This is a genomic window from Clostridium vitabionis, from assembly GCF_015351765.1.
Lineage (GTDB): Bacteria > Bacillota > Clostridia > Lachnospirales > Lachnospiraceae > Clostridium_R > Clostridium_R vitabionis.
Map to the genome: position 1 here is coordinate 51402 of NZ_JADKQA010000002.1, position 115343 is coordinate 166744.

The following is a 115343-nucleotide window of genomic DNA, read 5'->3' on the forward strand; positions in this document are numbered from 1 at the left end:
CAGAGAACAACGCAGGCTTTCTCGTAAACAAAAAGGCTCTAATAATCGCAATAGACAGCGTGTTAAGGTAGCTAAAGTCCATGAAAAGATAACGAATCAGCGTAACGATTTCCTTCAAAAACAGTCAACGATACTTGTTAGCGAAAACCAAACGATCTGTATCGAAGACCTGAATGTAAAAGGAATGATTCGCAATCATAAACTTGCACAACACATAGCAAGCTGTTCATGGTCTAAGTTCTTTGCAATGCTTGAATACAAGGCTACATGGTACGGAAATGACATAATCAAAGTACCTACTATGTATCCAAGCAGTCAGACATGCAGTTGTTGTGGGTATAAGAACCCGTTTGTAAAGAATCTCTCTATCAGAGAATGGGAATGTCCTAATTGTCACGCAAAACACGATAGAGACACCAACGCAAGCATAAACATCTTAAATAAAGGGCTGTCAATAGCCTGACATATATAAAATACCGTAGGGCATACGGGAATTTACGCTTGTGGACACTGTGTAAGACGAGCCAACAAGGTAACTTGTTAGGAACGCAGTAGTGGTTGAAGCAAGAATCCCACGACTTTAGTCGTGTGGAGTGTCAAGTAAATGCTCCGGAATTTGAAGAATATCCGATGACCTTCCATTGCGAGGTAATTTCGATCAAAGAGGAATTCGGTAATACCAGAATCGTGGGCAGAATCAGGGAAACTACCATTGATGATCACTATATCGGAAATGATGGAATTCCTCAGGTTCGTAAAATGAATATTGTGTGGTTTGAAGATACAAGCAAAGATTACATTATGATGGGAGAAACTGCCGGTAAGGCTTTTTCTGTTGGAAAAACTCTGATGAAATAAAGCATTCGTATCAGTTCCGGATTGCACCAAAGGGAAATATCAACCAGAAAATGTAAGGATAAGAGGTAATTGTTATGTCCGGTGAGATCAGACAGAGGAAGATGCTGCCAAAGTATATCGAGGTACGCGGCGCAAAGGTTCATAACCTTAAAAATATCAATGTAGATGTCCCGCTTAACGAGATTGTAGCGATTGCAGGTGTCTCCGGTTCGGGAAAATCGTCGCTTGCACTTGGTGCGCTGTATGCAGAGGGATCCCGCAGGTATTTGGAATCCCTCTCTACCTATACGCGCCGGAGAATGACGCAGGCGGAACGGGCGGATGTGGATGATGTCCGTTATGTACCGGCGGCGCTTGCTCTGCGCCAGCGGCCGGGAGTTCCCGGCATCCGCAGCACGTTCGGCACACTTTCGGAGCTGCTCAATAGTCTGCGTCTGATGTTTTCCAGGCTTGCGAGTCACCGCTGCCCCAATGGGCATTACTGCCCGCCGTCTCTTTCTGTCGCTGCCATGCAGGAAATCACGTGTCCTGTCTGTGGCGCGAAATTCTATGGTCCCGGGGCGGAGGAGCTTGCTTTCAACAGCACCGGTGCCTGCCCGACCTGCGGCGGAACGGGAGTTGTCCAGACAGTGAATGAGGCAGCACTTGTGCCGGATGATTCCAAGACGATAGACGAAGGTGCAGTCGTCGTCTGGGGGACACTCATGTGGTCTCTGATGAAGGACATTGTGCGGACGATGGGGGTGCGGACAGACGTGCCGTTTCGTGATCTCTCGACGGAGGAAAAGGAAATTGTTTATCACGGCGAGCTGAAAAAACATCACATCCACTATGTCAATCCGAACACGCTGGAACCTGCGGAAATGGATTTTAATTATTACAGCGCGGTTAATTCTGTGAAGAATTCCCTTGCCAAGGTCAAGGACGAGAAGGGAATGAAGCGGCTCGAAAAATATCTGGAAGAAGACGTCTGCCCGGACTGCCATGGAACAAGGCTCTCGGAAGCCGCCCGCGCGCCGCGGCTTCGGGGCATTGGTCTGGATGAGGCGGCAGCAATGACACTTACGGAACTGATTCCCTGGGTGCAGGGGGTTCCGGCTTCTCTTCCGGAAGAAATGCGTCCGATGGCGGAAAACATTTGCGAATCCTTTATGGACGTTTCTAAGCGGCTGATGGATTTGGGACTTGGATATCTGTCGCTTGACCGGGCAGCCTCGACACTTTCTACGGGGGAAAGGCAGCGCGTTCAGCTCGCAAGAGCGGTCCGCAACCGTACGACCGGCGTTCTCTATGTTCTTGATGAGCCGTCGATCGGTCTGCACCCCTATAATCTCAAAGGGCTGACCGGCGTAATGGACGATCTTCGGGCGGACGGGAACTCCGTTATCATTGTCGACCATGACACACAGGTTTTGAAGCATGCCGACTGGATGATTGAGATGGGAAAAGGAGCCGGAGCGGACGGCGGGACGGTAATTTCCGAGGGAACAATCGAAGACATTTCGAAGAATCCGAGGTCTGTTATCGGGCCGTTCCTATCCGATCAGTATGAAGCAAGAATCCGTCCGGTTTTGCAGACGGATTCGATGTTTGAGAAAGGTGTCATACATCTGGAAACAGGGGAGATTCATACGGTGCATCCTCTGGATGTCCGGATACCGATGGGACGGCTTACCGTGGTGACGGGCGTTTCCGGTTCGGGAAAGACGACGATGGTGCTCGAAAGCCTGATCCCGGCGCTGAAGGCAAAGATCGGCGGGCAGAAGCTGCCGGCACATGTGAAAGGCATTGAAGCGAAAGGTATCACACAGGTCAAACTGATCGATGCGACGCCGATCGGTATCAATGTTCGTTCGACTGTTGCTACTTACGCAAATGTCCACGACGAACTCAGAAAAGTTTACGCAAAAACAAAAGACGCAAAGGAACGCTCTTTCAAGGCCGGAGATTTCTCTTATAATACGGGAAAACTCCGCTGTCCGACCTGTGATGGAACAGGGGAGATCTCACTGGACGTTCAGTTCCTGCCTGATGTGAAGATCCCCTGCCCGGACTGCAAGGGCTCCCGGTACGGAAAGGAAGCTTTTGAAATCCGCCGCAAGGCAAAGGATGGACAGGAATACAGCCTGCCGGAGCTGATGAATATGAGTGTGGATCAGGTTCTGCATGCGCTTGGAGGTCTGAAGATGTTGCAACAGCATCTGCAGGTTCTGCATGAACTGGGACTTGGCTACCTGACACTTGGAGAGGAAACACCTGGACTTTCCGGAGGCGAGGCACAGCGCCTGAAACTTGCCAGTGAGATGGGGAAAGGACAGAGTGACTCGGTATTTGTCTTTGATGAACCGACAATCGGACTGCATCCGCAGGATGTGAGGACACTGCTGCATGTTTTTCAGACTTTGATTGATCATGGCGCTACCGTAGTGGTTATTGAACATGATCTCGATGTGATAAAAAATGCCGATTACATTATCGACATGGGACCGGGAGGCGGAAAGGAGGGAGGCAGGATCGTTGCGAGTGGCACTCCTGACGAAATCAAACAGTTTAATGAGAGCATTACCGGACAATATATATAATAAGGTAAATAGTGTCTGCTCAATAGCGTAGAATGCAATATTTACTGACAATAACGGCGGATTGCGGTATAATAAGTGCAAAGATTTTTGCAATTTCTCCTAATTTCTTTGCACTTATTGATATATCCGAGGCAGTCCGCCATGTACAAAAAACCGTCCGAGCACCAGATTTCGATTTTTGATTTCAACCAGAGCTGTGGAACACCGCTGGATGAAAACAATGAATGGGTCCGGCTTGCAAATGCCATCGACTGGACAAGCCTGGAAAAAGTGTACGCTTCTCTCTTTCCCTCACACGAAGGACGGCAGGCCTTTCCTCTGCGTGTTGCTCTCGGTGCTCTGATCATTCAGAAACGTGAGGGGCTTTCTGACCGCAGGCTGGTTAAGGAAGTCGCCCAAAACCCGTATTACCAGTACTTCATTGGTATGGACCGGTTTTCGGACACCTGCCCGTTCAAGCCGACAGTTCTCGTGTATTTTCGCCGCAGGCTGGATTCCCGTTTTCTGATGATGGCGAATGAAGAATACCTTGCTGCAGGCGCTGCCACGCCGGAACATGCCGGCGATAAACCGGAAAAATCCGCCGACGGGGAGAACGTGGGGACTTTCATTCTGGATGCCACCTGTTCTCCGTCCAACATCAAGTATCCTCAGGACTTTGTGCTTCTCAATGATGCCAGGGAGAAGCTCGAAGAGATGATTGACTATTTCCATCACCAGTATCATCCATGGACGAAGCCCAGAACATACCGGAGGCGCGCAAGAAAAGAATATCTTGCCATGGCGAAAGCCAAAAAACGCCCGACGAAGAAGCTCCGGAGCCTGATCCGTAAGCAGCTTGGCTGCCTGAATCGCGATCTGCGGTATCTGGAGGCATACATGACAGAAGGCTATGCCCTGCCACAGAAGTATATTGACTGCTATCTGACCGTCCAGAAGCTGTACGAACAGCAGAAGTACATGTTTGATAACAACACTCACAGAGTGGATGACCGGATTGTGAGCATCAGCCAGCCGTATATCCGTCCCATCGTGCGCGGCAAAGCCAAGTCTCCCGTGGAGTTTGGCGCCAAGTATGATGTCAGCATTGACGAAAAGGGCCACGCCCGCCTGGAGAAGCTCCAGTTTGATCCTTACAATGAGAGCTCTGTCCTGCAGGATGCGGTAGAACGTTATAAGGAACGCACCGGGCATTATCCGGTACGGGTTCTTGTTGACCAGATCTACAGGACAAGGGCGAACCGTGCTTACTGTAAAGAGCACGGCATCCGCATCTCCGGCCCGAGACTGGGGCGTCCCGCAGCCGATCATAAGGCTAACCGGGAGGAGTATAAAGACAACACTGACCGGATCGAGGTAGAGCGCTTCTTCAGCAGGGAGAAGCGTTGTAACGGCGCTGGTCTCATTATGACCAGACTGGCTGAAACAACACTGGCATCTATCGCATTATCAGTCTATGTCACCAACCTCTTCGCAATTCCTACAGGGAATCTTTTTGTGCTTTATTTTGCGGACTGCGGATACGGGCCGGAAACAGCGCAGTTCATCGAAATGGACGATGCAACGTGAGCAATTCGCCAGAATTCCGGGCTGCACTGTACGGTTGGCAGCCGTCCAGATACCTTTGCAGTTTGCTAAAATTGGACCCAATGTTGAGCAGACACTAAATAAATCCCGCACAATATATGACACGATGTTAGAACACTAAAACCTCAAATTTTACGTTAATAGAAATGCGGCTAAATTAGCCGTTTTACGCATTCACCCATGCTGCGGGTAGTATCGGTATACTGTACCCATAACAGTGGACACGGAAGATTTTAGGCACCCACAATAATGGACACATGATCAGCGACACAAATAAAGGGCTTGTATCCGCTGTAAAGCATTGTTTTCCCGGATCATCCTTGCGGCGCTACAAGGTACACTTTATGCGGAATATCCTGGCACATGTTCCTGAGAAGCATAAAAAATCATTTGCTTCCGAACTGAAATCCATCTGGTTTGCTCCTGACGATAAAGTCGCGAGAGAACGCGCCAATGCTCTGATAGAAAAATATGAATCCAGATTTCCTCAGGCAGTCAGATGCTTGGAAGAAGGACTTGAGGATTCGCTTATATTCTACAGCTATCAGGAACTGAATCAGAGAAAAATCTCATCCAGTAACATGATAGAACGGCTGAATCGCGAGATCCGGCGGCGCACTGGTGTTGTTGGAATCTTCCCGAATGAATCCTCCTATGTTCAGCTGCTGACAGCGTATCTGATGGAATACTCGTAGGACTGGCCAACATCCAGAGCATATATCAAAGAGGAATCTATTTCACGGCTGTTACCAGAGGAAGCCGCTTATCCATTCTGGCATAAACCTTGCGTAGCTTTTGCGAACATTTCGTGACACTATCATAAAGAGGGCAGCAGAATTCGATGGATTATCTATCGAGATTCTGTTGCCCGTTTTCTGTAGTTGAGGACATGCAGTGCGGGTAAGCCTATGACAGTTGAGCCGATAAGGCCTCACCAGTGTTAAGCCAACCCCGGCACTTCCGGATCCGCATTGCAGGACACCAGAGTGCGGTTGATTTCCGCGATGATATCGCGGAGTTTTCTGTCCGGGTCGGCGGTCAGTGCGCTGTAAATTTGGTCCTGGCCTTCCGGGGTTACGACCGGGGACAGGATCCGGTGAAATTTGTCCCTGATCCAATTGTGATCCACATGATCGGAAGCTTCGCCGTTGGCAGCATATACTTTGGTCTTGTATGTGGTCCCATCGTCCATGGTGAACTCCATCCAGGCGAGGCGCTTTTCCGGGAAGACTGCCTCCATCTCCGGATCGACGACAAATTCCAGCTTTTTCATCATTTTCAGCACGTCTGGATTGTTCAGGGCGCGGTTGTTGATCTGCTGGAAGCCGACGTCGCCGCAGACGATGGCGGAGGCAACGGGGAAGGCGATGTTGTACTGCGCCTCATCGGTTTCCCACGGGACAATTTTACTCAGCTGTGCCGCAGAATCAAATGTGTGGACAACGACATGGCGGATACGGCGGTAGTCGAGCTTCTTATCACGAATGAGTTCGATGGAAGCCTGGATCGGCTGATGAGCCCAGCGGCAGCAGGTATACGGCTTAAAGTACAGGTTCCGGATCTCGTAGTTCTTTTCGAGATCGTCTGTTAAGTGGTGATATTTGTCCATTTCCAGAATATAGAGCTTTGCGCTCTCTCCGGCCAGCGTATCCAGTGCCGCCAGTGTGCCAATCATCGCGCCGAACGGCACTCCGTCCTTGTTCATCGAAGGAATGTTCACAGAATGCATGACCGGAGTCAGCGGAGCGTGGAATTCCGCCATGGAGATGGCGGTGTTCAGCTGTTCCTTTGTGAATCCGAGGATTCTGCCCATGCCGGCCGCGGTGCTCACGGCGCCGTATGTCCCCGTACTGTGCAGAAAATGATAGTACTCCTGTGTGGAGAGGCCGATGCGGACGGCGACATCGTAGCAGACGACCAGCGCAGTTAGGTAATCTTTGTAGGAAATGTCTTTTTCCAGGCCGGCGGCCATCACACCGCCGACAAAGGATGTACCCGGATGCCCCTTGATCATGTTGTGTCCGTCATCGATATCGAAGGAGTTGGAGGAATGGCCGAGGGCAAAAGCGGCGCCCATGAGATTGAAGCGGCCCTTGCTGCCGGGAATCTCCAGCTCCCCGGCTTTCAGGTAAGAGGTCAAACGGAGGCCGCAGCGGAACTGCTCGCCCTTGCTGCCAAGAATCAGGGCAGTCATCAGGTCGATTCCGCAGTCAACAGCGCGATCCTTTACGTCTGCGGGAAGGTCCTCCCATGTTGTGTTCAGCACATAATTTTCAAGACGATAATCGGTTTTATAGGAAATCATGATCATCCCTCATTAAATGAAAAGTCCGCCGCCTGCCGTTTGAAGCAGACGGCGGACCATTTTACTTGAGAATTCCGTCATCGGTTGTAAACGCCGTTGTTCAGATACGCGAGGAGCTCCTCTTTCGGCATGTTGTCGATGCCGAGATAGGTGAGGTTATATCTGCTGGTCTCAAAGAAGTTCTTCTGGTGAAACGCACCGGCGATCGTGATCATGGAATCGATGATCGGGGTCGGAACACCGTACTGAACGCCGAGATCGTGGTAGATCTTGCAGCCGATCGGCACGTCCTCGGTCAGATAGCGGTGATTAATGGAGTTCGGGCCGGTGTTTCCCTCGTTGGACGGCTGATCCAGCGGGAAGACAACGTTGTCATTTCCATCTTTATCCAGGCCCATATATTCCTGGGTAAGGACAGATCTTCTGGAGAAGAACATCTGCTTCTTGTACTGCGGGATGCCGACGCCGATGGCCTTCGCCAGGGCAATCTCCTCATTGTAGAACTGATACTGCACTTCGCAGATGGATGGGCAGAGACCGTGAGAATACATGGAGTAAGTGGTCTTGTCATGTCCGCAGAAGATCACGCCCCAGTTTTCCATGGTTGAAACGCCGAGAATCGTAGCGGGCACGTGGATAACCGGATTGACATTCGCGAAGTCTATATCCAGAATGGTCTTGCCCTTGGCCGGTCCGTCTCCCTGGGTAACTGCGTCCATTGCCGGCAGATACTTGGAAGCTTCAATAAAGTCGTCCGTGTCTTTCATCGGCAAAGCAGCACCGCGCAGAGTGATCGCACGATATTTTACACCGACATGGGGGAACTGATATCCGTTGATGTTTTCAATTCTGGTCCCATAGGGAGCGGAAGACCATCCGCCGATAATAACTTTCTTTGTGCATCCCATCTCACGCATCAGCTTGCGGAGAAGCAGGCAGCCGAAGTTGTCGGCGAAGATCATGATTACCTGTCCATCTTCAAGATGCGGAATCAACTGACGGAAAATGGGTTCGTGGCCCCAGGAGCCACAGGCTACGCAGATGATGCCGGCACCCTCTACAGCTTTCGCTATGTCGGATGTCACCAGATCGAGGTGTGCTCTGCCGGAGCGCTCGAAGCAGTCACGGTTGTGCTGAACGCCGTCGAGAAGAATGCCTGTCTTGTCGAGTCCGGCCAGAGATTTCTCTGCAAAGGGCACCGTGTCGAACAGTCTTACGGTTGCCCCGCCAAGTTTGCTGTCCGCTGCGATGGTTTTGCCAACGGCACCGCCGCCTAAAACAGCAATAGGCTTATCTTTCAGATACTCCATGTTGCTCATTCCGTTTTCCTCCTCCATTTAAAATAAAGTCCTTTGTTTACTGGGAAATTTGATGTATCTTGTTTACAAGAACAACTTAGAACATCCTGGAAGATTTGTAAAATGGATAGAATACATCATATAGATCAATAAATTCGATTGATAATAAAAAATAATCCGCCAGGAAAGGCGGAGAGAATAAGCTATTTCGTTGGCAGCTTCTTCAGAACCGGCGTCAGCATGTCGATGAATTTCTGCATCTGCGGCGTGATCCATTTCTGGCTGTGATAAACCACTTGGATGAAAAACCTCGGCTGTGCAGGCACCTTTATATTCAGAAATTGCAGGGTGCCATTTTCAATTTCCCAGTGGACTGCGTACTCTGGCAGGAAGGAGATGCCCTTTCCTGCCTGCACCATGCGGATGATGGCAGCTGTGTTATTGACTTGAATGGCAGGTTTGAGGACACAGCCATAGTCTGCGGCAACTTCTTCGACGGCACGCCGGTAGATACTGCTTTTTTCCGGGAGAATAAGCCGCCCTTCAGCCAATTCTGTAAAACTTACCATATCTTTTCCGGCGAGTGGATCGCTGGAAGGCGCGATGAAAGAGACCCTGGCTTCCCGGATGAGAACCCGCTTGAAGTCCGGGTCCACAATACGTCGCCCCATGACCAGCCCGATGTCCAGGTCACTGCTTCGGATCAGATTGAGGATAGTCGGTGAGGTGTCAGCAGTGATGTCCAGAGAAACATGGGGATATTGTTCGTTGTATTTTGAGATCACGTCGACCATGAAAGAGGTCAGCATAGACTCGGTCACACCGATGCGGAGGCGTCCGTTCAGCTCATGGGAACTGGCTTTCAGCTGATCGATTTCCGACTGAATCTTCATGATTTCGTTGGCATAGCTGACCAGGGCCTGACCGGCGTCAGTCAGGGAGATTTTTTTTCCTATCCGGTCAAACAGGACGAGGCCAAGCTCATTTTCCAGAGATTGAATGTGAAAGGTCACCGTCGACTGCGCGTACCCAAGCTGCTCCGCCGCCTTGGTGAAGTTCCCCAGCTCGGCGACGCGGAGAAAGGTGACCAGATTTCGGTATTCCATGAAAACACCTCATTTTCGCACAAAGAGTATCTATATAAGAGAATAGTCGATTCATTTAGAAATATCAATCGAAGAAGGCAATGATAATAATCAGAACCATCCATTTCTCATTTAATTCCTGATATTGTAAATTATTCGTAGATTTGATGAAACGGTCAATTCATGAAAAGCATGCGTCATGAAATGGACCGGGGAAAATATCCGGTGGGCACAGATGTAGACCGGATAAGAAGCAATCATCCACCGGGGTATAAAGCAAGGCCGAACAGAGGCCGTAAGTGAGGAAGGGAGATCGTATGGTTATATCGCTGGACATGTACCAAACGCTGGGAATCGCATGCGCTATGCTTATTTTGGGGAAAATTCTTGTAGATCGGATTAGTTTCTTTCAGAAGTACTGTATTCCGGCGCCTATTGTCGGAGGGCTGATCTTTGCCATTTTCCACTGCATCGTAAAAGTGGCCGGACTTTTCGAGTTTGACATGGACACGACGCTGCAGTCGGTTTTCATGCTGGCTTTCTTCTGCAGTATCGGATATCAGACGGCTTTCGGCACACTAAAAAAGGGTGGTTTCAAAGTCATCAAATATCTGATTCTGGCGGTCATTATGGAACTGATACAGGATGTGGTTGGTGCCGGTGGTGCAGCTGCTTTTCATCTGGATCCGCGGCTTGGCCTCTGCATGGGTTCAATTCCGTTGGTTGGCGGACATGGAACAGCGGGATCCTTTGGACCATTCCTGGAGCAGACGTACGGAGTTGAAGGCGCGACGATTGTCGCGGTGGCAGCGGCAACTTTCGGACTGATTTCCGGCTGCATGATCGGCGGGCCGGTAGCTTCCGGCAGAATCCGCAAACATCATCTGAAACCGGCAGCTAGTGCGGTGACAGAGGCGGTTCACCAGGATGCTAAAGTGAAGGAAGAAGTAAAGGAAATAGAGAAAATCACGCAGCATGAGGAAATTGAATCTGACGCGCTGAATGGCGGAAAACTTCTGAATGGCACGCTTTTTATCGTGATTGGTGTTGCCATCGGCGTTACCATTGCATTTTTTATTGGAAAGTTCATCACGATCCCGGCGTATATCGGCGGTATGATTGCCGCGACGATTATCCGGAATGTGAGCGACTCGGCGAAGATTGAGGTTCCGATGAAGGAAATCGGCGCACTCGGCGATATCTGCCTCTCACTATTCCTGGGTCTCGCGATGATTTCTCTGAAGGTATGGCAGCTGGTGGATCTTGCACTTCCGATGATTGTCATTCTTCTGGTCCAGACCGTAATCATGTGGATTTATGCCAGCTATGTTGTATTCAACGTCATGGGGAGAGATTATGAGGCTGCAACACTTTCCTCTGGATTCTGTGGATTTGGCATGGGTGCCACACCGAACGCCATGGCGAATATGCAGGCTGTGGTGAGGCAGTATGGACCGGCGCCAATGGCATTTCTCGTGCTGCCGATCACAATGATGTTCGTCGATTTCTTTAATGCGCTGATAATCACAACATTGGCGAATATTCTGTGACGAGGACGGGATTCTGCGGCGGCATTCCGCATCCTTGTTCGGTAACAGACAGGAAAAGCCGGGTTCAGGGAGAAAGGTATTTCCCCGAGCCCGGCTTTTCCTGTCTGGACATCTATAGGCAGTAAAACTTTTTTGGCAAAATGAGTCGATTGCTATCTGACCATGCGGGAGTTGCCGGAGGTCTGGCTCACTTCTGAATCACCTTCCTGCCAGCTTTTGACTTTTCCCTGGTAACTTTTGCCTTTTACCAGCCGGCTGAATTCTCCGGGACGCATATTCATCATGGACTCGAAATCGTGAATAAAGTGCGACTGGTCGTAATAGCCGTGTTCCACTGCTTTCCTTGTCATGGTCCCGTCCGTGCGGCTGGCCATATCCTGAATGGCTGCCTGAAGGCGGATGATTTTCCGTAAGGTCCGGATATTGTATCCAAGTTCCTGCTTAACCATGCGGTCCAGATAGCTGCGGGAAAAGCCTGTAGACTCTGTCAGGTCTGCCATGGACAGCGTTCCGCCGCTCTCACTTTCCAACATCCGGATCTGCGAGACGAGATCCGAGCAGTGCTGCATGGAATCCCGCCGCCGGTCATAAAAGTTTTGGAGGACCCGCACCCGCTGCTGAAAACTTTTCGCTTCCATCATCTGTGGTTCAAGACTGGTACCGCGCACAGAAATCTCCTCCAGAGGATACTCCTGTCCAACAGAATCTGCCGCAGAGCAGGTCAGAAATCCCGGTATCGCACCCCGCATCATTCGAAGACCGAAGATGCTTTCATAGGGCCCAATATCGATCTCCTGTTTTTGCTCGATAGGACCGCACAGGAACCCCCTGCATCCGTTGCGGTCAAAGGCAAAGATCAGGTCAATGGTACCTGCGGGGACAGGAATCAGCTTATTTCCTCCCGTGGACGGGATACCTGGCTTTTGAAAGTCGAATTGGTAAAAGTGGGATATGCCATGGTGCTTTATCAGACACTGGTCAAAGGTATAAGCACCCATGACAAAAAAAGGCTGATCGGTTCTGGAAACATAATCATAAGCAGCACACATATGCGCTCCTCTTCATGCCGTCTCAGTTAGACAGGACCATCGTGGATTTTGGCTTTTATATACATAAGCTGTAAAGTACGAAACATGAGGAAATTGAGGCCGGTCTTTTGTATCTTTTACACAATTATAGTACAGATATTCGCGATTATCTACGCGCATTGCACATTTCTAGATAAGATTCAGATAAAAAAGCGCAGTTCCTGGTTTGGCAGGAACTGCGTTGATGCAAGGAATCGTAGTTACTTTGCTATTGAACTCTGAACGGACAGGTCGGGGACAGTTTCTCTTTCCGAGTCGTCCTGTCCGCTCATTTTGGGTTTTCTGCCACTCAGCGGATACTTTTTGGCAGGATACCATGCGTGAATTAAGAAGGATACGCCAATAGAAACCGCTCCGAAAATTGCTGTCCCTAGGGCAAGCTGCATGCCCTGCCCGTTCACCAGCATCGCTGGGCCGGCGGACCAGATGAACATTTCCACAAAACCCATGAATGGCGTCATGGCAGTATCATCTACCGTCAGCGACTTGTTTTCCGGATCCACAATACGGAGAAGGACGAAGCCGATGGCAAATACGCCAGTCAGGTACCCAAAGCAGAAGACGGCGTGTTCAAACCAATTTTCTCTGTTCATGAGATAGCCGAAGGGGAGCACCACCAGGGTGACTAGCACAAGCCCGATCAGGCACATGACAATCATTGGACCGGCGTATTCGACAAGGACGGTGGGGTTGATCGATGCCACGGCAAAGCAGACTAGGTAGTCGGTAAACATTCCGGAGATTCTGGTGTTAACCCGCGTATCCACATAGCTGTACAGCGGTGTCTTGTGAAACAGGATAAAAAACAGGAGACCGATGAGATAAGCCAGTGTAAAGTCCGGGATATTCTTCACAAAGTGGGAGAGTACCCGCTGGTTCAGGAGATATGCGCCGCCGGCAATGACCATGAGCAGAGACATGTGGAAGCACAGCGTATCCAGAGACACGGAGGAAATTGTCTCCATGCCCAGGGGCGTCCTTCTTTCCTTCGCGACAAGGCCTGTACGGAGATCGGAATTCAGCTGGCTGAAATCCTTTGCATAATTTGTCCACCCCTTTTTGGTAGCAAGCTTGATGAGAATCAGCCCGCCGAAGATGCCGACGAGAATCCCGACTGTGGCAAAGGTGATCGCCAGGTCAGTCGCCTGCTCCCAACCGTAGCCGGCAAATGTCTTGCCGACTGCAGCTGCAGTCCCATGGCCGCCGTCGAAACCGGAGGCGAGCAGAATGCCAAACCCAGGGTTCAGGTTCGGCCAGATTCTGCAGAGAACCAGAATCGTTATCAGAATGGGAACCGCAATCTGGAGGGCAAATCCCACCTGACGGAACATCTCATATCCGATCAGACGCTTTACCGTCTCCTTGCCGCCGCCGGATTTTTCAATATCAAATCCATTTACACCGACTGCGGTGAAGATGACGATGATAAAAGCTCCGGCATAACTGCCGATGTTGCCGGAAAAAGGCATGATGTTGAGAAACTTGGGCCCTAAAAACAGGCCAAGAAACCCAGCGATCAGACTTGCCGGAACAAAGAAATTCTGAAAGAATCTAATTTTCGACCGAAGAAACTGGCCGATCAGAATAAGAATCGATGCGCATCCGAAATCCAGCAATAAATCATATATGCTCATATCGTACCTCTCTGTGCGGTGACCGGGTATCTCTGGAATCTTTTTTACTGACGACAAGTTTCGGGGCCAGGGCAAAAGATAACAGCACGGCAATACTGCATCCGGCGAGCTTTGCTGCCGTGACCGCAGGGCAAAATTCCGGCATCACCTGCATCGTATAGGCCAGATGATCTCCAAAGACACAGGATCCCGAGACAAGAAATGATGCCGCGATCATTCTTCCTCTGGCATCCATGTCATTGAGAGTCAGTGTCGCCGGCAGACCATTTGCCAGTCCGGTGAGGATTCCCAGTACTGCCGCCTCATTCACGTTCATCTTTTCTGCTGCCGCCCGAATCCACTTCTGCAGACACCTTTTCACCACATATAGTAAGGGGAAGATTCCCGCCAGGAAAATGCATATTCCGCCGATGGTGGTAAAAGAATTTTCCAATGTATCCATCCTGGGAAATAGTCTGAACCCCGTCAGCCATTCCATCGCACCCGCAATCAACCCCGTATAGGAGATGGCCCGAAGAAGGCGTCCGAATACCACCATCGCTCGCATCAGCGCTTCGTGCCAGAAGGCCATCAAAATGCAGATAAGAACCGCAAATGCTGACAGGGGAATCAGATTCGGAATAAGAAATCCCAGTGTATATCCTCCGGTCAATCCTCCCACAAGACATCCTATCGGACAGGTGATAATTCCGATAGATATACCGATAAAAACTTCCCGCTGTTTTTCCGGGGCAATAGCTGTGACGACAAGCGGCATGGTCAGCATGACCGTCGTCCCCATCCCGGCACCGACGATCATGCCGTGAAAGAGACCAGCCTCCTGACTGTCTGCCAGCGCAAGGGCCAGAGAACCTCCCCCGGAATCATTTGCCAGAATGAGCCCGATTACGGCCGAGGGGTCTGCTCCTATAGCCTGCATGAGCGGAGATAAAAGCGGAGTCAGCCATAACGCCATCTGCGGTGCCAGGACCATGAAGCCGGTCATGCAGAGAAAAAGCGGTGCCCATGTCTGGAGCGCGTTTTCAAATTGCTCACCAATCTTCCAGCGACCGCCGGTGCACTTATCCAGAGCCCCAAGGGTAAAGAAGATAAAGACGATGTACTTCATACACCCGCTGGTTTATCCCACAGCTTCAGTGCCTTTCCAAGCTTCAGTGCCTTTGCGTTCTGCAGGCAGTGCCATGCCCATGCCACGTCATAGGTGGGAAGACCACCCATGCCGAAGAGAATGATCTGGTCGTCTGAGGTTCTGCCCGGCTTCTTTTTTGCTATCACATCGCCCAGATTGGTAATGTAATCCATGGTCACCTTGCCGTCATGGAGCATATCCAGCAGGGTGCAGCCAAGCAGTCCCACATTGGCGGAATAGGGATAGGTGAGCTCCTCTTTCCAGGCTTCGTAGGTTTTCCAATTATCCACGATGCAGGTGCAGTTCTTCGCGATGGCGTCCATGTCCATGCGGAAATCGGCAGGAAGGCTGAAGAAAGCTCCTTTTTTGATCCATGCCGGGTCGACAACGGGATCATTTTTCCCAGATGTCGCCATATGGACGATATCACTGTCACGGATCGTTTCCTCTAGAGAATTCGCTACGATGACATTCTTAATCTGCGGATAATTTTCCTCAATGTGCTTCTTCAGTCGCTCAGAAGCCGCCGGGAAAATATCGTAGATCTTCACTGTGTCCAGCGTCGGCACGGTCAGCGCCAGCGCATCAAAGGAAAGGCGGGTAATGACTCCTGCTCCGATGAGACCGCAGACTTTTGACCCCTTTCGGACAAGATACTGTGCACCCACGCCGGGAATGGCACCGGTTCTCATGTTGCTGAGCATATTGCCGCTCATCAGCGCAATCGGCGCGCCGGTATCCACATCGTTCAGCATGACCATGAGAATAGAGCGCGGAAGGCTTTTCTCGATGTTCGCGCGGTTGGAACCATACCACTTCTCACCGCAGATGTGATACTTCCCGCCGATATAGGCTTCCATTGTCATAAATCTTCTGTCCGGTCCCGCTGCCGGCATGCCGGGGTGAGTCGGGTGTGCTGGGAAGAAAATCGGCTGGCCGTGGCTGTTGCCATTGCCGCCGCCCATGATGTAGTCGCCTTCACCCATCAGGTGATAGACCTCGGTCATCTCCTTAACGCAGGCTGCCATATCCAGCACACCGGCCTTGATCATGTCCTGCTCGTCCAGATAAAGGAAATCAATTCTTGTGTCGCTCATTTTCTGCACCTCCAAAAAATATTTTCTGATTTGCTGCATTTATAGGATATATTGCAGCATCGTTCAACTTTCTGATCAGAAAATAGCAGAAAAACAGCACAAAAAATTGTAATTTTGTAGACTGCAATAAGACAAAATATCTTAATTTCCGCGGTGCTTTCTTGTACAAAAGAGATTTACGGATTGCGCCGGAGGAACCTTGATACCCTTTCTCTGTCTCCTGCACAGCTTCCGCGTAACCGGACTGTTCCAGCTTCTGCAGAATACAGTGGGTGCTTCGCGGTGTCAGGTGAAGGCAGGGCGCCAGCTCCTGATAGGTGATCATCCGGTCATCCCGCTGTCGAGGACATTGATTGGTAAATGGTCCAAGAAAATGTCCGCACCCCCATACCTTTGCGACCCGTTTCCCGTCCGCAATAGTAATGAAGAAAAAAGCCTAAATAGGCAAAAAACGTCATCGGAATCCGGAGAAGCGGTAAATCTTACCTCCTGGATCCGATCTTTCGAAATTACCTGTTGTCAGAGGGTATCCGGGAAGATCATATTATAAAGATCGAACTGGACAGAGAATCAAATCGCAGGTATTATCACGATCCCCATGCGTTTGATCAATATATTCGTTCTTTTGTCATAGATGAACAGATGTACTACATCATTCTGGATGAAATACAGCTGGTTGATGATTTTGAATATATCTTAAATGGTTTGCTTTATGAAAAAATTTTGATGTTTACGTAACAGGCAGCAACTCCAAATTTTTGTCATCTGATATCATTACAGAGTTCCGCGGGAGGGGGGATCAGATCCGGGTGCAGCCGCTCTCTTTTTCCGAATATCTCCCTGCATGTGGCATAGAAGACAAGTATGATGCGTGGAATGAGTATATGACATATGGCGGAATGCCTTTTGTTGTATCCATACAGGAGGAACAAGATAAGGCGGCATATCTGAAGAATCTGTTTGAACAGGTGTATTTCAGAGATATATTTGAGCGATACAATATAAGAAGAAAGGATATATTAGATTCCCTGGTAAATTTTCTTGCCTCTTCGGTAGGGTCCCTGACGAATCCACAAAAAATATATGACACATTCAAAAGTAATGGGGAGAAAGAGCTCTCATTAAATACGATAAGCTCCTATCTTTCCTATTTGGAAGACGCATTCATTGTGAACATGGCGGAACGTTATGATATCAAAGGACGGAAATATATCAGTACCCCTCAGAAGTATTACTTCACGGATCTGGGTTTAAGAAATGCCAGACTGAATTTCAGACAGCAGGAAGAAACACATTTAATGGAAAATGCACTGTATAATGAACTGCTGTTCCGAGGATATCATGTCGATGTGGGAGTTGTCGAGATTCGCGAACGATGATCGGGAGCTTCTTTGTTTGTTCCGGAATCAGGCTTTGATTTCCTGTTTGTTGTGGGGGTGAAGAGGATGTTATTGACTGTTCTTTCTTGCCGCAAAAACATTGACAGATAGAACGATGCATGTTAATGTATCAGTAACAGATACAAATACAATGTCAACAAGAATGAGGAAAGAAATGAACACAGAAATTATTAGAAATAGAAAGAGCGTACGGACATATAAAGAGCAGGCAATTCCGGAGAAGATACTGGATCAGGTGAGAGATTATCTGGAGCAGGACACGGGACTGTTTGAAGTATCCATTGCCTTTTCCATCTTGAATGCGCGGGAAACCGGGGTCAGCAGTCCGGTGATTCTTGGTGCGGATACCTATGTCGCCGGAAAATATAAAAAACAGAAGAATGCGGAACTTTCGTTTGGGTATGCTTTCGAAAAGTTCATCCTTTATGCTACTTCACTAGGGCTTGGAACGGTTTGGCTGGCAGCGACGATTGACCGCAAAGCATTCGAAAAGGCTGTTCACCTAAAGGATGATGAAGTGATGCCCGCAGTCACTCCCCTTGGATATGCTGCTGAAAAACGCTCCATACGTGAAAATATGATGCGAAAAGGAATGAAATCGGACAGCCGGCGTCCATTTGAAGAATTGTTTTTCTATGAAAATTTCCAGAACCCCTTGAGGGAGAGCGATGCAGGTATATGGCAATTGCCACTGGAAATGGTTCGTCTCGCTCCTTCCGCTACGAACAAGCAGCCATGGAGAGTTGTTGCAGAAAAGGATCAGGTTCATTTTTATGAAAGGAAGACAAAGGGGTATGCCAAAGAAGCTACCGGCGATATTCAGAAGGTAGATCTGGGAATTGCACTCTGCCATTTTGAAATCGCTGCCGAAGAAAGCGGCTTAAAGGGCAAATTTATACAGTCGGATTCCGGTATCACGGCAGCAGAAGACACAGAGTATATTGCGACATATAGACTGGAGAGATAATCGTGGACACTAAATTTTCGTCGGCTATCCATACGTTGATTCTGATTTCTGAATCAGAGACGCCAATGAATTCCGATCAGATTGCGGAAAGTGTCGGTACAAATGCCAGCTATATCCGAAAGCTTACTACGAGGCTGAGCAAAGCCGGGATTATCGAAGGGCGCCGGGGTGTCAGCGGTTTCCGGCTTGTCAGAAAGCCGGAAGATATTTCTCTACTTGATATCTACAAGGCCGTCATGGAGACAGACAATCTCCATCTGTTTGATCTCCATCAGAACCCGAATGATGCCTGCATTGTCGGGCATAATATCCGGCCGGTTCTCGGGGGGATGTTTCGGGATATGGAAGAATGTGTGGAAAAAAGATTACAGGGTATGACGCTCGCAGACTGTATTGGCAACATGCAGGAATATATCAGGAAGAATAACAAGGAGACCATGCATTGAAAGCAGCAGTTTTAACGCATTATGACAAAAAGGACACAGATCTGGAAATTCAGGACATTCCGGTACCTGTCCCGGAGGATGACGAAATCCTTGTGCGTATTATGGCAGCAGCCGTAAATCCGCTGGACAATATGATCATCCGCGGGGAAGTAAAATTGATCGTTCCCTATAAGGTGCCGCTCATTATGGGAAATGAATTTTCCGGGATTGTAGAAAAAGCCGGAAAGAAAGCAACACGTTTTAAAGCCGGTGACCGGGTTTATGGCAGGATGCCGCTTAAAAAAATCGGAGCATTTGCGGAATATGCCGCAGTGAAAGAATCTGCTCTGGCTCATATTCCGGACAATCTGTCCTTTGAGGAGGCGGCAACAGTTCCACTTACTGCTCTTACAGCGATGCAGGCCTTCGAGATCATGCAGGTTAAACCGGGAGAATCCGTGTTTATTTCCGGAGGAACAGGAAGTCTTGGTGCGATGGCGATCCCGATAGCCAGGAGTCTTGGACTGCATGTTTATACAAATGGCAGTGCGGAAAATGAAGAACGTGTACGAAAAATTGGTGCCGAGAAATTCATTGATTATAAAAAAGAAAACTACGCTGAGGTATTATCCGATGTCGACCATGTTCTTGATACGCTTGGCGACCGTGCGCTTCCTGACGAATTTAAGGTGTTGAAAAAGGGCGGCAGTCTGGTATCTCTAAGAGGACTGCCAAATGGCAGGTTCGCAAAAAGAAGCCGGATGCCGCTTGCTAAGAGAATACTTTTTCTGGCTGCCGGGAGGAAGTACGATAAAATAGCGGCGACAAAGAACCAGACCTATGATTTCCTCTTTGTACACGAGGATGGGAATCAGTTGGAAAAGATAGCAAGCTTGTATGACAAGGGTCATCCGCTGGAAACTTCGATTGATGCCGTATTCAGTTTGGATCAGGTCAATGATGCATTGGCTAAGGTAAAGCGCGGCGGTTCTAGAGGGAAAACAATCATTAAAGTTCATGAATCTCGGAGCACGAATGGATAAAAATGCGGAATCCGCAAAAATGTCATATGAAGTGTTGATGATCGGGATCAATACCAGGATATGTGGTGCCTGAAAGAGTGCTATGTCTCAGGCTGCCCGGAGTTTTTGCAGACATCCGAATTATGTTGATTGTGGAGATTTTCATTATACCTAAGAGATGAGCTCTTGGCTCTTTTATTTTTTCAATTTACACCATTATAAGGGCATTATCGGAATTATAACCCATGTGGGCGAGAAAACCCACAGTTTCAACCGTGAGGATGATAGCCCACCTCTTTACTTTTTGTAGATAATATATTGAACAATATCTACAAATGTGCTACTATATATTTATGAAGAATGAATATAAACATACAAAAACAACTGTATCATTGATTAACTACCATTTTGTATTTTGTCCTCGATACCGCAGAAAAATATTTAATATCCAGGGTGTTGAGGAAAGATTTAAAGAACTTACTACTGCTGAATGTGAAAAACAAGGTATTGAGATCCTTGCTCTGGAATGTCATATAGACCATGTACATATTTTCGTCAGTGTACTGCCAACTATGTCCATTCCAAACATAATGAAGCAGATTAAGGGCTGTACTTCACTTCAATTAAGGGAAGAATTTCCACAGCTTAAAGCAATGCCGAGTCTTTGGACTCGAAACTATTTTGTAAGTACAGCAGGCAATGTAAGTTCCGAAACTATTCAGTGGTATGTAGATACCCAAAAAACAAGACCGTAGGTGTAAGCATGAACAAAGGTGTTAAGTTTAGGGCGTATCCCAATAAGGAACAACAAAACTTAATAAACCGAACACTCGGATGTTGCAGGCTCATCTACAACAAAGGCCTTGCTATGCGTAACGATGCCTATTCCAATGACGAAAAGATTGGCTATAACCAAACGTCTGCTATGCTCACAGACCTTAAAAAGCAGGCTGACTTTGCTTTCCTGAAGGACGTTGATTCTATTGCACTCCAGCAGTCTTTGAGGGATTTAGACCGTGGATTTAAAAATTTCTTTGAGAAACGTGCAAGACATCCGCAGTTCAAAAGTAAGCATAATAACCACCAGTCATACAGAACCATCAATCAGGGCGATAACATCCGCATAATCGGGAAGTATATTAAGCTCCCGAAGCTCGGGTATGTCAAAATCAAACAGTCCATGGAAGTCGGGCATATCAATAATGTCACGGTAGAGCATACTTCTACGGGTAAATACTTTGTAGTTCTGAATGTTGACTTTGAGCCAGAGTTTCGACCAAATGCAGGCTGCATGATTGGCATTGATGTCGGCATAAAGGAGTTTTACTCCGACAGCAACGGCAATGTCGTCAATAACCCTAAGTATTTAGAGAAGTCAATGCGTAAACTCGCCAGAGAACAACGCAGGCTTTCTCGTAAGCAAAAAGGCTCTAATAATCGCAATAGACAGCGTGTTAAGGTAGCCAAAGTCCATGAAAAGATAACGAATCAGCGTAACGATTTCCTTCAAAAACAGTCAACGATACTTGTTAGCGAAAACCAAACGATCTGTATCGAAGACCTGAATGTAAAAGGAATGATTCGCAATCATAAACTTGCACAACACATAGCAAGCTGTTCATGGTCTAAGTTCTTTGCAATGCTTGAATACAAGGCTACATGGTACGGAAATGACATAATCAAAGTACCTACTATGTATCCAAGCAGTCAGACATGCAGTTGTTGTGGGTATAAGAACCCGTTTGTAAAGAATCTCTCTATCAGAGAATGGGAATGTCCTAATTGTCACGCAAAACACGATAGAGACACCAACGCAAGCATAAACATCTTAAATAAAGGGCTGTCAATAGCCTGACATATATAAAATACCGTAGGGCATACGGGAATTTACGCTTGTGGACACTGTGTAAGACGAGCCGACAAGGTAACTTGTTAGGAACGCAGTAGTGGCTGAAGCAAGAATCCCACGACTTTAGTCGTGTGGGGTGTCAACGGAACGCCGATTTATCTGGGCAGGCCAACCAGCCGGTATTTTGCACTTATGGAACGGCTTCATTTCTGCGCTCTTTCTTATGATGATTACAGCAATTATTTTAAGGGAAAAGTGAATGTCTGTATGTTTGTGACCATGAATGCCACCAGAGAGTTTTATGACACGCTATATAAAGAAAAATTTGAAGCCTATGCGGAGGAATTCAAACAGTTGAATGGAGAGGTGTATCTGTGCCCGTGTTTTAATACACTGCAGGTGGCGGATTATTCGAAATTCAATATGGCTGGCTTTGACGAGGGGGAGAAGAAGAAAGCCCATGAAGAGTTGTTCCCTGCAGATGTGCAGAAGGCTTTTGATATGGGAATGAAGCTTAGCCAGAGCGGACACCCGGCAGCAGTAAGATAGAAGCTGCCGCCGGCGGTTGGACGAATCAGTGGAGAGATCATCGGACATCCATCGGAAATAGAATCAAGATTGTCTGATGCAGGCAGGGGAAATTGTAAATCTGCATATCTATCGCACTTCACTGATGATTTTGCTCTTGGAATCCCTTTGCACATCCCGTCCTTGACAGGCTTGTCACAGGTTTGTCATCGGCGGGATTTTTCTGTTTAAGTCCAGCCGTAAGGCGTGACCGGGCACATGCTGGCCTGTATGGCAGGCGTGCTCAAGTGACGTCAGCAAGAATGAGCAAGAGGCTGAGACAGTGAATCAGAGGACATTGGAAGAGATGACGCGGAACTCCTGAAAGCCGACACGGCGTTGCAGATGATATTCTTCAGGAGCGCGGCCCCCGGAAGCGGTGCAGCGCCCTGAAGCTTTACAGGGAGTGGGCACAGCAATCCACAAAAGCCCGGACAGCCTTCGAGGTGTATTTTCGGTTGGGGAGCAGCATATAGAACATCCTGTCTGTCAGCCCGGAATCCAGCTTATAGTAATACAGGCTGTCGTCGCTGTGGACGACGAGCCGGTCGCTGATAAACGCAGCCCCCATCGCCGCGTTCGCGAGATGATAGGCGGTGACCAGCTGGGACAGCTCCAGGCGCACTTTTGGAGAAAAGCCGGCTTCCTCAAACAGGCGCTTTGCCCGGTCGCGGAGGTTATTGCCGGGATTCAGCAGGATAAATTCCAGGGAGCGGAAGGCATCCAGCGTCACACAGGGGCAATCCGGCTGCAGGTGGCGCTTGTTCGCAATATCATCCGCGCAAAGGCACCTGTCCATAAGCCCGGCGTTAATCTTGAAGGATTTGGGAACCGCCAGCAGGATGTGGTCCTCGAAGGCAGGGTACCGCTCGAAGCCCTCCATGAACTGAGGATTACAGTTGAAGGTGATATCGACTTCCCTCCGGCTCAGCATCTGGGACAGGACCGCGGAGCTGGACTCCACAAGGTCGATTTTGACCCGGGGATGCCTTCGGGCGAAGGCGGACAAAATCCCCGGCAGGATATACGCGTTAATGTAATGAGAGCCGCCGATCCGGACGGAACCGGTATTTACCTCCCGGATGTCCTGCATCTGCTGCTGCAGTTCCTGCTCCAGATCGCGGGTGTTCCGGACAAACTGGATGTAGGCTTCCCCGGCGGGCGTCAGGCGCATCGGCCGCACGCTCCGGTCAAAGATCGGCATCCCCAGGGAATCCTCGACCTTTCGGACAGCCATGCTCAGGGCGGGCTGCGTCAGAAAGAGATCCTCCGCCGCTTTGCTGAAACTCTTTTCCTGGTAGACACGGTAGACGTATTCCATCTCTGCCTGCATGATGAGCCTCCATTTTTTTGTGAAACTTAGACAAAAATCGCTGCCCTGATTGTACATTATCAGTATAAGCTTATCAATATATAAAATCCATAAAATAGACTTTATGAATTGTGCATGATAGACTAAAGCCGGAAAGAGACCGAAGGATTCCGAAAAAAGGAGGATTTTCCATGGAAATCAATGCTTTGCTGATGGGGCTTGGCGACAATGTGGTTACTTGTATCGCGGACATTCCCAAGGGCGGAACCGTTACCTACCGCAAGGGGGAGAGCGTGTGCTCCCTGACCGCTGAGGAGGACATTCCCTACTGCCACAAGATCGCGCTGGAGGACATTCCCGAGGGCGGCGAGGTGATCAAGTATAATGAATCCCTGGGCAAAACATCGGAGGCGGTCGCCAAAGGGCACTGGGTGTCGCATCACAATCTGTTCAGCGTTCCCCGGGATTATGACAGCGAGATGGCCGATGTGAAGACCGCGGAGCTGCCGGCGGCGGCCAAAACCGGCGATGGCATGCAGTTCTGGGGCTATCGGAGGGCTGAGGGGCGTCCCGGCATCCGCAACCATGTGCTGATCCTTCCCACCTGTGCCTGCGGCAGCGAAACCGCACGGATCATCGCCAGCCAGGTCAAGGGCGCGGTGAACATTATCTTTAACACCGGATGTTCTGACGTCCAGGCCAATACCGAGATGAGCCAGAAGGTTCTCACGGGCTTTGCGTGCAATCCCAACGTCTGGGGTGTCGTCATCATCGGCCTGGGCTGTGAGGCCGTTCCCCACGACAAGCTGCGCGCGAAAATCCAGTCGATGACCTCCAAGCCTGTGGTTTCCTTCGGCATTCAGGAGGAGGGCGGCACGCTCAAGACCATCGAAAAGGGCGTCCGCGCCGCCAGGGAAATGGCGATGCAGGCGGCCAGACAGCAGAAAGAGCTGTTTGACATCTCCGAGCTGTATCTTGGGATCGAGTGCGGCGGTAGCGACGCAACCTCCGGGATCGCCAGCAACCCCGCCACCGGCGAATTGAGCGACCTTCTGGTGGATATGGGCGCGACAACCCTCATGTCCGAGTCTATCGAGTGGATCGGCGGCGAGCATGTCCTGGCCAAGCGTGCCGCGACACCGGAGATCCACAGGCAGATCATCCAGGTCTGCAAGGACTATGAAGCCCACCTGATGGCAGCAGGGCAGGATTGCCGTGCCGGCCAGCCCACGCCCGGCAATAAGGCCGGCGGCCTGTCCACGCTGGATGAAAAGAGCCTTGGCTGTATCCGCAAGGGCGGTACCCGTCCCATCGTCGAGGTGCTGGAGCAGGCGGTGCGTCCGACCAGGCGCGGCGCCCTGGTTATGGACACCGCGGGCTATGATATTTCTTCCGTGACCTCTATGGTGGCTTCCGGCTGCCAGGCGGTCATCTTCACCACAGGGCGCGGCACCTGCACCGGCAATGCCATTGCCCCCGTTCTCAAGGTCACGGCTAATGGCCGCACTTATCAGAGGATGGAGGACAATATGGATATTGACCTCAGTCCCATTGTCCGCGGGGAAAAGACCTACCAGGAGATGGGCAGGGAAATGCTGCAGGACATCCAGGATATCTGCAATGGCAGGCTGACCAAGGCGGAGGCTTACGGCTTCTCCGATATCGCGGTGGATCATGTCTGCCGGTTCGTGTAATGACCGTCGGGAGCCGATAGAAAGGAATTACATGAAATCCCTGTATAAAAAATGGGCGGATATGAAGCTGTTCACCAAAATCATGAATATTGTCGGTGATGCTGCTGCCGCCCCGGTTGTCGCGAAGAGCGAAGGAGAACTCTATTCGGTTGAGCAGGAGGCAGACTGATGTTGGAGGTAAAATCATTCCCTATAGATCTTTCCCATATCGAAATTGACCGGAACAAGCTCAATGCGTGCCTGTTTACCGGGCTCTATGAGGAAACCACTGATGTTGGCGGGAAATCCCGCAGGTTCTACACCTATCTGAAACCCGGGCTGAGTTACGCGCGCCCCTGCGTGTTCGTGGTTCCGGATGATCGACAGGATACCCTTACATATCTGGAGAACAGTTTCTGGATGGATTTTGCGGAGAAAGCGGATGTATTTCTTTTCGTCCTGACCCCGGAAAATGGCAGGTGGAATCTGGACGGCTCGGACGCCGAGTATATCAACCGCGTCTATATGCAGGTGCAGTCCCGCCGCTACTATGTAACCATCCAGGATACCATGTACGCTGCCGGCATCGGCGCCGGCGCCGTGGTCGCCCAGCAGGCGGCTATGAAGATGACCAGCGAATGGGCAGGTCTTGCCACCTTTGGCGACCTGGGCGCCGAGGCGATGCGCAATGCGAATGCCGTCCACAATCGCGAGGATACCGGGCGCACGGAGATGGCGATTGTCGGCGCCAAGGCGCCGCTCCCCGTGTGGATGTTCTGGAGCGGGAATACGGGGGCAAATGCCGAGGCCTGCGCCTACTGGAAGCGGCAGAATCAGGTGGATCCGGAGCGCTATCAGAATGCCGACGCGGATGAAATCTATTTTCCAGCCACCGTTTGGAAAAAGAGCCTGCTGAACGAACAGCCGCTCAGCGAGGTCCGCATCACGAATGGCTTTCACGGGGAGGTGACGGCAGGAATCTGGGCGCCCGTCTGGAAATTTTTAAAGAGGGCGTTCCGGTACCGCAGCAGGGGAAAGATGCTCCGCCGCCGGAGGGAACCGGGGGACTACGGCCTCGAAGTTCATTCCCTCTGGCATGACGGGTTTCAGCGTTTCTGGTACGAATATGTGCCCGACAGCGTCAAGGAGAGCAAGGAGCCTGTCCCGCTGGTCACGGCGCAGCATGCCAGGGGGAGCAGCGCGGAATTCTTCATCTCCCTCTCCGACGTGACCGCCATCGCCGAAGAACGCGGGTTTATCGCGGTATTTCCGCAAGCCTCCTGCTATCAGCAGAAGCCGGGGGGAATCCCCAATATCCCGCTGTGGAACGGCAGCTGCCAGGGAAAGGATTTTGACGACACCGGCTTTATCCTGAAGATGATCGCGGATGTCAAGTCCAGGCGCAGCATTGACAGTTCACGGGTCTATGCCCTGGGCCAGTCCAGCGGCGCCATGATGACCTCCGCGCTCGGCCTTTCGGCTTCCGGGGAGTTCGCCGCGGTGGCATGCAGCTCCGCCCTGATCGACCCGGAGCGCGAGGTGCCGCAGCCGGAAGCTATTGATCCCGCGGTGCCCTACCTCTTTTTGTTCGGGGAGAACGACTGGCTGGTCGCCGGCAAGGATGGCGGAGAGCTGGAATTTGGCTGCAATCCGGACATCGCCAGATTCGTCCGGCGGCTGATGGCGCTGTATCATCTGGATCCCAGGCCGATGGAATACTCCAGCGGGGAGATTCACTTTTATGTGTACCGCAACAGCCGGAAGGTGCCTATGCTGACGGTCGGCAGGATCGCCGATATGTCCCACGCGATTTATCCCAGGGAAACGTGGCTCATGTATGATGAGTTTATGAGCAGGTTCTCCCGCCGGGAAGACGGTACGCTGCTGTACATGGGCGAACCCGCCTTATCTGAGAGAGGACATTGAGAGATATGCAGTGGAACTTCCGTTGAAGAAGGGATTCATTTTTTAAAGCCCTGACAAGATCACGCAAATTATGGTAAACTGTTCCCTGTACCGATTGAATTCCGGCACCTCCCGTGCCGGATTATTGCGTATGGAGGCAGAAAAATGGAAACTGAACACAAAGATTGTTCCTACTGTGCGGAGGGAGAGCTGCTCGCGGCATTTGGCGTAAAGATCTGCGAGCTCCCGATGTCCAAGGTGATCCTGTTTAAAGAGCAGAGCCATCCGGGGCGCGTGATCGTTGCCTGCAAGCGGCATGTCGATGACATCACAAGCTTAACCCGGGAGGAGCGCGCACAGTACATTGAGGATATCAATAAGGCCGCGGTCTGCATCCACAAGCTGTTCCATCCGGATAAAATCAATTTCGGCGCCTATGGGGACACCATGCATCACCTCCATGTGCACCTCGTTCCCAAGTATAAGGACCAGGCGGAGTGGGGGGATGTCTTTGCGATGAATCCCCATCACGTAGAGCCGTCGGCGGAGGAGCTGGAGGCACTGGTGGAAAAGTTCCGCAAGGAACTGGAAGCGTGACGGGCGGCCAGAGGAGATCATGAAAACACAGGAGGAACTGCTCCGCACACTCCGGAGCATTGACCATCGGGGGTATCCGGCCTACAAATCCCTCACCGGAAGCTATGATTTCGGCCGGTATGTCCTGCATATCGTCCATGTGCAGGGCGATCCCTTCGCCTCGCCGTCGGAGCTGGAAGTCTCCGTCAGGGCGGAGGATGCGCGCTGGCCGGAGGCGGCCTGCGGAAAATATGAGACCCGCGTCGCCCTGCAGGACATGATTTTAAGAAGGTTCAGCATAAGGCTTGGCGCCGTGTCCGGAAAGGCCGGCGGATCGGGGAAGAGCGGCACGATGAGCGCCAGCCGTCCGGGGCAGGAGATCCTGGATCGGAGCGCCTGCCAGCTGGGAAAAACGGGCGGTGTGACGCTGCGCTTTACGGCAGGCTTTCCGGCGGCCGGCAGGACGGTGCTCGCAGGGGAGCTCACGAAAATGCTCTTTCATCTCCTTCCGGATGTCGTCCTGGGCTCCGCCTATGCGGGCGCGTGGCAGAAAGAAACGGTCCGGGGCGTTCTTGACCTGGCGGAGGACCAGGCATTTCTCCGGGGAGAGCTGGAACGGCTGTCGCTGTGCGCGTTTGTTGCGGACGGCGCGGTGCTTCCCCGGGAGAGCGGCATATCCCAAAGGCCGCTTCAGGGCGCGCTGCCGTTCCGCTCCCCTAAGGAGGATCGGATCACGCTGGAACTTCCCCACCGCGGAAGAATCAGCGGCATGGCGGTCAGGCGGGGCGTCACGCTCATCATCGGCGGCGGCTATCATGGGAAATCCACGCTCCTGAAAGCGCTCGAGCGGGGCGTCTACAATCATATCGCGGGGGACGGGAGAGAGTATGTCGTCACCGATGAAACCGCGGTCAAGGTTCGGGCGGAGGACGGCCGCTGTGTCCACGGCGACGATATTTCCCTGTTCATCAACCGGCTGCCTGACGGCAAGGATACGACGGCGTTTTTTACGGAAAATGCAAGCGGCAGCACCTCCCAGGCGGCTTCCGTGGTGGAAGCCATGGAGTGCGGGGCGCGGACGTTGCTGATGGATGAGGACACCTGCGCGACGAACTTTATGGTGCGGGATGCGCTGATGCAGAAAATCGTCGCGGAAGACCAGGAGCCGATCACGCCATTTTCCGACAGGATGCGCGCGCTCTACGGGAAAGCCGGGATCAGCACGATCCTGGTGGCGGGCAGCTCCGGCGCGTTTTTTGCCAAGGCGGACACGGTCATCCAGATGGACCGGTACGAGCCGAAGGATGTGACCGGAAAGGTCCGGGAGCTTGTCCCATTTAAAGAGGAAAAAACCGGTGCTCCGGGATCCCTGATTCCGGACCAGCGGAGGCGGTTCCCGCGTCCCGGCAGTGATTTTGACGAGCACCGTGGCCGCGTCAAGCACAAAAACCTGGGCACCGACGGCTTTATGATCGGGCGCGGGGAGACAGACCTCAGGCTTGTGGAGCAGCTGGCGGACCGGGAGCAGAGCGAGTGCCTGGCGAGGACATTTTTGCTGATGGCGAAGGGCATGATGGACGGGAAAAAGAATGTCGCCGCGCTTGCCCATGGCTATGAGCAGAAGTTTCGGACCGAGGGGTTCGGGATGTATGCCGAAAATGGCCATGTCGCCGGGAATCTGGCGAAGCCGCGGAAGGAAGAGCTCGCGGCAGCGATCAGCCGGTGCCGGGGACTGATCTGGCGCGAGCTGCGGTGAATGCGTTACTGGAGGTATCTGAACAATGAATGACAAGCGGGAATTTGATCTTCTGACCTTCGGAGAGGTCATGCTGCGCCTTTCGCCGCAGGGATATGAGCGAATGTCCAACTGCCAGGTTTTCGACAAGCGGGCAGGCGGATCCGAGTTTAATGTTGCGGCGGGCAGCTGCCTTCTGGGGATCCGGACGGGGGTCATCACCAAGATTCCGGACAATGATCTCGGCAAATACATCAAGAACGAGATCCGTTTCGAGGGAGTTTCGGATGATTATCTGATTTATGATAAGACCTCGGACGCCAGGCTTGGCGTTTACTACTATGAGGCGGGCGCCGCGCCGAGAAGGCCGACGATCGTCTACGACCGGAGAAATTCCTCCTTTACCACCATTTCCCTGGAGGAAATCCCGGAAGATGTCTATGCCAGCACAAGGATGTTCCACACGAGCGGGATTACCCTGGCGCTCTGCAAGAACACCAGGCGGGTTGCGACGGAGATGATCCGCCGGTTCAAGGAAGCCGGCGCACAGATCTCCTTCGACTGCAATTATCGTGCCAATCTCTGGAGCGAGGAAGAGGCGAGGGAGGCAATTTACGCGATTCTTCCCTATGTGGATATCCTCTTTGTCTCGGAGGAGACAAGCCACCGCATGATGCAGCGGGGAGATGGGGATCTGCGGGAGATCATGAAGGGATACACGGAGGATTTCCCGAATATCCGGTATGTCTGCACGACAGAGCGGACAGTGATCAGCCCGAAGAAGCACGATTTCACCTCGATGATCTACAGCAAGGCGTCGGACAGCTTCTATACCGAGAAGCCGTACAAGGACATCGATGTCGTTGACCGGATCGGCTCCGGCGACGCGTACTGCGCAGGCGTCCTGTACGGCCTGCTCCGCTACGGCGACGCCCGGAAGGCGCTGGAATACGGCGATGCCACCTCGAGCACGAAGAATACGGTGCCCGGCGACCTCCCGTCCAGCGACCTGGAGGAGATTGACCGGATTATCCGTAATCATAAGGCGACCGGCCATGTCGAGGAACTGAACCGGTAATCCGGCTGATCCGCGGGGATGAAATGGCGTCCCTGCGCGCGGAAATGGATTTGTTGTTTTTTGCGTCGGGATATTTGGCGGCCGGTTCCGGATGGGACCGGGTCGCTTTGCAGAGAGGAAAGGAGAAAACTATGAGAATTGCCCTGATCAATGAGAATTCCCAGGCGGCCAAGAACGGAGTCATCTACAAGGCCCTGAAGAAGGTGGCCGATGAGAAAGGGTTTGAGGTTGTCAATTACGGGATGTATACCGCCGAGGACAAGGCGCAGCTGACCTATGTACAGAACGGGATTCTGGCGGCGACCCTGCTCAATTCCGGGGCAGCAGACTTCGTTGTGACCGGCTGCGGAACCGGAGAGGGCGCCATGCTGGCGCTCAACAGCTTCCCGGGCGTCATCTGCGGGCACATCGAGACACCGCTGGATGCATTTACCTTTGCCCAGATCAATGACGGCAATGCCGTCGCGCTTCCGTTCGCGCTCGGCTTCGGCTGGGGCGGAGACCTCAACCTGGAATACATCTTCGAGAAGCTCTGGAGCAAGCCGTTCGGCGGCGGATATCCGCCGGAAAGGCAGGAGCCGGAGCAGAGGAACAAGAAGATCCTGGACGGCGTCCGCGCCGCGGGATTTAAGCCGCTGCCGGAAATCCTGCGTTCTCTGGACAGGGATCTCGTGAAGGGCGCTTTTGCCGGCGAACATTTTGAGGAATATTTTAACCGCGACTGCAGGGACGAATCCTACAAGGCGCTGGTGAAGGAGCTCACGGCGTAAGAGAGGGCGGCCGGGGAATGTCCGGTTCCTGATCAGAAAAGAAAAAGGAGCTTCCGCACGGAATACCATGCGGAAGCTCCTTTTTCTTTTCAGCGGATAAGCTTAAGCCTGCTCAGCGTGGATCTTCTCCACGATCTCGTGAGCTTCCTTAACCTTAGCCTCGATCTCATCGAACTTGCCGGCGTCAATGAGGGCACCTTTAACCATCCAGGAACCGCCTGCGCAGAAGATCTTGGGATCCTTCAGGTACTCAACAACGTTCTCCGCGTTGATTCCGCCGGTCGGCATGAACTTCAGGTTAACCAGGGCAGCGCCGATGGCCTTGATCTTCTTGAGGCCGCCGTTGAGCTCAGCCGGGAAGAACTTGACATGGTCAAGACCCTGGCGGATGCAGCCCATCATCTCAGAAGCGGTAGCGGTGCCCGGGCATACGCAGATGTCCTTCTTCAGGCAGTAGTCGACGATCTCCGGATCATAGCCGCAGGAAACGATGAACTTCGCGCCGGCATTGACCGCGCGGTCAACCTGGTCCTTGGTCAGGACAGTGCCTGCGCCGACGAGCATATCCGGATACTTCTCCGCCATGATGCGGATGGACTCCTCAGCGGCATCGGTGCGGAACGTAACCTCAGCAGCCGGAAGGCCGCCCTTCATCAGCGCGTCAGCCAGCGGAGCCGCGTTCTTCGCGTCGTTGAGAACAACAACCGGGATAATGCCGATTTCGTGAAATTTGTCCAGAACAGCCTGAACCTTCGGTGAATTTGCCATTTTCTTCTCCTTTATCCGGCCTGCCGGGACAAACCGGCAGGCCATTGCCCATTCGGGAACTGAAATTTTATTGCCAGATCAGAACAGCTGCCGGCCGGCGATCAGCGCTTAACTCTTGCGCCAGCGCCGCCCATCAGGCCTTCTACCTCGTCCAGGGAAGCCATGGAGGTATCGCCCGGGGTGGTCATCGCCAGAGCGCCGTGTGCGGCACCATAGTTGACTGCCTTCTCCGGATCCTGATAGGTCATGAGGCCATAGACAAGGCCGGAAGCGAAGGAATCGCCGCCGCCGACACGATCCATGATCTCGAGGCCGTTGTACTCCTTGGACTGGTAAATCTGGCCGTCAGCCCAGCAGATGGCCTTCCAGTCATTGACGGTTGCCGTCTTCACGGTGCGCAGCGTGGTCGCGATCGCCTTGAAGTTCGGATAAACCTCAGCGGCATGGTCGATCATCTTCTTGTAGCCGTCGATGTTGAGCTTCTTCAGGCTGGCATCCTGGCCCTCGATCTTCAGGCCGAGGCAGGCGGTGAAGTCTTCCTCGTTGCCGATCATGACATCGACGTACTTCGCGATCTCCTTGTTGACTTCCTGGCACTTCTCCAGGCCGCCGATTGCGGACCACATGGACGGACGGTAGTTCAGGTCGTAGGAAACGATCGTGCCGTACTTCTTCGCGGTCTTGATCGCGTCGATGACGGTCTGGCAGGACTGCTCGGAGAGGGCAGCATAGATGCCGCCGGTGTGCAGCCAGCGAACGCCGAGCTCGCCGAAGATGTGCTCGAAGTTCAGCTCCTCGGGCGTTGCCTGGGAAATGGCCGTGTTAAATCTGTCGGAGCAGCCGACAGCGCCGCGGACACCGAAGCCTCTCTCGGTGAAGTTGATTCCGTTGCGGCAGATGCGGCCGATACCGTCGGTCTTCTTCCAGTAGATCAGGGCGGTATCCACACCGCCCTGCTCGATGAAGTCTTTCATCAGCTTGCCGACTTCGTTGTCCGCGAAGGCGGTGATGACAGCGGTGTTCAGGCCGAAGCACTTGTGCAGGCCGCGGATAACATTATACTCGCCGCCGCCTTCCCAGGCGCGGAAGCTTCTCGCGGTCTTGATGCGGCCTTCGCCCGGATCAAGACGCAGCATTACCTCGCCGAGAGATACGGCATCATACTTGCAGTCCTTGCGGTCTCTTAACTTTAAATCCATCTGTTTATCCTCCATGTGGGATGAGAAACTTGCTCCTTTTGCGGAGCGCCAACCGTTTGCTTGAAAGTTTCATAATGCGAAATAAGATTTCACATTGCGGTCTCTAAGTCCTATTATAGGTTTGACAGGGTCCTTGTCAAGCGCAAGATCGGAAAAACTTGGAAAATCCCTTGAAATTCCGCAATGATTTCCGTCATGCGGAGGACTTCCCTACTTGAAAGTTGTTCCGCGATACGATATGATATTTCATATAGTGAAACAATAATCAGGAAAATCCCGCTGTCTGGCGGCAGGATTTCCCTGGGGGATATCAAAGGGGAAAATGCCGCCGTGCGGCAGCACCGGGGAGCAATCATGGCAGAAGACAAGAATCCGATTCAGGTAGCAGGCAGACTGTTCAGCGCGCTGGAGTACCTTGCCGATCACGGGCAGACCGGGCTGACGGAACTTGCCGCGAATATTCAGCTGAACAAGAGTACGGCTCACCGGGTGGTGGCTTCTCTGGAATATATGGGATATGTACGGCAGAATCCGGAGAACGGCAAATATGAGCCGACCTTCAAGCTCGCTGATCTGGCGAACCGGATTATGGAGCGCGTGGATATTATCCAGACGATCCGCCCGCATCTGCAGAAGCTGATGGAGATGTGCGGGGAGACAGTGCACCTGGTCAAGCGCGAGGGCGCGGAAGTCGTCTACATTGACAAGGTCGAATCTTACGGGAACAATGTGCGCATGGTTTCCTACGTGGGCAAGCGCATGCCGTTCTACCGCTCGGCGGTCGGCAAGGCGCTGGCAGCCAACATGACTGAGGAGGAGGTGCGCGCCCTCTGGGACCGCTCCGCCATCGAGCGGACCACGCCCTACACCATCACCAATTATGAGGATTTTCTGGAGGCGCTGGACGATGTCCGCCACAAGGGATATGCCCTGGACAATGAGGAAAATGAGCAGGGCGTGCGCTGCATCGCTGTCGCGCTTGACATCTCCGGGGACAACAAGACCTATGCCTTCAGCATTTCCGTCCCCGTCTCCCGCATGGACAATGACCGGATCAAGAAATTTTCCGGGTATCTCAACGAGGTGAGGGAGGAGATCGATACCGAGCTGTCCAGGGGGTGAATAAGTGAATTTCTAAGACAGGAGTCACGGAAGGATTGGCCATGGGAATCATTGTTCTGGCGGGGTGTATGCTCATCCTGATCATTTTGTGTTTTGCCGGCCATTTTCGGCTGAAAAGCCCGGTGCTCCGGATGCTTCTCGGGCTCATCGGCGGCCTGCTGGCGGCAGTGCTCTGCATTTGCCTGGTTTTTGCCTATGCTTTGCTCTGGCAGGTGTCAACGATCGATGCCGCGACGTCACCGGATGGGAACTACCGGGTGGTGTTTCAGGAAATTGGGGAACCGCTGTTTTTTGGAGCTTCGGACTGCCGCCTCAAGCTAAAACAGGGAATGCGGACGATCGCGCAGTGTTCATTTCCTCTTGCCAATGACGGGAAGAGGATCGATCCGGATAACTGGGTCGTGACCTGGGAAGATGACCATGTCCAGGTTGTGATCAGCGGAGAAGAACAGGGAGACAGGCGCTATGACATGTATTTTGACGGGCGGACAGAGGGCAGCGGGCAGATCGGGGTGGAAGATATGCCGCGGTTCCGGTGCGGAGCTGGCCTGAAGAAGAGAGAGGGGAATCAAGATGATGAGCTTATTGATCGTTATCCTGTTTGCGGCAATTCTGTTTAAGGTCACGGGATTGGTATTCCGTGTCATTGGAACACTGCTCGGCTGGGTTTTCGGCATATTCGGGTGGCTGCTTCTCGCGGCGCTCGCGGTGACGGTGTTCGGATTTGCGCTGATCGCCGTTCCGGTAATTCTGGTGGTGGGCTGCGTTGCTCTCATCATTGCGGCGGCTTCTTAAGCCGGAGGCGGAGTGATGGATGGGAGGGGAAGCAGGAAAATTCAGCCGATTCATACCTGCGGATGGCAGGCTGAGAAAATGGTGCCGATGCCAAAAGCCGGATGACCCCGTGGGATCATCCGGCTTTCTCTCAGGAAGGATTTTGTGAATTTTCCTCCGGCATCTGCTGGACCTGACAGAGATTATTTATCCAGGCCGTACTTCTTGCCCATCTCACGGATCCGGTCGACACCGATGAACTTCAGGTAGTCGTCGAATTCCATGAACTTGCCGTCATAGCCTTCGTCGGTCTCATTTTCCTTCAGGTATCTGAAGTAGTGGAGAATCGCGTAGGTCTGGGCGAAGAGCGAGCTCACCGGGAAGGTGATGATCTTGTAGCCGAGCTCGCCGCAGTCCTTCGCGGTCATCCCGTCGTTGATCCCCTTGTTCCGGTAGAGGCCAAGGTGGATCGGGCCGTTAACCCGCTTCGGCAGCTCCAGCAGCTCCTGCTTTGTCTTCGGGAGGATCTTGACCATGTCGGCGCCCGCGTCAAGGTAGGCGTTCGCGCGCTCGATCGCCTCCTCGTAGGGCGCGTCGGTGCGGGCGATGATCAGCATGTCCTCATCGGTTCTGGCATCAAGCGCGGCGTGAATCTTGCCGATCATTTCGTCCTGGGAAATGACCTCCGCGGGCTTGATGAACGGGCAGTTCGGCGGCTGCTTCTGATCCTCGATAAACAGGCCGGCAACCCCGGCGTTCTCATAGTCCTTGACGGCGCGGGCCACGTTCAGCGCGTTGCCGTATCCGCCCTCGCAGTCCGCGAGGATCGGTGTGCTCACGGCGCGGCACATGTTCTTCAGCATCGTGACCGTCTCATAGAGGGTCAGCAGGCCGGTGTCCGGCTCGCCGAGGATCACCCCGTGCATGCCATATCCGGTCGTGCCCATGACGTCGAAGCCGGTCGCCTCGATGGCCTTGGCGCTCAGGGCGTCATAGGCGCACGGGGCAACCAGGTATTTCCGCTCCCAGAGCAGTTTGCGAAGTCTCTTTCTTGCCTGACTCATGCGGTAGTCTCCTTTCTTTATCCGCGCAGGAACCGGCCCGGCAGGGATTATCCCTGTTTTCCCTCTTTACAGGAACCGCCCGGTCGGAACCGACCCTGTTTTTTTCCCCTTGCAGGAACCCGCCCGGCGGGGCTGTTCCTGTTTCTTTCCTATCCCAGTTTAGGAGAAAATGGCGCGGCTGTCTAATACAAAGCTTGGATAAGAGGGATAATGAATCCTCTATCGCGCATTTCCCGGCAGGGAAATCAGTCTGCCTTCATCTTCTCGATCAGGTCGCTGGAGAGGCCGGCACGGAGAATGTAGCTCTCGCCGTCCTTGCCCAGGTACTGGAGCAGGCTTCTCGAGGCGGCCATCAGCTTCCGCACATCGATGCCGGTCTCGACACCGCTCTCCTCGCACATATTGACGACATCCTCGGAGCTCACGTTGCCCGCGGCATTCGGGACGAACGGGCAGCCGCCGAGGCCGCCGAAGGAGGAGTCGAACTGGGTCATGCCGGCCTGCATCGCGGAGAGGATGTTCGCGAGGGCATTTCCCCGGGTGTTGTGGAAGTGCAGCCACCACGCTGCCTCCGGATATTTTTCACGGACATGGGAGCAGATCTCGTACACCTGGGCGGGAACGGCCATGCCGGAGGTGTCGGAGAGGGAAATCTCCCTGATCCCCACGTTCAGGTAGGCCTCGATGATCGCGTCGATCTGCTCCTGCGGGATTTTGCCGTCCCACGGGGAGCCGAAGGGCATCGAGATGGAGCCGGATACGGCGATGCCTGCCGCGTCCGCCGCGCTCACGCACTCCGCGAAGCCGGCGACACTCTCTTCGGGGGTCATGTTCAGGTTCTTCAGGTTGTGCTCGCGGCTGGCGGAGACGTTGAGCTTCACCTTCTTGCAGCCGCAGTCGATGGCGCGCGTAACGCCGCGGAGATTCGGGATGAGGGCGCGCATCTCGACGCCGGGATATTTGCCCTGGATGGCCTTGTAGATTTCGTCCGTGTCTGCCATCTGCGGCATTTTCTTCGGGTGCATGAAGGAGCCGACCTCAATGACCTTGAAGCCAGCGCCCACCAGCTGGTCAAGGAGCTCCAGCTTCTTGTCTGTCGGGACGATCTGCTTTTCGTTCTGAAGGCCGTCACGAAGGCCGACTTCGCAGATGGTCACCTTTTTGGGCAGGTTAAACATAAAATTGCCTCCTTAGTCTGGAAAATTGTGCGGATTTCTGCATTCTGCCTTGATTTTAGAGCATGGGAAGCCGGCAATCAACCGGATTCTTCTCATCCATTCATCGATTCTATCGATAGATCGCACGCTTCGCGGTGCTGTGGCAAATGCCCCTGCTCTATGTTAAAATAGGGAGGAGAAAACGCTAATCTAAGGAAGAGGGAGAGACCAATGACATTATTACAGCTGCAGTATTTCAAGGCGCTCGCCCACATGCTGCATTATACAAAGACGGCAGAGGAGCTGCATATTTCCCAGCCGAGCCTGAGCTACGCGATCAGCGGGCTCGAGGATGAGCTTGGGGTGAAGCTCTTTGAGAAGAAAAACCGGAAAAACCAGCTGACGCTCTACGGAGAGCAGTTCCTGCCCTATGTCGAGCAGGCCATCCGCTCACTGGAGGAGGGGCGCGTGGTTCTTGAGCGGATGAAGGGCGACATGACGCAGGTCGTCCGGCTCGGGTATTTTCAGAGCCTGTCCGCGTCGCTGATCCCGTCGATCATCGAGGGCTTCTACGGGGAGGAAGAAAACCGGATGATCCGCTTTGACTTCACGGAGGAGCCGTCCTTCGATATTTTTGAAAAAATTCACAACGGCGTCCTGGACATGGGTTTCACGCTCCACCAGGGCGACTGGGCAGACCAGGCCTGCGTCCTGCGGCAGCCGCTCTACCTCGCGGTGCCGGCGGATCATCATCTCGCCCGGCGCAAGTCGGTGACCTTCGCGGATTTTGCCCGGGAGCCGCTGATCCTTCTCGAGCGGTCGAGCACGCTCAGGAAGCAGATGGACCTGCGCTACGCGGAACTCGGGGAAGTGCCGAACCTGGTTTTTGAGGTCCGGGAATGCAACACCGCTCTGCAGTATGTCAGCCTGAAATTCGGCCTCGCCGTCGTCCCGCAGACGAGCAGCGTGGACAGCAGCAAGGTTGCCCTGATTCCGATCTCCGAGAAGGATGAGGAGTATGTCCGCTCGGTCTATCTGACGAGAAACCGGGCGCATGTGCTCTCCCCGTCCGCCCAGAAAGTCTGGGAGTACATTGTGAAGAATTTCGGCATCGCCGGAAAATAACAGCTTCCTGCGGGCAGCAGACGGTCATATTATACAAAAACCTTCCGGACAAAACCGTGAAATAGAGAAAACTCTATAATTCTGATCGCAAACACTGATTTGCCTTTCGCCAATCTGTATATTACAATGGGTACAGTTGATGAGACGGGCAACGGCCCGCGGACAGTGAGAAAGGAAGGAAAACATTATGCCGCATGAAGTAACCGCAGAAGAAATTGCGATGCTTGATGAAAAAGTTAGACGTGCCAGAATTGCTGCCGCTGAGATTGCAACCTATGATCAGCAGCGCGTAGACAGGCTCTGCCAGGCTGTTACTGCCGCTGTAGCGAACGCGACAACATGGGCTGAGCTGTGCGACGAGGCTGTTGACGAGACCAGACTCGGCGACAAGGTAACCAAGAGAAATAAGAGGACGAAGCTGAAGCTGATTCTTCGCGAGTGCATGAGACAGAAGTCTGTCGGCATGATCGAGTATGATCCGGTCAAGGGAATTTCCAAGTATGCGAAGCCGGTCGGCGTGATCTGCTCCCTGGTTCCGACAACCAATCCGTGCCTTACTCCCGCAGGACAGGTTATTTACGCCATCAAGGCAAGGGACGTCATCATCTGCTCCCCGCATCCGAGGGCAAAGGTTGTCACCAACAAGTGCATCGACATCATCCGTGACGCCCTGGTTAAGGAAGGCGCTCCGGCGGATATCATCCAGGGTATCGAGAAGCCGAGCATCACGCTCACCCAGGAACTGATGAAGAAGTGCGACCTGGTGATCGCGACCGGCGGCAGACCGATGGTGAAGTCCGCATATTCCTCCGGTGTTCCGGCTTATGGTTCGGGTGCCGGCAACGCTACCGTAATCTATGATGATACCTGCAACACTCCTGAGTTCCAGAGACAGGCTGCGGAGAACACCAGAATCTCCAAGTGCGCGGACTTCGGCTCCGGCTGCTCCTGCGACGGCAACCTGGTGATCGCTTCCTCCGTATATGACGGCTGTGTAAAGGCTCTCCAGGATCAGGGCGGCTATCTGATCACCGACAAGGCCGATGAGAAGAAGATCATGGACGTTCTCTGGGATGAGACCGGCCACCGTCTTCCGGACACGGTAGCCATCGCTCCGCAGAGAATCGGCGAGCTGGCTGGTGTTGAGATCCCGGCTGATGCGAAGTTTATCATGATCACCGGCGGCGGCATGGAGGCGATCGGCGCAGACCACTTCTTCAGCAAGGAGAAGCTGACCACCCTGCTGACCCTGTTCAAGTATGATGACAGCGATTTCCAGAACGCTATCGACATGGTTCTGAAGATCTTTGACGAGGCTGGCGGCAAGGGCCACAGCTGCGGTATCTATTCCTGGAACGACCAGCACATCGATGCTCTCGCCTGCGTAGCGCCGGTTTCCCGTATGATGGTTCGCCAGCCGAACAACAAGGGCAACTCCGGTTCCCCGTTCAACGGCATGCCGCCGACATCTTCCATGAGCTGCGGCACCTGGGGCGGCAACATCATCACCGAGAACATCACACTGAAGCACTACATGAACATCACCTGGGTAGCAAGACCGATTATGGAAGACCTTCCGTCCTCCAAGGCTCTGCTCGGTGACTTCTATGATCCGAACTTTGATGTTGAGCTGAAGAAGTAATTCTTCTTTCCCCTGAGAATTGAACAATGTGACAGGCCGCAAGGCAATTCATCCTGCCTATTGACATCCTCCGCGGAGATGCCGCCCTCGCACTTGGTGCGGGGACGGCATCTCCCATTTGCGTAGATGCCGTTTTTCGGGCATTCTCCCGGCATGCGGAGCTGCGGACAGGGACTTTTTGCTTTGCCGCCCGGAAAAGGAGCAGAAAAATGAACAAACCGACTTTCCGCGGGAGTGCCGGGTATGTCGCTTCCCGCGCACTGATGGATTCCGTCAACATTGCCATTGCCCTGGAGAAGCCGCTTCTCCTCAAGGGAGAGCCGGGCACGGGCAAGACCATGCTGGCCGAGTCCGTGGCGAAAGCCCTTGACGCGCCGCTCTATATCTGGAGCATCAAATCCACGACAAAGGCCCAGGACGGCCTCTATGTCTACGACGTTGTGCAGCGGCTCTACGACAGTCAGTTTGGCGAGGCTGGCGTGGACAATATCGAGAAGTATATCCACCTCGGGCAGGTCGGCGAGGCGTTCGAGGACGACCGGAGGAGTGTCCTTCTGATCGACGAGATCGACAAGGCGGACCTGGAATTCCCGAACGACCTTCTGTGGGAGCTCGACCGGATGGAATTCACCATTCCCCAGACCGGGGAGACCGTGAAGGCAAAGCACAGGCCGATCATCATCATCACCTCAAACGCCGAGAAGGAACTGCCGGACGCCTTTCTGCGCCGCTGCATTTTCCACTATATTGAGTTCCCGGACGAGCCGCTCATGCGGAACATTATCAGGGTGCATTTCCCGGATCTGGAGGACAAGCTGCTCGACCAGGCCCTGGCGGCCTTCTACTGGATCCGCAGCCTGCCGGCGGTCCGGAAGAAGCCGGCGACCAGCGAACTGATCGACTGGATCCGGGCACTCGGCTACAGCGGGATCCCGGAGGAGGATATTCTGGCGAAAATCCCGTTTGCCGGTGTCCTGCTCAAGAAAAATGAAGATCTGGACACCCTCGCCAAGGCGAAGGAGAGAAGAGAGAATGTTCACTGAGTTTTTTTATTTCCTCCGGGAATCCGGCCTCAAGGTTTCGTTGGACGAGTGGCTGCTTCTCTGCGAAGCCCTGGAAAAAGGGCTCGCGGGGGCGAGCTTTACCGGGTTTTACCATATCTGCAGGGCAGTCCTCATCAAGAACGAGACGGACTATGACAAGTTCGACCGGGCATTTCTCGAATATTTCCATCAGATCGGGGACGTCTCCGATCGGATCCCGGATGCCCTGCAGAAATGGCTCGATGAGCCGAAGTGGACGCCGCATAATTATGACGAGCTGATCGAGCAGCTGAACGAGCAGAACTCCCCCGAGGAGGTGGAGCGGATGCTCGCGGAGCGGATCGAGGAGCAGGAAAGTGAGCACAATGGGGGAAGCTACTGGGTCGGCACGGGAGGCATGTCCGTGTTCGGCAATGACGGCGGCTCCCCCTACGGGATCCGCGTCGGCGGCGAGGGACATTACCGCCGTGCGCTCCGGGTCGCCGGGGAGAGGCGTTTCCGGAACTTTACACTCGACCGCTCCCTCGAGACCCGGGATTTCCAGGTGGCTTTCCGCTATCTCCGGCAGTATTCCAGCCGGACTGATGAGGCGAAGACGGTGCTGAACGCGGAGAAAACCGCCGACCGGACCGCGGCGAACGGTGGCGTGCTGGATCTCGCCTGGGAGAGGCCGCGCCGGAACACGGTAAAGGTGCTCCTGCTCATGGATTCCGGCGGAAGCATGGACTATTACAGTTCCCTCTGCTCCGCGCTCTTCCGCGCGGTCAGCCGTTCCAACCGGTTCAAGGATCTGAAAACGTACTATTTTCATAACTGCGTCTACCAGTATCTCTACACGGAACCGGAATGTCGGATGGCGTCCGCTGTCCGGACGGAGGATATCCTTCGGACACTGGACTCTGAGTACAAGCTGATTATCGTGGGAGATGCCGAGATGGCACCCTACGAGCTGATGAGCCGCCGCTATGTTCCTTCCCCGGGCAAATCCGGCCTTGAGTGGATGCGCGAGGTGAGAGATCATTTTGACCACAGCGTCTGGCTGAATCCCAGCGGGGGTTCCGGATATTGGGAGGTTCCGGAGAGCTACACGGTCCTGAAAAATGAGTTTGACATGGTTGACCTTACCGTGGAAAATCTGGTCACCGCGATGAAGAAGCTGATTTCCGGCAGGTGAGCGCGGAGGCGGCCTCCGGTATGCCGGAGAAAACTGCTGCGGGCGGATTGATGAACTGTGCGCGGAAGTGATTGACATTTCCCCGGGGCGGTGTTAAGATTTCAATATCGCTTTAAAGCATTAAAGGAGAGGGCGCTTATGAAGAATGTCAAAGTCAATACGCAGATACCCTATGACGTCAAGGTCGGCTCCGGGATCCTTGGGCAGGCCGGAAAGTGGATCGCCGAGTGCGTGAGCGGGAAAAAGATTGCTCTTGTCGCGGACGCCCAGGCAATGGCGGAGTGCGGCGGTGTGCTGAAGGAAAGCCTGGCCGGTGCCGGCTTCACGGTGATCCCTGTGGAGGTCACGGAGAGTGAGGGGAAGACCGCGGAGGAGATGATGGAGGTTCTCCGCCGGATGGCAGACCGGCACATGACCCGCAGCGACGCGGTGGTCGCCCTCGGCGGCAGTGTCACCGGGAATGTCGCCGGCATGGCGGCGGCGCTCTACCAGCGCGGAATCTCCTGCATCCAGATCCCGACCACGCTGCTCTCGATGGTGGACTCCTCTGTTGGCGGGAAACTTGCGGTGGATATGCCCCAGGGCAAGAACATGATCGGCGTTGTCCGCCAGCCGGCGCTGGTGATCTGCGATGTCAGCCTCCTGCAGGATCTCCGGTCGGCGACGAACAAGGTCGGCTGGTCGGAGATCATCAAGACCGGAATGATCGGCAACCGGGATCTTCTGGATTTCCTGGCGGAATACCCGGAGGGTGACCGCCTGGAGGATGTGGTGGCGATGTGCGTCTCCCTGAAGGGCGCCATTGTCGCGAAGGATGAGGAGGATACCGGGGAGAGGATGATTCTCAATTTCGGGCACACGGCCGGCCACGCCATCGAGCGCCTGAGTGCGGGGAAGACCGGCCACGGCGAAGCGGTCGCCATCGGCATGGCGGTGATGACCCGGGCATTTGTCCGGAAAGGCACCTGCACAAAGGAGACCCGGACAATCCTCGAGGCCCTGCTGGATCACTACGGCCTGCCGAAGACCACGGAGTACACGGCGGAGCAGCTATTTGAGGCGGCGAAGTCCGATAAGAAGCGCCGCGATGACCGGATCACGCTGATTGTTCCCGAATTCCCCGGAAAATGTGTCCTTCGGGAGATGAATTTTGACGAACTTAGAGGGGTGTTCGAGCTCGGGCTCCCGGAGATGGAGAGCGGGGTCAAGCCGGCGGATCCTGACGAGAAGATCCGGATGGGTTCCCTGGGCTGAGCACGGCTCAGCCGGAAGCCCGGACGCAAAAAAAGCCCGCCCACAGGGGGGCGGGCTTTGTGTTTCCTGTTGGCGGTCCGGTCAGTCGCCGAAACCGCAGACGGACCAGCCGAGCGGCCATTCACCGTCTTCCTCCAGCTCATCGCGCACCTGGGAAACCAGGTCCGGGTAATTGCCGATGATGGAGGTGACGCCTGCCTGGAACATTTTCCGGATGTCTACCAGGCTGTTGACGGTCCAGCAGTTGACCTCCACATGCTGGGCGGCGAGCGCCTTCACGTTCTCCGGCGTGCAGCAGTGAAATTCCGGATGCCAGCACTCGAAGCCGTTGGCCTTCACATAGCCGGCGGGGTCGAGGAGCCAGGCGTGAATCAGGCACCCGCAGCGGATCTCCGGGCAGATAGCCTTCACCCGTTTCAGGGTGAAATGGTTGAAGGAGGAGATGACCGTGCGGCTTACCATGTCGAATTCTTTCAGGAGGTCGATGACCTTCTGCTCGATGCCCTCATACTCATAGACGCCGGTCTTGAGCTCAAGATTGATGGCAAGATCGGAAGGCTTCACCAGCTCAAGAAACTCGCGGAGCGTCATCATCTGCTGTGGCTCGCATTTTCCGGCATAAGTATAAGAAAGGTCAGCTTTCCTGAGCTCCTCAAGGGTGTAGTCCTTCACTGCGCCCGTCATATTTACGGCAGTGCGGTCCAGGGTTTCATCGTGGATGATGACCGGGACGCCGTCGGCGGACAGCTGGACATCCGTCTCGATGCCGTCGCATCCCTCGGTTTCGATCGCCTTGGTAAAGGCAAGGCGGGTGTTTTCCGGGTATTTTCCGGAGAATCCTCTGTGTGCGAAATTTAACATATTTGGCCTCTTTTCTTTATGATCAGCGGCCGGGAAAGCCGGCCTTTTTTCTCCCTGACCATTCTAACACCGGCGGGGGCCGCGCGCAAATGCTGAAAATTGCTGGATCGTTCAAGATCCTGCATCCAATTCCTGTTCGGCACATGCGGGGACTGAACAGAAACTGCATGTCTGCAGGGAAAATAGTCTGTCAGAAGCTGCCCCGGGGATCGTATCGACAGAAATAATTCATGAATTATTTCGATTGAAACATGGTTTATTTGCGTTAGATTATGTGAGAAAATCATAGTAAAATGGCAAATAGGAAGGGAAAAATTGATAGTTTTCACAAAGGAAAATATCCCGTAAAGGTTGAAAGAAAGATTAGTGCCTAAAGAGGGGGGTAAAATGGCCAGAAAATTTTCACTTGCCTATCTCACGATCCCGGGAACAACACCGGTTGACCAGATCCGGATCGCCAAAGAAAGCGGGTATGACTTTGTCAGCCTGCGCACGATCCCGATGCATCTGCCCGGAGAACCGGAATTTCTGCTGGATAAGGATCCGGTGCTTTTTGAGGCGACAAAGCGGGCGCTCAAGGAATATGATATGAAGCTCATGGATATCGAACTTGCCCGCATCCGTCCGGACCTCGACATCAACGAGTACGAGCCGGCCTTCGAGAAGGCGGCGGAGCTCGGCGGAACGGATGTCCTCGGCAGCGTGTGGACCCGCGACCGCGCGTACTACACTGAGCAGGTCGGAAAGGTTGCGGAGATGGCGAAGAAGTACGGCCTCCGCTACAACGTGGAGTTCCTCCCCTGGGCCGGTGTCCGCAATCTTCAGGAGGATATCACGCTGGTGGACGACGTTGATACGGACAACCTGTTTGTCATGGTCGACACCCTGCACGCCGGGCGCGCGGGTGTCACCGCGGACGAGCTCCGCAGGACGGACAAGAAATATTTCAACTTTATTCATCTCTGCGACGGGCCTGCCGGGCCGGATGGGGATGTCGTGCTCGACAATATCAAGGATGACCTGATGCTCTACACCGCCCGCGAGGCGAGATATTACCCGGGCGACGGCGATATCGACATCGCCGGCATGGTGAAGGCTCTTCCGGGGCTTCCACTTTCCATCGAGCTTCCGAACCTGGAGCACATTAAGATGTACGGAAATCATGGGCATGCCCAGCGCTGCCTTGAAAAGGCGAAGGCCTATTTCGCGGCAAACGGCGTTGATTGACCTGCCGGAACGGCAGAAAGGAGTTCAGATAACATGAAAGTCGATATCGATACCAAGATGATTACCCTGCTCGGGGATCCGCTGAAGCAGTCTTTTGCCGCGCGGATGCAGAACGCGGGCTATGAGGCTGCCGGCCTCAACATGATCTATTTTTACACAGTTGTGGACAATGAACATCTCGGGGACGTCGTCAACGGCCTCCGGTATATGAATTTTGCCGGATTTGCGGTAACTAAGCCGAACAAGGTGAAAGTTCTGGAGTATCTCGACGAGCTTGACCCGCTCTGCCAGAAGATGGGCGCGAGCAACACGGTTGTTCGTTCGGAAGATGGCCGCCTCAAGGGATACAATACCGACGGTGTCGGCTTCTACACTTCCCTGACCGAGGAGGGCGGCGTGGATGTCCAGAACTCCACGTTCTTCTGCTTCGGCGCCGGCGGCGCCGGACGGGCGATGTGCTCCATCCTCGCCTACAAGGGGGCAAAGAAGATCTACATTACCGACTATTTTGACGCGGCGTCCGCGTCCCTCGTGAAGGACATCAACGACAACTTTGCACCGATCGCGGTACAGGTTCCGAAGGATGATTTCTCTAAGGTTGCCGAGGCGGATGTCGTTCTCAACGCCAGCGGAATCGGCATGGGCAAGCACATCGGCGAGACGCCGATGCCGGAGGAGTATATCCGGGACGGACAGTTCTACTTTGATGCCTGCTACAATCCGGCGAAGACCCAGTTCCTGATCAATGCGGAGAAGAAGGGGTGCCGTGTCCTGAACGGCCTCGGGATGTCGCTCTACCAGGGTGCCGCCCAGATTGAGCTCTGGACCGGAAAGAAAGCCCCGGTTGAGGCGATGCGGAAGGAACTTCTCGACATTATCGCCGGCAAGTAAGGAAAACGGTAGCCGCTGTTCCGGCAGCCGGATCTTTTCGAAAACGGATCTTACGGAACAGCCATATTTTATAAAGAAGGGAGCTTGATATGAAAGTGGTCAACTGGCTGGACAAGCACTTTGAGGAAGCCTTCCTCGTCGTTTGTCTGGTCCTTATTTCCTGCGTGATGATGCTCCAGGTTATCGTCCGTAAGATTCCCGGGGTTCAGCCGCTAAAATGGGCGGAGGAGTTCTGCCGATTCATGTGGATCATGAGCGTGTTTTTCTCACTCGCCTACACCATCCGGAACAGCTGCATGCTCCGCGTGAGCGTGGTGATCGACCTATTCCCGGAGACCATCCGCAAGATCGTTAATATCCTGGTGGATTTTGTGGTCGCTGCCATGATGGGGCTGATGGCCTACAATTCGGTCGGTGTATTCAACAAGATCCTCGCCAGCGGGGAGCTCTCCCCGGCCATGCAGTGGCCGATGAGTTTTGTTTACTTCTTCATGCTGTTCGGATTTATTCTCGCGACAGTACGCGGTATTCAGATGATGATTATTCACATCATGCATTTCGGCGACAAGGTTGCGACGCAGCTGGAGCAGACGATTGCCGATGCCGCAGATGAGGCAAATGCGGGCAAACGCGCAGAAGGAGGAAAATAAAGTATGGCTGCTTTAATGGTATTTCTGGTTTTTCTGGTCGCCATTTTCCTCTCCGTCCCGATCGGTGTCAGCATGATCCTGGGCTCCGTTGCCCCGATTATGCTTGTGGGGAAGGGCGGCACCATCGAGCAAGTGCTGAACAACTGCTTTTCCGGAGCTAACTCAACCCCGATCCTCGCTGTACCGCTGTTCATTCTCGGCGGCGTCATCATGGCGGAAGGCGGAATCTCGAAGAAACTGTTCAGCTTCTTTGCTTACTTTGTCGGCAAGCTTCCGGGCGGCGTTCCGTGCGCGGTTATCCTGACCTGCCTGTTCTACGGCGCGATCTCCGGTTCCGGCCCGGCAACAACGGCAGCCGTAGGCGCCATGTGCATCCCGTTCATGGTCAGCCTCGGCTATGACAAGGTGTGGTCGGCAGGCCTGATTGCCGTCGCCGGCGGCCTCGGCGTTATCATCCCGCCGTCGATCCCGTTCGTCCTCTATTCCCTGGCAACCGGCGTTTCCACCGGCGACCTGTTCCTGGGCGGCGTATTCCCCGGCATCCTGATTGGTGTCTCCATGATGGTTTACGCGGTTTTCTACTGCCTGCACCACAGGGAGAACCAGGCACAGATCAATGACCGGATGAATGAGCTCCACAGCGAAGGGCTCGGCCATATCTTTAAGGAGAGCTTCTGGGCGCTGCTCTGCCCGATCATCGTTCTCGGCGGCATCTACACTGGATTTGTAACCCCGACCGAGGCGGCGGTTGTCTCCGTATTCTACGCCCTGATCGTGTCGCTGTTCATTTACCGTTCGATCAAGGCAAGCCAGATGCTCACCTTCCTGTGCAGCTCGGTGAAAACCTACGGCGGCCTGGCTTTCGTCCTCGCTTTTGCGACGGCTTTCGGGCGCGTCCTGTCGCTGACCAAGGCAACCAAAGTGGTCCAGGACTTTATCATCGCGAACTTTCACAGCAGTTTCTCGATCCTCACGGTCTGCATGGTGCTGTTCCTGATCCTGGGCATGGTCATGGATACCGGCCCGGCGATCATTATCCTCGCCCCGGTTCTTCTCCCGGCTGTCCAGCAGCTCGGTGTTGATCCGGTACACTTCGGCGTTATCCTGGTCTGCTGCCTGTCCATCGGCCTGGCCACACCGCCGTTCGGCCTCGACCTCTTCGTCGCCGGAAACCTGGCGGAGGAGCAGCCGATGAACGTCGCGAAGAAGGCAATTCCGTTCATGATCGCTTTCCTGCTCGCGATGCTCCTGATCACCTACATCCCGGCCATCAGTACCGCACTTCCGAATATGTTCTGATTCTGCCATTGTGCCAGTAACTATTCAGACCCCCTGTGGGGATGAAAAATCCCTGCAGAGGGCTGAGAAAAATATAATTTAATAAGAGGAGGGTAACACATGAAACTCAGAAAAGTCACATCTCTTGTTCTTGCCGGAGCTATGGTGGCCGGACTTGCCGCATGCGGCGGTTCGTCCTCATCCGCAAAGACGACGACAGCGGCAGCGGGTGCGAAAGAAACCACCGCGGCAGCAGCAGCTGGCGAGACAAAGTCCGGCGGTTCCGCTTCGGCTTCCGCGGATTATTCTTCCCTGGATCCGGTTGAGCTGATCGGCGCGGATTCCACAGGAAAAGGCGCAGCCGGCCAGATCTTCGGCGAGCTGGTTGCCTCAAAGGTTGATGAGATCACCGGCGGTAAGCTGACGATCGACTATCATCCGAACGGCGACCTCGGCGGCGACGCGGATCTTCTCCGCCAGGAGCAGTCCGGCGATATCGATATCGTTGTCTGCCAGACCGCCCCGGTAGTTTCCTTCATCCCGGAGATGGCTGTTTTCGACCTGCCGATGGTATTTGCCAAGTATGACGGCGACAAGATCGACAAGGTTCTGAACAGCGAGGATTCCGAGTTCAACAAGTCGCTGTCCGGCGCTTACGATAAGGCGGGATTCAAGCTGCTTGGCTTCCTTCAGAACGCTACCTTCCGTCTGACCACCTCCAACAAGGAGCTGAAGACACTTGATGACTTCAAGGGACTGAAGATCCGTACCATGGAGAACAGCAACCACATGGCATTCTGGAGCGCGATCGGCGCGGCGCCGACACCGCTCGCCTGGGCAGAGGTTTATATTTCCCTGCAGAACGGAACCATCGACGCTGAGGAGAACGCTGCAGATACCTGCGTAGGCGCTAACTTCCAGGAGGTTCAGAAGTATCTGTCCCTCACCAACCACATCCTCTACGCAAACCAGATCTCCATCAACAAGGATAAGTTTGCGAGCCTTGACCCGCTGTATCAGCAGGCACTCCAGCAGGCAGTCAGCGAGGCAATCGATGAGATGCGTCCGCAGCTGGAAAAGATTGATACCGATTCTAAGAAGACCCTTCAGGATGGCGGCATGACGATCACCGAGTATGACGACAGCTTCTACGATCAGGTTCTTGCCCTGGACGGCGTGAAGGATCTGTATAAGCAGATCAACGAGAGCGTAAACGGCCTCGGCGATACGCTGCAGAAGGAGCTGGAGAAATAATCCGGCCGGGCTTATTCACTCACAATCTTAAATAAGGAAATACAAGATTCCCCGGGATTCCCCAGAATGGAGAGCCCGGGGGATTTTTTGCATTCCGGGCAAAGGTTTGGCCCGGCTGCCGTTCTTTACAATTTTCGGATTTGCCGTATAATAAAGCCAGAGTGCGGAATGATGACAAAGGCCGGATTTCTCTGCCGGCAGATGAAAGTTCTTCACCTTCTGATGATTCTGATTCGCGGCTTATTTCTGCCGCAATTCTTGTGAATACCCGTTGAGACAGTGATTCCGTTTGGAACAGGATGCCGGATGGCCGCACTGGGAGAGTGCTCCCGGGCAGCTGCAGTGATTCAGCATGGCCGGCGGATGGTGCTGAAGTGGAACAGATACCAGCATTTAAGGAGATAGAATGAGAGAAAAATATGAAGCGCTGCCCGTTGCCGAGCTGAGGAAGATCGCAAAGGAGCAGGGCATTCACGGAGTGTCCTCGCTGCGCAAGGCGGAGCTGATCGACCGCCTGATGGTGCATGGGGAGGCGCCGGCCAAGGCGCATCCGGCCCCGGAGGAGAAGCCGGCGGGGGAGAAGGCCCAGGAGGAGAAGCCGGCGGGGGAGAAGGCTCCGGAGGAGAAGCCGGCAGTAGAGAAGGCTATGGAAGCAAAGCCGGCGGCGGTGACCCCGGCAGCAGATAAGGACCCGGAAGCAAAGCCGGCGGCGAAGATCCCGGACAGAGGGGATAATGCGGCTGCCGAAGCTGATGAGGCAAAGCCTGCGGAGACAGGAAGATCGGATCGTCCTGCCCGCGGCACGCGCGAAATCTCCGGCCGCGCGGCGCGGGCGGGCCGGCCGGCTGCCCGGACGGGCAGAGAAGGGCGCCCACAGACAAGGCAGCAGGGGATTGCCAGGAATACCGGCTCCGGCACGAGAACTTCCCAGGGCATTGTGCGCGGCACGCGGAACGCTCAGGCCGGCGGTACCGCGGTACGGAACGGCCAGGGCGAAGGCAGCGCGGCGGTGCGGAATCCCCAGGGCACAGGCAGTTCTGCGGTAGGGAACAGCAAGAGCGCAGGCGGCATGGCATCCAGGAATGCGATGGGCGCAGGCGGCGCGGCCGGGAGAAATGCCCAGAACGGGCGGACCGGGATGAGAAACCGCACCATGCCGGCACGGGAGAGAATGGACAGCCGCAATGAGCGGCAGGACGGCAGAAGTGAGCGCCCGGTCAGGCAGGAGAACCGCTACGAGCGGAATGACCGTCAGGAGAACCGCTACGAGCGGAATGACCGCCAGGAGAGGCAGGAAAATCGTTTCGAGAGGCCGGAAAGCCGTCAGGAGCGCACCGATCGGGGTGAGCGGAATGACCGCCAGGAGGTGATCCCGGCGGCGAGTGAGTACCAGCAGGAGACGGAGCGCCAGAACCAGTATGCCAGAACCCACTCCATTCAGGACGAGGGGGGGAACCAGGGGCAGGACGCGGAGCACGAGCGGATGGATCTCGCCGAGCTGGACAGCGGGCTTGAGGCTTACGGCATCCTTGAAGTTATGCAGGACGGATTCGGCTTTATCCGCAGCCAGAACTTCCTTCCGGGAGATAATGATGTCTATGTGGCGCCGTCCCAGATCCGCCGGTTCAACCTGAAGACCGGCGATATGGTCCGCGGAAACCGCAAGATCAAGAGCCCGATGGAAAAATTCGCGGCGCTTCTTTATATTACGTCTGTGAACGGCTATCCGGCGAGCGCGATCCCGAAGCGGCCGGCCTTCGAGAACCTGACGCCCGTCTTCCCGAACAGCAGGATCAAGCTGGAGCAGCCGGCGCTTCTGGGCAATAATGCCCACCAGATGGCGAATATCACCGCCCTCCGCGTGATGGACCTGCTCTCGCCGATCGGCAAGGGACAGCGCGGCATGATTGTATCGCCGCCGAAGGCCGGGAAGACTACCCTTCTCAAGCAGGTCGCCGAGGCGGTGACGAAGGGCTACCCGGACATGCATCTCATCATCCTCCTCATCGATGAGCGGCCGGAGGAGGTTACCGATATCCGGGAGGCCATCACCGGTCCTGAGGTTGAGGTGATTTATTCCACATTTGACGAGCTTCCGGAGCGGCACAAGCGGGTCTCCGAGATGACGATCGAGCATGCGAAGCGCCTTGTGGAGCATGGCCGGGATGTCATGATCCTTCTGGATTCCATGACCCGGCTCGCGAGGGCCTACAACCTGGTGGAACCGCCGAGCGGGCGCACCCTCTCCGGCGGCCTTGACCCGGCGGCCTTGCACATGCCGAAGCGCTTCTTCGGCGCGGCGCGGAACATGCGCGAAGGCGGAAGTCTCACCATCCTGGCGACGGCGCTGATTGAGACCGGGAGCCGCATGGACGATGTCATCTACGAGGAATTCAAGGGAACCGGCAACATGGAGATCGTGCTTGACCGGAAGCTTTCGGAGAAGCGCATTTTCCCGGCGATCGATATCCTGAGGTCAGGGACGCGGCGGGATGACCTGCTGCTCAGCCGCGACGAGCAGGAGGTTGCTGAGATGATCCACAAGGCGACCAGCAACTCGCGGCCGGAGGAGTCTGTCGAGCGGATTCTCGACCTTTTCGCCCACACCAGGAGCAACGCGGATTTCATCCGGCTGGCCAAGCTCAAGCGGATGTTCTGATCAGGAAGATATTCCCTGCGGGAGCCCTGATGGGAATCAGCGGGGCGGCAGCAAAACGGTGCCTGCCGAAAAATCACCGCTTGCATTCAGAATCTGACTATGCTATACTTTTATAGCTGTCATCAGATGACAGCAGATTCTGATATTTTCGTGAGTCGTCCTTACGGTAAGGGATATGCAGGATCGGATCGCTGCTTTATAACCGTGCGGTCGGAAATCGCACAACAGATTCAGAGAGGTGAAACACATGAAGGAAGGAATCCATCCGGCCTATTATCAGGCTAAGGTCGTTTGCAACTGCGGCAACGAGTTCGTCGTTGGCTCCACCAAGAAGGAGATCCACGTCGAGGTCTGCTCCAAGTGCCATCCGTTCTACACTGGCCAGCAGAAGGCGGCTTCCGCTCGCGGGCGCATTGACGCGTTCAACCGTAAGTACGGACTGAACAAGTAATTACAGCTGAAACAAGCGGGGGTTGAGTGTCAAAGCTCAGCCCCTTTTCGTGTACACGGCGGGAGATATTCCCGCGTTCTTTGTCACGGAAAGGATGATAGGACATCGATGAAATATTCAGGTATCGGAGGCCAGGCGGTTCTCGAGGGCATCATGATGATGAACCGGGACACCTACGCGGTGGCTGTGCGCCGCCCGGACGGCGGCATCGAGGTGGAGAAGAAGGAATACCACAGCATCACGGAAAAAAGCCCGATTCTCCGGCTCCCGTTCATCCGCGGGGTGTTCCGGTTTGCGGATTCCATGATTGTCGGGATGCGCACCCTGAATTATTCCGCGGAGATCTATGCGTCCGATGACAGTGAGGAGGAAGAGCTGTCAAAGTTCGAGCTCTGGCTGAACCGCACCTTCGGGGAAAAGGTGGAGAAGGTTGTGGTTGGCGCCGTCATGGTGTTCTCCTTCCTCGCGGCGATCGGCATTTTCATGCTGCTTCCCCTCTTCCTGGCGGGATTTTTCCGCCGGCTGACCGCGTCGGATCACCTGGTTGCCTTTCTGGAGGGCATCATCCGCGTCGTCATCTTCATCCTGTACATCAAGCTGGTCTCCCGCATGGAGGACATCAACCGGACGTTTATGTACCACGGCTCGGAGCACAAGTGCATCAACTGTATTGAGCACGGCCTTCCCCTGACGGTGGAAAATGTCCGCGCGAGCTCCAAGGAACACAAGCGCTGCGGAACCAGCTTTATCCTGATCGTCATGGCGGTCAGCATCCTGGTCTTTATGGCCGTTCCGGCGCACACCGTGCTGACCCGCGTCCTCAGCCGGATCCTGCTGATCCCGGTCATCGCCGGCATTTCTTATGAAGTCCTGCAGAAGGCCGGGAGAAGCGGCAGCCGGATTTCCGACATCGTGGCCAGGCCTGGGCTCTGGATGCAGGCGCTGACGACGAAGGAGCCCACCGACGACATGATCGAGGTTGCCATCCGGGCGACCGAGGCGGTCTTTGATTGGCGGGCATTTCTCAGGGAGAATTTTCCGGGCGCGGGTACCCCGGAGGGAGAGACGGAGGCGTCGGCATGACGGCAATCATTCGCCACGCGCTGGATAACGGGCCGACATTCCGCGAGCTGCTTGCGCAGGGCACCGCGGAGCTGGAGCAGGCAGGAGTCGGGGACGCGAAAAATGACGCCTGGTACCTGCTGTCGGAAGCATTTTCCGTGGACAGGACACACTACTATCTTGAGCCGGACAAGCCGCTTCGGGCAAACCGGCTGACCGACAGCCTTCCCCGGTACGAGGAGATGCTCCGCCGCCGCTCGCGGCGGATCCCGCTCCAGCAGATCCTGGGGAGGACAGACTTCATGGGGCTGACCTTCAAGGTTAATGAGCATGTGCTGATCCCCCGCCAGGATACGGAGGTGCTGGTAGAGACGGTGCTCGAGGAGTGCCGCGAGAGCGATGCTTCCGTTCTCGACATGTGTACGGGGTCCGGCTGCATCGCGATCAGCCTTGCCGTCCGCGGGAAATATAAGAATGTCACCGGGAGCGATATCTCCCGGGAAGCGCTCAAGGTCGCCGCGCAGAACGGTTTTTCCCTGTTTCGGGCGGCAAAGGGGAGGAGCGGGAAGGCAGGAACATTTCTCATCTCCCCGGAGGGGAGAACCCTGTCCCTTTTGCAGAGCGACTTAACCCGCGACCTGCCCACAGGGGCGCTCTACGACATCATCACCTGCAATCCTCCCTACATCCCCACCTCGGTGATCGACACCCTGGCTCCGGAGGTCCGGGATCATGACCCGCGGATTGCCCTGGACGGGGCGGACGACGGCCTGAGCTTTTACCGGAGGCTTGCGGTAGAGATGCCGCTCAGGCTCCGGCGGGGCGGCCGGGTTTATCTGGAGATCGGCTTCGACGAGGCGGATGCGGTCCGCCGGCTGCTCACGGTGGCGGGTTTCCAGCAGATCCGCGTGATCCGTGACCTTGCCGGGCTTGACCGGGTTGTCTGCGCAGTGTATACATAAAGTAGCGCTCCCAGAGGGAGCGGGATGTTCGGACAGGAACGGAGTATCTGGCTATGTTTGACCAACTCGACGATCTTCTGGCTCACTACGAGGAGCTGATGAAAATGCTCTCCGAGCCGGATGCGGCATCGGATTCTGCCCGCTTCCAGGAGCTTCTCCGGAAGCAGGCGGAGCTCTCCCCGGTGGTGGAGGCCTATGAGGCGTATAAGAAGGCCAAGTCTTCCGAGGAAGAATGCCTGCAGATGCTGGAGAGTGAGACCGACGGGGAGCTGCGGGAGCTCGCGAAGGAGGAGCTGCGCGAATCCCGCGCGCGCAGGGAGGAGTTGGAGAAAGAGCTCCGGATCCTGCTGCTCCCGAAGGACCCGAACGATGAGAAGAACGTCATCGTGGAGATCCGCGCGGGCGCGGGCGGCGACGAGGCAGCCCTGTTTGCCGCTGATTTGTACCGGATGTATGTCCGGTACGCCGAGCGGAGGGGCTGGAAGACCGAGATGATGAACGTGAACGAGACCGGGATCGGCGGGTTCCGGGAGATCGACTTCATGATCAGGGGCGAGGGCGCTTACTCCCGGCTGAAATACGAGAGCGGGGTGCACCGCGTCCAGCGGGTGCCGGTCACCGAGTCCGGCGGGCGGATCCACACATCGACCGCGACGGTGGCGATCATGCCGGAGGCGGAGGAGATCGATGTCCAGATTGACGAGAAGGATGTCCGGATTGACGTGATGCGGGCTTCGGGAAATGGCGGCCAGTGTGTCAACACGACGGATTCCGCGGTCCGCCTGACGCATCTCCCGACGGGCATCGTGATCTACAGCCAGACGGAGAAATCCCAGCTGCAGAACAAGGAGAAGGCATTTGCCCTGCTGCGGTCCAAGCTCTACACGCTGGAGATGATGCGGCGCCAGGAGGAAGAGTCGGAGAACCGCCGGAGCCAGATCGGCACCGGTGACCGCTCCGAGAAGATCCGGACCTACAATTTCCCCCAGGGGCGGGTCACGGATCATCGCATCAAGCTCACACTCTATAATAAGATTGACGCGGTCATGAACGGGGATCTCGACGAGATCCTGGACAGCCTGATCGCGGCGGACCAGGCTGCGAAGCTGGCGGGCGGGGAGCGTTAGGCTGCCGGGAAGCGGCGCGGGAAACCTCAGCGCACAGCCCGTGAGGCGCTGAGGTTCCGGAGAGGAGGCAGGGATGCCAAGAAGGGATAAGACGAATTATTACCTGGATCTTGCGGAGATGGTCTGCCAGAGGAGCACCTGCCTCCGCAGGCACTACGGGGCGGTCATCGTGAATAACGATGAGGTCGTGTCCACCGGCTACAACGGCGCGCCGAGAGGCCGCGTCAACTGCACGGACCGCGGTGTCTGCATGCGGGATGAGCTGCATGTGCCGCGCGGGGAACGGTACGAGATCTGCCGGAGTGTCCACGCTGAGGCAAATGCGATCATCAGCGCCTCCCGGGAACGGATGATCGGAGGCTCCCTCTATCTCTGCGGCATCGATCCCGCGACAGGGGGCTATGTGGAGCACGCCAACAGCTGCTCCATGTGCAAGCGGCTGATCATCAACGCCGGCCTCGCCAAGGTCTACAGCCGGGATGACAAGGATCATTACCGCGTCATCGACGTCCAGCGCGACTGGGTGGAGAATGACGAGACACTGAATGGGGAGTTCAATTACTGAGAAAACAGGAGGAGATATCATGAAGGGAATCGTTCTTGCCGGCGGGTCCGGCACACGCCTGTATCCGCTGACGATGGTGACATCGAAGCAGCTTCTGCCGATCTATGACAAGCCGATGATCTACTATCCGCTGTCTGTGCTGATGAACGCGGGCATCCGGGATATTCTGATCATCTCCACGCCGGACGACACGCCGCGCTTCGAGCACCTGTTCGGTGACGGCCATCAGTTCGGCATCCGCTTAAGCTACAAGGTGCAGCCGAAGCCGGAGGGGCTGGCGCAGGCATTCCTCCTCGGCGAAGAGTTCATCGGGGACGACAACGTGGCGATGGTGCTCGGCGATAACATTTTCCAGGGGAATGGCCTCAGGGAGAAGCTGAGAGAGGCGGCGGCGAGAAAGACCGGCGCCACCGTGTTCGGCTACTATGTTGATGATCCGGAGCGCTTCGGCATCGTGGAATTCGATAAGGACGGCCAGGCGGTTTCCCTCGAGGAGAAGCCGGCACACCCGAAGTCCAATTACGCGCTGACCGGCCTCTATTTCTACGACAACCGGGTTGTCCGGTACGCGAAGGAACTCAAGCCGTCCGCCAGGGGCGAGCTGGAGATCACCGACCTCAATAAGATTTACCTGGAAAATGGCGACCTGAACGTCACGCTTCTCGGTCAGGGCTACACCTGGCTCGACACCGGCACCCATGAGTCCCTGGTCGAGGCCACGAACTTCGTGAAGACCGTGGAGACCCACCAGCACCGCAAAATCGCCTGCCTGGAGGAGATCGCCTACCTGAACGGCTGGATCGGCAGGGATGAGGTCCTGAAGGCTTATGAGCTCTATAAGAAGAACCAGTACGGGAAGTATCTGAAGGATATTCTCGACGGAAAATACGTGGACAAGCTTCACCAGAACTGAGCAGGGAAAGACAAGGAGAGCAGAAGAAAATGAAATTTATCGTTACCGGCGGCGCTGGCTTCATCGGCGGCAATTTCATGCACTATATGGTCAACAAGTATCCGGAGGATCAGTTCATCAATCTTGACCTTCTGACCTACGCGGGGAATCTCGAGACGGTGGCTCCGCTTGAGGGGAAGCCGAACTACCGGTTTGTCCGCGGCGACATCGCGGACCGGAAGTTCATCTTCGACCTCTTTGCCAGGGAGAAGCCGGACGTTGTCGTGAACTTTGCCGCCGAGAGCCATGTGGACCGCTCGATCACCGACCCGGAGGCCTTTGTCCGCACAAACGTGTGCGGAACCACAACGCTGCTGGACGCCTGCCGGACCTATGGCATCAAGCGCTATCACCAGGTTTCCACCGATGAGGTATACGGCGACCTTCCGCTCGACCGCCCGGATCTTTTCTTCACCGAGACCACGCCGCTGCACACCTCAAGCCCCTATTCCGCATCGAAGGCGAGCGCCGACCTCTTTGTCCTCGCCTACCACAGGACATACGGGCTTCCGGTCAGCATTTCCCGCTGCTCGAACAATTACGGGCCGTATCATTTCCCGGAGAAGCTGATCCCGCTCGTGATCAGCCGCGCGCTTGCCGACGAGAAGATTCCGGTGTACGGCACGGGGGCAAATGTCCGTGACTGGCTCTATGTCACCGACCACTGCTCTGCCATTGACCTTGTGGTCCGGAAGGGGCTCGAGGGCGAGGTATACAACATCGGCGGCCACAATGAGCGCACGAACCTCGACGTCGTGAAGACGATCCTCCGCTCGCTGAACAAGCCGGAGAGCCTGATCGAATTTGTGAAGGACCGCCCGGGCCATGACCGCCGCTATGCCATGGATCCGACGAAGATCGAGACAGAGCTCGGCTGGAAGCCGGAGTACACCTTTGACACCGGCATCCCGAAAACCATCGAGTGGTACCTGAGCAACCGCGAGTGGTGGGAGCACATCGTCAGCGGCGAGTATCAGAAATATTTTGACAAGATGTACAGCAAGCGCCTGGCGGAAGGAGAGAACGCATGAAGGTATTTGTGACCGGCGTCGGCGGCCAGCTCGGCCATGATGTCATGAACGATCTCGCTTCCCGGGGAATCGAGGGCATCGGCAGCGATATCCAGCCGGCCTACAGTGGGATCGATGACGGTTCGGCGGTCACCAGGATGCCCTATGTCCCGCTGGACATCACGGACCGGGCAGCGGTGGAGAAGGCCATTGCGGATTCCGGCGCCGACGCGGTTGTGCACTGCGCCGCCTGGACCGCGGTGGACGCCGCCGAGGATCCGGAGAACCGCCCGAAGGTGATGGCGATCAACGTGGACGGCACAAGGAACATCGCAGCCGCGGTGAAGAAGGCCGGGGCAAAGATGATCTACATCAGCACGGACTATGTCTTCGACGGCCAGGGCACTGCGCCGTGGAAGCCGGACTGTAAGGATTACGCCCCGCTCAATGTCTACGGCGAGAGCAAGCTCGGCGGCGAGATGGCCGTCAGCGAAACGCTGGACAAGTATTTTATCGTCCGCATTGCCTGGGTGTTCGGCCTGAACGGCAAAAACTTCATCCGGACCATGCTGAATGTGGGAAAGACCCACGATGAGGTCCGTGTGGTCAATGACCAGATCGGCACGCCGACCTACACGCTGGATCTCGCGAGGCTCCTGGTGGACATGGTGCAGACCGAGAAATACGGATATTATCACGCGACCAACGAGGGCGGGTACATCTCCTGGTATGATTTCACCTGTGAGATCTACCGCCAGGCCGGCATGAAGACAAAGGTCACGCCGGTGACCACCGCGGAGTACGGCCTTTCCAAGGCGGCGAGGCCATTCAACAGCCGTCTCGATAAATCCAAGCTCGCGGAGAATGGCTTTACGCCCCTTCCGGACTGGAAGGACGCGGTCAGCCGCTATCTCCGGGCGCTGGGAGAAATCTGACGGGAGGAACAGAGAAAAGATGGGAAAATATTTTGGCACGGACGGTTTCCGCGGTGAGGCGAATGTCGGCCTTACGGTGGAGAACGCCTTCAGGGTCGGCAGATTCCTGGGCTGGTACTGCGGACAGCAGAACCCGGGGCAGGCATGCCGGGTCGTCATCGGCAAGGATACCCGCCGGAGCAGCTATATGTTTGAGTACGCGCTGGTCGCGGGGCTCACAGCCTCCGGGGCGGACGCATATCTCCTGCATGTGACCACGACGCCGAGCGTGTCCTATGTCGTCCGTACCGAGCGATTTGACTGCGGAATCATGATTTCCGCCAGCCATAACCCTTATTATGACAATGGCATCAAGGTCATCAACGGAAAAGGGGAGAAGCTGGAGGAGTCCGTGATCGTGAAGATCGAGGACTACCTGGACGGGAAAACCGGGGAGATCCCCCTGGCCACCCGGGAGAAGATCGGCCGCACGGTGGACTATGCCGCGGGGCGGAACCGCTATATCGGCTACCTGATCTCCCTGGCCACCCGCTCCTTCAAGGGAAAACGGATCGGCCTCGACTGCGCCAACGGCAGCAGCTCCTCGGTGGCGAAGAACGTCTTCGACGCCCTCGGCGCCGAGACGCACGTCATCAACAGCAGCCCCGACGGCTTCAATATCAACACGGACTGCGGATCCACACACATTGATGGCCTCCGGAAATTCGTCCGGGAGAACGGCCTCGATGTCGGCTTCGCCTACGACGGCGACGCGGACCGCTGCCTCGCGGTCGATGAGGACGGGAACCTCGTGGACGGGGACAAGATCCTCTATGTCTGCGGGAAGTACATGAAGGAGAACGGGACGCTGGTCGGCAACACGGTCGTCACCACGGTCATGAGCAATTTCGGCCTCTATAAGGCATTTGACCGGGAGGGCATTCGGTACGAGAAGACCGCGGTTGGCGACAAATATGTGTATGAGAACATGTCGAAGAACGGCTATGTTCTCGGCGGAGAACAGTCCGGCCACATCATTTTCAGCAAATATGAGACCACCGGCGACGGCATCGTGACGAGCCTCAAGATCATGGAGGCGATGCTCGAGAAGAAGGAGACTCTCGGAAAGCTGGCTTCGGAGGTGACGATCTACCCGCAGGTGCTCAAAAATGTGCGCGTGGCGGACAAGGAAGCCGCGCAGAATGATCCGGCGGTGCTGGCTGAAGCCAGGCAGGTTGCCGATCTCCTCGGGGATACCGGCAGGATTCTCCTCCGGCCGAGCGGCACGGAGCCGGTGATCCGGGTGATGGTGGAGGCGGAGAGCGACGCTCTCTGCGAAAAATATGCGGACCGGGTAGTCCGGGTCCTTGAAGACAGGGCAGGCGAGAGATAATGGGACAGAGACTCACACAGGGTGATATCGACAAGATTAAGGCGGAAATCAACGAGCGGGAGATGGTTGTCCGCCCGAAGGCGCTGGCTGACCTGAAGGAAGCCAGGGCGCAGGGCGACCTCTCGGAGAATTTCGAGTATTACGCGGCAAAGCGCTTCAACAACCAGAACAACAGCCGCATCCGCTATCTCCAGAACCTGCTGAAGACGGCGGTCGTGGTGTCCACGGACTCGAAGGCCGACGAGGTTGGCATCGATGATACCGTGACCGTCTATTTTGAGGATGATGATGAGGAGGACACCTACCGCCTCGTGACCAGCATCCGCAGCAATTCCATGCAGAACCTGGTCAGCATTGAGTCCCCGATCGGGAGGGCCATCCGAGGCCGCAAGGTGGGCGACCGGGTCCAGGTAAGGCTGGACGGCGGCGGCTCCTACTACCTGGTTATCCGCAAGATTGACAAATCCTCCGACAGCGAGGAGAATGACCAGATCAGTTCCTATTGATGAGGAATCTATGGCGCCGGAAGGGACGGGAGACTGTTCCGCCGGCGCCTTTTAACGAGGACAAGCGAAAGCGCAGTCCGAGTTTAGTGGAGTGGCTATCCGCGGAGCGGGGCGCGAGCCCAGCAGTGCCGCTCATGGTATATGATTAGGGAGAAAAAAATGGAAGAATATACCCAGGCCGCCGGCGCCGGTGAGATTGTGGTCGCCGATGCCACAGAGAATAACCTGAAACACGTGTCCCTCCGGATTCCGAAGAAGAAAATCACGGTCTTCACCGGCGTCTCCGGCTCGGGCAAATCCTCGCTTTGTATCGACACGGTGGCGGCGGCCTCGAGGAGGGAGCTGAATGCCACATTTCCCAGCTTTGTCCAGCAATTCCTGCCGAAATACGGGCGCCCGCACGTGCTGCGGATCGAGAACCTGCCGGTGACCATCGTCATCGACCAGAAGAAGCCGGCGTCCAACTCCCGATCCACGGTCGGCACCTACACAGACATTTACGCGCTGCTGCGCCTTCTGTTCTCCCGCGTGGGCAAGCCGTTCATCGGCTACTCGGACAGCTTCTCCTTCAACCACCCTGCCGGCAAATGCACCCGCTGCGACGGCCTGGGGCAGGTGACGGAGCTGGATATCCACAAGCTGGTGGATTTTGACAAGTGCCTGAACGACGAGGGCGTCATCAAATTTCCCGCCTTCACGACAGGCGCCTGGCGCTGGAAGAGATACGCCTACAGCGGCCTTTTTGACCTGGATAAGAAAATCCGGGACTACACGCCGGAGGAGCTGAACCTGTTCCTCTACTCGCCGCAGGTCCGCCTGAAAAATCCGCCGGCGAACTGGCCGAAGAGCGCGAAGTTCGAGGGCATTTACCCGCGGATGTACCGGAGCATCATCGGGACAAAGGAGGGGCAGAAGTTCAAGAACTATCTGGACAAGATGGTCAGCACCTTCACCTGCCCGGACTGCGGGGGAACCCGGGTCAATGATCGGGTGCGCAGCTGTAAGATCAACGGGAAGAACATCGCGGAGGTCTGCGACATGCCGATCCCGGAGGTGCTGGACTTTGTCCGCGGCGTCACAGACCCGCTGGCGGCGGATATCCGCCGTGAGCTGGAGAAGAAGCTGGGCGCGCTCCTGGAGATCGGCCTGGGCTACCTCACGCTGAGCCGCGGCACGGACACCCTGTCCGGCGGCGAGGCGCAGCGCATCAAGATTTCCCGCTATATCACCTCCCCGCTGACCGACATGCTCTACGTCCTCGATGAACCCAGCGTCGGCCTTCACGCGAGAGATATCGCCAACCTGAAAAAGTCGCTGGTGCGGCTCAAAGACCACGGAAATACCGTGCTCATCGTCGAGCATCACCGCGAGATCATCCGGCTTGCGGATCATGTGGTGGATATGGGGCCGATGGCGGGGATGAACGGCGGCCAGGTGATGTACGAGGGCACATACGACGGGCTTGTGGCGTCGGATACCCTGACCGGGCGGATGCTGCGCAGCCGGGTGCCGATGAAAACCGCTTTCCGCGCGCCGACAGGATGGTTTTCCCTGGAACACGCGAACCTGCACAACCTGCGGGATGTATCGGTGAAGCTTCCCCTCGGCGTTCTCACGGTGATCGCCGGGGTTGCCGGCTCCGGGAAGAGCAGCCTCATGGAAGAGTTCATGCGGCAGTACCCCGGCGAGATCATTTCCATCCGGCAGAAGAATATCGGCATCAATCTCCGCTCCACGCCGGCGACCTACCTGGGGATCGCCGACACGATCCGGGAGCGCTTCGCGAAGGAGAACCATGTCTCCGCGAAGCTCTTCTCCTTCAATTCCGAGGGCGCCTGCCCGGTGTGCCACGGCAAGGGCGTCATCGTGTCCGAGATGGCCTACATGGACGCGATCGAGACGACATGCGAGGCCTGCGGCGGGAAGCGGTATTCGGAGAGGGCGCTCTCCTACCGCTGGCGGGGCAGGTCCATCTGGGACGTCATGGATATGACGGTCAACCAGGCCTGCGAATTTTTTGAAAATGAGGAATTTGCGGAAAAACTGAGAACATTGCAGAAAGTCGGCCTGGGCTACCTTCATCTGGACCAGTCGATGACCACCCTCTCGGGCGGCGAACTGCAGCGCATCAAGCTGGCTGACCAGCTGGATAAGGAGGGGCAGGTCTTTGTGATTGATGAGCCCACCGATGGCCTGCATCTCGACGACATCCGCCGGCTGATGGAGGTCTTCGACGGGATGGCTGACCGGGGCAATTCCCTTTTCGTTATCGAGCACAGCCTGGATGTGATGAAGCAGGCAGATTATCTTGTGGAGATGGGGCCGGGCGGCGGCTATGCCGGCGGCCGCCTTCTCTTTGCGGGCACGCCGGCAGAAATGCTGGAGAGCAGCGGAAGCGTTACCGCGCCCTATCTGGCGAGTTCTTTGCTTCCTTGAAAAAGGACGCGATGATCAGGATGATGATGATGGAGACCGGGAAGGCGGCGATGATGGACACCGTCTGGAGGTTTGCCATTGAGCTGTCGCTTCCGACCAGCGCGATCGGGAGCAGGATCAGCAGGACCGACCAGAAGACCTTGAGGCCGACCGGCGGCTCAGCGTCCCCATCCAGGCCGCGGAGCGAGTAGGATGCCGCCACCAGGGCGATGGCGTCAAAGCTTGTCGCGTAGAAGGCGACCATGGTCGCGGCGAGGAGGACGAGAACCGCGGGGGCTAAGGGCAGCATCCGGAGGATGGCGGAGATCGTCTGGTAGAGATCCTGGCTCATCCGGTAGATGCCGATGATATCCAGCCTTCCGGAGACCTGCAGCCCCAGGCTGTAATTGCCGAGGATGATGAAGCTCGTGAACGTCCCGCCGATGCCGGCGATGTAGCCGCCGAGGATCGTCTGCCGGACGGTCCGCCCGCGGGAAATGCTTCCGATGAAGAAGGGCGAAGCGATGCACCAGACCATCCAGTAGGCCCAGTAAAACATGGTCCAGTTCTGGGGAAATGACGTCGTCCGCGTCGGGTCTGTGTAGGTCGAGAGCCCGATGAAGTTCTGCACGAGATTGCCGATGGAGGCGAAACCGGTCTCGATGATGTACCGCGCCTCACCGCCGAAGACCAGGACATAGGCGAGGAGCGCCAAGAAGAGGTAGACACAGGAGGAGGCCAGCTTCATGATGCCGTGCATGCCCTTCGCCACGGAAATGGTGTAGACCAGGCAGGTGATGATGAGGATCGCGATCGTGATGGCCGGGGAGTTCGGGATGTGCAGGAGATCCGCGGTGATCTGGCTCATGAGCGGCGTGGCCAGGCTGAAGGTGGTGGCCGTCCCGGCGAGCAGTGCGAAGACCGCGATGAGGTCAATCAGCCTTCCGGCAGGGCCGTCGATGCGGCTGCCGAGGAGCGGGCGGATGGCTTCCGAATACTTCTGCTTGGAGCAGCCGCGGACGTGCAGCATATAGCCGAAGGCGACCGCGAGAACCAGGTAGAAGCTCCACGGGATCGGACCCCAGTGGAACAGCGGATAGGTGGATGCCCAGTCCTGGATGCTGCCGAGCTCGGCGATGTGCGGGTCCTCCGCGTAGAGGATCCACTCACAGAGCGAGTAGAAGAGGATATCCGCGGCGAGCCCGGAGGTGAACATCATCGCGCCCCAGGCAAAATTGGAATATTTCGGCTTTTCCCCCGGCTTCCCCAGGCGGATCCTGCCGTAGGAGGAGAACGAGAGGTAGAGGGAGATCAGGAAGACCCCGAGGCCGACGGCCAGATACCAGGTTCCGAAATTCTCGCTGAGAAAAGAGCGGATCAGGGCGAGGACATTCTTCGAAGCTTCCGGCGCGGTGAGAAAGGCGGCGCAGAGAAGGAGAATGGCCGCGAAAGGCACGGCGATGATGAGCGGATCCAGATTGTGCCGGGAAAACGGTTGATTGTTCATAAAGTTTCTTCCCTCCAACAATGTTCAATTTAATGAAAAAATATCAACTATTGAACAGTATAGCATGGGAACCCGGGGAAAGCAAGAAAAGATTCCGGATCTTCTCCGGAATCTTTTCAGAGCTGCATTTCTTCACGATCATCGAGGGAATCAAAAGGAATGGTCAGATGGCGTACCCTTAAGCCGTAGCGCTGGAGAATCTCGCGGAACCGGTTGAGCTTCTCCGGGGAAATGTTGGTGTCCGGCGCGCCGTACCGGCGCAGGCTGGCCATCCTGGACTGGGCAGCCGTCATGGCCGCGCTGTGGAGATTCCTCCGCGAGGGGACGGGATCAGCGCAGCCGTACTTATAGCGGTCGAGTTCATCAAAATTAGCGAGATAGACATGCCGCACCCCGTGTTTGGTGAGCAGTGCGCCAAATCCGTTCGCGTCGCAGTCCGCGTCATTGATGTGGGGAATCACGGAAATTTTTACCGCCACCTCCCGCCCGGCGGCGATGAGGCAGTCCAGGTTAGACAGGATCTGCCGGTTGCTGACGCCGGTCAGGCGGACATGCAGGCGGGGATCATAGTGCTTGATGTCCATGATCACCTGGTCCGCGTTCTGGGTGAGGCGGGCGAATTCAAAATCCGAGAGAAAGCCGTGGGTATTCACACAGGTATGAATGCCGTTTTCCCGGCAGAAACGGAGGATTTCGCGGGCGAAACTGACATCCCCGTGATGGTTCACGCCGACCAGCATGAGCCCGCCGCCTTCATGGTAGCAGGCAAGGTCATGCGTCAGGCGCTTCTTCACTTCCTCCAGGGTAACTATCGAGCCGGAAAAATCGATGCCCCGTGCCGGGCAGTGCTGCTGGCAGCGGAGGCAGCGGCCGCAGGTCCGGGGATTGTAGGTGAGGACACCGTCTTCAAAGTGCAGGCTGCCGGTCGGGCAGTCCCTCTCGCAGAGATGGCAGAAAAGACATTTGCCGCTGTCCCAGATCAGGGACGGTTCCGGCGTCTCCGGCATCGGGTGCATGCACCACTGGCACCGGAGAGCGCAGCCGCAGAAATAGAGAATCGTCCGAAGGCCTGCATTGTCCGGGAGATATTCCTTCCGCGTACCTAAGATATTTGCCTGCATTCTCACACCTCTCTGAAATTTCTGTCACAAATCGTAAGTCACAATTATTTAACGGCGTAAATTTTCAGCCTTTCACAGAAAAAACCGGAAAATTGCTGGCAACTTTCCGGTGATCATTCGACGTGTTAGATTCTAGGATGATTCCGGGACAAAGTCAACGCGGCGGCGGATTTTCGGCATATTGTCCGTGAAAGGCAAAGATCGGCGAAAATTTTTGTCAGGGTTTTGACGGAAAATTGACTCGGGAAAAGGTTGCGCCGATATAACAAAAAGACTATTATGGTAAAGCGGCGCTGGAAAAAGCCGTATTTTACAAGTGTTTGTCGAATATTACGATTCTATGAATAAAGAGGGGAACATGAGCACAAACGAGAGCAGATCAGACAGCAGAAGCCCGGAAAGAGGCGTGGGCAGAACCCGCACTGGGAATACGGGGAGCAGCCGGTACGGAAGCAGCAGCCGCGCCGGAAGCAGCCGTACCGGGAGCAGCAGATATGGGAGCGGCAGCCGTTCCGGGAGCGGAAACCGGACGGAGAGCGGAAGAACCGCAGGCAGCCGTGCCGGAGGCCGGTCACACGACGGTTATGAGCGTGCGGGGCGCCGGGGCGCCGGGAGCGCTGCCGGCGGTTACAGCGGGCATAATTATGGAAGATACAGCCGGAACAGGCGGCCGAAGAAGGACAGGAGCATCCTGTATCTCAGCCTTCTCCTGATTGTCCTGGTTGTCGTTGCCGCGGCACTTTTATGGAGCCGCCGCGGGGGCACCGCCGGCGGGGAGACTGTGGAGTCGCTTGCCGCCGGGGAATCCACGGTGAACACCGCGGTCATCGAGGGTGACCTTACCGTCGATTATTCCGCCCTCACAGGGGAATCCGGCGACCATGTCCTGAACCTCAAGGGGATGAATGAGGAGGAAGCGCTCAAGGCGCTGGAGGGCAAATATACCTGGTCACTCAAGGTGATGAATACCAACCCGTATCTCGACAGCTTCACCATGCCGTCGCTCACGGACAAGGTCGATTCCGCATCTGAGACCGGGGCGGACGCCGAGGGCTCAGTCCAGGAGGTCCAGGTGGACGACCCGCTGGCCAACGTCACCATCCGTCCCTCCAAGGAGGAGTTTGATGTCCCGGACCAGGTGAAGCCGGAGATCGAGAAGTTGGTTGCCGGAATCTATGAGGATTACGCGAAGGGGAACGGAAGGGGTTCGTCTGACCAGGCGTCTTCCGCAGCCGGGAGCAAGTCCGGCAAGGCATCTTCCGCAGCAGGCAGCACCTCCGATCAGGCGTCTTCCGCGGCGGGGAGCTCGTCCGGCAAGGCGGATTATACGCTGAAGCTTCCGGATTTCACCGATACGGCGAAGGATCTCGCCACACAGCTTGCCGCCGTGTGGGATGACAAGCCGAAGAACGGCGACATCACTTCCTATGATAAGTCTTCCGACAGTTTCAAATTCGGCGGCAGCGAGGACGGCTATGCCTTTGACAAGGACAAGATCGGAGCTGCCCTTGCGGACGCGATGAACAGCCGCAAGTACACGGAGACCATCCAGGCCGCGGGGAATACGGTGAGCGGGGAGGCCCAGTCCGCGAAGGATAAGTACAAGACCATATCGACATTTACCACCAAGACCACGTCGAACGAGGTTCGAAACAAGAACGTCCGCCTGGCCTGCGAGACGGTCAACGGCACGGTGCTCCGCCCGGGCGAGGAGTTCTCCTTCAACAACGTCGTCGGCGAGAGAACCGAGGCCAAGGGCTATGGGCCGGCAGGCGCCTACAACAACGGCGAGGTTGTCCAGGAGATCGGCGGCGGGGTCTGCCAGGTTTCTTCCACTCTGTTCAACGCGGTATACCGGGCCGGGCTGACCACCACCTACCGCCGTTCGCACACCTTTGAGCCCAGCTATGTTACCCCGGGCATGGACGCCACCGTCTCCTGGGGCGGGCCGGATTACCGGTTTGTCAACAGCTCCGACCACGCGATCGGCATCAGGGCATCGTACAGCAGCCAGACCTGCACCGTCAGCATCTACGGCGTGCCGGTTCTGGACGACGGCGTGACCTGGACGATGGAATCGACGAAGACTAAGGATCTTCCGCTGGAGGATCCGGAGATCATCACTTCCGGCAGCCCGTCTGCCGGAACCCAGGGCAGCGTCTGGGAAGTTTATAAGGTTGTGAAAAAGAACGGCGAGGAAGTGTCCAGGACGCTGGATCACACAACGAACTATAAGGGGCACCGCCCGAAGAAGCTGGCTTCGTCCGCAGCTACATCGACGGCAGCGGCGCAAGCTTCGACGGCGGCACCGCAACCGGAGACACCGTCGCCGGCGACTGAGCCCGCAACCGTGGCACCGGCAACGGAAGCGCCGCAGACCGCGGCGCCCACGACGACGGCAGCAGCGAAGGGGCCGAATGACGAGGGAACAAAATCCGAGACGACAGCGGCGGCGAAGCCGGCCGCGCCCGGCGGCGGTTCGTCCGAGACAGTCAGCGCGCCGACAGCGGCGGAGAAGGGCGGTGACGAGGCCGCGGCAGGCGGCCCTGGCAACTGACCCGGCTATGAACTGATCAGTCGGCCGGTCAGTTTGCCCGGCTGCAAACTGACCGTACGGAGAGGAGGAGTGCGATGCCGGAAAATAAGATCAGGGCGTGCGAGGAGGACTTCCAGCGCCTTGCGGATCTCTATAAGATGTTCGCGGATCCCACGAGGGTGAAAATTATGTACACCCTTTCCGGCGGAGAGCTCTGCGTCCAGGACATCGCCGAGGCGCTCGACATGACGCAGTCGGCGATTTCCCATCAGCTCAGCATCCTCCGCCAGGCCCGCCTGGTCAAGAGCCGGCGTGACGGCCGCTCCATCCGCTATTCCCTGGACGACGACCATGTGGAGTGGATCCTCGCCAAGGGGATGGAACACGTGCGGGAAGAGTGATCAGTGATCCGTAAGTCTGTCCGTATACCGTCTTTCTGCCATAGGTAAAACAGGGAAGATACGCGGAACAGGTAAAAAATAGAAGGAGCCGCCTCACGATGCGATTTCGTGTGGCGGCTCCTTTCGTCATGCAGGGCACTTCATGGGCGCGGACTCAGCGGGCGAAGTGCAGGTCTGGCGCATAAAACCCTTCCGGGCGGTGATGGATGCCCGGAAAGGGGGCAGGCTTATTTGTTGCTTCTTCTCCAGATGTGCTGGGCTTCCGCTGCCTTGATCAGCTCATCTCGGAAATCCGGATGGGCGATATTGATCAGCTGCTCGGCTCTCTGCCAGGTGCTGAGACCTTTCAGGTTCACCATGCCGTACTCGGTGACGATGTACACCGGGCAGGTTCTGGGGTCGGTCATGATCGTGCACGGAATGTGGGACGGCTTGATCCGGGAAGCCAGGCTTCCGTCCTTGTTGGTAAATGTGGACGGCATGCAGATGAAGCTCTTCCCGCCCTTGGACAGGTAGGCGCCCATGACGAAATCGAGCTGGCCGCCGGTTCCGGAGATCTGCTTTGTGCCGACGGATTCCGCGCTGATCTGCCCGTAGAGATCCATGTCGATCGCGGTATTGATTGATATAAAATTATCAATCGAGGCAATCACGTGGACATCGTTCACGTAGTCTACCGGAGCGCTCATGCACGCCGGGTTATTGTCAATGTAGTCATAGAGCTTCTTGGTGCCCGCGCCGAAGGCGTAAACCTGGCGCCCGCGGTCAATGTTCTTCCGCGCGCCCGTGATCTTGCCGGCCTTCGCGATGTCGACAAAGGCATCTACGTACATCTCCGTGTGGACGCCGAGATCCTTGAGGTCCGAATCGGCGATCAGCGCGCCGACAGCGTTCGGCATGCCGCCGATCCCGAGCTGCAGGCAGGCACCGTCCGGAATCTCCTTCACGATCATCTCCGCGACCTTGCGGTCCACGTCGCTCGGCTCACCGCCGCCGCCAAGCTCCGCGATCGGCGGGTTATCCCCCTCGATGATCATATTGACGCGGGAGATCGGGATCCCCTCGCCGAAGCCGCCAAGGCAGCGGGGCATATTCTTGTTGACCTCGACAATCACGCACTGCGAATTGGCGCAGACCGCGTCCAGGTGGGAAGCGGAGGGGCCGAAGTTAAAATAGCCGTTCTCGTCCATCGGCGCAACCTGGATGGCGGTAACTGCCGGCTTGTCCTCCGCCGGCATATCGCGGTAATATCTCGGCAGCTCGGAGTAGCGCATCGGGCTGAAGAAGGAATAGCCCTTCGCGATAGCTTTTCTCTCAATGCCGCCCATGTGCCAGGAGTTCCAGCAGAGGTGCTCCTCCGGATGATCGATCTTGAAGATCTCCGGCACCCAGCAGAGGATGCCGCCGCGGAATTTTACATCGTGAAGTTCCGGCATTCTTTTGGCCAGCGCCTTGTCGAAAGCAACCGGCGTCCCGACAGCCCAGCCGTAATCCACCCAGTCGCCGGACTTGACGACGGCGGCAGCCTGATCCGCGGAAACCAGCTTCTCCTGATAGAGTTTCTGATAATCCATAACCATTTACCTGCCTTTTTTTGAAAAATGTTCCCGCAGGACCCGCCTGCGTTCCGGACATTGGAAAAAAATTGATTTTTCCGATGACTTCCATGTCAAAACATGATATAAAAAAGTGTAGCATTTCAGCAAATTCGTGTCAATGCACCGAAGTGCCACGTAGACAGATATTTCATTTCGCTTGAAAAAATTCAAAAGCATACAAAAAAATACAGGATTTCGCACAAACTGATATTGATATTTATTTGACAGTCTATGGACAGCGTGTTAAAATTAGGATGTTCTGAGAGAGCCAAGGAAGTGGGGGTTCCGAGGCCAAGATCACTGACCAGACTGAAAAGAGCAAGGAGGAGTTTCAAATGGCAAAGAAAGTTGTTATTGCCGGCGCATGCCGTACAGCAATCGGTAAGATGGGCGGAGAGCTCAGTTCATTGAGCGCGGTCCAGATGGGTTCTATCGTAATTAAAGAGGCGCTGAACCGTGCCGGCGTGAAGCCCGAGCAGGTTGATGAAGTCCTGATGGGCTGCGTTCTTCAGGCAGCACAGGGACAGAACGTTGCCAGACAGGCATCCATCGGGGCAGGACTTCCGGTTGAGGTACCGGCGGTTACCCTGAACGTTGTCTGCGGTTCCGGCCTTAACGCGGTCAATATGGCAGCCGATATGATCCTCGCCGGTGAGGCGGACATCATCGTTGCCGGCGGCATGGAGAGCATGTCCAACGCGCCGTTCGCCCTGAAGAAGGCGCGCTTCGGCTATAGAATGAACAACGGTACCCTTGTGGATACCATGGTAAATGATGGCCTCTGGGACGCATTTAATGATTATCACATGATCCGTACAGCGGATAACGTAGCGAAGAAGTGGAATCTGACCCGTGAGGAGATCGATGAGTTCTCCTACAACAGCCAGATGAAGGCAGCAGCTGCCATGAAGGCCGGAAAGTTCAAAGAAGAGATTGTTCCGGTAACCGTAAAGCAGAAGAAGCAGACGGTTGTCGTGGATACCGATGAAGGCCCGCGTCCGACCACCACGATGGAAGGCCTGGCTAAGCTGAAGACCATCAACGCGGATGGCGTAACCACCGCAGGCAATGCTTCCGGAATTAACGACGGCGGCGCAGCTGTGGTTGTGATGAGCGAGGAGAAGGCGAAGGAGCTCGGCGTTAAGCCGATGGCTACCTGGGTTGCCGGCGCGCTTGCCGGTGTTGACCCGGCGATCATGGGCATCGGCCCGGTTTACGCGACCAGAAAGGTGATGGCGAAGACCGGCCTGACCATCGATGACTTCGACCTCTATGAGGCAAACGAGGCTTTTGCCGCTCAGTCTGTAGCGGTTGGCAAAGAGCTTCACTTCGATATGAACAAGCTGAACGTCAACGGCGGTGCCGTTGCCCTGGGTCACCCGATCGGTGCTTCCGGCTGCCGTATCCTGGTTACCCTGCTCTACGAGATGCAGAAGAGAAATGCCAAGAGAGGACTTGCTACCCTCTGCATCGGCGGCGGCATGGGATGCGCGACGATCGTTGAGCGTGACTGATTAAACAGAAAAAATGCCGAAAGGCCCCGCGATGAGCGGGGCCAATCGCGGTACTATCCGGATCCGGGAGATCCCCGGAGGAAAGGATAACAGAAGATGAGTCTAGTATTATATGAGGTTCAGGACGGCGTGGGCGTCGTCACCATCAACCGCCCGGAAGCCCTGAATGCTCTGAACACCCCGCTCCTCGAGGAGCTGGATAAGGTCATTGATGAGGTCGATACGGACAGCGTCCGCTGCCTGATCATCACCGGTGCCGGCCAGAAATCTTTCGTCGCCGGCGCGGATATCGGCGAGATGAAGGACATGAACAGCCGCGAGGCAATGATCTTCGGCGCGAGGGGCAATGACACCTTTGAGAAGATCGAGCGGCTCCCGATCCCGGTGATCGCTGCGGTTAACGGATACGCGCTGGGCGGCGGCTGTGAGCTGTCTCTGGCTTGCGATTTCCGCATCTGCTCGGACAACGCGGTCTTCGGCCAGCCGGAAACCGGGCTTGGCATCACGCCGGGCTTCGGCGGCACACAGCGCCTGATGCGGGTGGTTGGCTCCGGTATGGCGAAGCAGATGATCTACACCGCACGCAATATCAAGGCGGATGAGGCATACCGCATTGGCCTGGTCAATCAGGTCTGCACACAGGAGGAACTCCTGCCGACAGTGAAAAAGCTCGCCACCCAGATCGCAAAGAACGCCCCGATTGCCGTCCGCGGTTCCAAGCAGGCGATCAATGCCGCTGACCGCCTGGGTGTCGAGTATGGAAAAGTGGTTGAGGAGAAATGCTTCGGCAGTTGCTTTGAGACCCACGATCAGCAGGAAGGCATGGGCGCGTTCCTGGAGAAGAGAAAAGAGAAGACATTTACCAACAGCTGATTCAATGCCTGATGGTTTATGACAGGTACAGGAGGAAAATGATGAAGGTCGCAATTATCGGCGCCGGAACGATGGGTTCCGGTATCGGGCAGGCATTTGCCCAGAACAAGGAAGTTGACACCGTCTATCTCTGCGATATCAAGCAGGAATTCGCTGACGGAGGAAAGGCGAAGATCAAGAAGCAGCTTGACCGCCAGGTAGCTAAGGGTAAGCTTGACCAGGCAGCAGCGGATGAGATCCTGGGCAAGGTGAAAACCGGCCTCAAGGACATCTGCGGCGACGCGGATCTCGTGGTCGAGGCCGCGATCGAGAACCTGCAGATCAAACAGGATACTTTCAAGGAACTGGACAAGATCTGCAAGCCGGAAGCCCTGTTCGCCACGAACACGTCCTCCCTTTCCATCACCGCAATCAGCAAAGGGCTCAACCGCCCGCTGATCGGTATGCATTTCTTCAACCCGGCTCCGGTCATGAAGCTGATCGAGGTTATCGCCGGGCTCAACACGCCGAAGGAAATGGTAGAGAAGGTCAAGGAGATTGCTGTGGCCATCGGCAAGACGCCGGTTGAGGTCAATGAGGGTCCGGGATTTGTGGTCAACCGCATCCTGATCCCGATGATCAATGAGGCAGCGTTCATCTATTCTGAGGGCATTGCTTCCGCAGAGGATATCGATACGGCCATGAAGCTGGGTGCGAATCACCCAATGGGTCCGCTGGCTCTGGGAGACCTGATCGGCCTGGATGTCTGCCTGGCGATCATGGAGGTCCTGCAGAACGAGACCGGCGATCCGAAGTATCGTCCGGCGCCGATCCTCCGCAAGATGGTACGCGGAGGAAAGCTTGGCCGCAAGACCGGAGAGGGCTTCTTCAAGTATTGATGGGGTAACCCGGGGGCGGCTCCCCATGGGCCGTCCCCTTAGGGATATATTATTGATGGAGGAAATAAAACATGGATTTCACGATGGACAAACAGCATGAAATGGCGAGAAAGTTATTCCATGACTTCGCCGAGAACGAAGTAAAGCCGCTGGCTCAGGAAATTGATGAGACAGAGGAGTTCCCGAGGGAGAATGTCGCCAAGATGCAGAAACTCGGCTTCATGGGCATTCCGTTCCCGAAGGAGTACGGCGGCCAGGGCTGCGACCCGCTTACCTACGTAATGCTGGTTGAGGAGCTCTCCAAGGTCTGCGGCACGACAGGTGTTATCGTCTCCGCACATACCTCCCTCTGCGCTGATCCGATCATGACCTTCGGTACCGAGGAGCAGAAGCAGAAGTACCTGGTTCCGCTCTGCAAGGGCGAAAAGCTCGGCGCATTCGGACTTACCGAGCCTGGTGCCGGCACAGATGCCCAGGGTCAGCAGACCAAGGCAGTTCTCGACGGCGATGAGTGGGTGCTCAACGGCTCCAAGTGCTTCATCACCAACGGCAAGGAAGCTGATATCTACATCATCATCGCGGTTACCGGCACGGTTGAGAAGCACGGAAGAAAGCAGAAGGAAATCTCCTCCTTCATCGTCGAGAAGGGCACTCCGGGCTTCACCTTCGGAACCAAGGAGAAGAAGATGGGTATCCACGCTTCTTCCACCTATGAGCTCATTTTCCAGGACTGCAGAATCCCGAAGGAGAATATCCTCGGCCCGAAGGGTGACGGCTTCAAGATCGCCATGCACACGCTCGATGGCGGACGTATCGGTATCGCCGCACAGGCTCTCGGTATCGCAGAGGGTGCTCTCGACAAGACCGTCGCCTATGTGAAGGAGAGAAAGCAGTTCGGCCGTTCCATCGCGCAGTTCCAGAATACACAGTTCCAGCTGGCTGATATGGCAACAAAGATTAAGGCGGCACAGCTCCTTGTTTACCGCGCGGCAGAGGCAAAGAAGAATCAGAAGAGATATTCCGTTGAGGCAGCTATGGCGAAGCTCTACGCGGCTGAGACGGCAATGGAAGTCACCACAAAGTGCGTACAGCTCCACGGCGGCTACGGCTACATGAGGGAGTATGACGTTGAGCGCATGATGCGTGATGCCAAGATCACCGAGATCTACGAGGGCACATCCGAGGTTCAGAGAATGGTTATCTCCAGCTCTCTGCTGAGATAAGCATTTTTCGGAAGAAAGCACACAACTCAGGGATATCTTAAAAGAATAAGGAGTGAATATACCGTGAAAATCGTAGTTTGCATTAAACAGGTCCCCGATACCAAGGGCGGAGTTAAGTTTAATCCGGACGGCACGCTGAACAGAGCAGCCATGCTGGCTATCATGAACCCGGACGACAAGGCAGGACTTGAGGCAGCTCTCCGCCTCAAGGATCAGTACGGCGCTGAGGTTACCGTTGTAACCATGGGCCTTCCGAAGGCAGACGAGGTTCTGCGCGAGGCTATGGCCATGGGCGCAGACAAGGGTATCCTGGTTACCGACCGCGTTCTCGGCGGCGCAGATACCTGGGCTACCTCCCAGACCATCGCCGGCGCTGTCCGCAACCTCGACTATGACCTGATCATCACCGGCCGCCAGGCCATCGACGGCGATACCGCGCAGGTAGGACCGCAGCTGTCTGAGCATCTTCATATTCCGGTAATCAGCTATGCGCAGAAGATCCGCGAGATCAACCTCGAGGAGAGATACATCGTTGTTGAGCGCCAGTATGACGACAGATATCACGTTGTCAAGGCTAAGCTCCCCTGCCTGATTACCGCTCTTTCCGAGCTGAACACACCCCGGTACATGACCCCGGGCGGCATTTTCGATGCTTACGCCAAGGAAGTTACCGTATGGCACAGGGCAGATCTGAAAGATCTCGATGATTCCAACATCGGTCTTGCCGGATCTCCGACCAAGATTGCCAAGGCTTCCGATAAGGTGAGAAAGGGTGCCGGAACCAAGGTTGAGCTTGATCCGTCCGCATCCGCCGACTATATCGTTGAGAAGCTCGAAGAAAAGCACATTATCTGATCGCACAGAAGAAAAGAGTGGTGAATAAGAATGGATATCAAAGAATATAAGGGCGTATTTGTATTCGCGCAGCAGGTGGACAACAAACTGAGCAATATCGCGTTCGAGCTTGTCGGCAAGGGCAAGTCCCTGGCAAATGATCTCGGCGAGACGGTTACGGCTGTCCTTGTCGGCTATCAGGTAAAGGATCTTGCGGACCAGCTCGCTGAGTACGGCGCGGACAAGGTTATCGTTGTCGATGATCCGGAACTCAAGGAGTACAGGACTGAGCCGTACACGCACGCGCTTTCCGAAGTGATCAACAAGTATAAGCCGGAAATCTTCCTGATCGGCGCTACCGCGATCGGCCGTGACCTTGGCCCGAGAGTATGCGCGAGAATCCACACCGGACTTACCGCAGACTGCACGAAGCTCGATATCGGCGACTTCCCGCTGCAGGCCGTTCCGGGACAGGAGCAGCTGCACAATCAGCTGCTGATGACCCGTCCGGCATTCGGCGGCAACACCATCGCGACCATCGCCTGCCCGCAGTTCCGTCCGCAGATGGCTACGGTTCGTCCGGGCGTTATGCAGAAGAACCCGAAGCAGCCTGGTCGCAAGTGCGAGGTTGAGGAGTTCAATCCGGGATTCGTTCCGAACGACCTCTATGTTGAGATTCTTGACGTTGTCAAGAAGGTTGAGAACACCGTAGATATTCAGGATGCGAAGATCCTGGTTTCCGGCGGCCGTGGTGTCGGCAGCCCGGAGAACTTCAAGATCCTGGACGATCTTGCCGAGGCAATCGGCGGAACTGTTTCCTGCTCCCGTGCCGTTGTTGACGCGGGCTGGAAGCCGAAGGATCTGCAGGTAGGCCAGACCGGTAAGACGGTCCGCCCGAAGGTATATTTCGCCATCGGTATCTCCGGCGCCATCCAGCATCTTGCCGGCATGGAGGAGTCCGACCTGATCATCGCGATCAACAAGGATGATTCCGCGCCGATCTTCGACGTTGCGGATTACGGCCTTGTCGGCGACCTGAACAAGATCGTTCCGCTTCTGACCGAGAAGATCAAGGAAGCTAAGGCGAAGGCAAACCAGAACTAATTCTTCCGGCCTGTCCGGCACATGTCTTACCTGATGGAGCTTCGTCAGTTGGGGCGTTCCGGGCAGGAGCCTGCGTTCAGAAAAAATTAACGGCAGAGAGCCGGTACCTCTGGTCATGCAGTCAGTGGCTTCGCGGGTATCCTCTCCGCTGGGGGATAAAGAGCAGCAGCTTTGGGCGAGCGCCCAGGGCGGCTGCTCTTTTCACATTGCAGGAATATTGGAAGCGAGTGGCGGGTATTTGCTTCCGCCAGCTGCAAAAATTATGTTAAAATGTCGTAAAAATATGTATGACTCTTGCCTGCATGATGAATATAGTGATATATTTAATAGGTACAGGCAATAAATTGATTCTTTAGTCAGAAGTGGTTAGTTGACATAAAGTGATAACTCGAAGGGGAAGTTTATCTGCTTCTGGCCGAAAAATTTCAAATTGAGGGGAGGCATGCAATCCCGGCTCACCGCCGGAAAGAGGGCAAATGCATGCCTGTATGAAACAAAACATTCTGCCTGCTTTCTGACTCGCGGGGGCAGGGGCGCACTATGAAAAAAGAATATTGGGGAAAAGGTGTCCGAAGGACAGCGGCATGGACGCTGGCACTGGCGACGGCATTTTCTCTGCTGTCACCGGGTGGGGTAATCACCTCGCTGGCTGAGGGGACAGAGGTATCGTCTGCGGATGCATTGATGAAGGCGCTTGAGAGTGGTGGTGAGATCAGCCTGGACGCTGATATCAGCGTGGATGATATAGGCACGATCGAAAAAGATACGACGATCGATCTGAATCAGCACGAGCTGAGCCTCGGCGCGAAGACTTGTTTCATCAATGGTGGTGCCGATGTGACTTTCAAGAACGGGAAGGTCATAACGAGTAATGACAAGGCTTTAGTCGTGACAGCGGCGATCCGGGTTAACCCGAATAGTAAACTCAACCTCAATAACATCACCATGGATACCTGGGGTGCTGGTGTTTTTGCTGTGGGGAAGGCAAATGTCCAGATTGATCATTCGAAGATTGATTCCGGGACATACGCTGTGACGACAAACGCAGCAAGTCCAGATAACTATGGCGTCAATGTTACGATCAATGATTCTGAGCTGTCTACAAGATATAAGGACTCGAGTCCTGTTTTGATCAATGTTCCAGGCAGTCTGAAAATGGACGGCTGCACGATTGTCGGCCACCGGCAGAGCGTGATTGTCCGCTGTGGCGATGCCGAGATCACTGACTGCACCATCACAAATGACGGTCTGTTTGGACAAAAAGAAGCTTATCTCAACGGCGACTGGCAAACTGGTAATGAGGTACCTTCGGCAGCTCTCGTCGTTGGAAATCATAATCAGGGTACGGGTTATAACCACGAGGCCTCTGTTGTCCTGACGAATACAAAGATCACGTCGAATACGGATACGGTTCCTGCAATCTACATGGACAGTGTGCATAACCAGGAAACATTCCCGGTAAGCCTTTCGATTGACGGCGAGAAGACAGATGTTGAGGGCAACCTTGCCATCAAGGGTGAGGATACCACGCTTAAGATCGCCGCGGGCCATTTTAGTGACGAGGTAAGCGACACGTATCTCGCCACGGGCAAGAAAGTGATTCGGAAAGGATCAGAGAACGTGGTTGTTGATTCTTCCTATGCTACCGATGCGGATCTTCCGAAGGCGACGGAAAGCGATCTCTCGAAGGCTAGCGATGCGGATCTTCCGGATACTCAGCCGGATAAGCCGCTCATCAATGACCTTCCGGCATCGCATCATCACGACCGTGACCGCAGCTTCTCCTCTTCGAGGAATGTCAATTCGACGATTTCCGGCCGCTGGGAGAATTATGATCCGGCAAACCACACCTGGCATTTCATCAATTCGGCCGGACAGATGGTGAAGAACGTATGGGCCAAGATCAGCGCGACGGCGAATGGCGTCAGCAGATCGCTGTACTACCATTTTGACAGCGACGGCAATATGCAGACCGGATGGTTTATGGATCAGGGCACAGGAAAGTGGTATTACCTGTCCAAGGAGCATGACGGCTGGTTTGGCTCGATGCAGACCGGATGGCATTATGACAAAGAGGATGGCCGCTGGTATTATCTGGATGCCAACGGCGCGATGCAGACCGGATGGCAGAAGGTTGACGGAAAATGGTATTATCTGACCCCGTTCAACGCAGCACCGACCTGGTCCTATGACGGGACAGAGAAGGCCTGGAAATACACCAATACCAAGGGGCGTCCGTTAGGCTCCATGTATCAGGGTGAGCAGACGCCGGACGGTTATACGGTGGACGGCAGCGGTGCATGGCAGAACTGATCTCGGACAGGGACAATCCTATAGAAACATTTCACCCGCAAAAGGCGGCCGGCTGATTTCAGCCGGCTGCCTTTCATCTTATGGACTTTAGTTTGTTTCGCTCGGACTCGTATTTCCCAACGGAAATACAAGCCCGAGCGAAACAAAAAACCACCCGCTATGCGGGTGGAGTCATTTGCCTGAATGAAGTTCAGGTTTATAAATTTATCTTAAATATTGTAATGGGCCTGCCTCGCGGATTCAAACGTTGTTTGCCAACACAAGAGGCAAGGCCATGCTCAGACATACGATTTAATAAGCGGATTGCTGTGCGAGTTGATATGCCCAGAAGTTCACTGATTGTCTGGGATGTGTATTCTTCTATTCCTGTAGATTGGATGCTGCGACGTATTTTTTCAATGTATAGGGGCGTTATCCCGGGCGATACATCCTCAAACGAAGATCTTTCAGCTGCTTTCCGTGATGTGACATCATTATTATGCTGTCGGTTGACTGACACAAGAAGCTTCATAAATGCTTCTAACATGGTTTGCGGAGATGCGGATATAAATTCATGTCTTATTCCATTTTCTTGTAGAAAATCATGCATGCTGCTTAGGCGGGTGATCAGTAGATCAATCTCACCAGATTTCCAGAGTTTAAGATAATATTCTTTTAAAGGATAATACCAGTCTTGCGCAGTAAGCCCTCTGAAGTTAATAGGAGCATTGCCTGTTTGAGGCATTTTTTCGGGTGGAAATATTGCATCAAAGTCAATTTCAATTTCTGGACTTGACTCGAAATACACTCGTGAAAAATCTATTTCTGGGTGATTTACTGCAATACGGGCAATTAACTTATAGTAATCACGATCATAAACACTGATGTAACGATAGGGTATTGACGGCTCTCCGAAGTGCTGCTTGATTACATGATATGGAAATGAGCCTGAAAACAAAATTCCATCAAAGAGAGAGACGTTTTGTTCATAGAGGAACAATAAATGTTCTGGAGAAGAATATGGGAGATAGGTAATATTTGCATATTTTCTCATAGTTTTATCTACTTGCATCAGGAGATGAAAATTTTTTTCTGTGGTAAAAATACCAATGCTATTCATATATATCCTTTCAAAAGCGATCGCGCATCATTACTGTAAATATAGCACGATCAGAAATATGTGCCAATAATTCAAAGAATAAAAGACATTAAAAAGACAATATTCAAATTAAAGACACGGAATAAAAATTCGCGAAATCACTAAATACGTGCTGATAATTTCGTATAATAAGGCAATTGAATGAGGCGAATGTGAATACTATAATTAGGTCATGTCAAATGCCTCATGGCGAATCTGTATAGAGTCGCTATAAAGACATTAAAAGACAAAAAAAACGACATGAAATGAGGGGGTACATGATGGCAACAACAACCTTGTGTCTTGCTGTGTTTGCCGCAATGGTATTTTTGTTTTTTTTGAACAAATTTCCAATGTGGGCAACAGCAATGGGATGCGCATTGATTTTGGTGGTTACAGGCTGCATTGATGGAAAATCAGCATTGGCTTCATTTGGAAGCTCTACGGTCATCACAATGGCTTCAATGTTTGTGGTAGCAGCTGGATTGAGCCGGACACAGATGGTCAATCACATTTCAAGATTGCTTTTAAAAGTGACAGGCGGATCATTTACAAAAGTTTTGGCAGCATATGTCTTGATCACGGTTCTCCTAGGACAATTTGTCCCGTCTATTGTGGCATTGTTCGCCCTGGTATATCCATTGGCCAATTCAATGTGCAAGGAAATGCATATTAGTCCTTCTAAGATGATGTACCCCCTTGCCATTGCTTCAGTATCTTGTTCGTTTATTATTGAACCGATCGGACCGTATGCGGCATGGTATGTAACCTTAAACGGATATCTGGAAAACTATGGTTGGACAGCAAGCAAACTTACTATATGGTCTGAAACTGCAGTTCTTCTACCGGTTGGTATCATGACAATGCTCCTGGCAATTTTTGTAGTGCCAAAGTTCCTTCCGGAAAAACCGGATATGGATATCGTCTCCATTTCTGATAGGGAGATAAAGCAGAAAGAGCCACTGTCGCCAATCAGGGAATTTCTTGGATATGCAGTCTTTATCGCGGTCATTATTGGTCTGATGGCTGAACTTCCTTCATGGCAGGTGACTACAGCTGGAGCAGTGATTTTGGTTATTGCCGGGGTTTTGAGTGGAAGAGAGGCAATCGAAAACCTCAATATGGATACCATCATTCTTTATGTGGGTGTTGTTATCATGGGCAATGCCCTTGGCAATACCGGCGCAGCTGAATCTATTGGGAATGGTCTTGCCTCTGTGTTAGGACAGATAGGGAATGGTTATGTGATTGGATTTGCCATTTATGTGGTGGCATATTTAATGACATCGTTCTTGTATAACAGGGCTGTGACGACAGTGCTTCAGCCACTTGTTATTATGACATGCGCAAATATGGGATGTGATCCAAGAGGACCGATGATACTGTGCTCTCTTGCATCGATGTCCTCTCTGATTACGCCGATGTCCACTGCAGTAGTTCCAATGGCTATGAGCGTGGGCGGATATAATCAGAAATCTATTCTGAAGGCAGGATGGGTCACTGGCCTGCTCAGAGGCATAGTAGGTGCATTGATTGCAATGACGATCTTCCCGGCGTTTTAAATTTAGATGAAAATGCTATGTTGCTGAAAATTTTGGCAATGTAGCATTTTTCAGATAAAGAGAAGGGAGAACTGACATGATGGATAAACAGACGGCTATCGGGGTAATCGATAAGTATAAAAAGCAACTTGAACAGGTTAGCGATGCTTTGTGGGATCATCCGGAATTAGGCTATGAGGAACATTTTGCCAAAGATTTGTATTGTCATCTCTTAAGAAAAGAAGGATTTCGAGTAGAAGATAACTTGGCAGGGATTCCAACAGCATTTTCCGGCACCTATGGAAGCGGGCGGCCGATTATAGGGGTTCTTGCAGAGTATGATGCCCTTCCGAATCTGAGCCAAAAAGCGGGATATATATATCAAGAGCCAGAACAAGTTGGTGGCAATGGGCATGGTTGTGGCCACAATCTTCTTGGTGCAGGCTCCCTTGGTGCTGTCCTTGCGATAAAAGAATTCATAAAACAGAACAGCAAAGGAACCGTTGTTTTTTTGGGATGCCCTGCTGAAGAAAATGGATCAGGAAAGAGTTTTATGACGCGCGCCGGAGTCTTTGCTGACCTGGATATTGCACTTACCTGGCATCCAGGCGATGCATATAGTGTTAACAATGGCAGCACGAATGCGAACTATAAGGTAATTTATAAGTTTGAAGGAAAAAGCGCACATGCAGCAATTTCCCCGGAGCTCGGGAGAAGTGCGCTGGATGCCGTAGAACTTATGAATGTGGGCGTTCAGTTTTTAAGAGAGCATATTTCAACGAGTTGTCGTATTCATTATGCCATTACGGATGCCGGCGGTACTGCCCCTAATGTTGTGCAATCACATTCCGAAGTTGTTTATTTAATGAGAGCACCAAGATTAGAATTGCTGAATGACTTGAAATCAAGAGTCGATGATATTTCCATGGGCGCAGCGTTGATGACAGGAACAACTGTGAGCCAGGTTTTCGTTAAGGCCTGCGCAAATATTGTTGTCAATGCGGAGTTATCACAACTGCTTCAGAAAAATATGGAAGAGATCGGATCAGCTAATTATTCGTCAGAAGACAACGAATTGGCAGCTGAATTAAAGAAAACCATATCCAATCCGGATGGTTATTATGTAAAACTGGCAGATAAAGTTTGTGATAACGATAAAAGAAAGTCCCTATTGGAGCATGCCAACGATCCGATTCATAGTGAAATTTTTCCGCTTATGAAAGAGGAGGATTCCGTGGTATCTTCCGATGTCGGTGATGTCAGTTGGGTCTGCCCAGTTGGACAGGTATATACGGCTACTATGGCTGCGGGGACGCCAATCCATTCCTGGCAGGAAGTGTCAGTTGGAAAAAGTAGGATGGCACATAAGGGAATGATACAGGCAGCAAAAATTCTCGCAGGTGCTGCCATTGATGTTATTTTAAATCCTGACATTGCGAAAAGAGCACAGGAAGAACTTTCCATTCGAACAAAAGGAACTCCCTTTGTATCTCCTATTCCGGATAATATTCACCCTGCAATACCGACGAGAAAGTCCTGAATGAGGAAAAAGTGGCTCATTGGCCGGGTAAATGTGAACTTCATTTGAACAAGTTGTGATAAAACCAGCGGATTTGCCTCTTTTTCTAAGAGAAGAAGGGTAATTGTATATGTGGTCGTCGATCAGAGGCAGGATTATTTGAATAGTATTCTTGGCTATGAAGATATAACGGGACCAGTCAAATGGAAAGCCAGGCTTTCGCGGCAGGTTAAACAATGCCGCGGAGGCCTGGTTTTTTGTGCGCAAGGAAAACCGCATTGCCCGGGGCGCTTAGAACCATCCGCCGTCCAGGCCGATGATCTGCCCGGTCAGGTATTCGGTCTCGGTGCCCAGGTGATAGGCGAGCTCCGCTACTTCCTCGGCATGGCCGAGACGCCCCATCGGGATCTCGTCCGCAAGGGCGATCAGATCCTCATTTTTCAGGATATAATTCATCTCGGTGTCGATCGCGCCGCAGGCGATCGCATTGACCTGGATGTTGCTCGGGGCGAGCTCTTTGGCCAGCGCCTTGGTGAAGGCGTTGATGCCGCCCTTCGTCGCCGAGTAGGCGACCTCGCAGGAAGCGCCGCGGGAACCCCAGACGGAGGAAATGTTGATGATGCGCCCGCTCTTTTTCCGCACCATGTCGGGAATCGCGAGCCGGCAGCAGTTGAAGACGGAGGTCAGGTTCGTCCGGATGACCCGGTCCCAGGCGTCCGGGGTCATGTCCTGGAGGAGGCCGAGATAAGCGATGCCGGCATTGTTGATCACGACGTCCACGGAGCCGAAGGTGTCCCGAATGCGGCCGAATAATTTCTCACAGGTTTTGTAATCCCCCGCGTCGCCGACGAAGGTCATGCAGTCGACCTGCTGATCCTCGATCTCCAGCATGGTTTCCATCAGCTGCTGCTGGCGGTGAATACAGGTGATTGCGCAGTTCCAGCCCATTTTGGCATAGTAGAGGGCAATGGCGTGGCCGATCCCGCGGGAGGCGCCGGTGACAAGTACAGTTTTGCGTTCAGGCATAAATCGTCACTCCTTTTTGGCTGAGAATCTTAAACTGTCAGGACAATTATACCATAGATTTCGTGTAACAATTCGTTTACAAAATTGTAAGATTCTCCGGGCGGTTTTTGGCGTACAATGGGGAGGAACACATTGGAGAAACGTGCCGGTTGTGCTATAATAAGTCACAGTTTTGCACGAAATTTGAGCAGTTTATCATGGCAGAGAGAAAGCGTCCCGGAGCGGCGGAAGGCAGTCGCTGCGGCTTCGGCGGGGAAAATGGGCAGTCCCATTTCCCGATAGATCAAAAGGAAAAGGAGCTGACGGATGAAGAAAGTTCTGAAAGTAGTGATGGCGACCGCCCTGATTATGTCTGTGACACCGACGATGCTGGTGCCCTACGCGGCAGTTCAGCAGGTGCCGGTGAGAGCGGAGACAGAGGCGGACGGCTCGTCCATGACTTCGGCTCAGAAGATTGCACCAATATCGGTCTCCACGGGGGACAGCAGGGAGACAGCTGCTGGCGCATCCTCCGGGACGACGACGGAACAGAAGGCAGAATCGAAGGAGACCATAGCGGCAAAGGCGGAATCCGCAGAGGCGGCGAAATCCACAGAAGCAGCCGCGGAAAAATCCACGACGGCAGCCGCGCAGAAGAAGACGGCAGCACAGGTGGAATCCCCGTCAATGGCGGAAGAGTCGTCCGCGGCATCAGCCAAGTCATCGGCCGCTTCGTCCCAGCCAGCCTCCGGGAAGAAGACGGAGTCGGAGATCGTCTCCGCGGCGGCAAAGTCAGATTATGATAACATTGCCATTTCCCAGGTGTCCGGCTATGTCAATGTCCGGTCGGCGGCGAACACCAGCAGTTCGGTTGTGGGCAAGCTTTACAACAATGCGGCTGCGGATATCGTTGGCAAGGTCAACGGCGAGGACGGCGAGTGGTATCAGATCAAGTCCGGCAACGTGAACGGCTACACCAAGGCGGAATATTTCATCACGGGAAGCGAGGCGGCGAAAAAGGCCAGCCAGATCGGCACGAACGTGGCGAAGGTTTCCGTGAGCACGAAGCTCAATCTCCGCTCCGAGGCAAATACCACGAGCACGGTTCTCGATTCGCTCGATCCGGGCAGCGAGTATGAGGTGGTCGGCGAGGACAATGGCTTCTATAAAATCCAGGTGGACAATGACCTTACCGGATATGTTTCGAAGGACTATATCACACTTTCCACAAGATTTAAGACGGCGCTGACGAACAGCGAGGACCAGAAAGCGGCAGACAGCGCGGCGAAACGTGAGCAGGCCGCAAAGGCGGCGATCTCCACGCTGAACGATGCGCATGAGGAATCCCGCGCGGCGGAGACCAGCGCGGCTGCCGAGACGACAAAGGCGGAGGCCGGCACGGCGGCGGAGACGAAATCTTCCTCCAAGTCCACGGTATCCGGGCCGGGGAGCAAGAAGTCCACATCCTCCGTGGGCGAGAAGGTTGCGTCAGCGACCCGCAGCGCGATCGTGGCTTACGCGAAGCAGTTCCTGGGAAATCCATACGTCTACGGCGGAACCAGCCTGACCGAGGGTTGTGACTGCTCCGGATTCACCCAGCAGATTTACAAGCATTTCGGCATCACGACCGGCCGGAGCTCCCGCGACCAGGCGGAGAAGGGGCAGGACGTCGATATCGACAATATTCAGCCCGGAGACCTGCTGTTCTACTCGAACGGCAACTCGATCAACCATGTCGCGATGTATATCGGGAACGGCCAGATCATTCATTCCAGCACACCGAAGTCCGGGATCAAGATTTCCAGCTATGATTACCGCACACCGGTGAAGGCGGTCACCTTCCTGAAAAAATAACGGAACTAACCGGAACCCCTGATCCCACGAACTTGTGTTTCGCGGGATCAGGGGTTTCGGACGTTTATGGCGGCTGGCTATATCCCGGCGATACCCGCACAGGGCTGCCACCTGTCCACAGATAGTGGATGGGCGGCAGCCCTGTTTGCTGTCAGCACATGCGGGAGGGAGGGCTTGAACAGTTGCGTTATTGTCCTATTGTCGGGATAATCATTATCGCGTCAGAATTTCCCCGGAGGCTAAATTTGGCGAATTATACAAAAAATATGTTCACTTCCCGGGTTATCCACATTATCCACAGAAAAAGTCTGTTCGAGTGTGGATAAGTTATCCACCGCGCCGATGGCGGAAAGACGGCGATTTCCCTTTATCCCCAAAGTTATCCACATTTTCCACATTTTCCGGGGATAAACACCGGAAAAAATGAAGGTTCTTAAATAATTGTAAACATTTCCTAAAAATGCGGCCGGGAGGGGAAATCTTCCGTTTAAGGCTTGACTTTCCGGGGACAGGCCGGATAGCAGAAAGCTTTCCTGAAAACCTGAATTTGATGCAAATATTGCGACAACTTTGCGAAAACATTGCCTTTTTCCACTACAAATGCTATACTGTAGTCACCGGTAAGGCCACTATAAAAGCAAAGGAGAGATGTCTATGCGTTATAACATCACAGGGAAGAACATCAATATTACTCCAGGACTTAAGGCTGACGTGATCAAGAAGATCGGCAAGCTTGAGAGGTATTTCAACGCCGATACTGAGGCAAATATCACTTTGAGTGTTGACAAGAACCGGCAGAAGATCGAGGTGACGATCCCGGTCCGGGGAACCATCATCCGCGCGGAGCAGGTCAGCGACGACATGTATGTTTCCATAGATCTCGTGGAGGAGATCATTGAGCGCCAGCTCAAGAAGTATAAGACGAAGATTGTTGACAAGAAGCAGAACGCGGTGGCATTTTCTGATCTCTTCATCAATGAGGAGGATGACGGCGAGGAGGAGATCCAGATCAAGAAAGTGAAGAAATTCGCGATCAAGCCGATGGATCCCGAGGAAGCCTGCGTGCAGATGGAGCTGCTCGGGCATAATTTCTTCGTCTTCCTGAACGCGGAGACCGACCAGGTGAATGTGGTTTATAAACGCAAGGGCAATACCTACGGGCTGATAGAGCCGGAATTCTGATTCCGGACAGGTATTATGAAGATCAGGGCGGGCGCCATCTCCGGGCGCCCGCCCTGATTTGATGCTGCGGGGGTGCGGTGCCCGGCCTTTATCCGCTTTCCAGGAGGCGGAAGGTGCGCCGCCCGCCCTCGAGGATGCCGTCCTCCTTCATCGCGCGGATTTCCCGCATCATCGCGGAGCGGTCCACGCCGAGATATTCGGCGAGGCTGCTCAGGCTCATCGGGATCTCGAAGCTGCCGTCCGCGGCGGCTGGCACGCCGTGACGGGCGTAGCGCAGGTACGAGAGGAGCTTTTCCCGCGTGGTGTGCTGGTTCAGTATGGAGAGGTGAAATGAGAGAACCTGGGTTTTCTGCGCGGCCATGACGAACAGGTTGCTGATCAGCTGCGTGTGGTGGGGACAGAGGCGGAAGCACGGCGTGGTGACGTGCTGGTAGTCCAGGTAAATGACCCGGCAGCCGGTCTCTGCCCTGACGAGATAGGTGCAGGAATCCAGGGGGAGGGAGAACATCTCGCCGAACACGTCGCCCTCCTCAATGCTCTCCAGGCGGAAGGAATTGCCCTCGGGGGTCAGCACGTCCAGCCGGGCGCGGCCCTCCGAGAGCACAGCGATCCGCGCCCCGGGATCCCCATCATAGGTGAGGATCGTGTCTCCCTTTCGGTAATTTTTTATATTCGGCTGGAAGCAGGGAACCATCTGCTGCAGCGATCCTAATGAAATATCATCCAGAAACCCCTTCTTTTTCATGATAACTCCCTTCATATTTCCGCAATTTAGCAAAAATATATCATAAAATGTGGTAAATGTCACATACGCCGCATTTTATTTCCGATATAGTAAATATAGAGAATACGAAAGACGAATGGCCGGCGGAGTTTTCTTCATTTTCCCGCTATGGCCCGAACATACGAAAAAGAAGGAGGTTAACCGAATGTTATTTCAGACAACACCGGCGCATGAGGAACTGCGCAGACAGATCCGCGAATTTGCGGAAAAGGAAATCGCCCCGAACGCATACCAGTGGGATAAGGAAGGCATTTTCCCGACGGAGGCCGTGAAGAAAATGGGGCAGAACGGATGGCTGGGGCTCCCCTATCCGAAGGAGTACGGCGGCGCCGGGCTTGATGTGCTTTCCTACGCGATTGCCGTTGAGGAGCTTTCCCGCGTGGACGGCGGCTGCGGTGTGATCTGTTCCGCGCACACCTCCCTCGGTTCCTATCCGATCGCGGCGTTCGGGACGGAAGAGCAGAAGAAGAAATACCTCACTCCGCTCGCGCGGGGGGAGAAGCTCGGCGCGTTCGGCCTGACAGAGGAGAATGCGGGCTCGGATGCCGGCGGGACGGAGACGACCGCGGTGGACAAGGGCGATTACTACCTGCTGAATGGCGGGAAGATTTTCATCACGAACGCCCCGGTCGCGGATATCTACGTCGTTTTCGCGGTCACCACGCCGGATATCGGCACCAGGGGGATCTCCGCCTTCATCGTGGAAAAAGGCTGGAAGGGATTCGACTTCGGCGTTCCCTACGAGAAGATGGGTATCCGCTCTTCCCACACCGCGGAGCTGATCTTTAATGATGTGAAGGTTCCGAAGGAGAACCTGCTCGGCAAGGAAGGTCAGGGCTTTAAGATCGCGATGTCCACGCTGGACGGCGGAAGAATCGGCATCGCCGCGCAGGCGCTCGGCATCGCCCAGGGAGCCTATGAGAAGGCCGTGGATTACGCGAAGGAGAGAGAGCAGTTCGGTGCCCCGATCGGCGTGCACCAGGGTGTCTCCTTCAAGCTCGCGGACATGGCGACCAAGCTCCGCGCGGCGAGATATCTGGTCTACTCCGCGGCAGAACTCAAGGAGAACCATGAGAATTACGGCATGGAGGCGGCGATGGCCAAAATGTACGCCTCCGACAGCGCGATCGAGATCACGAACGAGGCGCTGCAGATTTACGGCGGTTCCGGCTTCCTCAAGGGCGACCTGGTTGAGCGCGCGTACCGCGACGCGAAGATCACAACGATCTACGAGGGAACGAACGAGATCCAGCGCGTAGTCATCGCGGCCCATCTGCTGGGGAAGATCGGCAAGGCAAATGCCGGCGCGTCCAGGAGCGTGCCGAAGAAGCCTGCCCCGGTGACCGGAATCCGGCGGAACCGGATCTTCCGCGAGGGCGAGGCGAAAGACAGGGTTGCCGAGCTTGTGGCGGCGCTCAAGGCGGACGGCTACGACTTCACGGTCGGCATCCCCGCGGATACACCGATCACGGAGGCGGAGCGCGTGGTTTCCGCCGGGCGCGGGATCGGCAGCAGGGAAAATATGAAGCTGATCGAGAACCTGGCGGAGGCTGCCGGGGCGGCTATCGGCTCGTCCAGGCCGGTGGCGGAGACACTGCAGTACGTCCCGCTGAACCGCTATGTCGGGATGTCCGGCCAGAAATTCACCGGCAACCTGTATATCGCGTGCGGAATCTCGGGGGCGAAGCAGCACCTCAAGGGCATCCGTGACGCGTCCACCATCGTGGCGATCAATAAGAACGGCAACGCGCCGATTTTCCGCAACTGCGACTACGGCATTGTCGGGGATGTGAATGAGATTCTCCCGCTTCTCACAGAAGCGCTAGGAACCGGGAAGAAGGCTCCGGCACCGAAGATGGTCAAGATGAAGAGGCCGCTTCCGCCGAAGCCGGAACCGATCGGTCCGCGCTTCATCTGCTCGGGCTGCGCTTACGAGTATATTCCGGAGCTCGGCGACGAGGATTCCGACATCGCGCCCGGAACGCAGTTCAAGGATCTCCCGGACGACTGGGTATGCCCGGAGTGCGCGGAGCCGAAGGCGAACTTTATTGACGAGGCAACCAGGGGACTTTAAAGGATATGCGGCGGAACCTGCCGCTAGTGCGGAACATACGCGCCGCGCGGCGGGAGCTGCCAGGATAAAACATACATGCCGTGCGGCGGGAGCCGCCATCACAGAATTTGCCGTCAGGGCAAGAGCTTCCGAAAGGAGTGAAAATCTATGGTTAATGTCCGCAAAATTACCGAAGATATTACCTGGGTCGGCGCCAATGACCACAGGCTGAACCTTTTTGAGAATATTCATCCGATCCCGCAGGGGGTTTCCTACAACAGCTACCTTCTCCTCGATGAGAAGACGGTCCTGTTCGATACGGTGGACTGGTCCGCCTGCCGGCAGATGATCGAGAACATCCGGCATGTCCTTGCCGGGCGGCCGCTCGACTATCTCGTGATCAACCATCTGGAGCCCGACCACGCGGCCTGCATTGAGGAGATCCTCCTGATCTGGCCGGAGGTGGAATTATTTTCCACGGAGAAGGGCTTCATGCTGGCCAAGCAGTTCGGGTTCACCGTGGATAAGCAGGTCTGCCACACCGTGAAGGAGGGGGATACCTTCTCCTTCGGCAAACACACGGTCACCTTCATCGACGCCCCGATGGTTCACTGGCCGGAGGCGATGGTGACGCTGGATCTCACCGACGGGGTCCTGTTCTCCGCAGACGCGTTCGGCTCCTTTATCGCGAACGACGGCAAGATGTTCGCGGACGAGGTGGATTTCGACCGCGATTATCTCGATGAGGCGAGGCGCTATCTGACCAACATTGTCGGGAAATATGGCCCGCACGTCCAGTTCCTTCTCGGCAAGGCGGCGAAGGTGCTGGATAAGATCAAGATTATCGCGCCGCTGCACGGCCTCTGCTGGCGGAAGGACCTGATGTACTTCATCGACAAGTATGACCACTGGTCGAAGTACGTCCCGGAGGAGAAGGGCGTCATGATCGTCTACGCCTCCATGTACGGGAATACCGAATCTGCCGCGCAGGCGCTGGCTGGCCGGCTCTGCGAGAAGGGCATGACCAATGTGCACGTCTTTGATGTGTCCAACACGCATGTGTCATACCTGATTGCGAATGCGTTCAAGTATTCCCATATCGTTCTCGCGTCCGTGACCTACAACCTGAACATTTACCCGGTGATGTTTGACTTCCTGGATGAGATGCGCATGCTGCATGTCCAGAACCGCACCTGCGCGATCATCGAGAACGGTTCCTGGGCGATCAAGTCCGGCGACCTGATGCAGAAGTTTATCGAGGGGAACCTGAAAAATATGACCATCCTCAACGAGCGGCTGACGATCGCTTCCTCGGCGGGTGAGGAGAAGGACGGGGAACTCGACCGTCTGGCGCAGGCGATCGTCGATTCCATGGAGGAAGTGTCGACAGATACCCACTGAGCGGGCGAAAAGCACCCGAAGGTGCAGGCAGGCCGCCGGCGAAAGCCGGCCGGGAAAGACGCCGGGCAGGCAGGGCACGCCGCCGGCGGAACCGGCCGGGAAAGACGCCGGGCAGGCTGGACAGGCCGCCGGCGGAAGCCGGGAAGACAGCAGAAACGCTGCCGGCGCGCAAAAAAAGAAGAGGGAAGAGGGCATGTGCGGAAGGGCACATGCCCTTTTTCTGCGAGGTGCCTGTTCAAACCCCGCATCTCGCGAAGCCTTGCTTCGTTCGATGTGGGGGTGGCCGAGCACCTGCGCGCTTGGCCACCTGCGGGGGAAAGTCCGCAAAGCCGACCGCGAGCGGCCGGTTTGCGGGTTATCCCTCGCAGTATTGAACAGGGATCCCGGCTTGTCCGCAAGTTGTTAACTTTTTATGAAGCCGTTGAATCGGCCATGCGGTTGTGCTAGAATATCATAGCTTATAGCTGTCAGTATATTTTGAAAAAGGGCCGGGAAGGCCCGTTTTTCAATGCCGGGAGGATCCCCGGCAGGTATGGGAGATAACGGATGAATTTCGTAGAAAAACTGTTTGGCACACACAGTGATCACGAGCTGAAGCTGATCCAGCCGATTGTGGACCGGATTCTCGCACTCCAGCCGCAGATGCGGGCGATGAGCGACGAGGAGCTGAAGGCGCAGACGCCAAAGTTCAAGGAGCGGCTGGCCAACGGGGAGACGCTGGATGACCTGCTGCCGGAGGCATTTGCCACTGTCCGCGAGGCCGCGAAGCGTGTCCTCGGCATGGAGCACTATCCGGTACAGCTGATCGGCGGCATTGTCCTTCACCAGGGCAGAATCGCCGAGATGAAGACAGGCGAAGGAAAAACCCTTGTCTCCACCTGCCCGGCTTACCTGAACGCGCTCGCCGGAAAGGGCGTCTACATCGTCACGGTTAACGATTACCTGGCGAAGCGTGATGCTGAGTGGATGGGTGAGGTTCACCGTTTCCTCGGTCTCACGGTCGGTGTCGTCCTGAACCAGATGACGCCGGACGAGCGACGCGCCGCCTACAACTGCGATATCACGTATGTGACGAACAATGAGCTCGGCTTCGACTATCTGCGCGACAACATGGCCATTTACAAGGAGCAGCTCGTTCTCCGGAACCTCGACTACTGCATCATCGACGAGGTCGATTCGGTGCTGATTGATGAAGCCAGGACCCCGCTGATCATCTCCGGACAGAGCGGCAAGTCCACGAAGCTCTACGAGGTCTGCGACGTCCTCGCCCGCCAGCTGGTCCGCGGCGAGGAGTCCGCGGAATTCTCCAAGATGGCGGCCATCATGGGCGAGGAGATCACCGAGACCGGCGATTTCATCGTGAATGAGAAGGACAAGGTAGCCAACCTGACCGAGCAGGGTGTCCACAAGGTAGAGCAGTTCTTCAAGATCAAGAACCTGGCCGATCCGGAGAATATCGAGATCGAGCACAACATGAACCTCGCCCTCCGCGCGAATTACCTGATGTTCCGCGACAAGGACTATGTGGTCAAGGACAACGAGGTTCTGATCGTCGATGAGTTCACCGGGCGCATCATGCCGGGACGCCGCTATTCCGACGGCCTCCACCAGGCGATCGAGGCGAAGGAGCACGTCCAGGTGCGCCGGGAATCGAAGACACTGGCGACCATCACCTTCCAGAACTTCTTCAACAAGTTTGCCAAGAAGGCCGGTATGACCGGTACCGCGCAGACTGAGGAGAAGGAATTCCGGAACATCTACGGCATGGACGTCATCGTGATCCCGACCAACAAGCCGGTGATCCGTGTGGATCATGAGGACGCGGTCTACAAGACTAAGAAGGAAAAGTTCGAGGCCGTTGTCGAGGACGTGGTGGAGACCCACGAGAAGGGACAGCCCGTCCTGGTCGGCACCATCACGATCGAGACTTCCGAGCTGATTTCCAATATGCTGAAGAAGCGCGGCATTCCGCACAAGGTCCTGAACGCCAAGTATCATGAGCTGGAGGCGGAGATTGTCGCCGATGCCGGTGTCCACGGCGCGGTGACCATTGCCACCAACATGGCCGGCCGTGGTACTGATATCAAGCTGGACGAGGAGTCCAGAAAGCTCGGGGGCTTGAAGATCATCGGCACCGAGCGGCATGAGTCCCGCCGGATCGACAACCAGCTGCGCGGCCGAAGCGGCCGTCAGGGCGATCCGGGTGAGTCCCGCTTCTACATTTCCCTCGAGGATGATCTGATGCGCCTGTTCGGCTCCGAGCGCCTCATGAGCATGTTCAACGCCATGGGCGTCCCGGAGGGCGAACGGATCCAGCACAAGATGCTGAGCCGGGCGATTGAGAACGCGCAGAAGAAGATCGAGGAGAACAACTACGGCATCCGCGAGAACCTGTTCCGCTACGATGAAGTTATGAACGACCAGCGTGAGGCGATCTACGCGATCCGCCGCAGGGTGCTGAACGGCGAGAACATGCGCGACATGGTCATCCGCATGATCACCGAGATTGTGGAGAATGCGGTCGACATGTCGATCGCCGACGACCAGGGACCCGCAGAGTGGGACCTGGCGGAGCTCAATTCCCTGGTTCTTCCGATCATCCCGCTCGGCGCGATCCAGCTGACGGAAGACCAGCAGGATATGCGCAAGGAAGAGCTGAAGCACCTGCTGAAGGAGAAGGCGGTTAAGCTCTACGAGGCGAAGGAAGCGGAATTCCCGCAGATCGAGCAGCTCCGCGAGGTGGAGCGCGTTGTCCTCCTCCGTGTGATCGACGCCAAGTGGATGGATCATATCGATGATATGGATCAGCTCCGCCAGGGCATCGGCCTTCAGGCCTACGGCCAGAGAGACCCGCTGGTGGAATACAAGATGACCGGCTACCAGATGTTCAACGATATGCTCTCCTCCGTCCGTGAGGACACGGTCCGCGTCCTGATGCATGTCCGCGTGGAGCAGAAGGTGGAGAGGGAGCAGCAGGCGACCATCACCGGAACCAACCGTGATGAGAGCGCCATGCGTGCCCCGGTCCGCCGCAAGGTCAGGAAGATCTACCCGAATGACCCGTGCCCGTGCGGGAGCGGCAAGAAGTTTAAGCAGTGCCACGGCAAGATGGTCTATGACCTGATTGCCCAGGGGCAGCAGCCGACGCGGGAGGCGCTCCAGAAGGCGGCCGAGGCCGCCGCGGCGCAGAACCCGGCAAACCGCCAGGATGCCTGAAATTGCCGGCGGGCGCCCGATACTTCTTGCCGGGTGCCGGACATCCCGGACTTCCGCCGGAAATCCCGCCGGGAGCCTGTGAAGCATGACTTTATTAACCCCGCGGCAGAAATGCCGCTCTGCATGACGAAAGGTGGTGAACACTGAAGATGATCGATCCGATCGCTCTGGATGGATTTAAAAGTACGCTCCAGACGTACAACAAAACTTTAGTGGAAGTGAGGGATTCACTTTAACCTCGACAGTAAGGAAAAGCGAATCGCGGAATTAGACAAGATGATGGAGGAGCCGGGCTTCTGGGATGATCCCGACCGCTCCACCCGCTATGTACAGGAAAATAAAGGGCTGAAGGATACCCTTCAGCATTATCAGGATCTCGAGAAGCAACGCGACGATATCGAGCTGATGATCGAGATGGCTTACGACGAGGACGACGCTTCCGTGGTCGATGAGATCCGGGAGATGCTGGACACCTACGTCGAGGAGCTGGAGGAGGCGCGCATCACGACGCTTCTCTCCGGCGAGTACGACCACAACAGTGCCACGCTGAAGCTCAGCCCCGGCGCCGGCGGCACCGAGGCGATGGACTGGTGCAGCATGCTTTACCGCATGTACACCCGCTGGGCGGAGAAGCACGGCTTCCAGGTGGAGGTGCTGGATATCCTCGACGGCGATGAGGCGGGCCTCAAGTCCGTCACCCTGCAGATCGACGGGGAAAATGCCTACGGCCTCCTGAAATCGGAGAAGGGCGTGCACCGCCTGGTGCGCATTTCCCCCTTCAACGCGAACGCCAAGAGGCAGACCTCGTTCGTCTCCTGCGACGTGGAGCCGGTCTTCGAGGGCGACCTGGACGTGGAAATCCGCCCGGAGGATATCCGGATTGATACCTACCGCTCCAGCGGCGCCGGCGGTCAGCACATCAACAAGACCTCCTCGGCGATCCGGATCACGCACTTCCCGACGGGAATTGTCGTGACCTGCCAGAATGAGCGCTCCCAGTTCCAGAACAAGGACAAGGCGATGGAGATGCTGAAGGCCAAGCTGTACATGCTGAAGATGGAGGAGGACGAGGCGAAGCGGAATGCCATCCGCGGCGAGGTCAAGAAGATCGATTTCGGCAGCCAGATCCGCTCCTATGTCATGCAGCCGTACCAGCTGGTGAAGGACACCAGGACCGGCGCCGAGAACAGCAATGTGCAGGCGGTCATGGACGGCGATATTGACCTCTTTATCAGCGCCTATCTGAAGTGGATCAAACAGCCGGGGCAGGAAAACTGACCAGAAGAAAGGGGAAAACATGATTCAGGTTGCAGTGATGGGATTCGGCACCATCGGTTCCGGTGTGGCGGAGGTTATTGACATCAACAGGGAAGGCATTCTCAAAGCGACAGGCAGGGAACTTCATGTGAAATACATCCTGGACCTGAGAAATTTCCCGGGAAATAAATACGAGGACCGGATCGTCCACGATTTTGAGAAGATCGTGAGCGACCCGGAGATCCGCATCGTTGTGGAGACCATGGGCGGCGTCCATCCGGCCTACGACTTCACAAAAGCCTGCCTGGAGGCGGGCAAGCATGTGGTGACTTCCAACAAGGCGGTCGTGGAGGACTGTGGGACCGAGCTCCTCGAGATTGCCCGGAAGCATCATGTGAATTATCTCTTTGAGGCGTCGGTCGGCGGTGGCATCCCGCTGATCCGCCCGCTGACGGAGAGCCTCCGTGGGGAGAAGATCCTGGAGATCCAGGGAATCCTGAACGGGACGACCAATTACATCCTGTCGAAAATGAACCGGGAAGGCCAGACCTTTGAGGAGGCGCTTCGGACCGCACAGGAGCTCGGCTACGCGGAGAAGAATCCTGAGGCGGACGTCATGGGCCATGACACCTGCCGGAAGATCGTGATCCTCTCCATGCTGGCGACCGGGAAGGAAGCCAAGTACAGGGATGTTCACTGTGAGGGCATCACCGGCATCACACCGACGGATTTCGCCTACGCGAAAAAGCTCGGCATGGCGGTCAAGCTTGTGGGGACGAGCCGCATGGGCGGATCGCGCGCCGGCATCTTCGTATGCCCGATGCTGGTTCCCGCGGACTCCCCGCTCTATGCCGTGAACGATGTCTACAACGCGGTCATGGTCAACGGGCGGACGCTCGGGAAGGTGATGTTCTACGGCAGCGGCGCCGGAAAGCTTCCGACGGCCAATGCGGTGGTCAGCGACGTGGTGGAAATCCTGGGCCATCTGCAGGAAAATATGCCGTTCGGCTGGACTTCGGAGAAGCTTCCCCTGGCGGATTTCGAGGATCAGGAATTCCGGTATTTTGTCCGCTTCAAGGGACAGTACGGGAACCGGATCGAGGAGATCCGCGCGGCCTTTGACCCGGAGAAGGTGATCGAGCTTCCGGAGTATCCGGAGGAGTTCGCGATCCTCTCGGCGAAAATGTCCGAGGAGCGCTTCCAGAGAAAGCAGAAGGCCTTCGAGGGTGTTCTCCAGGTCATCCGCTGCTGACGCGGGGAGATGCCATGACGAGAGTATATGAGACGGAAAGCCCTGAGGAGACATTTGCCCTCGGGGAAATGTTCGGAAGGGCGGCGAAGCCGGGACAGGTGATCTGCCTTGACGGCGACCTCGGCGTCGGGAAGACGGTTTTCACCCAGGGCTTCGCGAAAGGGCTCGGGGTGAAGGATCCGGTCGTCAGCCCGACATTTACCATCGTCCATGAGTACACGGACGGGCGGATACCGCTTTACCACTTCGATGTCTACCGCATCGAGGATGTGGATGAGATGGAAGAGATCGGTTATGATGATTACTTTTTCGGCGGCGGTGTCTGCCTGATCGAGTGGGCGGAGAAGATCCGGGAGATTCTGCCCGGCGGGGTGCAGGTCGTCGCGATCGAGAAGAACCCGGAGAAGGGCTTTGACTACCGGAAAATCACAGCGGAAGGGTTTGAGAAGGCGGAGTATGAGGATTCTGGGAATTGAGAGCGCGGCGCTCACGGCATCGGTGGCGGTTGTCACGGACGGCGCCCTGACGGCGGAGTATACGCTGAACATGAAGAAGACGCACTCACAGACGCTTCTGCCGATGATTGACGGCATGATGAAAATGCTGGACATCGACATTTCCTCTGTCGACGCCATTGCAGTTTCCGGGGGCCCGGGGTCGTTCACCGGCCTCAGGATCGGCGCGGCGACCGCGAAGGGCATCGGGCTCGCGATGGAAATCCCGCTGGTCCATGTGCCCACGATTGACGCCATGGCGTATACGCTGTACGGCGCATCCGCGCTGATCTGCCCGATGCTGGATGCCCGCCGGCGCCAGGTCTATACCGGCCTCTACCGCTATGAGGACACCTTTACGGTGGTGGAACCGCAGCGGATGACCACGATCGACCGGCTGGCCGGGGAGCTGAACCGGCGGGGAGAGAAGGTGATCTTCCTCGGTGACGGGGTGGATACCTGCGGAGACGAGATCCGTGCGCGGATGACCGCGCCGTTTTCCTTTGCACCGGCCCCGTCAAACCGTCAGCGCGGCGCCGCGGTGGCAGCCCTTGGCGAGGTGATGTTCCGCGAGGGGAAGACGGTATCGGCGATGGAATTCGCCCCCGATTATCTGCGAAAGTCCCAGGCGGAGCGGGAGCGGGAGCTCGCCGAGGCGAGAGGCGAGATGGATAAGCTTGCCCGGGGGATTGTCGTCCGGGAGGATTGAGAAGCAGATCTGCACTTCGCCCGATGGGCTCGTCAAGTGCTCTGCGAAATTATGCGAAACCGGCTGCTTCGTGAGAATCGGCCGGTTTCTTTCGGAAGGATGGGCTATGGTCACTGTGCGCAGGGCCGGGATGGAGGATCTCCCGGCATTGAATCACCTGGAGACGGTCTGCTTTTCGCTGCCCTGGTCGGACAATACGCTCAGGGAGATGCTGGAGAGCCCGCTGGATACGGTCTGGGCGGCGGTGACGCCGAACCGCAGGACCGCCGCCTATCTGGACTACCGGGAGGTTGCCGGCGAGGGGGAACTGATGCGGGTCTGTGTGGATCCGGCTTTCCGCGGGCGGCATTTCGGCAGGATGATGGTGGAGACCATGCTCCGGGAGGCGAAACGCCGCGGGGTGACAGCGGTCACCCTGGAGGTCCGCGCCTCGAACGCGCCTGCGCTCCGCCTCTATGAAAACTGCGGCTTCCGCCGGGAGGCCGTCCGGAAGGATTACTATGACAGCCCGAAAGAGGACGCCATCATCATGTGGCGCAGGGAAGGATGATCAATTATGTTGGATATCTGCCTATTGGGGACAGGCGGCATGATGCCGCTCCCGAACCGCTGGCTGACGTCCCTCGCGCTCCGCTGCAACGGCAGCACGATGCTGATTGACTGCGGCGAGGGGACACAGATTGCGATGCACAAGAAGGGGTGGTCGCCGAAACCGGTGGACACGATCTGCTTCACCCACTATCATGCGGATCATATCAGCGGCCTTCCCGGCTTCCTGCTCTGGATGGCCAATTCCGACCGGACGGCGCCGGTGACCGTGATCGGGCCGAAAGGCCTTGCCCGGGTGGTCGGCGCGCTCAGGGTCATCGCGCCGGAGCTTCCATTTTCCCTCAATTTTGTGGAGCTGGAAAATCCGCGGGAACATTTTTCCCTGGGGCCGTATCTTCTGGATGCCTATAAGGTCAACCACCGGGTAACGTGCTACGGGTACGCGGTTTCTGTGCCCCGGATCGGCCGCTTTGACGCGGATCGGGCGAGGGCGCAGGGAATTCCGCTGAAATTCTGGAATCCCCTGCAGAAGGGGCAGACCATCCGCGACGGGGAGAACATCTATACCCCCGATATGGTGCTCGGCCCCGCCAGGAAGGGACTCAAGGTCGCCTACTGCACGGACACGCGGCCGGTGCCCGTTATCGCGGAGTACGCGGCGGACGCTGACCTCTTCATCTGCGAGGGGATGTACGGGGACCCCGAGAAGGCGGCGGATGCCCGGATCAAGAAGCACATGACCATGCAGGAGGGAGCCGGCCTTGCGGACAGGGCGAAGCCGCAGGAACTCTGGTTCACCCACTACAGCCCGTCGATGATCCATCCGGAGGACTACATCGACGGGATCCGGAAGATTTTTCCCGCGGCGAAGGCGGCGAAGGACGGCTGGACGAGAAGTCTGGATTTTGACGATGAAGGGGAAAATGCCTGATTTCCTATGCAGGGAAATCTGTCCCCGGCGGAGGAGAGAGAATGGCTGAAGATGTCTATATCCTGGCGATCGAGAGTTCCTGTGATGAGACCGCGGCGGCTGTCGTGAAGAACGGCCGCACGGTGCTCTCCAATATCATCTCGTCGCAGATCGCGCTGCACACCCTGTTCGGCGGTGTGGTGCCGGAGATCGCCTCGCGGAAGCATATTGAGAAGATCAATCCGGTGATCCAGGCGGCGCTCGATGAGGCGCACATGACGCTTGACCAGATGACAGCCATCGCGGTGACCTACGGGCCCGGGCTCGTCGGCGCCCTGCTTGTCGGCGTGGCGGAGGCGAAGGCGATCGCCTGGGCGGCGAAGAAGCCCCTGGTGCCGGTGCATCACATCGAGGGGCATGTGTCGGCGAACTTTATCGAGAACCCGGATCTGGAGCCGCCATTTATCTGCGAGATCATCTCCGGCGGGCACACGCATCTGGTGGTTGTCCGGGATTACGGGGATTTTCAGATCATCGGCAGGACGCGGGACGACGCCGCCGGGGAAGCCTTCGACAAGGTGGCACGGGCGGTCGGCCTGGGCTATCCCGGCGGCCCGAAGGTAGATAAGGCCGCGAAAACCGGCAATCCGCACGCCTATGAATTCCCGCGCGCGAAGGTCGGGGAGAATCCCTATGATTTCAGCTTCAGCGGCCTCAAATCCTGTGTGCTCAATGAGATTAACCGGGCGAAAATGACCGGGGAGACGATCAATGTGAATGATCTTGCCGCCTCCTTCCAGAATGCCGTGGTGGAGGCCCTGGTCAGCCGCGCGATCGCGGCCGCGAAGGAATTCGGCTATAAGAAGCTGGCAATCGCCGGCGGCGTGGCCAGCAACTCGGCGCTCCGGGCATCGATGGAGGAGAAATGCAAAAAGAACGGCATCGCCTTCTACCGCCCGTCCCCGATTCTCTGCACGGACAACGCGGCGATGATCGGCGCCGCGGGGTACTATGAGTACCTTAAGGGCACGAGAGCAGGCTGGGATCTCAACGCGGTTCCGGGGCTGAAACTCGGGGAGCGCTGAGCTTCGGCACCGTGATTTATGCGGGTCTTGAGCAGTAACGGAAGATTTCTAAAAGCAAGCCGGAATCCCGGGTTTTCTCGCGGAAAGCCCTGGGATTCCGGCCTGCTTTTGACCAGGGGAAGAACATATATTCTACAATGTGATAAACATATATTCTTTTTACAAAAATCATCACCAAAAATCGCGGTAGTCTGTCTGCACAATTTGACGTGCAATCACGAAAACACGCTAAAATTTAAATCATCAAAATACATTGTTTTGTTGATTGTTTTCCCTGGCGGAAATTTTCCCGGCGAAATTTCGCTGTTTTACGGACTTGCCGCCGTGGAAAAACTGGGGTATATCATGTGCATACTTGAGAAAGAATAGATATTTTTCGTTCTGCAAAAGGAGAACGTTCCGTACAGGACATGAAGCTGGGAGGCGATGTTTTTGACTAAGGAAATGCGATTTCCAGAAGAAATGCGATATAATGAGAATGGGACGGATGTCTATGACCCATCCCGGGAATTTGCCCATGTGTCGGAGGGAGCGAAGGAAGCCCTCCGCAGGGAAGAAGAGCAGAGAAATGCCCGCGAGGAAGAAATCCGCCGGAAGGCGGAGGAGGAGACACGGCGGAAGATGGAAAATCTCCCACCGCACATCGCCCGGGAATTTGCCCGCCGCCCGAAGGACACGGTGAGGAGCCGGAGGATGACACCGGCGAAAGCCAGAGAATTTGCCAGGTATTCCAATTCCCTGGTCCGGTTGATGCTGCGGCTGCGGGCGAAAAAGGCCACCCGCTGGGAGTCAGAGCATGATGACCGGATGACGTACGCCGGTTCCGGGCTTTCCGCGGAGTGTCGGAAAGCCGTGTGAGCGGAATGCCTGTGCGTTTTCCGGAGATAGAGGAGAGCAGCATGAGCATGGAGAAGGTAGGAAAGTCTGCCGGGAGCGCGGCAGGTCCGCGGATCGGGGCGATCGTGGTCGCCGCCGGGAGCGGCACCCGCATGCAGAGCGGCGTAAAAAAACAGTTCATGGACTTTATGGGAAAGCCGTTAGTCTATCATGCGGCTGCCGCGCTGGAAGATTCCCCTGTCCGGGATATCATCCTCGTGACCGGGGCGGAGGATGTCGGGTATGTCCGGCGGAATATTGTGGAAAAATACGGTTTTCGGAAGGTGAGAGCCGTGACCGCCGGCGGGAAGGAGCGCTGGAACTCCGTCTTCGCCGGCCTTTCCCGCCTTGCGGAGATGGGGTACGGCGAGAGAGATATTGTCCTGGTCCAGGACGGGGCAAGGCCATTTCTCAGCCGGGAGATGATTCTGCGGACCTGTGCGGACGCTGAGGCCTACGGCGCCTGTGTGGCTGCCGTCCGCGCGAAGGACACGATAAAGATCGCTGACCGGGACGGTTTTGCCGAAAGCACGCCGGACCGGCGCCTGTGCTGGCAGGTGCAGACCCCGCAGGCATTTGCCTTCGGGCTGATCCTCGGGGCTTACCGGAAGCTGATCGCTGATCCCCGGGAGCAGGCCGGGATCACGGATGACGCGATGGTGGTGGAGAAGGAGGCCGGGAGAAAGGTCCGGCTGACCGAGGGATCCTACTGGAATATCAAGATCACGACACCGGAGGACCTGCCGCTGGGCGAGGCGGTCTACCGATATCTGCACCCGGAGGAGAGCTGATCCGTAACGGCAGCATTGATCGTTCTTGATATTCTTTTCAGAAACTGCATATTGTGGTAAAATTATCAAATATTGTATGAAAGTATTTCAAAGTTTCTGGGAGGAGTATCTATGAACGCAATTGTTGGTCAGTCAGGCGGGCCGACCTCCGTCATCAATTCGTCACTTGCCGGTGTTTTCGAGGCCGCGAAGGAACGCGGCGTGGAGCATGTCTATGGAATGCTTCACGGCATACAGGGACTTCTTGATGAGAAATATGTGGATCTGGGAGAATATCTCAGGAATTCTCTCGACATCGAGCTTCTCAAGCGCACCCCATCCAGCTTCCTCGGAAGCTGCCGGTACAAGCTCTCCGAGCTGGACGATCCGGACGGCAGGGAGCAGTATGACCAGATCTTCCGCGTGTTGAAGGAGCTCAATATCGGCTATTTCTTCTACATTGGCGGCAACGATTCCATGGACACGATCAACAAGCTTTCCATTCGAGGCCGTGAGCTCGGCTCTTCCATCCGCTTCATCGGCGTGCCAAAGACCATCGACAATGATCTCTGCGCGACGGATCATACCCCGGGCTACGGCTCCGCGGCGAAATACATCGGCGTCACCATGAAGGAGATCATCCGCGATGCGACAGTCTACGGAACCGACTATGTCACCATCGTGGAAATCATGGGAAGGAATGCCGGCTGGCTCACCGCGGCGGCAGCCCTCGCGGAAGCCGAGGATTCCGAGGGCGTTGACATGATCTGTCTCCCGGAGGTTCCGTTCCACGTTGACCGCTTCATCGGGAAGGTTCGCGCCATGCAGGAAAAGAAGCGCTCGATCGTGATCGCTGTCTCGGAGGGGGTCAAGCTGGAGGATGGCCGCTATGTCTGCGAGCTCTCCGACGACGTGCACGCCGTCGACGCCTTCGGCCACAAGGCCCTGACCGGCACCGCACGCTTCCTGGCAAACACGGTCGCGCGTTCCCTCGGAACGAAGACACGTTCTATCGAGCTTTCGACCCTGCAGCGCTGCGCCGGGCATCTGACGAGCCGCACCGACATTACCGAGGCATATCAGGTCGGCGGCGCCGCCGTAAAGGCTGCCTTTGAGGGACACAGCGGGGAAATGGTTTCCTTGAAGCGCCTCTCGAACGCGCCGTACCAGTGTACAACCGAGCTGATTCCGATCTCCGAGGTCGCGAATCTGGAGAAGAAGGTTCCGGTCGAATGGATGAACGAGAATTTCACGAAAATGCGGAAGCCCTTCCTCGATTACGCCATGCCGCTGATCCAGGCTGAGCTCACGCCAATCTACGTCAGCGGACTTCCCAGGCACATCATCACAGGGATCTGAGCGCCTGCGCTGAACGCACTAAACTCGCACTTCGCCCGCTGGGCTCGCGCCTGTTAAGTGCTCTGCATAACAAAAAGGGGTTCCGGCAGCTATTGCCGGAACCCTTTGAAATATCGCGGAGAGAGTGGGATTCGAACCCACGCGCCCTTTCGGACAAACGGTTTTCAAGACCGCCTCGTTATGACCGCTTCGATATCTCTCCAAACATACGATCTCAGTATAAAGAATGGGGATTCCTTTGTCAAGCGCGATCGTCCCCGGTGATCATCAATCGAGGTTGAGTAGCAGCACGGGAGTTGAACGGCAGCGATGATGTCCGCCTGAGAGGAAAATGTCTGCGGGAATGCGCCAGATTTTCCTCTGCCCGTGCTATAATGAGAAAAGCAGCTGTTCGGAAACAGCCCGCCGGCGGTCATCTGCGAAGATTTCCGGTACGCGCCGAACAGAGAATAAACATAGGAGGTGCCGGGCGCGTGGAGAATCTTACTTCGCTCATCAGCCGTGGACAGGATCCGTCCCGGAGAACCATTCTCCGGTATCAGAACCTGCTGAATATTACCGGCCGCGGAACCATCACCTTCGGGATCTGGAGTGTGGTGCGATGGGTTCTCTACTACATGTTCGACAGCCGGGACCTCGAGCGGATCATCCGGAAGGCCGATCCGACCGGCGAAGTGATTTCCCGGCAGGGATCCCGGATCCTGGTCTTCTGGCTGCTGCTTCTGGTCATGCAGATTGACCTCGGGATCCGAATGTATATCGGCAGGTCTGCCATCGCGGAGAGCCGGGGAAGGAAAAAGAAAAGCATCTACCTCGGGGTGGCGGCCCTGTATACGGTGATGAGTTTCATTTCCCTGATCGGCGGGGTGCTCCAGGGAGATACCTATACTTCATCGTGGATCGTGGAGGCGGCCACCTTTCTTGTTGACCTGACCGCGGAGGTTGTGCTGGTTGAGCTGGTCTACGCGGCCTGCCGCCTGCGGTGGCACAGGTGGGAGGAGACGTCGGGAAAGGCTTAGCCCTGAACATTATGCAGAAGGATTTTCATTATTATGCCGCCTGCTGCGCGGCGATTCTGGCGGGGTATTCCGCGGAGGACAGCATCCGGATCGCTTACAGCGACCAGTTCACGGACTGCTGTACGAGGCCCCTGCTCAGGAAGATGCACGCGCCGCTCTCGGCGGTCACAACCCAGGTTCCGGCGGAGATGGTCAATGCCCGGACCGACATCCTGGGGCTGCAGGACATCACCAGGATCTGGGCCTCGTTCCATTTTCTGCCCTATGACCTGGAAGCGGATCTCCCCGGTAAGCCGAAGGGCTACCGGAACAAATACCGGCTGATCTGCAATCCCAACGGGCCGCTCCTCGCGGAGACCGTGAACCTCGCGAAGAAGGCGGGGAGCCTCCAGGCGGCAGGGCTTGCCATGCACATCCTGTCGGACACCTGGGCGCACCGGTATTTTGCCGGCACCCCCTCCCTGGTGATCAACAATACCAATGAGCATTTCTTCGAGATCCTGCCGGGCGGGAAGGAGAGGAAGATCCTGTTCCGGCACAATCCGCGGGCGGCGGACGACCTAGAGAACAGCTGCTACCTCAGCAGCGTCTATCAGGAGAATGAATATTCGGTCATGAACCTCGGCCACGGCAGGGCGGGGCATCTCCCGGATTACAGCTTTATCCGCTACCGCTACCTGCCGGCGTGGGGGGAGTACGCCGAGGTCGTGAAGGATAATCCGGAGGATTACTATCACGCCTTTGCGCAGATGGTCTACGCGCTGCGTTATCTCCGGGGAGCGGAGCCGGAATTCCGGACAGATACCTACGCCTGGGATATCGTGCGTCCTTGGGAGACGGAGATCCGGGACATTCTCGGCCGCCGCCAGCCGGATGCCTGTGCGGACTGGAAGCGGTTCGGGGAGAAACTTGCCGGCTGTGGACTTCCGGATTTTGATGGAGACCGCTTTCCGGAAGAGTATCTTGCGGCGCCGGAGGGCGGGAAAGAGAGCAGCGATGCGGGGAAATTTCTCTTCGCTGCCATGGCACAGAAGAGCATGGTCACGGGCAGGATTTTCCACTCGGGCAGCCTTCTCGCGGGATACTCCCTGGATTTCGGAAAGAAGATCCGCGGGATCCGTGATTTTTACGAGCTGATCAAAATTTATCAGGAGGGCGGCAGATGAACCGCATGCAGAAAATCCGGAGCTTCCTGATCGGGGTTGGCATGCTTGCCTGCGCCGTGGCGATGATGGCCTATCCGGGACAGGGAATCTACGCGGTGATGCTTCTTCTGGGCACATCCCTCTTTCTCCGCGGCCTCCGAAAGGTGGTCTATTTTTTCACGATGGCGAGATTTATGGTGGGTGGGAATTCCATCCTCTACCGGGGCATGATCCAGGCGGACTGCGGCCTCTTTTTCGCGATGCTCGCTGACATCCCGCGGATCTACGCGATGATTTACCTGCTGGCGGGCTATGCGGTATCCGGCCTCGCCAAAATCTACGGGGCAGTGTACGCGCGGCGGATGGGGGCGGCAAACTGGCGCATCAGGCTGTTCTGGGGCATTTTCCATGTGCTGATCTTTGCGGTCTGCCTGTTCTTCCTGTCCTCCGTGAAGGCGCTGGTGGCGGTCTACTGCATCGGGCTGGTTTCCTCGGGGATCATGCATATCACCAATGCATTCCGTCGGACGGCTATCGTCTATATCCGGTGACCGGAGGCATGGGCGGGAGATTTTCCGGAAATGATGATCAGAAGGAGGATTTTATGATGAGCAGTGAAGAAAAATCCGCTTCGATGAGCGGGGAGAAGAAAGAGATCCCGGTTAAGCCGACGCCTTCCATTCCGGAGGGCACGAGGCTGGATGCCGGGATTTCCTGGGATGATGCCCTGGAGCTTTTGAAAAAATACAATCAGGATGAGTTCCACATTATTCATGGGAAGACCGTGTCCGGCCTGATGAGATATTACGCGGGGAAGTACGATCCGGAAAATGCGGATTTCTGGGCAATTGTCGGCCTTCTGCACGACCTCGACTGGGAAATGTGGCAGGATCCGATGGTGCATACCGTGAAGACGGCGGAGCTTCTCGATGAAGCGGGGGTCAATATGCAGGTTGCCCATGCGATCCAGACGCACAATGAGCACAATCCGGCGCTCCCGAAGCCGGTGCACAGGATGGAGCGAGTGCTCTGGGCCTGCGATGAGCTGTCCGGGCTGCTCGGCGCGATCGTTCTGATGTATCCGTCCCACTCCGCGCAGGATCTGAATCTGAAGTCCGTGAAGAAAAAGTTCAAGGATAAGCGGTTCGCGGCGGGCTGCGACCGGGACAACATCCGCAGGGGGGCCGAGCTGAACGGCATGGAGCTGGACGAGCTGCTGTCGTCCATGATCACGGCATATCAGGCGGTGTGTGATTGAGGTTTCCCTCAAGAGGGGCGAATCTTCTGCGAGAAATTCCGCGAAGAGACAAGGAGGAAATAAAAATGTGTGATATTTTGAACGTGCTGATGGGCAGGCGGTCGGTCCGGAAATACCGGAAGGATCCGGTTCCGGAGGAGCTTCTGGAGAAAATTCTTGAGGCCGGTCTCTACGCGCCGACCGGGATGAACCGGCAGCAGACGATTATCCTGAAGATCACGGATCCGGACACTGTGCGCAGCCTCGGCTTCATCAACGGCCGGCTCATGGGCAGTGAGGGGATGGACGCATTCTACGGCGCGCCGGCGGTTCTCGCGGTGCTCTCCCCGAAGGATGATCCGACAGCCGTCGAGGACGGGTGCAGTGTGATCGCCAATATGCTGAACGAGGCGGCTTCCCTCGGCCTCGGCTCCTGCTGGATCCACCGCGGAAAGAAGCAGTTTGAGACGCCGGAGGGGCAGGAAATCCTCCGGAGAGCCGGCATTGACCCGGACGCCTATCTCGGGATTGACAATGTGATCGTCGGCTATGCCGACGGCCCGCAGCCGGAGGCGGCACCGCGGAAAGAGGGGCGGATCTTCTCCCTCTGAGCGGCGGGGATGATCAACTAAACTCGCACTTCGCCCGCTGGGCTCGTGCCCCGCTCCGCGGATAGCCACTCCACTAAACTCGGACTGCGCTTTCGCTTGTCCTCGTTAAGTGTCTGGTTATTGTTAAGTGCTCTGCATAAGCAAATTTGCTAAGTTCGAACTGCGCTCACGCTTGTTCTCACTAAGCAAATTCGCATAGCTCGCACTAAACTCGCGCTTCGCCCGCTGGGCTCGCGCGTGTTAAGTGCTCTGCATAAAAAAGGCCGGAGGACCGGGGAGATGATTTCCCCGGCCTCCGGCCTGATATTTTTCTCTGTTTTCCACCGCGAATCTGCGAATCCGGGGAACACCCCCGCGCTTTCCTGGCAGAGCAGGGGAATGTCCCGCTTTGTCCCCGCCGGATCAGGAAGTGTGTCGGAATGCCGCCGCATCCTTTACCCGAAACGCTGCCTTTCCGGGGTAAACCGCGGAGCTTCCGAGTTCCTCCTCGATGCGGAGAAGCTGGTTGTACTTCGCGACACGCTCTGACCTGGACGGCGCGCCGGTCTTGATCTCCCCGGTATTCAGGGCGACGGCGAGGTCCGCGATGGTCGTGTCCTCGGTCTCGCCGGAGCGGTGGGAGATGATTGCGGTATAGCCGGCCTTGTGGGCCATCTTGACCGCGTCCATGGTCTCGGAGACTGAGCCGATCTGGTTTAACTTGATCAGGATCGAATTGCCGCAGCCGAGGGAAATGCCCTTGGCCAGCCGCTCGGTGTTGGTGACAAAGAGGTCGTCGCCGACAAGCTGCACCTTGTCCCCGAGCTCGGCGGTCATCTTCTGCCAGCCTTCCCAGTCTTCCTCATCGAGCCCGTCTTCCAGGGAAATGATCGGATACTTCTCGACCAGCGCCTTCCAGTGGGCGATCAGCTCATCGGAGGTAAAGTCCCTGCCAGACTTGGGCTGATGGTAAAATCCCTTGCCCTTCGGGCTTTTCCACTCGGAGGAAGCCGCATCCATGGCGAGGACGAAGTCCTTGCCCGGGGTATACCCGGCGTCGCTGACTGCCTGCAGGATGTGCCGGATCGTGTCCTCGTCGTCAGCGAGGTTCGGCGCGAAGCCGCCCTCGTCGCCGACTGCCGTGGTGCCGCCCTCCTTCTTCAGGAGGTTCTGCAGGGCGTGGTAGACCTCGGTGCACCAGCGGAGCCCTTCGGAAAATGTCGGAGCGCCGACAGGCATGATCATGAATTCCTGGGTATCGACGGAATTGGTGGCGTGTACGCCGCCGTTCAGAATGTTCATCATCGGGACGGGGAGGGTATCCCCCTGGACGCCGCCGAGAAAGCGGTAGAGCGGAAGCTGAAGCGCCTTGGCCGCCGCCCGCGCAGCCGCGATCGAAACCGCGAGGATGGCATTTGCCCCCAGGCGGGACTTGTCCTTTGTTCCGTCCAGCGCGATCATGGCCGCGTCGACGCCGTAGGTGTCCGAGGCATCCATGCCGACGAGTGCCGGGCAGATCAGGCGGTTGATGTTATCCACCGCTTTCAGGACGCCCTTCCCGCCGAAGCGGGATTTATCCCCGTCGCGGAGCTCCAGCGCCTCAAATTCACCGGTGGACGCCCCGCTGGGAGCCGCGCCCCTGCCGACGGTGCCGTCCGCGAGGGTGACTTCCGCCTCCACTGTCGGATTGCCCCGAGAGTCGATGATCTGCCGCCCGTAAACCTTTTCTATCTGCAAATGATTTTTCATGCTGTTCCTCCATTCGTGAAATCTATGGGGTGATGAGGCTGCCGCGCCGGTTGGAAATCTCCGGCGGGTTTGCAAATCTGTAACCTAGATTCGTTATACCTAATTTTGCAGATATTGTCAACTTTTGTGCGGCATTTCTGTCGGTATGGCTATCCAGCTGCCCCGGGTGGATGCACCCGGGGCAGGGGAGGATTACTGTTCCTTGTGAGACTTCGCGTGGCTCGGAGCAACGTAGTGGCCGTTCTCCTTCTTCACCAGCTTGCCTTCTTTGACGAGTTCGTTCGGGCTGTAGATATCATTGATATTCCAGCAGCCGGGGGTAGGAACGACGATATTTTCCATCGGGGCTTCCACCAGGAACGGGCGTCCCTCGCGGTTGGCCTGTATGGCCTTCTCCAGGGCTGGCTTAAATTCATCCGCGGACTTTACGCAGATGGACTCGACACCGTAATCTCTGGCGATCGCCGCGTAGGAGATGAAGTATTTCTCCCCATCCGCCTTCACGAACTGTGTGCCGAACTTGGTCTGATAGTTCGCATTCTCGAGGCCGGCGATCGTGCCGAACTGGGAGTTATTCATGACAACCCAGGTGCAGGCGATGCCGTGCTCAACTGCTGCCGCGAGGACGGCCACGTTGATGCCGAAGCCGCCGTCGCCGGTCAGATTGATCGCGATCTTGTCCGGAGCTGCGAGCTTGCCGCCGAGAACTGCCGCCGGCCCGAAGCCCATGGTCGCAAGTCCGGAGGAGTGGTGGATGCTGCCGGGAACCGTGATGTCAAATTCCTGCGCGACGCCGTTCTTGTTCCAGCCGACGTCCGTGAAGATCTGGGAATCCTCCGGAATGACTGCCTTGACATCCTTCAGGATGCGCTGCGGGGTCATTGGGAAACGGCTGTCGTTCGAGATCGCCTCATTCTGCTTCTTGAAATCTGCCTTTGCCTTGGCAATTCTTGCGCGGAGCTCCGGATTCGACTTTCCTGCCGGGCAGATCTTCTTCACCTCGTCAAGAATCTGGCGGAGCGCTTCCTTGAGGTCGCCCTGCGCGCCGATCTCCACCGGGTAGTTGCGCCCGATCTCGGCGGGATCGATATCGATCTGGAGGAAGGTGGTCTTGTCCGGATCGAAGGTCACGCCCGGATACCAGGAGGAACTGTCCGCCTCACCGAAGCGGGTGCCGAGGCCGAGGATAACGTCAGCATTTTTCGTCAGAGAGTGGGTGAATTCCAGACCCCAGAAACCGGTCTGGCCGATCATCAGCGGGTGGAGGTCAGAGAGGCAGCCCTGGCCGGCGAGTGTGCGGGAAACCGGGATGTCCAGGAATTCAGCGAGGGCAGCCAGTTCATCAGAAGCCTTGGCGAGGAGAATGCCGCCGCCGGCGTGGAGTACCGGGTTCTTCGCCTCTACCAGCTTCTTCGCGATTGCTGCCGCAGCTTTCTGGGAAATGCCTGCGCGCTCGGTCTCGTGGCTTTCTTTATAGGTTCTTGCCCAGAGTTCTTCGTCCATCTCCCGGGAGAACATGTCCATCGGGACATCGATGAGGACCGGACCCGGGCGGCCGCCCTCGGCAAGACGGAAGGCGCGGTCAAGGATGTAGGGAAAAGCCTCCACATCGTCGACTCTCCAGGCCCTCTTCACCACCGGGCGGAGCAGCTCATACTGGTTGCCGTCCTCGTGGAGCTGGATTTCCTGGTGCGCATGGCGGCCGAAATAGTAGCTCGGAACATCGCCGGCGATGACGACCATCGGGATGGAATCGAGCTGGGCGTTTGCGACACCGGTGATGACATTGGTGATGCCTGGGCCAAGGTGGCACATCACGACGGAAGCCTTGCCGGTCACGCGGGCGTAGCCGTCGGCCGCGGTGGAAGCAATCGCCTCGTGGCGGGTGCCGATGTACTCGATTTTTTTGCTCCTGGAGAGAGCATCCAGCATGCCGATGACGGTATGCCCGCACAGGCCGAACAGCTTGGTCGTGCCGCGACGCTCAAGATAATCTACAATCAGGTCAGATACCAGTTTCTTTGCCATGACAGCCTCCATTTTCTTCAATTTCCATGCGGCCGGGAAGGATTTCCCAACCGGTCTAACGCTTTCTTTTTACTTTATCTTAGCGGTGGCGGGTGATTTCGTCCAAGTCATGTCGATGATGACAGGTATCACAATTCGTGATAATATGAAAGCCAAGTACCGATAACTTGTGCTGGCAGATTGCGGGGGCGGAGGATGCGGCCGCATTTCCCGCCGGGAGGGCTGTGTGGATGGATCTCTATGTGATGCGCTATGTCGTCAGTGTTGCCGAGTACGGCAATTTCAGCCAGGCAGCCGCGGCCTGCCATGTCGGGCAGCCGGCGCTCTCCCAGCAGATTGCCAGGCTGGAGAGGGAGATCGGCGTACCGCTGTTCTACCGCAATTCCCGGGGCGCGGTGCCCACGGAAGCCGGAAAGGAATATGTGCGGCGGGCGAAGGTCATTCTTGCCCTGAACAACGACCTGGACGCGCAGATGTCTGCATTTGCCGGGTTTCGGCGGGGGACGCTCACGCTGGGCCTGATCACCAGTCTGGAATGTATCGAGTTCGGCGACATGATGGCTTCCTTCATGCGGAATTACCCGGAGATCTCCTTCAGCATCCGCCAGTTTGGAAGCTACCAGCTTCTGGATATGCTGGCCGACCACAGCATCGACATGGCTTTCCTGAATAAGCCGATTGAACGGCAGATCCCCGCGGCGATCAACTTCCGGAAGCTCGGCGAGGACCGTTATGACCTCGCGGTTCCCTACGACCACCGGCTGTCTGGGGAGAAGGAGGTCTCCATCCGCGACCTGAAAGATGAGCGGTTTATCTTTCATCAGCCGTGGCAGATCGCCTCGGAGCTGGTCACCCGGGCATGCGCGGAGGCAGGGTTTGCGCCGGATATCGCGTGCCGTTCCGGAGAGCCGTCCATCAGCATCAACATGGTGCAGGGCGGCATGGGGGTAGCCGTCCTCCCCTCGGAGGAGTTCGCGAAGAGGAAGCTGAACGGGGTAGTCCATGTCCGCCTCCGGGAAAATATCATCAAGGAGGTCGGCATGGCGTGGCGCAAGGACAGTGAATCGCCGCTCATCCGGACGCTTGTGGAGTTCGCCGGCGAGTGGGCGAGGGAGATTTAGGGCGGTTCGACGAGAAAGACGCTGGTGGCTTCCGCGGGGACAGTCACCGGGGTGGTCATCGCCTATGGGACCGCGAGCAGCGACGAAGTCCTGCCGCCGGGGAGTAGCAGTTTTGTCCGCGCTGTGCTATACTGTTGTCAGAATAAATTGCCAAGAATCTCCAAAATTGCAGAAAATATTCCAAGCAATTCCTACAACAGGACACTGCCGAATGACAGAGAAAAGGGCGGCTTATGGCGGACATTCCCATGGAAAATGGCAGATACGGCTGGCTATACCCCGACGGCCGGTTTCGGGAGTCGGACTGGGGCACACACGCGGAAGAAGCACAGGAAATCATCCGGGAGGCCGGCTGCGGGCAGGAATTTGCCCGCAGCACCACGCTGAATGAGGGAGATTTCCTGTGCTTTCGCGGATTCTGCCTGATTCACAATCCGGGCAGGGGAAACCATGTCACGGTGACCCATGTGCGGCCGCTGACGAGAAAACAGCGGGAGTTCCTCTGCGCGTACTTCCTCAACCGGGGAGAGAAGCGGCTGGCGGAACGATATCTGGAGGAAGAATACTGAATGATTAGGCGTCCGCAATCTGCCCGATGAACACCGTGTGCAGGCTCCGCGTTTCTGTGTTAAGATAGAGTCGATTCTTTTGAGACGTTCTTTGATTTTCTGGAGTTTCCTGTATGGGCAGACTTTTTGACAATGTTCCCCGGCGTTTTTTCAACCCGCTCGCCGCGGTCAGCAGCGGCAATACCTCCCAGCTCTACGCATCCTGCCTCTTGTCCTTCAACCAGGCATTCGCGATGAGCGCGCAGGTCAGCCGCGAGACGCTCCGGGACGCGGTGGTTGACATCCTCCTCGCGGAGCACGTCACGGATTTTGAGGATCCGGAGATGGGCGCAGCGGTGATGGCAGACCGGGCAAATGGAGAGCCCTCGGGCAGCGATGACGGCGGGAAAACCGCGGATCTGTCCCAGCAGAGGATGGCATTTGCCAGCCGGATTCTCAGCTACCTTTCCCAGGATGACATCGGCTGGCTGGAGGAGGGCTTCGACAGCAGCACCTTCCGGCGGACGTACATGATGACCGAGCAGGCGATGATTCTCGCGGGCTACATCGAGCGCGCCTCATCCCTGCGCGTGGACGAAATGTCCAACTACCTGTACAATACCTATCTTGCGCTCGATGATTTTTCCCGCCACATGAACCTCCGGAAAAACAACAATCCCTACACCTCGGTGATCGTCAACGCGTACACGAATATCAGCAACCTCTGCGGCTCCCTGAAGATCCTGCGCCGCTCGATGAAGCGCATCGTCAAATCGGTGACCGGGAAGCTGACCTTCGAGGAACTCATGGACCACCTGACGGAATACCTCGACGGGGATTTCATCGGGGAATTTACCCGCCTGGTGAATAATGAAAATGTTTCGCTTTTCAGCGGTCCCGTGATCACGATGCTGCATCGCCTGATGCGGGATGCGGATATCCGGAATCTTTTTGTCGAGGACTGCATGCGGACGAACAAAGACCGGAACCTGAGCCGCGAGGGCGCGGAACGGCTGGTGGACGACCAGGTCTCCTATGTTGTGGATTTCCTGGAAAATGGCTATGTCGCCCTCGTCCGGG

General features: G+C 55.7%; 102 protein-coding genes and 1 tRNA gene (1 of these 103 only partly in view). 80 read left to right on the forward strand and 23 right to left on the reverse strand.

Going from position 1 to position 115343, the window contains the following annotated elements:
• The 5 genes from ISF27_RS05170 to ISF27_RS05190 all read left to right on the forward strand — a co-directional run.
• Window positions 1-463, forward strand: a 463-nt coding sequence (locus ISF27_RS05170; RefSeq protein ID WP_194609867.1) for an RNA-guided endonuclease TnpB family protein, incomplete at its 5' end; no start/stop codon positions are given.
• A gap of 224 nt (window positions 464-687) precedes the next feature.
• On the forward strand, window positions 688-858 hold the full coding sequence (locus tag ISF27_RS05175) for a hypothetical protein (RefSeq protein WP_194609870.1): 171 nt from the start codon (window positions 688-690) through the stop codon (window positions 856-858).
• Between the two features lie 74 nt (window positions 859-932).
• Complete coding sequence (locus tag ISF27_RS05180; protein ID WP_194609873.1) at window positions 933-3440, forward strand: excinuclease ABC subunit UvrA; 2508 nt, start codon at window positions 933-935, stop codon at window positions 3438-3440.
• A gap of 141 nt (window positions 3441-3581) precedes the next feature.
• A complete protein-coding gene (locus ISF27_RS05185) occupies window positions 3582-5009 on the forward strand; it encodes an IS5 family transposase (protein ID WP_194608004.1) in 1428 nt (475 codons plus the stop codon).
• 275 nt (window positions 5010-5284) lie between these two features.
• Complete coding sequence (locus ISF27_RS05190; protein ID WP_194609875.1) at window positions 5285-5722, forward strand: transposase; 438 nt, start codon at window positions 5285-5287, stop codon at window positions 5720-5722.
• A gap of 245 nt (window positions 5723-5967) precedes the next feature.
• Here the strand turns inward: ISF27_RS05190 and ISF27_RS05195 are convergent, their stop codons facing one another.
• From ISF27_RS05195 to ISF27_RS05205, 3 genes are all read right to left on the reverse strand, one after another.
• A complete protein-coding gene (locus ISF27_RS05195) occupies window positions 5968-7332 on the reverse strand; it encodes an MmgE/PrpD family protein (RefSeq protein WP_194609877.1) in 1365 nt (454 codons plus the stop codon).
• Between the two features lie 77 nt (window positions 7333-7409).
• Window positions 7410-8651 carry an NAD/NADP octopine/nopaline dehydrogenase family protein gene (locus ISF27_RS05200; protein WP_194609880.1) on the reverse strand — a complete coding sequence of 414 codons (1242 nt, stop codon included), beginning with the start codon at window positions 8649-8651 and terminating at the stop codon, window positions 7410-7412.
• A 182-nt stretch (window positions 8652-8833) separates the two neighbouring features.
• Entirely contained in the window at window positions 8834-9736 is a 903-nt protein-coding gene (locus tag ISF27_RS05205) for a LysR family transcriptional regulator (RefSeq protein WP_194609882.1), read from the reverse strand.
• 296 nt (window positions 9737-10032) lie between these two features.
• On the opposite strand from ISF27_RS05205, the gene gltS reads away from it, so the two are divergent.
• Window positions 10033-11265, forward strand: a complete 1233-nt coding sequence (gltS, locus tag ISF27_RS05210; protein ID WP_194609885.1) for a sodium/glutamate symporter — start codon at window positions 10033-10035, stop codon at window positions 11263-11265.
• A 152-nt stretch (window positions 11266-11417) separates the two neighbouring features.
• Here gltS and ISF27_RS05215 read toward each other — a convergent pair whose 3' ends face one another.
• From ISF27_RS05215 to ISF27_RS05235, 5 genes are all read right to left on the reverse strand, one after another.
• Window positions 11418-12314, reverse strand: a complete 897-nt coding sequence (locus tag ISF27_RS05215; protein WP_194609888.1) for a helix-turn-helix domain-containing protein — start codon at window positions 12312-12314, stop codon at window positions 11418-11420.
• A 239-nt stretch (window positions 12315-12553) separates the two neighbouring features.
• Window positions 12554-13987, reverse strand: a complete 1434-nt coding sequence (locus ISF27_RS05220; RefSeq protein WP_194609890.1) for a sodium/glutamate symporter — start codon at window positions 13985-13987, stop codon at window positions 12554-12556.
• Window positions 13974-15095: an ethanolamine utilization protein EutH gene (gene eutH / locus ISF27_RS05225; RefSeq protein ID WP_194609891.1), complete on the reverse strand. Its 1122-nt coding sequence runs from the start codon at window positions 15093-15095 to the stop codon at window positions 13974-13976. Before eutH ends, ISF27_RS05220 begins: the two co-directional genes overlap by 14 nt.
• Window positions 15092-16213 (reverse strand): tyramine oxidase subunit B, encoded by a 1122-nt coding sequence (locus tag ISF27_RS05230; RefSeq protein ID WP_194609892.1) that lies wholly within the window; start codon window positions 16211-16213, stop codon window positions 15092-15094. The genes eutH and ISF27_RS05230 overlap by 4 nt, the downstream gene beginning before the upstream one ends.
• A complete protein-coding gene (locus ISF27_RS05235; protein ID WP_194609893.1) occupies window positions 16194-16538 on the reverse strand; it encodes a hypothetical protein in 345 nt (114 codons plus the stop codon). Before ISF27_RS05235 ends, ISF27_RS05230 begins: the two co-directional genes overlap by 20 nt.
• Window positions 16539-16711: 173 nt before the next feature.
• Between ISF27_RS05235 and ISF27_RS13595 the strand changes: the two genes are divergently transcribed.
• The 8 genes from ISF27_RS13595 to ISF27_RS05270 all read left to right on the forward strand — a co-directional run bounded on the left by ISF27_RS13595 (window position 16712) and on the right by ISF27_RS05270 (window position 22425).
• Window positions 16712-16951 (forward strand): AAA family ATPase, encoded by a 240-nt coding sequence (locus ISF27_RS13595; RefSeq protein WP_407926068.1) that lies wholly within the window; start codon window positions 16712-16714, stop codon window positions 16949-16951.
• A 20-nt stretch (window positions 16952-16971) separates the two neighbouring features.
• On the forward strand, window positions 16972-17592 hold the full coding sequence (locus ISF27_RS05240; protein WP_207727393.1) for an ATP-binding protein: 621 nt from the start codon (window positions 16972-16974) through the stop codon (window positions 17590-17592).
• 175 nt (window positions 17593-17767) lie between these two features.
• Window positions 17768-18580: a nitroreductase family protein gene (locus ISF27_RS05245; protein WP_194609894.1), complete on the forward strand. Its 813-nt coding sequence runs from the start codon at window positions 17768-17770 to the stop codon at window positions 18578-18580.
• A gap of 2 nt (window positions 18581-18582) precedes the next feature.
• Window positions 18583-19026 carry an Rrf2 family transcriptional regulator gene (locus tag ISF27_RS05250; protein ID WP_194609895.1) on the forward strand — a complete coding sequence of 148 codons (444 nt, stop codon included), beginning with the start codon at window positions 18583-18585 and terminating at the stop codon, window positions 19024-19026.
• Window positions 19023-20048 (forward strand): NADP-dependent oxidoreductase, encoded by a 1026-nt coding sequence (locus ISF27_RS05255; protein WP_194609896.1) that lies wholly within the window; start codon window positions 19023-19025, stop codon window positions 20046-20048. The genes ISF27_RS05250 and ISF27_RS05255 overlap by 4 nt, the downstream gene beginning before the upstream one ends.
• Window positions 20049-20380: 332 nt before the next feature.
• Complete coding sequence (gene tnpA, locus ISF27_RS05260) at window positions 20381-20782, forward strand: IS200/IS605 family transposase (RefSeq protein ID WP_194609897.1); 402 nt, start codon at window positions 20381-20383, stop codon at window positions 20780-20782.
• Window positions 20783-20790: 8 nt separating this feature from the next.
• On the forward strand, window positions 20791-21882 hold the full coding sequence (gene tnpB, locus ISF27_RS05265) for an IS200/IS605 family element RNA-guided endonuclease TnpB (RefSeq protein WP_194609898.1): 1092 nt from the start codon (window positions 20791-20793) through the stop codon (window positions 21880-21882).
• A 123-nt stretch (window positions 21883-22005) separates the two neighbouring features.
• Window positions 22006-22425, forward strand: coding sequence for a hypothetical protein (locus tag ISF27_RS05270; RefSeq protein ID WP_207727394.1), 420 nt, complete (start codon window positions 22006-22008; stop codon window positions 22423-22425).
• A gap of 415 nt (window positions 22426-22840) precedes the next feature.
• Here the strand turns inward: ISF27_RS05270 and ISF27_RS05275 are convergent, their stop codons facing one another.
• The gene (locus tag ISF27_RS05275) at window positions 22841-23776 is read right to left on the reverse strand and encodes a LysR family transcriptional regulator (RefSeq protein WP_194609899.1); all 936 of its coding nucleotides are present in this window, start codon (window positions 23774-23776) and stop codon (window positions 22841-22843) included.
• A gap of 170 nt (window positions 23777-23946) precedes the next feature.
• On the opposite strand from ISF27_RS05275, the gene ISF27_RS05280 reads away from it, so the two are divergent.
• From ISF27_RS05280 to ISF27_RS05310, 7 genes are all read left to right on the forward strand, one after another.
• Entirely contained in the window at window positions 23947-25449 is a 1503-nt protein-coding gene (locus ISF27_RS05280; protein WP_194609900.1) for a UxaA family hydrolase, read from the forward strand.
• 31 nt (window positions 25450-25480) lie between these two features.
• A complete protein-coding gene (locus ISF27_RS05285; protein WP_194609901.1) occupies window positions 25481-25618 on the forward strand; it encodes a hypothetical protein in 138 nt (45 codons plus the stop codon).
• Window positions 25618-27354, forward strand: a complete 1737-nt coding sequence (locus tag ISF27_RS05290) for an alpha/beta hydrolase family esterase (protein WP_194609902.1) — start codon at window positions 25618-25620, stop codon at window positions 27352-27354. Before ISF27_RS05285 ends, ISF27_RS05290 begins: the two co-directional genes overlap by 1 nt.
• A 144-nt stretch (window positions 27355-27498) precedes the next feature.
• Entirely contained in the window at window positions 27499-27930 is a 432-nt protein-coding gene (locus tag ISF27_RS05295) for an HIT family protein (protein WP_194609903.1), read from the forward strand.
• 19 nt (window positions 27931-27949) lie between these two features.
• A complete protein-coding gene (locus ISF27_RS05300; RefSeq protein WP_194609904.1) occupies window positions 27950-29665 on the forward strand; it encodes an ABC-ATPase domain-containing protein in 1716 nt (571 codons plus the stop codon).
• 25 nt (window positions 29666-29690) lie between these two features.
• Entirely contained in the window at window positions 29691-30722 is a 1032-nt protein-coding gene (locus ISF27_RS05305; protein ID WP_194609905.1) for a sugar kinase, read from the forward strand.
• A 131-nt stretch (window positions 30723-30853) separates the two neighbouring features.
• Window positions 30854-31492, forward strand: coding sequence for an RpiB/LacA/LacB family sugar-phosphate isomerase (locus tag ISF27_RS05310; RefSeq protein WP_194609906.1), 639 nt, complete (start codon window positions 30854-30856; stop codon window positions 31490-31492).
• 102 nt (window positions 31493-31594) lie between these two features.
• On the opposite strand, the gene eda is transcribed toward ISF27_RS05310, so the two are convergent.
• Together eda and ISF27_RS05320 are read right to left on the reverse strand one after the other, a co-directional pair.
• Window positions 31595-32260, reverse strand: coding sequence for a bifunctional 4-hydroxy-2-oxoglutarate aldolase/2-dehydro-3-deoxy-phosphogluconate aldolase (gene eda, locus ISF27_RS05315; protein WP_194609907.1), 666 nt, complete (start codon window positions 32258-32260; stop codon window positions 31595-31597).
• A 101-nt stretch (window positions 32261-32361) separates the two neighbouring features.
• Window positions 32362-33459, reverse strand: coding sequence for a sugar kinase (locus ISF27_RS05320; RefSeq protein WP_194609908.1), 1098 nt, complete (start codon window positions 33457-33459; stop codon window positions 32362-32364).
• Window positions 33460-33813: 354 nt separating this feature from the next.
• On the opposite strand from ISF27_RS05320, the gene ISF27_RS05325 reads away from it, so the two are divergent.
• From ISF27_RS05325 to ISF27_RS05335, 3 genes are read left to right on the forward strand one after another with little or no spacing between them, the layout of a single operon-like run.
• Entirely contained in the window at window positions 33814-34581 is a 768-nt protein-coding gene (locus ISF27_RS05325) for an IclR family transcriptional regulator (RefSeq protein ID WP_194609909.1), read from the forward strand.
• A 41-nt stretch (window positions 34582-34622) separates the two neighbouring features.
• Window positions 34623-35201, forward strand: coding sequence for a hypothetical protein (locus ISF27_RS05330; protein ID WP_194609910.1), 579 nt, complete (start codon window positions 34623-34625; stop codon window positions 35199-35201).
• Entirely contained in the window at window positions 35155-35376 is a 222-nt protein-coding gene (locus ISF27_RS05335) for a hypothetical protein (RefSeq protein ID WP_194609911.1), read from the forward strand. The genes ISF27_RS05330 and ISF27_RS05335 overlap by 47 nt, the downstream gene beginning before the upstream one ends.
• Before the next feature lie 182 nt (window positions 35377-35558).
• On the opposite strand, the gene ISF27_RS05340 is transcribed toward ISF27_RS05335, so the two are convergent.
• Window positions 35559-36419, reverse strand: coding sequence for an isocitrate lyase/PEP mutase family protein (locus ISF27_RS05340; RefSeq protein ID WP_194609912.1), 861 nt, complete (start codon window positions 36417-36419; stop codon window positions 35559-35561).
• 245 nt (window positions 36420-36664) lie between these two features.
• Entirely contained in the window at window positions 36665-37597 is a 933-nt protein-coding gene (locus ISF27_RS05345; RefSeq protein ID WP_194609914.1) for a hydroxymethylglutaryl-CoA lyase, read from the reverse strand.
• A gap of 210 nt (window positions 37598-37807) precedes the next feature.
• Between ISF27_RS05345 and ISF27_RS05350 the strand changes: the two genes are divergently transcribed.
• From ISF27_RS05350 to ISF27_RS05370, 5 genes are all read left to right on the forward strand, one after another.
• Window positions 37808-38701: a LysR family transcriptional regulator gene (locus ISF27_RS05350; protein WP_194609916.1), complete on the forward strand. Its 894-nt coding sequence runs from the start codon at window positions 37808-37810 to the stop codon at window positions 38699-38701.
• Window positions 38702-38888: 187 nt separating this feature from the next.
• Complete coding sequence (locus ISF27_RS05355) at window positions 38889-40343, forward strand: aldehyde dehydrogenase family protein (protein WP_194609918.1); 1455 nt, start codon at window positions 38889-38891, stop codon at window positions 40341-40343.
• Between the two features lie 209 nt (window positions 40344-40552).
• A complete protein-coding gene (locus tag ISF27_RS05360) occupies window positions 40553-41386 on the forward strand; it encodes an AAA family ATPase (RefSeq protein ID WP_194609920.1) in 834 nt (277 codons plus the stop codon).
• Entirely contained in the window at window positions 41376-42560 is a 1185-nt protein-coding gene (locus ISF27_RS05365) for a VWA domain-containing protein (RefSeq protein ID WP_194609922.1), read from the forward strand. The genes ISF27_RS05360 and ISF27_RS05365 overlap by 11 nt, the downstream gene beginning before the upstream one ends.
• 138 nt (window positions 42561-42698) lie before the next feature.
• On the forward strand, window positions 42699-43814 hold the full coding sequence (locus ISF27_RS05370) for a 3-dehydroquinate synthase (RefSeq protein ID WP_194609924.1): 1116 nt from the start codon (window positions 42699-42701) through the stop codon (window positions 43812-43814).
• Between the two features lie 81 nt (window positions 43815-43895).
• Here ISF27_RS05370 and ISF27_RS05375 read toward each other — a convergent pair whose 3' ends face one another.
• The gene (locus ISF27_RS05375; protein ID WP_194609926.1) at window positions 43896-44675 is read right to left on the reverse strand and encodes a glycerophosphodiester phosphodiesterase; all 780 of its coding nucleotides are present in this window, start codon (window positions 44673-44675) and stop codon (window positions 43896-43898) included.
• A 387-nt stretch (window positions 44676-45062) separates the two neighbouring features.
• Between ISF27_RS05375 and ISF27_RS05380 the strand changes: the two genes are divergently transcribed.
• From ISF27_RS05380 to ISF27_RS05460, 17 genes are all read left to right on the forward strand, one after another.
• Window positions 45063-45902, forward strand: coding sequence for a sugar phosphate isomerase/epimerase family protein (locus ISF27_RS05380; protein ID WP_194609928.1), 840 nt, complete (start codon window positions 45063-45065; stop codon window positions 45900-45902).
• 33 nt (window positions 45903-45935) lie between these two features.
• Complete coding sequence (locus ISF27_RS05385; protein WP_194609929.1) at window positions 45936-46793, forward strand: shikimate dehydrogenase family protein; 858 nt, start codon at window positions 45936-45938, stop codon at window positions 46791-46793.
• A gap of 89 nt (window positions 46794-46882) precedes the next feature.
• Window positions 46883-47443, forward strand: coding sequence for a TRAP transporter small permease (locus ISF27_RS05390; protein ID WP_194609931.1), 561 nt, complete (start codon window positions 46883-46885; stop codon window positions 47441-47443).
• A gap of 3 nt (window positions 47444-47446) precedes the next feature.
• Entirely contained in the window at window positions 47447-48742 is a 1296-nt protein-coding gene (locus ISF27_RS05395) for a TRAP transporter large permease (protein WP_194609933.1), read from the forward strand.
• Between the two features lie 99 nt (window positions 48743-48841).
• Window positions 48842-49975: a TRAP transporter substrate-binding protein gene (locus tag ISF27_RS05400; protein WP_194609935.1), complete on the forward strand. Its 1134-nt coding sequence runs from the start codon at window positions 48842-48844 to the stop codon at window positions 49973-49975.
• 406 nt (window positions 49976-50381) lie between these two features.
• Window positions 50382-52634 carry a transcription termination factor Rho gene (gene rho, locus ISF27_RS05405; protein WP_194609937.1) on the forward strand — a complete coding sequence of 751 codons (2253 nt, stop codon included), beginning with the start codon at window positions 50382-50384 and terminating at the stop codon, window positions 52632-52634.
• Between the two features lie 247 nt (window positions 52635-52881).
• Window positions 52882-53085, forward strand: a complete 204-nt coding sequence (gene rpmE, locus ISF27_RS05410; protein ID WP_194609939.1) for a 50S ribosomal protein L31 — start codon at window positions 52882-52884, stop codon at window positions 53083-53085.
• Between the two features lie 108 nt (window positions 53086-53193).
• Window positions 53194-54168 carry a DUF1385 domain-containing protein gene (locus tag ISF27_RS05415; protein ID WP_194609941.1) on the forward strand — a complete coding sequence of 325 codons (975 nt, stop codon included), beginning with the start codon at window positions 53194-53196 and terminating at the stop codon, window positions 54166-54168.
• A complete protein-coding gene (prmC, locus tag ISF27_RS05420) occupies window positions 54165-55109 on the forward strand; it encodes a peptide chain release factor N(5)-glutamine methyltransferase (protein WP_194609943.1) in 945 nt (314 codons plus the stop codon). Before ISF27_RS05415 ends, prmC begins: the two co-directional genes overlap by 4 nt.
• Window positions 55110-55162: 53 nt before the next feature.
• Complete coding sequence (gene prfA / locus ISF27_RS05425) at window positions 55163-56236, forward strand: peptide chain release factor 1 (protein ID WP_194609945.1); 1074 nt, start codon at window positions 55163-55165, stop codon at window positions 56234-56236.
• Window positions 56237-56309: 73 nt separating this feature from the next.
• Window positions 56310-56801 (forward strand): deoxycytidylate deaminase, encoded by a 492-nt coding sequence (locus tag ISF27_RS05430; RefSeq protein ID WP_194609947.1) that lies wholly within the window; start codon window positions 56310-56312, stop codon window positions 56799-56801.
• Window positions 56802-56820: 19 nt separating this feature from the next.
• Entirely contained in the window at window positions 56821-57714 is an 894-nt protein-coding gene (gene rfbA / locus ISF27_RS05435) for a glucose-1-phosphate thymidylyltransferase RfbA (RefSeq protein WP_194609949.1), read from the forward strand.
• A gap of 29 nt (window positions 57715-57743) precedes the next feature.
• Window positions 57744-58784 carry a dTDP-glucose 4,6-dehydratase gene (gene rfbB, locus ISF27_RS05440; RefSeq protein WP_194609951.1) on the forward strand — a complete coding sequence of 347 codons (1041 nt, stop codon included), beginning with the start codon at window positions 57744-57746 and terminating at the stop codon, window positions 58782-58784.
• Window positions 58781-59698 (forward strand): dTDP-4-dehydrorhamnose reductase, encoded by a 918-nt coding sequence (gene rfbD, locus ISF27_RS05445; RefSeq protein WP_194609953.1) that lies wholly within the window; start codon window positions 58781-58783, stop codon window positions 59696-59698. Before rfbB ends, rfbD begins: the two co-directional genes overlap by 4 nt.
• Before the next feature lie 19 nt (window positions 59699-59717).
• Window positions 59718-61070 (forward strand): phosphoglucosamine mutase, encoded by a 1353-nt coding sequence (gene glmM / locus ISF27_RS05450; RefSeq protein WP_194609955.1) that lies wholly within the window; start codon window positions 59718-59720, stop codon window positions 61068-61070.
• Window positions 61070-61576, forward strand: a complete 507-nt coding sequence (greA, locus tag ISF27_RS05455) for a transcription elongation factor GreA (RefSeq protein ID WP_194609957.1) — start codon at window positions 61070-61072, stop codon at window positions 61574-61576. The genes glmM and greA overlap by 1 nt, the downstream gene beginning before the upstream one ends.
• A 159-nt stretch (window positions 61577-61735) precedes the next feature.
• On the forward strand, window positions 61736-64012 hold the full coding sequence (locus ISF27_RS05460) for an ATP-binding cassette domain-containing protein (RefSeq protein ID WP_194609959.1): 2277 nt from the start codon (window positions 61736-61738) through the stop codon (window positions 64010-64012).
• On the opposite strand, the gene ISF27_RS05465 is transcribed toward ISF27_RS05460, so the two are convergent.
• Complete coding sequence (locus ISF27_RS05465) at window positions 63975-65498, reverse strand: BCCT family transporter (protein WP_194609961.1); 1524 nt, start codon at window positions 65496-65498, stop codon at window positions 63975-63977. The two genes, ISF27_RS05460 and ISF27_RS05465, sit on opposite strands and share 38 nt — an antisense overlap.
• A 116-nt stretch (window positions 65499-65614) precedes the next feature.
• Window positions 65615-66619 carry a glycyl-radical enzyme activating protein gene (locus ISF27_RS05470; RefSeq protein ID WP_194609963.1) on the reverse strand — a complete coding sequence of 335 codons (1005 nt, stop codon included), beginning with the start codon at window positions 66617-66619 and terminating at the stop codon, window positions 65615-65617.
• A gap of 358 nt (window positions 66620-66977) precedes the next feature.
• Here ISF27_RS05470 and ISF27_RS05475 point away from each other — a divergent pair, with 358 nt between their 5' ends.
• Together ISF27_RS05475 and ISF27_RS05480 are read left to right on the forward strand one after the other, a co-directional pair.
• Entirely contained in the window at window positions 66978-69176 is a 2199-nt protein-coding gene (locus ISF27_RS05475) for a VanW family protein (RefSeq protein ID WP_194609965.1), read from the forward strand.
• Between the two features lie 74 nt (window positions 69177-69250).
• The gene (locus ISF27_RS05480) at window positions 69251-69556 is read left to right on the forward strand and encodes an ArsR/SmtB family transcription factor (protein ID WP_194609967.1); all 306 of its coding nucleotides are present in this window, start codon (window positions 69251-69253) and stop codon (window positions 69554-69556) included.
• Window positions 69557-69783: 227 nt separating this feature from the next.
• Here the strand turns inward: ISF27_RS05480 and ISF27_RS05485 are convergent, their stop codons facing one another.
• Entirely contained in the window at window positions 69784-71130 is a 1347-nt protein-coding gene (locus tag ISF27_RS05485; RefSeq protein ID WP_194609969.1) for a butyryl-CoA:acetate CoA-transferase, read from the reverse strand.
• Window positions 71131-71489: 359 nt separating this feature from the next.
• On the opposite strand from ISF27_RS05485, the gene ISF27_RS05490 reads away from it, so the two are divergent.
• The 7 genes from ISF27_RS05490 to ISF27_RS13505 all read left to right on the forward strand — a co-directional run bounded on the left by ISF27_RS05490 (window position 71490) and on the right by ISF27_RS13505 (window position 79893).
• Complete coding sequence (locus tag ISF27_RS05490; RefSeq protein WP_194609971.1) at window positions 71490-72668, forward strand: acetyl-CoA C-acetyltransferase; 1179 nt, start codon at window positions 71490-71492, stop codon at window positions 72666-72668.
• 96 nt (window positions 72669-72764) lie between these two features.
• On the forward strand, window positions 72765-73541 hold the full coding sequence (locus ISF27_RS05495) for an enoyl-CoA hydratase-related protein (protein WP_194609973.1): 777 nt from the start codon (window positions 72765-72767) through the stop codon (window positions 73539-73541).
• A gap of 41 nt (window positions 73542-73582) precedes the next feature.
• The gene (locus ISF27_RS05500) at window positions 73583-74419 is read left to right on the forward strand and encodes a 3-hydroxyacyl-CoA dehydrogenase NAD-binding domain-containing protein (protein ID WP_194609975.1); all 837 of its coding nucleotides are present in this window, start codon (window positions 73583-73585) and stop codon (window positions 74417-74419) included.
• Between the two features lie 71 nt (window positions 74420-74490).
• Window positions 74491-75642 carry an acyl-CoA dehydrogenase gene (locus ISF27_RS05505; RefSeq protein WP_194609977.1) on the forward strand — a complete coding sequence of 384 codons (1152 nt, stop codon included), beginning with the start codon at window positions 74491-74493 and terminating at the stop codon, window positions 75640-75642.
• Between the two features lie 63 nt (window positions 75643-75705).
• Window positions 75706-76497, forward strand: coding sequence for an electron transfer flavoprotein subunit beta/FixA family protein (locus ISF27_RS05510; protein ID WP_194609978.1), 792 nt, complete (start codon window positions 75706-75708; stop codon window positions 76495-76497).
• A gap of 30 nt (window positions 76498-76527) precedes the next feature.
• A complete protein-coding gene (locus tag ISF27_RS05515) occupies window positions 76528-77580 on the forward strand; it encodes an electron transfer flavoprotein subunit alpha/FixB family protein (RefSeq protein ID WP_194609981.1) in 1053 nt (350 codons plus the stop codon).
• A gap of 540 nt (window positions 77581-78120) precedes the next feature.
• Complete coding sequence (locus tag ISF27_RS13505) at window positions 78121-79893, forward strand: hypothetical protein (protein ID WP_328701520.1); 1773 nt, start codon at window positions 78121-78123, stop codon at window positions 79891-79893.
• Between the two features lie 196 nt (window positions 79894-80089).
• On the opposite strand, the gene ISF27_RS05525 is transcribed toward ISF27_RS13505, so the two are convergent.
• Window positions 80090-80992, reverse strand: a complete 903-nt coding sequence (locus ISF27_RS05525; protein WP_194609983.1) for a hypothetical protein — start codon at window positions 80990-80992, stop codon at window positions 80090-80092.
• Window positions 80993-81291: 299 nt separating this feature from the next.
• Between ISF27_RS05525 and ISF27_RS05530 the strand changes: the two genes are divergently transcribed.
• The gene (locus ISF27_RS05530; protein ID WP_194609986.1) at window positions 81292-82572 is read left to right on the forward strand and encodes an SLC13 family permease; all 1281 of its coding nucleotides are present in this window, start codon (window positions 81292-81294) and stop codon (window positions 82570-82572) included.
• A 76-nt stretch (window positions 82573-82648) separates the two neighbouring features.
• Window positions 82649-84091 (forward strand): amidohydrolase, encoded by a 1443-nt coding sequence (locus ISF27_RS05535; protein WP_194609988.1) that lies wholly within the window; start codon window positions 82649-82651, stop codon window positions 84089-84091.
• Window positions 84092-84361: 270 nt separating this feature from the next.
• Here the strand turns inward: ISF27_RS05535 and ymfI are convergent, their stop codons facing one another.
• Entirely contained in the window at window positions 84362-85096 is a 735-nt protein-coding gene (gene ymfI / locus ISF27_RS05540) for an elongation factor P 5-aminopentanone reductase (RefSeq protein ID WP_194609990.1), read from the reverse strand.
• Between the two features lie 306 nt (window positions 85097-85402).
• On the opposite strand from ymfI, the gene ISF27_RS05545 reads away from it, so the two are divergent.
• On the forward strand, window positions 85403-86929 hold the full coding sequence (locus ISF27_RS05545; RefSeq protein WP_194609991.1) for a C40 family peptidase: 1527 nt from the start codon (window positions 85403-85405) through the stop codon (window positions 86927-86929).
• 654 nt (window positions 86930-87583) lie between these two features.
• Window positions 87584-88111 carry a ribosome hibernation-promoting factor, HPF/YfiA family gene (gene hpf / locus ISF27_RS05550; RefSeq protein ID WP_194609993.1) on the forward strand — a complete coding sequence of 176 codons (528 nt, stop codon included), beginning with the start codon at window positions 87584-87586 and terminating at the stop codon, window positions 88109-88111.
• An 88-nt stretch (window positions 88112-88199) separates the two neighbouring features.
• Here the strand turns inward: hpf and ISF27_RS05555 are convergent, their stop codons facing one another.
• Window positions 88200-88856, reverse strand: a complete 657-nt coding sequence (locus ISF27_RS05555) for a Crp/Fnr family transcriptional regulator (protein ID WP_194609995.1) — start codon at window positions 88854-88856, stop codon at window positions 88200-88202.
• A gap of 184 nt (window positions 88857-89040) precedes the next feature.
• On the opposite strand from ISF27_RS05555, the gene ISF27_RS05560 reads away from it, so the two are divergent.
• From ISF27_RS05560 to ISF27_RS05620, 13 genes are all read left to right on the forward strand, one after another.
• Window positions 89041-90969: an acyl-CoA dehydrogenase family protein gene (locus ISF27_RS05560; protein ID WP_194609997.1), complete on the forward strand. Its 1929-nt coding sequence runs from the start codon at window positions 89041-89043 to the stop codon at window positions 90967-90969.
• A 147-nt stretch (window positions 90970-91116) separates the two neighbouring features.
• Window positions 91117-92349, forward strand: a complete 1233-nt coding sequence (locus ISF27_RS05565) for an FprA family A-type flavoprotein (RefSeq protein ID WP_194610000.1) — start codon at window positions 91117-91119, stop codon at window positions 92347-92349.
• A 546-nt stretch (window positions 92350-92895) separates the two neighbouring features.
• Window positions 92896-95565, forward strand: a complete 2670-nt coding sequence (gene secA, locus ISF27_RS05570) for a preprotein translocase subunit SecA (RefSeq protein ID WP_194610002.1) — start codon at window positions 92896-92898, stop codon at window positions 95563-95565.
• Window positions 95566-95714: 149 nt separating this feature from the next.
• Window positions 95715-96843 (forward strand): peptide chain release factor 2 gene (prfB, locus tag ISF27_RS05575; protein ID WP_194610004.1). Its coding sequence is split into 2 segments (ribosomal slippage): window positions 95715-95798 and window positions 95800-96843, totalling 1128 coding nucleotides; the frame shifts between segments, so codons are not numbered across the junction.
• A gap of 19 nt (window positions 96844-96862) precedes the next feature.
• Entirely contained in the window at window positions 96863-98074 is a 1212-nt protein-coding gene (locus tag ISF27_RS05580; RefSeq protein ID WP_194610006.1) for a homoserine dehydrogenase, read from the forward strand.
• Between the two features lie 14 nt (window positions 98075-98088).
• Complete coding sequence (gene tsaE, locus ISF27_RS05585) at window positions 98089-98550, forward strand: tRNA (adenosine(37)-N6)-threonylcarbamoyltransferase complex ATPase subunit type 1 TsaE (protein WP_194610008.1); 462 nt, start codon at window positions 98089-98091, stop codon at window positions 98548-98550.
• A complete protein-coding gene (gene tsaB, locus ISF27_RS05590) occupies window positions 98531-99277 on the forward strand; it encodes a tRNA (adenosine(37)-N6)-threonylcarbamoyltransferase complex dimerization subunit type 1 TsaB (protein ID WP_194610010.1) in 747 nt (248 codons plus the stop codon). The genes tsaE and tsaB overlap by 20 nt, the downstream gene beginning before the upstream one ends.
• Window positions 99278-99383: 106 nt before the next feature.
• Window positions 99384-99827 carry a ribosomal protein S18-alanine N-acetyltransferase gene (gene rimI / locus ISF27_RS05595; RefSeq protein WP_194610012.1) on the forward strand — a complete coding sequence of 148 codons (444 nt, stop codon included), beginning with the start codon at window positions 99384-99386 and terminating at the stop codon, window positions 99825-99827.
• Window positions 99828-99833: 6 nt separating this feature from the next.
• Window positions 99834-100757, forward strand: a complete 924-nt coding sequence (locus tag ISF27_RS05600; RefSeq protein WP_194610014.1) for a ribonuclease Z — start codon at window positions 99834-99836, stop codon at window positions 100755-100757.
• Window positions 100758-100798: 41 nt separating this feature from the next.
• Window positions 100799-101821 carry a tRNA (adenosine(37)-N6)-threonylcarbamoyltransferase complex transferase subunit TsaD gene (gene tsaD / locus ISF27_RS05605; RefSeq protein WP_194610016.1) on the forward strand — a complete coding sequence of 341 codons (1023 nt, stop codon included), beginning with the start codon at window positions 100799-100801 and terminating at the stop codon, window positions 101819-101821.
• Window positions 101822-102253: 432 nt separating this feature from the next.
• Entirely contained in the window at window positions 102254-102679 is a 426-nt protein-coding gene (locus ISF27_RS05610; RefSeq protein WP_194610018.1) for a hypothetical protein, read from the forward strand.
• A 41-nt stretch (window positions 102680-102720) separates the two neighbouring features.
• Window positions 102721-103488 (forward strand): 2-C-methyl-D-erythritol 4-phosphate cytidylyltransferase, encoded by a 768-nt coding sequence (gene ispD, locus ISF27_RS05615; RefSeq protein WP_235986042.1) that lies wholly within the window; start codon window positions 102721-102723, stop codon window positions 103486-103488.
• A 111-nt stretch (window positions 103489-103599) separates the two neighbouring features.
• Window positions 103600-104826, forward strand: a complete 1227-nt coding sequence (locus ISF27_RS05620; protein ID WP_194610020.1) for a 6-phosphofructokinase — start codon at window positions 103600-103602, stop codon at window positions 104824-104826.
• Window positions 104827-104942: 116 nt separating this feature from the next.
• On the opposite strand, the gene ISF27_RS05625 is transcribed toward ISF27_RS05620, so the two are convergent.
• Window positions 104943-105028: transfer RNA gene (locus ISF27_RS05625), tRNA-Ser, on the reverse strand.
• A gap of 271 nt (window positions 105029-105299) precedes the next feature.
• Between ISF27_RS05625 and ISF27_RS05630 the strand changes: the two genes are divergently transcribed.
• From ISF27_RS05630 to ISF27_RS05650, 5 genes are all read left to right on the forward strand, one after another.
• Window positions 105300-105845, forward strand: a complete 546-nt coding sequence (locus ISF27_RS05630) for a hypothetical protein (protein WP_194610022.1) — start codon at window positions 105300-105302, stop codon at window positions 105843-105845.
• 11 nt (window positions 105846-105856) lie between these two features.
• Window positions 105857-107011: a DUF6765 family protein gene (locus ISF27_RS05635; protein WP_194610024.1), complete on the forward strand. Its 1155-nt coding sequence runs from the start codon at window positions 105857-105859 to the stop codon at window positions 107009-107011.
• Complete coding sequence (locus ISF27_RS05640; RefSeq protein ID WP_194610026.1) at window positions 107008-107541, forward strand: DUF308 domain-containing protein; 534 nt, start codon at window positions 107008-107010, stop codon at window positions 107539-107541. The genes ISF27_RS05635 and ISF27_RS05640 overlap by 4 nt, the downstream gene beginning before the upstream one ends.
• Window positions 107542-107594: 53 nt before the next feature.
• The gene (locus ISF27_RS05645) at window positions 107595-108248 is read left to right on the forward strand and encodes an HD domain-containing protein (protein ID WP_235986043.1); all 654 of its coding nucleotides are present in this window, start codon (window positions 107595-107597) and stop codon (window positions 108246-108248) included.
• 65 nt (window positions 108249-108313) lie between these two features.
• On the forward strand, window positions 108314-108838 hold the full coding sequence (locus tag ISF27_RS05650; protein WP_194610028.1) for a nitroreductase: 525 nt from the start codon (window positions 108314-108316) through the stop codon (window positions 108836-108838).
• Window positions 108839-109240: 402 nt separating this feature from the next.
• On the opposite strand, the gene eno is transcribed toward ISF27_RS05650, so the two are convergent.
• Together eno and ISF27_RS05660 are read right to left on the reverse strand one after the other, a co-directional pair.
• Window positions 109241-110566 (reverse strand): phosphopyruvate hydratase, encoded by a 1326-nt coding sequence (gene eno, locus ISF27_RS05655; protein WP_194610030.1) that lies wholly within the window; start codon window positions 110564-110566, stop codon window positions 109241-109243.
• A gap of 192 nt (window positions 110567-110758) precedes the next feature.
• Window positions 110759-112594, reverse strand: a complete 1836-nt coding sequence (locus ISF27_RS05660; protein ID WP_194610032.1) for a thiamine pyrophosphate-binding protein — start codon at window positions 112592-112594, stop codon at window positions 110759-110761.
• A gap of 230 nt (window positions 112595-112824) precedes the next feature.
• Here ISF27_RS05660 and ISF27_RS05665 point away from each other — a divergent pair, with 230 nt between their 5' ends.
• The 3 genes from ISF27_RS05665 to ISF27_RS05675 all read left to right on the forward strand — a co-directional run.
• On the forward strand, window positions 112825-113715 hold the full coding sequence (locus tag ISF27_RS05665; protein ID WP_194610034.1) for a LysR family transcriptional regulator: 891 nt from the start codon (window positions 112825-112827) through the stop codon (window positions 113713-113715).
• 248 nt (window positions 113716-113963) lie between these two features.
• Window positions 113964-114284 carry a hypothetical protein gene (locus ISF27_RS05670; RefSeq protein WP_194610036.1) on the forward strand — a complete coding sequence of 107 codons (321 nt, stop codon included), beginning with the start codon at window positions 113964-113966 and terminating at the stop codon, window positions 114282-114284.
• A 113-nt stretch (window positions 114285-114397) separates the two neighbouring features.
• Window positions 114398-115343 carry the 5' portion of a Wadjet anti-phage system protein JetA family protein gene (locus ISF27_RS05675; RefSeq protein ID WP_194610038.1) on the forward strand. It continues 686 nt past the right edge of the window, so only the first 946 of its 1632 coding nucleotides appear in the window; the start codon lies at window positions 114398-114400; its stop codon lies off the right edge, out of view.

Coding starts and splice junctions, on each gene's coding strand:
- ISF27_RS05535 (WP_194609988.1), top strand. CDS start 82,649: ATGATGGATAAACAGACGGCTATCGGGGTAATCGATAAGTATAAAAAG.
- gltS (WP_194609885.1), top strand. CDS start 10,033: ATGGTTATATCGCTGGACATGTACCAAACGCTGGGAATCGCATGCGCT.
- ISF27_RS05390 (WP_194609931.1), top strand. CDS start 46,883: ATGAAAGTGGTCAACTGGCTGGACAAGCACTTTGAGGAAGCCTTCCTC.
- ISF27_RS05515 (WP_194609981.1), top strand. CDS start 76,528: ATGGATATCAAAGAATATAAGGGCGTATTTGTATTCGCGCAGCAGGTG.
- ISF27_RS05650 (WP_194610028.1), top strand. CDS start 108,314: ATGTGTGATATTTTGAACGTGCTGATGGGCAGGCGGTCGGTCCGGAAA.
- ISF27_RS05275 (WP_194609899.1), bottom strand. CDS start 23,776: ATGCAGGCAGAGATGGAATACGTCTACCGTGTCTACCAGGAAAAGAGT.
- ISF27_RS05220 (WP_194609890.1), bottom strand. CDS start 13,987: ATGAGCATATATGATTTATTGCTGGATTTCGGATGCGCATCGATTCTT.
- rpmE (WP_194609939.1), top strand. CDS start 52,882: ATGAAGGAAGGAATCCATCCGGCCTATTATCAGGCTAAGGTCGTTTGC.
- greA (WP_194609957.1), top strand. CDS start 61,070: ATGGGACAGAGACTCACACAGGGTGATATCGACAAGATTAAGGCGGAA.
- ISF27_RS05555 (WP_194609995.1), bottom strand. CDS start 88,856: ATGAAAAAGAAGGGGTTTCTGGATGATATTTCATTAGGATCGCTGCAG.
- ISF27_RS05470 (WP_194609963.1), bottom strand. CDS start 66,619: ATGCAGGCAAATATCTTAGGTACGCGGAAGGAATATCTCCCGGACAAT.
- prfA (WP_194609945.1), top strand. CDS start 55,163: ATGTTTGACCAACTCGACGATCTTCTGGCTCACTACGAGGAGCTGATG.
- ISF27_RS05290 (WP_194609902.1), top strand. CDS start 25,618: ATGTTGGAGGTAAAATCATTCCCTATAGATCTTTCCCATATCGAAATT.
- ISF27_RS05500 (WP_194609975.1), top strand. CDS start 73,583: ATGAAGGTCGCAATTATCGGCGCCGGAACGATGGGTTCCGGTATCGGG.
- ISF27_RS05580 (WP_194610006.1), top strand. CDS start 96,863: ATGATTCAGGTTGCAGTGATGGGATTCGGCACCATCGGTTCCGGTGTG.
- rfbD (WP_194609953.1), top strand. CDS start 58,781: ATGAAGGTATTTGTGACCGGCGTCGGCGGCCAGCTCGGCCATGATGTC.
- ISF27_RS05200 (WP_194609880.1), bottom strand. CDS start 8,651: ATGAGCAACATGGAGTATCTGAAAGATAAGCCTATTGCTGTTTTAGGC.
- ISF27_RS05375 (WP_194609926.1), bottom strand. CDS start 44,675: ATGTTAAATTTCGCACACAGAGGATTCTCCGGAAAATACCCGGAAAAC.
- ISF27_RS05235 (WP_194609893.1), bottom strand. CDS start 16,538: ATGATCACCTATCAGGAGCTGGCGCCCTGCCTTCACCTGACACCGCGA.
- ISF27_RS05620 (WP_194610020.1), top strand. CDS start 103,600: ATGAACGCAATTGTTGGTCAGTCAGGCGGGCCGACCTCCGTCATCAAT.
- prmC (WP_194609943.1), top strand. CDS start 54,165: ATGACGGCAATCATTCGCCACGCGCTGGATAACGGGCCGACATTCCGC.
- ISF27_RS05330 (WP_194609910.1), top strand. CDS start 34,623: ATGGGAATCATTGTTCTGGCGGGGTGTATGCTCATCCTGATCATTTTG.
- ISF27_RS05665 (WP_194610034.1), top strand. CDS start 112,825: ATGGATCTCTATGTGATGCGCTATGTCGTCAGTGTTGCCGAGTACGGC.
- ISF27_RS05360 (WP_194609920.1), top strand. CDS start 40,553: ATGAACAAACCGACTTTCCGCGGGAGTGCCGGGTATGTCGCTTCCCGC.
- ISF27_RS05285 (WP_194609901.1), top strand. CDS start 25,481: ATGAAATCCCTGTATAAAAAATGGGCGGATATGAAGCTGTTCACCAAA.
- ISF27_RS05310 (WP_194609906.1), top strand. CDS start 30,854: ATGAGAATTGCCCTGATCAATGAGAATTCCCAGGCGGCCAAGAACGGA.
- ISF27_RS05205 (WP_194609882.1), bottom strand. CDS start 9,736: ATGGAATACCGAAATCTGGTCACCTTTCTCCGCGTCGCCGAGCTGGGG.
- ISF27_RS05335 (WP_194609911.1), top strand. CDS start 35,155: ATGATGAGCTTATTGATCGTTATCCTGTTTGCGGCAATTCTGTTTAAG.
- ISF27_RS05485 (WP_194609969.1), bottom strand. CDS start 71,130: ATGGATTATCAGAAACTCTATCAGGAGAAGCTGGTTTCCGCGGATCAG.
- tnpA (WP_194609897.1), top strand. CDS start 20,381: ATGAAGAATGAATATAAACATACAAAAACAACTGTATCATTGATTAAC.
- ISF27_RS05300 (WP_194609904.1), top strand. CDS start 27,950: ATGAAAACACAGGAGGAACTGCTCCGCACACTCCGGAGCATTGACCAT.
- ISF27_RS05565 (WP_194610000.1), top strand. CDS start 91,117: ATGGTTAATGTCCGCAAAATTACCGAAGATATTACCTGGGTCGGCGCC.
- tsaD (WP_194610016.1), top strand. CDS start 100,799: ATGGCTGAAGATGTCTATATCCTGGCGATCGAGAGTTCCTGTGATGAG.
- ISF27_RS05370 (WP_194609924.1), top strand. CDS start 42,699: ATGAAGAATGTCAAAGTCAATACGCAGATACCCTATGACGTCAAGGTC.
- ISF27_RS05415 (WP_194609941.1), top strand. CDS start 53,194: ATGAAATATTCAGGTATCGGAGGCCAGGCGGTTCTCGAGGGCATCATG.
- tsaB (WP_194610010.1), top strand. CDS start 98,531: ATGAGGATTCTGGGAATTGAGAGCGCGGCGCTCACGGCATCGGTGGCG.
- ISF27_RS05180 (WP_194609873.1), top strand. CDS start 933: ATGTCCGGTGAGATCAGACAGAGGAAGATGCTGCCAAAGTATATCGAG.
- ISF27_RS05400 (WP_194609935.1), top strand. CDS start 48,842: ATGAAACTCAGAAAAGTCACATCTCTTGTTCTTGCCGGAGCTATGGTG.
- ISF27_RS05395 (WP_194609933.1), top strand. CDS start 47,447: ATGGCTGCTTTAATGGTATTTCTGGTTTTTCTGGTCGCCATTTTCCTC.
- ISF27_RS05320 (WP_194609908.1), bottom strand. CDS start 33,459: ATGGATTTAAAGTTAAGAGACCGCAAGGACTGCAAGTATGATGCCGTA.
- ISF27_RS05230 (WP_194609892.1), bottom strand. CDS start 16,213: ATGAGCGACACAAGAATTGATTTCCTTTATCTGGACGAGCAGGACATG.
- ISF27_RS05185 (WP_194608004.1), top strand. CDS start 3,582: ATGTACAAAAAACCGTCCGAGCACCAGATTTCGATTTTTGATTTCAAC.
- ISF27_RS05530 (WP_194609986.1), top strand. CDS start 81,292: ATGGCAACAACAACCTTGTGTCTTGCTGTGTTTGCCGCAATGGTATTT.
- ISF27_RS05490 (WP_194609971.1), top strand. CDS start 71,490: ATGGCAAAGAAAGTTGTTATTGCCGGCGCATGCCGTACAGCAATCGGT.
- glmM (WP_194609955.1), top strand. CDS start 59,718: ATGGGAAAATATTTTGGCACGGACGGTTTCCGCGGTGAGGCGAATGTC.
- ISF27_RS05380 (WP_194609928.1), top strand. CDS start 45,063: ATGGCCAGAAAATTTTCACTTGCCTATCTCACGATCCCGGGAACAACA.
- secA (WP_194610002.1), top strand. CDS start 92,896: ATGAATTTCGTAGAAAAACTGTTTGGCACACACAGTGATCACGAGCTG.
- rfbA (WP_194609949.1), top strand. CDS start 56,821: ATGAAGGGAATCGTTCTTGCCGGCGGGTCCGGCACACGCCTGTATCCG.
- ISF27_RS05195 (WP_194609877.1), bottom strand. CDS start 7,332: ATGATTTCCTATAAAACCGATTATCGTCTTGAAAATTATGTGCTGAAC.
- rfbB (WP_194609951.1), top strand. CDS start 57,744: ATGAAATTTATCGTTACCGGCGGCGCTGGCTTCATCGGCGGCAATTTC.
- tnpB (WP_194609898.1), top strand. CDS start 20,791: ATGAACAAAGGTGTTAAGTTTAGGGCGTATCCCAATAAGGAACAACAA.
- ISF27_RS05465 (WP_194609961.1), bottom strand. CDS start 65,498: ATGAACAATCAACCGTTTTCCCGGCACAATCTGGATCCGCTCATCATC.
- ISF27_RS05545 (WP_194609991.1), top strand. CDS start 85,403: ATGAAGAAAGTTCTGAAAGTAGTGATGGCGACCGCCCTGATTATGTCT.
- ISF27_RS05480 (WP_194609967.1), top strand. CDS start 69,251: ATGCCGGAAAATAAGATCAGGGCGTGCGAGGAGGACTTCCAGCGCCTT.
- eda (WP_194609907.1), bottom strand. CDS start 32,260: ATGGCAAATTCACCGAAGGTTCAGGCTGTTCTGGACAAATTTCACGAA.
- ISF27_RS05355 (WP_194609918.1), top strand. CDS start 38,889: ATGCCGCATGAAGTAACCGCAGAAGAAATTGCGATGCTTGATGAAAAA.
- ISF27_RS05340 (WP_194609912.1), bottom strand. CDS start 36,419: ATGAGTCAGGCAAGAAAGAGACTTCGCAAACTGCTCTGGGAGCGGAAA.
- ISF27_RS05600 (WP_194610014.1), top strand. CDS start 99,834: ATGTTGGATATCTGCCTATTGGGGACAGGCGGCATGATGCCGCTCCCG.
- ISF27_RS05385 (WP_194609929.1), top strand. CDS start 45,936: ATGAAAGTCGATATCGATACCAAGATGATTACCCTGCTCGGGGATCCG.
- ISF27_RS05190 (WP_194609875.1), top strand. CDS start 5,285: ATGATCAGCGACACAAATAAAGGGCTTGTATCCGCTGTAAAGCATTGT.
- eno (WP_194610030.1), bottom strand. CDS start 110,566: ATGAAAAATCATTTGCAGATAGAAAAGGTTTACGGGCGGCAGATCATC.
- ISF27_RS05670 (WP_194610036.1), top strand. CDS start 113,964: ATGGAAAATGGCAGATACGGCTGGCTATACCCCGACGGCCGGTTTCGG.
- ISF27_RS05640 (WP_194610026.1), top strand. CDS start 107,008: ATGAACCGCATGCAGAAAATCCGGAGCTTCCTGATCGGGGTTGGCATG.
- ISF27_RS05325 (WP_194609909.1), top strand. CDS start 33,814: ATGGCAGAAGACAAGAATCCGATTCAGGTAGCAGGCAGACTGTTCAGC.
- ISF27_RS05215 (WP_194609888.1), bottom strand. CDS start 12,314: ATGTGTGCTGCTTATGATTATGTTTCCAGAACCGATCAGCCTTTTTTT.
- ISF27_RS05460 (WP_194609959.1), top strand. CDS start 61,736: ATGGAAGAATATACCCAGGCCGCCGGCGCCGGTGAGATTGTGGTCGCC.
- rimI (WP_194610012.1), top strand. CDS start 99,384: ATGGTCACTGTGCGCAGGGCCGGGATGGAGGATCTCCCGGCATTGAAT.
- ISF27_RS05365 (WP_194609922.1), top strand. CDS start 41,376: ATGTTCACTGAGTTTTTTTATTTCCTCCGGGAATCCGGCCTCAAGGTT.
- ISF27_RS05350 (WP_194609916.1), top strand. CDS start 37,808: ATGACATTATTACAGCTGCAGTATTTCAAGGCGCTCGCCCACATGCTG.
- ISF27_RS05495 (WP_194609973.1), top strand. CDS start 72,765: ATGAGTCTAGTATTATATGAGGTTCAGGACGGCGTGGGCGTCGTCACC.
- ISF27_RS05660 (WP_194610032.1), bottom strand. CDS start 112,594: ATGGCAAAGAAACTGGTATCTGACCTGATTGTAGATTATCTTGAGCGT.
- ISF27_RS05475 (WP_194609965.1), top strand. CDS start 66,978: ATGAGCACAAACGAGAGCAGATCAGACAGCAGAAGCCCGGAAAGAGGC.
- rho (WP_194609937.1), top strand. CDS start 50,382: ATGAGAGAAAAATATGAAGCGCTGCCCGTTGCCGAGCTGAGGAAGATC.
- ISF27_RS05525 (WP_194609983.1), bottom strand. CDS start 80,992: ATGAATAGCATTGGTATTTTTACCACAGAAAAAAATTTTCATCTCCTG.
- ISF27_RS05245 (WP_194609894.1), top strand. CDS start 17,768: ATGAACACAGAAATTATTAGAAATAGAAAGAGCGTACGGACATATAAA.
- ISF27_RS05430 (WP_194609947.1), top strand. CDS start 56,310: ATGCCAAGAAGGGATAAGACGAATTATTACCTGGATCTTGCGGAGATG.
- tsaE (WP_194610008.1), top strand. CDS start 98,089: ATGACGAGAGTATATGAGACGGAAAGCCCTGAGGAGACATTTGCCCTC.
- ymfI (WP_194609990.1), bottom strand. CDS start 85,096: ATGCCTGAACGCAAAACTGTACTTGTCACCGGCGCCTCCCGCGGGATC.
- ispD (WP_235986042.1), top strand. CDS start 102,721: ATGAGCATGGAGAAGGTAGGAAAGTCTGCCGGGAGCGCGGCAGGTCCG.
- ISF27_RS05280 (WP_194609900.1), top strand. CDS start 23,947: ATGGAAATCAATGCTTTGCTGATGGGGCTTGGCGACAATGTGGTTACT.
- hpf (WP_194609993.1), top strand. CDS start 87,584: ATGCGTTATAACATCACAGGGAAGAACATCAATATTACTCCAGGACTT.
- ISF27_RS05645 (WP_235986043.1), top strand. CDS start 107,595: ATGATGAGCAGTGAAGAAAAATCCGCTTCGATGAGCGGGGAGAAGAAA.
- ISF27_RS05505 (WP_194609977.1), top strand. CDS start 74,491: ATGGATTTCACGATGGACAAACAGCATGAAATGGCGAGAAAGTTATTC.
- ISF27_RS05635 (WP_194610024.1), top strand. CDS start 105,857: ATGCAGAAGGATTTTCATTATTATGCCGCCTGCTGCGCGGCGATTCTG.
- eutH (WP_194609891.1), bottom strand. CDS start 15,095: ATGAAGTACATCGTCTTTATCTTCTTTACCCTTGGGGCTCTGGATAAG.
- ISF27_RS05560 (WP_194609997.1), top strand. CDS start 89,041: ATGTTATTTCAGACAACACCGGCGCATGAGGAACTGCGCAGACAGATC.
- ISF27_RS05295 (WP_194609903.1), top strand. CDS start 27,499: ATGGAAACTGAACACAAAGATTGTTCCTACTGTGCGGAGGGAGAGCTG.
- ISF27_RS05345 (WP_194609914.1), bottom strand. CDS start 37,597: ATGTTTAACCTGCCCAAAAAGGTGACCATCTGCGAAGTCGGCCTTCGT.
- ISF27_RS13505 (WP_328701520.1), top strand. CDS start 78,121: ATGAAAAAAGAATATTGGGGAAAAGGTGTCCGAAGGACAGCGGCATGG.
- ISF27_RS05305 (WP_194609905.1), top strand. CDS start 29,691: ATGAATGACAAGCGGGAATTTGATCTTCTGACCTTCGGAGAGGTCATG.